The organism is Acinetobacter sp. YH12211 (assembly GCF_013418015.1).
GTDB classification, from domain to species: Bacteria; Pseudomonadota; Gammaproteobacteria; order Pseudomonadales; family Moraxellaceae; genus Acinetobacter; species Acinetobacter towneri.
This window is the reverse complement of sequence record NZ_VPCW01000005.1, coordinates 1-115,343: the sequence shown is the minus strand read 5'-3', so window position 1 is coordinate 115,343 and position 115,343 is coordinate 1. Positions and strand designations below refer to the sequence as shown.

The following is a 115,343-nucleotide window of genomic DNA, read 5'->3' as shown; positions in this document are numbered from 1 at the left end:
TGATAAATGCTGAAAAATACAACTATGGTCTAAGTTGCTTAAAAAACCTTATTTTCTATATGGATTTAAGAATTAAAAGCAGCTAGTATCAAATTCCATAAAATAATTATGGATTTAATCATTAGGATAATACGGCATCGGGACGATGCAATAAAACATGACTTTAAGCAAAAAATCTGAGGGGTAAATCATGGAGTGGAGTGAGAAATTTAATATCGGAATTGATGTGATTGACAATCAACATCGACAAATTCTGGACTATATTAATGCGCTGGAAAAAATTCGGGCGACAGGTGCGCGGGAGCAAATCAAAGAAGTCTTGGATGACTTGATTGACTATACGCAATCGCATTTTAGCTTTGAAGAAAACTTGTTGTCACAGGTCAATTATCAATACTTACCATCACATCGTGGTATTCACGAACTCTTTGTGAAGCGTTTGAATGATTGCCGTCAGCGTTTTGCCAATGGCGAATCGGTAGAACATGATTTGTATCGTTTGTTGTCTAAATGGTTGATTAACCATATTCAGCATGATGATCAGGATTATGTCGATGCGGTACGCGACAATATGCTGCATTATTTGCGTTCACAGGAACAGAAAAAAGGCAAAAGTTGGTTTGCACGTTTCTTTAGCTAATCCTCTGAAAAGCAGATGATTTTAAAAATTATTTAATGAAGTCTGCTAAATTAAGCCGAGTGAGAAGCGAACAGTGTTTTACCACATAGTTCTGTAATGGCTTGTAGCACCAAATGTTCAGGGTTTTCCTTGGACATCCCTTTGATGGCGGCATCAATACGCAATAATAGGGCGGGCCATTGCAAGAAACTATTTGGATTTAAACGTCGCAAAGCTTGCTGATAAACACTGACTTTGTTTTTCCAGATACCCAGTTGCAAAGCATTTTGTGGTTGTTCAAATAATTGCATCAGCAGGCGCATTTCTTTGCTGATGCTCCACAAAATTAAACTCATGGCTTCACCCGAAGCCATGAGGTATTGAAAAATTTTCATAGCTTGCGCTAGATTTCCCGTCAGTAAAGCATCATTTAAATCATAAGTGCTATAACGAGATTGATCTTGTAAACAGGCATGTAAATGTTCAATCTGAATCTGCTGAATTTCAGGAAAGGTGTCACTGACCCGCATTAAGCTATTTTTGGCAGCCAAAAGGTTGTGTTCATGATGTTGTTCCAACCATTGCCACGCATCATGTCCTAATTGAATGCCAAGCTTTTCTGCTTCCAAACCTAAAATCTGCTGCCGATCTTTAGGATAATTCGCCGTGAGTGCAACATTGACCCCATTGGCATCAATCAACTGAAAAAAACTGGATTTCAGGCTATTGCTGTCCTGTTTTGGCATCACTACCAACAGCAAGTTTTGTTCATTGTGCTGAATATAACTTTTCAGTTGTTTTAGTGTGCTGGCATCGGGCTTGATATTGCCGTGTACTTCAACCGCCAATTGACTCGAAAACAGTGACAGACTGTTTAAGGCATTGAATACATTTTTCCAATCGCTAACGCTATTTAAATCATAACGCTGACGTTCAATATCCTGTTTTTGCCAACTGGCACGAAAAGCATCCAGCAAGTTTTGTTCGAGTAAGGGTTCTTGACCATGCAAAATCCATACGCCACGTGCTTCATCGACACGTTTGAGGGCTTGTAGATAGTCAAGTTTCATAAAAAATTCGCACTCGAAAACTTATTTAGGGTTTGAATACACAGGTGGGTTGACCAAAGGTAAACGATTAGATGAAATTTGACGCACAATTTGCTGTGCTACATCATCAATAATGACTTCTTTTAAGAATTTTTGTTCCTGATCATCGGTATTCACAGTTGCGACATCGTATTGATAACTGCGCGTTGCCATGACGGTACGAGGTTCGGTGATCGGGTTGCCTTGCGCATCTTCAATACGGAAAGTCACACTCAAACGTAATAAGGTTTCTACCAGTTTGCCATTCAATTCCAAGCGACGTGGCGTATAGTCAAGTACACGCAGTACATAGGCATTAGGGTCATTGCTGAGTTGTACGCCCGCTGTACCCATGTGAATGGAAAGTTTTTCTTCTAATTCTTCAGCATTGCTCGGTAAAGCCAGACTCATTTTTGAATAAGCCACAGGTGCAATGCTTGGATTGGTGCCTTTAAGATGAAAACCACAGCCGACTAAGCCAGCACTGAGTCCACAAGTTAAAACAATGACTGCTAGACGTTGGCTAAAGTGCATGTGCTGTCCTCTGTAATATTCTTGAAAGTTTAAAAGCGGAAGTTGAGAATATCTTGATTGTAGGTGCAAAGCCCATTGGCTGACAACGGGCTTTGTTTGGAAATTGTTTTAATTCCTTTTTTGTAGGGGGGGGTTAGGGGGATTGTTTTATAAAATCCCTCCAAACCTCCCTTTAAAAAAGGGAGGTTTAAAAGCACTTAAACCACCAAATTCACTAACTTATTCGGTACCACAATTTCTTTCTTGGTTGGCCCAGTCAAGAAAGGTTGTACTTCTGGTAACGCTTTAGCAAGTGCAAGAATGTCCTCTTTAGATGCATCTACTGCTACATCAAGCTTGCCACGTAATTTACCATTTACCTGCACCACAATCGTTTGAGTATTGCGGGTTAATGCAGACTCATCGACCACAGGGAATAAGGTGGAGGTTAATTCAATTCCGAACTCTACCAATAAGGTTTGGCTCAAGTGTGGTGCAAATGGCGCAAGCAAGGTCAATAAAGTCACAATTGCTTCACGTTCAACCGCAAGGTCTTGTTCGTTCTGCGCTTCAAACTTGTTGCAAGCATTCAAGAGTTCCATCAATGCTGCAATTGCAGTGTTGAACGCATGACGACGCTCAATATCATCGCCCACTTTTTGAATGGTTTCATGGGTTTTGCGACGTAAGTCTTGTGCTGCTGTAGCAAGTTTGCTGCTGTCAATTGCAGTTGCATTGCTGCCTTTTTCAAGGAAACCTGCCGCCAAACGCCAAACACGTTTTAAGAAGCGGTTCGCACCTTCAACGCCTGCATCTGACCATTCTAAAGACTGATCTGGTGGTGCAGCGAACATCATAAATACACGTGCAGTATCTGCGCCGTATTGGTCAATAATGGCTTGTGGGTCGATACCGTTATTTTTCGATTTCGACATTTTTTCCTGACCACCAACAATCACAGCTTGACCATCGCCTATGTATTTAGCCGAAAGAACGCGACCTTTTTCGTCTTTTTCAAGCTCGATATCGGCAGGGTTAAACCAAGTTTTCTTGCCGCTTTCTGCTTCGCGGTAGAAGGTGTCAGCCAAGACCATGCCTTGAGTCAGCAAGTTGGTAAATGGCTCATTGCCTTGTACCACGCCTTCATCACGCATAAGTTTGTGGAAGAAACGCGCGTACAATAAGTGCAAGATGGCGTGTTCTACACCACCAATATATTGATTAACTGGCAACCAAGTTTGCGCAGCTTCAGGCTTGACCATGCCACCTGTAAAGTCTGGAGATGCGTAACGTGCGTAATACCAAGATGACTCTACAAAAGTATCTAAGGTATCGGTTTCACGACGTGCTTCGCCACCACAGCATGGGCAAGTGGTTTGATAGAATTCAGGCATTTTATTTAACGGGTTGCCTGAGCCATCTGGCACAACATCGGTAGGTAAAATGACAGGAAGCTGATCTTCTGGAACTGGAACTTGTCCACATTTTTCACAGTTGATCATTGGAATTGGACAACCCCAGTAACGTTGGCGTGAAACACCCCAGTCACGTAAGCGGAATTGTACTTTTACATTGGCTAAGCCTTGTGGCTCTAATTTCGCTAAAAGCGCATCAAAAGCCGCTTGGAAATCTAAACCATCAAATTCGCCTGAATTGACCAGTTTACCTTCTTTAGAACCGTACCATTCTTGCCATTGGGTTGTGTCAAAGTCCGCATCGTCTGCACCTTTGGCATCAATCACCTGAATAATTGGCAATTGGAATTTGTTGGCAAACTCAAAATCGCGCTCATCGTGTGAAGGTACAGCCATCACCGCGCCAGAACCGTAAGACATCAACACATAGTTGGCAATCCACACAGGTAATTCTTTACCTGTTACTGGATGCTTCACAAATAAGCCAGTCGCCATGCCTTTTTTCTCGGCAGTGGCAAGGTCAGCTTCTGCCACAGAACCCATGCGGCATTCTTCAATAAAGGCTTTTAATTGTGCATTGTTTTCTGCTGCTTTTAACGCCATAGGATGTTCTGCAGCAACAGCCACATAAGTTGCACCCATTAACGTGTCAGCACGCGTTGTAAATACAGTCAGATCATCTGCATAAATTTCAGGATTTGCCGATGGGAATGTGATTTCCATCCCTTGCGAACGCCCAATCCAGTTGCGTTGCATGGTCAAGACTTGCTGTGGCCAGCCATCTTTTAAAGTTTCTAAATCGTCTAATAATTCTTGGGCATAATCGGTAATGCGGAAGTAGTACATTGGAATATCGCGTTTTTCTACCAATGCACCTGAACGCCAACCACGGCCATTTTCGACCTGTTCATTGGCCAAAACTGTTTGATCGACAGGGTCCCAATTAACTGTCGAGAGTTTGCGATAAATTAACCCTTTTTTATACAGTTGCACGAATAACCATTGTTCCCAGTGGTAATACTCTGGAGTACAAGTGGCAAATTCACGATCCCAATCTATTGCCAAACCTAGTTTTTTCAATTGGTCGCGCATGTAGGCGATATTTTCAAAAGTCCATTTAGCAGGTGCAACCTGATGGGCAATAGCCGCGTTTTCAGCAGGTAAGCCAAACGCATCCCAACCCATAGGTTGTAATACGGTTTCGCCTTTTAAACGGTGGAAACGACTAATCACATCACCAATGGTGTAGTTACGCACGTGACCCATGTGCAGTTTGCCGCTTGGGTAAGGGAACATCGAGAGAATATAACGATGTGGACCTTCGACAGTGTCGGCAACTTTAAAGGCTTTGCGAGATTCCCAGTCATTCTGGACTTGAGGTTCAATCGCACTGGCTTGATATTCAGGGTCAATGTGAGTAGTCATAAGGTTAAATCAGGAATAAACGGTTAAAAAAAGTGTGTTGCACAGCATAGCGCAAAATGCAGCAAAAAGTGAATTTTGCGCGCTGGATTGTGCAGGAAAATTTAAGCAGCCATAATTTTGCAGGCTTAAAATTAGTAAACGGCGGGATTGGCGCGTTCTTGTTGTGCTTTATTCAAAGCATCATTGGCTTCACGTTGCTGCTGATCCATTACGGGAGTGGGAGCCGTATTGTTAGCATTTGCAGGCGTTGTGCCATTTGCGGGTGCTGTTGTGGCAGTTGTGGTTTGATTTGGAATGTTCGGTGCAGAATTTCTCCAGCCGTAGGTATCGACCTTTCCTTGTTTTTTTGCAGTTTTAGGTGGAGGTGTGGTGGTGTAATGCGTCGAACCTTTTGCATCGACCCATTTATAGTATTGTTTTGCAGATACCGCACTGGTGCCTAAAATTAACATCAAGCTTGCAGAAAGATAACTCAAGCGACGAACGTGGTTTTTCATTGTAAATGTCCTGAGTAAAGGTGCAAAAGCAGACCTGAATAAACTAAAGATGAAATTGTCTAAATTTTAGCAAGGATGTGTCAGGATGACAGCACTTTTAGGGGCTTTTTTACACGATAACCTGCGCTATTTGATGAAGAGCGAAACGGCTTTAAAAATAGTCGATACTCATGGTGCAGCATTCATTAAAAATGACGTCAAATTTAAAGCCAATTCATAAATAAACAATTTCTATTTTTTTTGACTTATTCTTTATTTTTATGATTTTGATATGAAAAATTTATAGAAAATAAGGCAAGTGTCTGAAATTATATGTTTTATATGGGAATATTGAATTTAAGTGAAAATTGTGAAGTACAGCACAAAGCTTAAAAAATGCACTGTTTATGAATAAAGCAGAAAAACCCGATTTTTAAACTTGACTTTAGTCGATGAAACTACAAAAATGCACACTTTAGTTTTATGTGCCTTAGATCGATCACCCTTCGAATAAGTGTCATGTCATGCAATGGGCAACTTCTCTAGCCGAGAAGCTGAACAAAGCTTATAAAATGTGTTTACCCCAACACGTTTTAGATCTCATATTGCTTATACGGTAATCAGATCGGAAATTTTTCCTATTGCCATGAAAACTATGAAATATGTGTGCTATAACAGTGCAGGAATTAATGAACAAAACACTGCAGGTGTCTCCCATTTTGCAGTGATAAGACTAGGGTGAATCACGTTGGAACTTTTATCTGGTGGTGAAATGCTCGTTCGCGCATTGGCGGACGAAGGCGTTGAGCATGTTTTTGGATACCCAGGCGGCGCAGTACTTCATATTTACGATGCGTTCTTTCAACAAGACAAAATTAATCATTACCTCGTGCGCCATGAGCAAGCTGCTGGTCATATGGCAGATGCCTACTCGCGCGTAACAGGTAAAACTGGTGTGGTGCTAGTGACTTCAGGTCCTGGTGCAACCAACACAGTAACTCCAATTGCAACTGCGTATATGGACTCAATCCCAATGGTGATTTTGTCTGGTCAGGTTGCAACACACTTAATTGGTGAAGATGCCTTCCAAGAAACCGATATGGTGGGTATTTCACGTCCGATTGTAAAACACAGTTTCCAAGTGCGTCATGCAAGTGAAATTCCTTCAGTGATTAAGAAGGCTTTCTATATTGCATCTTCAGGCCGTCCGGGTCCTGTTGTGGTTGATATTCCAAAGGATGCAACCAACCCAGCGGAAAAATTTGCTTACGAATATCCTGAAAAAGTGAAGATGCGTTCGTATCAGCCACCGCATCGTGGTCACTCAGGTCAAATTCGTAAAGCAATTGATGAATTGTTGAATGCAAAACGCCCTGTTATTTATTCAGGCGGTGGTGTTGTTCAAGGTAATGCATCGGAGCAATTGACTGAACTTGCACACATTTTAGGTTTCCCTGTAACCAATACATTGATGGGCTTGGGTGCGTTCCCGGGCAATGATCCACAATTTATTGGTATGTTGGGTATGCATGGTACCTATGAAGCCAATATGACCATGCACAATGCCGATGTAATTTTGTGTATTGGTGCGCGTTTTGATGACCGTGTAACCAATAATCCTGCAAAATTCTGTCCAAATGCCAAAGTGATTCATATTGATATCGACCCTGCGACGATTTCAAAAACCATCATGGCGCATATTCCAATTGTGGGCGCAGTTGAGCCTGTACTTCAGGAAATGCTAGTGCAGCTGAAACAGTTAAATGTTTCTAAGCCAAACCCAGAAGCAATTGCTGCGTGGTGGAATCAGATCAATGAATGGCGCAAAGTTCATGGTCTGAAATATGATAAGCCAACTGATGGCAGTATGAAGCCACAACAAGTAGTTGAAGCATTGGATAAAGTGACCAATGGTGATGCGATCATTACTTCTGACGTAGGTCAGCACCAAATGTTTGGCGCGAACTACTATAAGTATAAGCGTCCACGTCAATGGTTGAACTCTGGTGGTTTGGGTACGATGGGCGTAGGTTTGCCGTATGCAATGGCGGCTAAACTGGCTTATCCAGATCAACAAGTTGTTTGTATTACAGGTGAAGCATCAATTCAGATGTGTATCCAAGAGCTTTCAACTTGTAAGCAATATGGCTTAAACGTAAAAATCTTGTGCTTGAATAACCAAGCTTTAGGTATGGTTAAACAATGGCAAGACATGAACTATGAAGGTCGTCACTCTAGTTCTTATGTTGACTCATTGCCAGACTTCCCTAAATTGATGGAAGCATATGGTCATGTGGGTATTCAGATTAACCATGCCGATGAGCTTGAGTCTAAGCTTACAGAAGCAATGGCGATTAATGATAAATGTGTATTCATTAACGTAATGGTTGACCGTACAGAGCACGTTTATCCGATGCAAATTGCGGGTCAATCTATGAAAGATATGTGGTTAGGTAAAGGGGAGCGTACAGAATGAGACACATTATTTCCGTTCTCGTTGAAAACGAATCAGGTGCGCTTTCTCGTTTAGTGGGTTTATTTTCTCAGCGTGGTTATAACATTGAGACTTTAAACGTTGCACCAACCGAAGACCCAACGCTTTCACGTTTAACACTGACCACGTATGGTGATGATCATAAAATTGAGCAAATCACCAAGCAATTAAACAAATTGGTTGAAGTGGTAAAAGTGGTTGACTTGTCAGAAGGTCCACATATTGAGCGTGAATTGATGCTGATTAAAGTAAAAGCGTCAGGTGCTGCACGTGCCGAAATTAAACGCACAGCAGACATCTTCCGTGGACAAATTGTAGATGTTACACCGACCACTTATACTGTACAGCTTGCGGGTACAACTGAAAAACTTGACGGTTTTATTGATGCGATTGCAGAAAATACGATCTTAGAAGTTGTACGTTCAGGTGTATCTGGTATTGCGCGTGGCGAAAAAGTTTTAACCATTTAACTGAATTTAGTTAATTTTATTCATCGAATTCATTCCATCTCAAAGATGGAGAGCTTGCTCAAATGCTAAATAGACCTGCATTTGAGCAAGATAGGAATCCAAAGCATTTTAGCGGAGACAGCAATGCAAATTTTTTACGATAAAGACTGCGACTTATCTATCATCCAGTCTAAGAAAGTAGCAATCATTGGTTACGGTTCACAAGGTCACGCACATGCGCTTAACCTTAAAGATTCTGGTGTAGACGTAACTGTAGGTTTACGTGCTGGTTCTACTTCTTGGAAAAAAGCAGAAAATTCGGGTCTTAAAGTTGCTGAAGTTCCTGCTGCTGTAGCTCAAGCTGATGTTGTGATGATCTTGACTCCAGATGAGTTTCAATCACAACTTTATCGTGACGTAATCGAGCCAAACATCAAACAAGGCGCGACACTTGCATTTGCACACGGTTTCTCGGTTCTTTACAACCAAGTTGTTCCACGTGCTGACTTAGACGTAATTATGGTTGCACCTAAAGCACCAGGTCACACCGTACGTTCTGAATTCCAACGTGGTTCAGGTGTTCCTGATCTTATCGCGATTCATCAAGATGCTTCTGGTAATGCACGTAACGTTGCACTTTCTTACGCTTCAGGTGTAGGTGGTGGTCGTACAGGTATCATCGAAACTTCTTTCCGTGAAGAAACTGAAACTGACTTATTTGGTGAGCAAGCAGTTCTTTGTGGTGGTGCTGTTGAATTGGTTAAAATGGGCTTCGAAACTCTTGTTGAAGCTGGTTATGCACCAGAAATGGCTTACTTCGAATGCTTACACGAGCTTAAATTGATCGTTGACTTGATGTTCGAAGGCGGTATCGCTGACATGAACTATTCAGTATCTAACAACGCTGAATATGGCGAGTATGTAACGGGTACTGAAGTGATTAACGAACAATCACGTGAAGCAATGCGCAATGCACTTAAACGTATTCAATCTGGTGAATATGCGAAAATGTTCATCCAAGAAGGTGCGTTGAACTACCCATCAATGACTGCTCGTCGTCGTCAAAACGCGGCTCACGGTATTGAAGTAACGGGTAACAAGTTACGTGCGATGATGCCTTGGATCCAAGCAAACAAAATCGTAGACAAAGAGAAAAACTAAGTTTTAGTTTAATCTTTAAAAAACCCTTATTGTATATAAGGGTTTTTTTATGAGTGAAGTAAAGGATGTTACGTGCCTTGCGCTTCGCTCAGAACTGTGTTTTCACTCCTTGCGCTGTAAGCGTCAGCTGAACCCCATGCCTATTTTTTAATTTGAGTTGGATTTCCAGCGATGTGGCGTAATTCTTCTATTTGGGTCGCTTTATGCGTCGGCAGCCTTTTCAGCACATCACTTAAATAGGCATACGGATCCAAGCCATTCAGCTTTGCTGACTGGATTAAAGTCATGATATTCGCCGCTCGCTGGCCGCTGCGCAGCGAGCCAGCAAACAGCCAGTTCTTGCGCCCTAAGGCCCAAGGTCGCATTTGATTCTCTACCCAATTATTGCAAATCGGTAGATTGCCATCATCCAAATAGCGGATTAAAGCTGGCCAACGCTTCAGAGTGTAATTGATGGCCTTGGCGGTGGGAGAACTCGATGGCACCGTCAGATGATGTTGGTTGAGCCATTCATATAGTTGTTGCATCACCGGTTGGCTATGCTGTTGTCGGTATTCGCGGCGGTCTTCCGCTGTACCATCCGTCTTTTTCCTGAGTTCTGCTTCTATGGCATACAGTTTCTGAATCAGCACTAATGCCTGTTCAGCGACCTGACTTTTCCCGGTCACATGCAGTTCATGGAATTTACTGTTAGCGGCAATGTAAAAATGACCCCCCAACAGCATTTGAAAATTGACCCCCTTGGTTAATATAGTGGTCTTTTTGGACTGCTCAACATGTTAACTTTGGAGCAAGCAGTGACAATCCAAATACTTCATCAACAAGGTCAATCTATTAAGGCAATTTGAACCGTACCGGGTTTGTCGGAGACTCAATATTCTGAGAGACTATTCCGATGAAAAAACCAAACTATACCCCCGAAATTAGAGAAAGAGCGGTTCAATTACTCATTGAATCTGAAAAGGCGGATTCAAGCCCTGTGACAGTTCAATGAAGTTTATATTTCGAGTCATTGAGGATATGTAGCTTTGCTTACTTTAAATGCTTTGATCTAGTAAAATGATGCTATTCGTGCTTTAGATCTGGTGGGTGAATATGCATATTTTATATGTGAGCGATGGTAAGGCAGGTCATCGCTCTCAAGCATTGGGTCTTTTTAAGGCAATGCAAAAGCAAACAAATATTGAGCTAACTTTTGAAGAAATTTCAATTGATCATTTACCACTGTTGAGTTTATTGACCGCATATAAAAAACAAAAACATGCTGCAGTATCGCAGCCACCTGATTATATTGTTGGGGTAGGCAGTCATACGCAATTACGTGTTTTATTGATGGGCAAAGTTTTTCCATGTGCGAAAACTGTCATTTTAATGAAACCCAATTTTCCATTATCTTGGTTTGATCATGTGGTTATTCCTGAACATGATGGTGTGCTAGAGCGGGAAAATGTGATTGTTACACAAGGTGCGCTGAATCCAATTGAAAATGAGCAGCGACACATTCCAAACCGTATTTTGATTGCATTAGGTGGTTCATCTAAACGGCATCTTTGGAATGCAGATAAGGTATTGTCTGCGATTGAACAGATTGTGCTGCAGAATAAGCAGTGTGAGATTATTTTGACGAGTTCTAGGCGTACACCTGCTGATTTTTTAGTGACATTGGCTCAGCAAAGTTTTGCTTCACAACTGCAAATTTTTCCAGTTGAACAAACGCCGCAGGGCTGGATTTTTGAAGAAATGCAAAAAGCGGAAGCTGTATGGGTGACTGAAGATAGTGTGTCTATGATATATGAGGCACTCACCGCAGGTTGTAAAGTCGGGCTTATTCAGATAGATCGAGCGAAAGAGGATCGGATTACGCGTTCGGTACAGCATTTGGTTGATCAAAAGCTTGTATCGAATGCTAGACAAATTGCTGAATTATATTCTACGACTGCTTTTAAAGAAGCAGAGCGTGTGGCAACATATCTTTTAATCAAGTAGCTGTGATTTAATCGTGATTTATATTCTGATTGTTTTATTTATCTTGTTGTTCGCATTCAGTTATAAGTACGCATGGTGGAAGCCAGCAGTAGATTGGAATAGACCACGAATTTTAATGTATCACATGGTACGTGAGCACATTGATGGTGCAAAATTTAATAAATTACGAGTTAGGCCCACTGAGTTTGAAAAGCAAATAGCATGGCTAAAAGCAGAAGGTTTTAACTTTGTAACTATGCAGGAATTACAAGATCATTGGGGGAGGCATCCTGCAAAAACTGTTGCAATCACTTTTGATGATGGTTATTTAGATAACTTGGAAAATGCTTTTCCAATTTTAGAAAAATACCAAGCCAAAGCGACTATTTATGTAGTGGTAGACCGACATGATCGAGATTGGTCAACCTACAAAAAAGCACATCATAATAGTGGTGAACTTGCCCGTGAGCCTAAATTAAATGATGAACAAGTCAAATTGTTATCAAATTCCGGTTTGATAGAAATTGGTTCACATACAATGACCCATGCGAATCTTGCAAAGTTGGATGATATTGAATGCTTAGATGAGTTAACTCAATCCAAGCAATCACTTGAAGATTTGATTCATCGCTCTGTAAATAGTTTTGCATATCCATTTGGTATTTATTCCGCGCGTGATGTAAGTTTGGCACAGCAGGCAGGATATACCAATGCAGTAACAACGCAAGAAGGCATAGATGGGAAAATGCCTGACTTTATGCAATTACAAAGGATTAAAATTAGTGGGAAAGATTCGATGTTGGCAGTGAAATTGCGTTTGAAGTTAGGTAAGCGGGCATAAAAAAGACTCTTTTTGAGAGTCTTTTTTTTCATTATTTGAGCTGATGCAAAGGAGGGAGCTGATTTAATTGAAAAGCTTTCATTTTTGCCATAGTATTTTTAGCACTTATTAAAATAAAAATAAAAATGAGTAGGATTAGGGTGTTCACAAGGGCGCCGATAATAGAGCTATAGGTGAAAATGAATGAAAATACAGCCAAAATGATGCCTGTTATACTCAGGGTATGAAGTGTTTTTAAGATTTTATGAATTCGTTTCTGCGCCTTTAAATGTAAATAAGCTACATTCAGAGGTGAAAGCAGCTGAGCGTCGTAATAATGCTGATGGGACTTATATAAATTCAAATATGCTTTATGGACTGTGAGTTTATCTCTACTCATGAGATCCGTTAAGCTTGAGCCATTATTGTGCTTACGGTAAAAAAATAGATATTCAGGGATGATATAAACTTCAGCGTTTACTTCTGCAACACGTAAATAAAGATCCCAGTCTTCGCAAACTTTCAGACTTGTGTTGTAGCCGTTAACTTGCGAAAAATACTGTTTTTTGACTGAAATAATGGAAGGGAAAAGGCTGTTGTGATAGTAAAAATTTTCAAGCTTAAATGGCTTGATTTTGGTTTTATCAGTTGAACGTCCAAATTCAGTCACATAGCAAGCAACCATGGAGCTTTCTGGGTGATCTTGAAAAGCTTGTACCACTTTAGCAACATAATTTTCGGCGATTAAGTCATCTGCATCTAAGAAAACTAAAACTTCTCCAGCAGCATGCTGTACTGCAAAATTTCGTGCACAAGCTACCCCTTGGTTTATTTGCCGAAGGTATTTAACTTGGCCGCTATCGATATGTGCTTTGATAACCGTAGAAATCTCAGGCGTTGAACCATCATCGATAATGATATGCTCAATGCGGGAGTAGGTTTGTTTTTGTACAGATTCAATTGTTTCAATAATTGTGTCGTGATTATTGAAACAAGGTGTAATGATTGAGACGACAGGCTGATCCATTTTAGAAACACTTTAAAATAAGAGCTGAAAAGTTAACTGGGTTTTCTTACATGGTCTAATTTTTCAAAATACGATTTTAACTGCGAGTTGCGTTTATTCCATGTATTTTCAGGGTTCATTTTTCCTACGACATAGTTCATAAACTCAAAAAAAGATTTTCTATTTCTAAATTTTAAACTTTTCCAATAAGTTGAAAGCGCTTTTTGCTTTAATTTCAGCTGCTGGCCTGATGTTAATTGATTTGAGTTTAAGAAATCATAAATTGTCATGAATGTATCATGATGCTGTTGATTCAGGTTTTGAGAAAGCCGGTTATTGCCTCGGATCGTTTTGGTTTCTTCTTGATCTAAAATTACAAATACAGTTGGTGTTTCAGTAAAAGCGAGCTTATTTGCGGCACGTCCTAATTGCAGAGATAGAGATTCATCTTGAATAAATAACGAGGGGTTACAGCCGCCTGAATTGCTCCAAACAGACTTCGAGCACATGACGCACATTTCCATAATATTATGTTGAATAATGAAAGTCAGTGGATCATTGCTGATTGTAATATCCATATGAGGGTGCTGCTGAAGCACATCTAAATTGTGAGTTTTGACTTTATTGCCGTAAAATAAATCACAATCATTCGTTTGCAGCAGGCTGGCAATATCTTTTAGCCGGTTTGGTACCAAAACATCATCAGCATCCATAAAGAAAATGTAATCGCCTTGAGCCAGATTGCCGCCTTGATTCAGCCTGCGTGCAGGGCCTTCATTTGTGCTGTTTTGAACAATTTTTACTTTTGGAAAATACTGTTCTTCAAGCTGTTTAGAAAAAGCTGGCCAGTTTGGATCAGTTGAGCAGTCATCAACCACAATGATCTCTGTCAATTCTGGAAGTTCTGGGTTTAATGACTCAATTGTCCGCTGTAATAATACTCCCTTATTGAAGTGGGTGAGGACGACTGAAATGCTAAGTGAAGGCATGCTGTTAATTCACTTGTTTGTATTTGATGGTTCTATTTAACCATAGAAATAATTGTTTAAGTTTGCCGGTAAAGCTATTGCAGGCTAAAAATTGTATTTGTACGTATTGAATATTATATTTTCGGCAGAAATACATCCGATGATGCCCTTGATGTAATTTATCTTTAACACCTAAGCCGCGGCATAGCATAATCATCATGGGATGATTTTTATCATAGCCATGCTGTTTAAAAGATTCATCAATTTGATTAAAGCGGGAAGAACGCTGATCTTTGGGGACGCCCCATTTATTTCGATCACTATAGTTGTAAGCCGTTTCTTCAGATTTGATATTGCGTTCCAGCTTATTATCAATGATATCTGATAATTGAATTTCATAGCTGAAAGTTGAAAAGTCCTGATATTTTTTACGAATAGGCTTTAAAAGTGCTAAAGCATGTAATTGCGGGGCTCTTTGTTCAAAAACAATGCGGGTGGGATAGTGGGTTAATCCATCTTGTTGTGCTTGGATGAGTGTTTCACGGCCAAAGGCTAATTGGTCTGGAATACTTTTCTTTTCTTGGCCTATAAATAAAACGGCATCATCGGCATATAGATTGTTAAATGAGGCAGCAAAGTAAGCATCTGACAGCACCAGCAATTCCTCAATTTTAATATGATAAATGTCTGAGGAGTAAGCAAGCTTGGTCATGGATGAAATCTTCATTTTGGGTATAGCAAGAAAATATGATAGGAGATATTGCCAAAAAAATCTATGAAGCTGATGAAATGAGCTCAGGCTTCCTGATAAAATCATTTTTTTATAAAATGGTTGGCTGCACTTGCAAAAGTATCTGATTAGTATTGAGAAAGAAGGCAGTCCTCGATTGCAAAACTTTTTTGCACAAGAGACTTTTCAAGCTATGAAGAGTGATTTTGTGATTAAAGGTGTGAGAGGTGCTGATCTACAGACGGCTGAATATTTTCGGCTGGGCGTATTAGGTAAAGAGCGTCCGTTATCACCTGGTGAGCTAGGGTGTACTTTATCTCATCTAGCCGCTTATAAAGATTTTCTTTCCAGCGACGATCAGCTGGCTGTTTTCTTTGAAGATGATGCAATTCAAAATCAGTTTTATGACTTAAATGAGTTGGAACGAAAGGTAAAAGAATTGCAGCTGCCATCAGGTTTTCTTTTAAGTCTCGGCGGAATTCAGCTGCCTTATAGTCGAAAAGTTAAAGGGCATTTGTTAAAAGATAAGTTGTTTGAACAGCCTATTTTAAAAATTCATCCATTTTTTTATAAAAATTTATCTTCGACTTATGCATATATGATTGATCGCCAAATGGCGGAAGTGTTGGTTGATTTTCATCAGACACCTCAAGGCTGTGATCATTGGGAAGGGCTTGCTACGTTAAATCCTATTCCCGCTTTATATGCCTCAAATTTATTTGAACATCCGCCTATTACTGGCGAGAATAGCCATAGTTATATCGAGGCAGAACGCCAGAATTTGTTGTCTCAAGAAGGTAGCAAGCAAGGAGTTTTTTATAAATTAAAAAACTCCTTGCTTAAAAAAATTTTAAAATGGGTTTTACAAGCCTATTAAATAAAGCTAACTGACAAGATTAATATAATTAATCTTGTAGGCTTTTATGTATGTAAATAAATTAGTTTATATTTGTATTTTTTCACATTATAAGTTTTTACAAGTAACTTATAATTGTTAGAAGTTTTAATGGTGATTTAGGATGTCAGAAAAATTAGCAGTAATTCATGCTTTGTGGGTGGGGCGAAAGCTTGGAATGCTTTCTAGATGTTGTTTACGCTCTTTTGTAATGAGAGGGCATGAGGTACATCTACATGTTTATGAGGATATTGAAGATGTTCCAGAAGGTGTAAAGTGTGTGGATGCGAATAAAATTATTCCTAAAAATAAAATCATAAAGCATAATGAAACAGGGAGTTATGCACTATTTTCTGATATTTTTCGTTATGAGTTGATGCGTAAAGTAGATGGTATTTATGTTGACTGTGATGTTTATTGTTTAAAACCATTATCTATTCCAGAACATGGTTATGTTTTAGGTTTTGAGGATGATGAGTGGATCAATGGTGCAATTTTGCGTATCCCTCCTAAAAGTGAGTTAATAGAAAGTTTATTAACGGCAGCATATGATCCTTTTTTTGTACCACCTTGGTTTAAAAACAAAATAAGATTAAAGCTCAAAGTAAAAAAAATATTTGGAGCTGGAAGAAGTATATCTGATATGCCTTGGGGAGTGATTGGTCCAAAAGCAATTACCTATTATGTGAAAAAATTAGGTTTAACGAAATTTGTACAGCCTATAGATGTATTTTATCCCTTGCACTATCAATGTATTAGTCAATTATGGGACCCTGAGTTATCTGTACAGGATATTACGACTTCAAGAACATTAGGTATCCATTTATATAATGAAATGTTAAGAGGGCTTGATTTAAATACTATTGATCAAAGATCTATATTGGCAAGGTTATTAAGAAATGAGATATAAATAACTTTTTTTGTACTAATTTTTCGAAAAATATATAAATTTTAGGAATTTGAAGTTTATGTCAAATATTAAGTTGTCTATTGTTATTCCAATATTTGGAGTTGAACTTTATATTCAGGATTTCATTGACTCTCTATTCTATCAATTAAATGAAAGTGTGGAGTGTATTTTTATCAATGATGGTTCTAAAGATAAGTCTATAGATATTTTACAAAATAATATTTTAAACTTTTATTTAGAGGAGAATATTTTTGTTTTTAATCAGAAAAATCAGGGTGTTAGTGTTGCGAGAAATTTTGGACTAGAAAAGGTAAGAGGGGATTTTGTTACTTTTCTTGATCCAGATGATTATGTATCTGAAGATTATATTAAAAGTTTGCTTAGAATTATTGATAAACACAGTGAGAATCTTGATATTATTCACTTTAATGCAGAGGTGGTTGGGCTTGATAAAAGCCTTGTAAAGCTAAATTATGTTGATAAAACTAATTTTTATCAAATAGATAGTGATTCTTTAGTTCAGATTTTTGCAAAAAATTCGTGGCAACCTTGGTTAAGGGTTTTTAAAAGAGATTTATTGGTTGGGTTTAAGTTTCCTACTGGCTATATATTTGAAGATCTTTTATCTTTTCCGTTTATATATAATTTGGATATGAATATTTTTGAGTTAAATGACGAGCTAGTATATTACAGGCTTAATAGCGGTAGTTTAACTGCGAAAGTAAATGAAAGCTTTATGAATAGTCTCTCATATGGTATTGATTTATATAGGAAGTACAGAGAGGTAGAGAGGTATAGGGAAATATATATTCATCTATTGAATATAATGTATACTATAAAGATGAAGCAGAGTCTAAATGAGTTTTTTGGTTTTTATAATTTATATAAAAATGATTTATACTTTATTAAAGAGAATGTTATAGCGAGATCCTTCAAAGAAAGATTTAAATATTCTTATCCTCGAATTTTTTATCTCTATAAAAAGAAATTAGGGATTAAAAAATAATTTGAATGTAAGTAATTTTATAAATTTCTATTCCTTATCCGCATTGCCTTTCAGTACCATATAAATCAGCCCCACAAAAATCACAAATGCGCCGCCAATAGAACTTAAGCTAAAGTACAAAATGCGGTCATTGGTGTCTAAGGCAAACAGGTTATTGGCCAAAATGTAACGCATGAATAACCATTGAGCGACAGCAAATACAATTAGCATAATGCCACGATTACGAACTGCAGGACGCATAGCCATAGTAACGTTCAACTTAAAATTCAAAACGAAGCGCTATTATGCCACTAGCTAGACCATATCTCAATTCATAAAAAAACCCTGCAAATTTGCAGGGTTCTTCTCACATTCTCAAAACTTATTCTTGAGATTCTGCTTTTGGTTTTTCACGTAAACGAATACCCAAATCACGCAATTGAGTCGCTTCAACTGGTGCAGGTGCTTGAGTCAATGGACATTCAGCTGTCTTGGTTTTCGGGAAGGCAATTACATCACGAATAGACGATGCACCTGTCATCAACATCACCAAACGGTCTAAACCAAATGCCAAACCACCGTGCGGAGGCGCACCGTATTTCAACGCATTCAGTAAGAAGCTGAATTTCTCTTCGGCTTCTTCTTCTTCAATACCTAAAGCTTCAAAAATCGCTTTTTGCATTTCTAGAGTATAAATACGCAGTGAACCACCACCAATTTCGGTACCGTTCAATACCATGTCATACGCAACAGATAAAGCTTCACCTGGGTTGCTCTTCACATCTTCAACGCTTGATTTTGGTAAAGTGAATGGGTGATGCACAGAGGTCCATTTACCATCATCTGTTTCTTCAAACATTGGGAAGTCAACTACCCAAAGCGGTGCCCATTCGCAAGTTGCAAGGTTTAAATCGTGACCAATTTTCACACGAAGAGCGCCCATTGCATCGTTTACCACTTTGGCTTTATCTGCACCAAAGAATACGATGTCGCCATTTTCAGCGCCTACACGTTTTAATAGATCAAGCACGATTGGCTCAATAAATTTCACGATTGGAGATTGTAAGCCTTCAATGCCTTTTTCAAGTTCATTGACTTTAATGTAAGCCAAACCTTTTGCACCGTAGATGCCAACATATTTGGTGTATTCATCAATTGCGCTACGTGGCAATGAGCCTGCGCCAGGTACGCGAAGGGCAACAATACGACCTTTAGGGTCTTTCGCAGGGCCAGCAAATACTTTGAACTCAACGTCTTGCATTAAGTCTGCAACGTCTACCAGTTTCAGTGGAATACGTAAGTCTGGTTTGTCAGACGCATAATCACGCATTGCTTCTGAATACGGCATACGTTGGAATTTGTCGAATTTCACGCTTAGAAGTTCATCGAACATCTTCACGGTCATGCCTTCCATCAAATCCATAATGTCATCGTCACTCATGAACGATGTTTCAATGTCGATTTGGGTAAATTCAGGCTGACGGTCTGCACGCAAGTCTTCATCACGGAAACATTTTGCGATTTGGTAATAACGGTCAATACCACCCACCATCAACAATTGTTTAAATAATTGTGGCGATTGTGGCAGTGCATAGAAGCTACCGTTAGATACACGGCTTGGCACTAAATAGTCACGTGCGCCTTCTGGGGTAGCACGTGTCAAAATTGGGGTTTCAACATCCAAGAAACCATGGTCGTCTAAATAGTTACGAATTAGGTTGGTGACTTTAGAACGGAAACGTAAGCGATCTAACATTTCTGGACGACGGATGTCCAAGAAACGGTATTTCAAACGAATTTCTTCTGAAATGTTGGTATTTTCGTCGTTCAATGGGAACGGAGGCGTTTCAGATGCTGCAAGAACTTCAATTTCCTTGCCTAAAACTTCAATTTGTCCACTGACCATATTGGCATTTTCTGTGCCTGCATAGCGACGACGTACACGACCTGTAATTTTTAATACAAATTCTGAACGTGCTTTGTCTGCAGTTGCAAATGCTTCTGGAGTGTCTGGGTCAATCACGACTTGCACAAGACCATCACGGTCACGCATATCTAGGAAGATCACACCACCGTGGTCACGACGACGGTGTACCCAACCACACAGGGTCACGGTTTGATCAATTTGAGCTTCGGTTAAAGAACCGCAATAATGAGTTCGCATCATAGCGTTAAAAATCCAACTATATGGGTTAAGGAAGCGAATACGTAAACAGCGCACCGCCTTTAGCAAAGGTAGGATTATGCCTCTTTGGGCATGTGGCGACAAGAACCTGCTGCAAAAACAGTGGGTTTTTAGCGGGAATCTGCTTGAAACTGAAGAATGTAAGCAGAAGAAGACAGAAGTAGGGCGATAGAGCGTTTATTCCATCCGCCCTTGAAAATCTAAAAACAAAAATAACAGGCAGCCCAAACTCAACATAAGTAACGTACCTTGGCTAAACTCATTGATGGCACGTCCCGTAAAATAATATAGTTCGGCTTGCCAAGTCGCATCGGGGATATAACGCGCATAATCCCAAAGTGAAAAACCACCACATACAATCGACAAGATAATTAGGCCGATGGCATAAACGCGAATTTTAGTGCTTACAGAACTGACCTGTCGATGCTTGCGATAATAATGCAGGCTCATACATAACAAAAAAGGCAGCGCCAAAATAGAACTGCCAATTTGCAGTATGCGATGCATCGGATAAATACCTGTGCCTAATTGTACCGATTGCGCTAAAAAATCCTGAAAGGCAAAACTACGAAAGTCGTGATGGGTTAAACCATCCCAAATTAAATGGGTGGCATTGCCAATCAGTAAGGCCAGAATCAAGCCACATACAAACCCAAGTACAGATTTTATCGTGTTTAGATTTAACGGGTGATGCACGCCCACAAAGCGATACAATGCAGGGCGATAGAGTAAATACCACAGCGCACAAAAGACAAGACCCAATAATAAATTTGGATACAGCAATGCTGACCATAAATGTGGAGTGGGATCATGACGCAAAGTAAACAGACGGTGTAAATCTGGCAACATCGTACCTATAGCGAGTGCAGCGATAGGCAGACGTTGTCCTGAAAGCTTGGCGAGTGGTGGGGCAAGTACCGCATGTGAGAGCGTAAAGGGCATACCAATTCAAAGTAAATAATATAAAAAATCAGAATAAATTGTGATGAATAGCTTAATTGAGAATACAGAGGAACAATGTTTTTTATTGCAATGTTAATGAAATGTTATATTATAACATCAATTATTTTTGCTAATTTGAGCATGGGTCATGTCGTTCCATAAAAATTTAATAACACTTTCCATTTTTTCAGTGCTGACACCTGCAGCATTTGCCAATACTGAAAGCAGTAGTACACAACTGGAAACTATTCAGCTACAAGCACATCCTTTGGTGCAAACTGCAGCAGATTTTGCAGTAGCAGATCATGTGATTGATCAGAAAACGTTGGCAGAGCGGAGTACCACTATAGGTGATGCGATGGCAGATGAGCTAGGCGTATATTCCAATCAATATGGCTCAGGCTCTAGCCGCCCTGTGATTCGTGGACAAGATGGCCCACGGGTTAAAGTGCTGCAACATGCTTCAGAAACTGCCGATGTTTCTACACTTTCACCTGACCATGCCATCACTGTAGATCCGATTTTAGCCAAACAAGTTGAAATTATTCGTGGCCCATCAACATTACTTTATGGTGCAGGAACGGTTGGTGGCTTAGTTAATGTGACCGATCAAAAAATTCCAACTCAAATGCCAAATAATGGTTTAGAAGGACAGGTAGGTTTACGTTACAACACAGGTAGCGATGAAAAGCTAGTGAGTGCGGGGGTAACTGCAGCACTCAGTGATCAATTTGCGCTGCGTATTGAAGGTTCAAAACGTAAAGCCAATGATTACATTACCCCAAACTATTGGGTAGAGCATCATCATACAGAAGTACATGTTGAACCAGATGGCTCAACCCATACACATGAACATGAAGAGCTTGTAAAAGAACGCCGCGTGGGCAATACCTTTGCCGAAGGTCAAACGGTGAATATTGGTGGCTCATGGATTCATGATCGTGGTTTTGTGGGCGTGTCATATAGTAATCGTCAGGATAAATATGGGTTGCCAGGGCATAGCCATGAATATCATGGTTGTGTATTGCATGATGATCATTTTCATGGTTGCCCAACGCCTAATTCAAATGCTGTTGAAGAACATGCACATAGTGGCCCATGGGTAGATTTAGAATCACATCGTTATGATTTGCGTACCGAACTTGATCAGCCCTTTGCAGGCTTTGATAAACTGCGTGCGCACGCCAGCTTTACTGATTATGAACATGATGAACTGGAAGAAAATAAAGTCATCAGTAACTTTAAAAGCAAAGGTTATGATGCACGTTTAGAATTGGTGCACAAACCCCTTGCAGGTTGGGAAGGTGTGTTTGGTACACAGTATAGTCAGCAAAAAATTGATTTAACTGGACAAGTTGAACAACACGGCAATCATTCTCATGAAACCGTGCCTATTCCTGATACCAAAACTCAAAAATATAGTTTATTCGGTTTAGAGCATAAACAATTTGGCGATGTGCATGTTGAACTCGGTGCACGGGTTGAACATCAAAAAGTGGATGTTGATTCCCGTCGTCTGAAAGATTACTCAGATACAGGTGTATCTGCTTCTGCAGCAGCCAATTGGCAGTTTGCACCGAACTATAAACTATCCCTTACAGGCTCACACCAACAGCGTTTACCGTTGGCACAAGAGCTTTATGCTAACGGCATTCACTTTGCAACCAACACCTATGAGCGTGGTAATGCGAATTTAGATGTCGAGAAATCGAATAATTTAGAACTTGGTTTACACTACGAAGCCGATAAACTTGATTATTCGCTGCACGTATATCACAACTGGTTTGATAATTATATTTATGGTGCAACTACTGACCATAAGGAAACTTTCCGTTTAATTGATTATCAACAAGACAAAGCCAAGTTTTATGGCACAGAAGCCAAGCTAGGTTATCAGATCAGCCCAGATTATAAACTCAGTGTATTTGGTGATTATGTCCGTGGTGAGATTGACAATCAAAATGCACCACGTGTACCTGCAGGGCGTTTGGGGACTAAAGTGGATGCCAACTTTGCCGATGGTTGGTCGGGTATGGCGGAATATTATCGTGTCTTCAAACAAGACAAGGTTGCTTATTTAGAGCAAGAAACAGCAGGCTATAATATGGTCAATGTTGGTGTGGCTTATGCGGGCAACTATGCCAACAAACAAGATTACCGTGTGTATTTTAAAGCCAACAACTTGCTCGATGATGAAGTGTATTCACATACATCGTTCTTGTCGAATATTCCACAAGTGGGTCGTAACTTTACAGTCGGCGTGGAATTTGGCTTCTAAAATTCAATTTGCCTTGAGCAGGATGTCTGCGTGAAAACACAGAAATCCTCTTGAAAATCCAAACAATTAAACCTAGTCTGAGCGCATCGGACTAGGTTTTTTGTTATGCGTATCTTTCAGCGAATTCATCAAAAATTGAATTGGTCGCCTCGGGCGTATGTGGGACTTATTATAAGTTTTCTGGCTTTAGGTTATTTGGCGTCTGCGACCTACCACAGCTTAAAACCATTACCCGAAGGGCTGAATTACACTGGAAAATTACGTCATGCGCCTATTAAATTTATTGCCGATCAGACCTATATCGACGCGCAAGGTGTTCAGCAACAACAGCATCAAATTTTTAATGAAATTTTAGAGCTGGTTGATGCAGCACAAAGCACCATTGTATTGGATATGTTCTTGTTTAATCCTGAAGTGGGAACATCTAAACAGCAGCATCAGCCACTGACACAGCAACTCACCGATGCTTTAATTCATAAACGTCAGCTGCAGCCAAATATTGAAATCAAAGTCATTACCGATCCCATTAATTCGGTATATGGCGGCATCGCGCCTGAGCATTATCGTCAATTGCGTCAGGCGGGCATTGATGTGATTGAAACAGATTTAACCCCGCTGCGCGCATCGAATCCTTTGTGGTCGGGTTTTTGGTATTTCTGCTGTCAGGGTATTCCAAATAATGCCGAAAAGGGCTGGCTGCCAAGTCCGTTCGGTAAAGATAAAATTACCTTGCGCAGTTATTTCAGCTTGCTTAATTTTAAAGCCAACCATCGTAAAACCATGGTGGTCGATACCGCCGAAGGCTGGAAAGCATTGGTCACGTCGTTTAATCCACATGATGGCAGTTCACGTCATTCTAACAGCGCTTTATTGGTGACGGGCAATACCGCAGTAGATGTGTTGCAAACAGAACAAGCCGTCGCGCGTATGTCGCAGGGCAATCTGTCTGGGGTGATTGTGGGGGAGTTTGAGGCAGATTCGTCTTATCCTCAAGTGCAAGTCCTCACTGAACAAGCCATTTTAGAGGGCAGTTTGACACTGATTCGGCAGACCAAAGCGCAAGAACATCTGGATTTGGCGATGTTCTATTTATCGGAGCGACAAATCATCAAGGCACTGATTGCTGCACAGCAACGTGGCGTACAGGTGCGGGTATTACTCGACCCGAATAAAGATGCTTTTGGACGTGAAAAAAATGGCATTCCGAACCGACAGGTGGCGGCAGAATTACATGCTGCAGGGGTGAAGGTACGTTGGTGTAATACCCAAGGTGAGCAATGCCACAATAAAATGCTGATGAAATCGAATGCCACACAGGCTGAGTTGATTTTAGGTTCTGCTAATTTCACCGCACGTAATTTAAAAAACTATAATTTAGAAAGCAACTTGCGTGTGGTCGGACAGGTGCAAGACCCTGTATTTCAGGATGCTCAACACTATTTTAATACCGCATGGTCAAACCTTGAGGGTAAAAATATGAGTGTGGATTATGCGGTTTATGCCGATGAGTCGAAGTGGAAATATGCGCTGTATCGCTTTATGGAATGGAGTGGTTTATCGACATTTTAGTTTCCCTCATCCCGACCTTCTCCCTGAGGGAGAAGGGGGTGTCAGAACCTAATATTACTTCTCGGGATTTGGCGGCACCATTTCATCCAAATCTTTATCACTCATTTGATCTAACTCGGCAATATCGGTTTTGATTTTCCATTGTGCTTCATCATCCACAGGATTCGGTAAACGCGCTTCTAACCAATCACAAACCACATCTGGGCTAAATTCTGGATGGTTGCATTGAATTACCCACGATAAAAAATCTTTGGCTTCACCATTCATATACGGTGGCGGTGAAACAGGTAAGAATTGAGTCGGCAAGCGCTCATCTCTGGAAATATAATTCAGCACATGTCCCAATTCCTGCACAGTTTGCCATGCTAACGGATGTTCTACATCAATTTGAAATTTGAACCACCATGCATGCTGACCGTCTGAACCATAAGCGTCTACACGGGCTTGCTGTACACTCGGAACTTTGCAGAAAAACTGATGAAGGCGGTCAAAATTTAATTCAGGCACGAGGTTTCATCCAATTTCAAAAAAAATGTATCTTAGCATAGGGGTTGGAGATATTTCATAAATGGCGAGCCGTGTCGGTGAAATCTGCGGAGACGAAAGTTTAAAATTGCTGATTTTTTATTCATTGTTTATCCTTAATTTGAGCTTAGAATAAAAATATGAAAATAGGAGTGCTAGATATGAAAGTGGCGATTTTAACTGCATTGAGTGGCATGCTATTTTTAGGTGTGTCGATGCAGAGCTTGGCCGAAACCAATCGCTGGGCAGGATATACAGGCGTCAATACACAGCGTGATCAGCATCGTCCTTATTCGCCACAACATCGTCCTACTTATCCGCAGCATCGACCTTATCATTCACAGCAACCCTATTCCTATTCACCACATTATCCATACCATCAACGACCTGTACCGCAGTGGGGGCAGCCCACGATTCGTAGTGGCATCAATATTCAATACAATGCGCCAAGTACTGTGCAATATAACCACCAAAGTTACAGTTGGGTAAATGGTGAGCCAAGTAGCGCACATATTGAAAGTTCGACCTATCGTGTGGTGACCGACTGGCAACATTTAGGTTTACCTGCTCCGCCACGAGGCATGTATTGGATTTTTGAACATGGGCGTTATATGTTGGTGGCAAATCGTTGAGAAAAAAGTGAAATCATAGAGATCAATGCTTCTAGATATTGAGTATCTAGAAGCATTTTTTTGACCTATTTTAGATTTTTACGCCAATTCATCATCTTCTGGGCGAGGGGTTTTGCCTTGTGCTAAAGGCTTTTCACTGTGCTTGTCTCGAATAACGGAAGGGTAATGCCAAGATGCAAAACGCACCACTAAAATTGCAGCGGATAAAATTAAAATTGAACCAGTAATAATCACTAAATCGAGATCAGCTTTATGGTCGTGTTGAATATCTGAAATTAGCAAACGGGTTAGTGCGGTAATGGCAATATAAATTAAAAAACGCACAGGCATGTGATTGGTTTTAAAATAAATACCAACCATTGCACCTAGTTCTAAATAGATAAAAAGTAATAAGATGTCATCAATAGTGGCATATTGTTTGATGGTGAAAATATCAATTACCGTATGTCCAGCAGACCAAATGACCATACAGCCAATGATAAAGAGCGCAAGATAATGAAAACTTTCTACAGCCCAATTGCCATATTTGTCTAATAGGCTTTCAACTGCTTGAATATTTTTATCTATTTTTGAACGACGTACTGCCATTTTCACCTCCTGTTTAAGTATGGATATTCAGACTTCAACAAAGGTGATGCAAATTTCATGCACAAATTAGAATAGGTATATAAAATTTAGTATAAAAAAACGCCTGATGATTCAGGCGTTTTTGCGATACTGTATTAATTAAGACTGGTTGGTGAAGTAATCTTCACTGAAGTTCATTACCACTTCTGCACCCGCTTTCACTTTTGTAATGCGTAAAGTCAGTTCTGGCAAAATACGTTGTACAAAGTACAGTGCCAATGACAATTTGTTTTGATAGAACTCACCCTCTTTTTGCTTGGCTGCATTGGCAATGCGCGCAAACATATATGAGAAGCTGAGCAAACCTACCGCATGTAAATAATCAACCGCTGCTGCGTTCGGGAAATCTACATTTTCTTTGGCTGCATTTAAAACGTATTGAGTCACGGATTCAACTTCAGTCGCTGCATCTAAAGTTGCATCTTTAATGAAGTTGAGGTCTGCATCTAAACCATTGGTGAAATCACGGATTTCTGCAATGTATTCTGCAATAAATTCGCCATTACATTTAATGGTTTTACGACCAATCAAGTCTTGCGATTGTACGCCGTTGGTGCCTTCATAAATTTGGGCGATACGTAAATCACGAACACATTGCTCCATACCCCATTCACGGATATAACCGTGACCACCAAATACCATTTGCGCATCTAAAGTGGCTTGGAATGCAGTATCTGTGAGGTAAGCTTTTGCAATTGGTGTTAACAGCGCGACACGGTCATTGGCTGCTTTTACAGCTTCAGGGTCTGTTGAGAACTTAGTGATATCCAGTTGCTGACCCACGTAAACTGCAAATGCACGAGATGCTTCATTATTGGCACGTGCATTGAGCAACATGCGACGAACATCACCATGAACTAAGATGCTATCCGCAGGTTTGCTTGGAGATTTAACACCAGATGCACTACGACCTTGTAAACGATCAGTCGCATATTGAGCTGCATTTTGGTAAGCAAATTCAGAAGCACCAAGACCTTGGATACCCATTGATAAACGTTCATAGTTCATCATCACGAACATGGCTGCAAGACCTTCATTTTCTTTACCGACCAAGAAACCCTTGGCACCGTCAAAGTTCATCACACAAGTCGCAGAGGCTTTAATGCCCATTTTGTGTTCAATTGAGCCTGGGGCTACAGGGTTGCGTTCACCCAATGAACCATCTTCATTCACCAAGAATTTTGGCACGATGAATAAAGAAATACCGCGTGAACCTGCAGGAGCGTCTGGTGTTTTCGCTAAAACTAAGTGAATGATGTTTTCTGCGAGGTCGTGATCACCACCTGTAATAAAGATTTTAGTCCCTGTGATGTTGTACGTACCGTCTGCATTTGGTTCTGCTTTGGTTTTAATAATCCCGAGGTCTGTTCCTGCATGTGGTTCAGTCAAACACATGGTACCTGACCACTCACCTGAGTAAATTTTAGGTAAATAGGTTTCTTTCTGTTCTTGTGATGCATAACTGCTTAATGCCATGCCTGCACCGACAGATAGCAGTGGATACAACATGAATGATGGGTTAGTGGCAAACAGCATTTCATCTGACAATACCGTCAGCATTTTTGGCATGCCTTGACCACCCCATTCTTCATCTGCGCCTAAACCAATCCAGCCGCCTTCGGCATATTGTTTAAATGCTTCTTTAAAACCTGCAGGTGTAGTGACCTCGCCATTGTTATAGGTCGCGCCTTCTTCATCACCGCTACGGTTAATAGGCAACGTCACATTTTGGGCAAATTTTGCCATTTCTTCCAAAATTGCTTCAGCCGTTGCAGCATCAAGGTGAGCGAGGTTTTCATTGTTTTGCCAGAATTGTTCTGCATTGAATACATCATTTAAGATGAATTTCATATCGGCAAGTGGGGCATTATAAATTGGCATGTGAGTTCACCTGTTTATTGTTTGAATCTTGATTCGTTGAGTTCAGTGTAATCTACAATTGTGAATGTTGTAGACCACTAAAGCGAAAGAATGCTTTATTTATAAAGAAAAAGGACTGTCAATGCTATGACCGTCCTTTCTCAATTTCTGTACTCAAGAGTACAACATTTTGAATATCCCGCTAAATATGTTCAATATTTAGCGAGTTTCAATTTTCGCTTAGAAAGCAAAGTGTTCAGCATCTAATGCAAATAGTGGCTCTACACCTGTTGCAATCACGTCTACGTGTGAGCGAACACGTGGCAAGATTTTCTTGAAGTAGAAACGTGCAGTCGTCACTTTAGCATTATAGAAGTCTACATCGGTTGTGCCTGCTGCAAGTGCTTCTTGAGCGACCAATGCCATACGTGCCCATAGGTAAGCTAGTGTTACATAACCAGAGAAGTACATGTAGTCTACTGCTGCAGCACCTACTTCCTCAGGGTTTTGCATTGCACGCATACCAATTTGCATGGTCAAATCGCCCCATTCTTTATTGAGCGCTGCGAGCGGTTCAACAAATTCTTGCATTGCTGCGTTGTCTTTGTTGGCTTCTGCAAATTTATGGATGATTTTGGTGAAGTCTTTCAACATTGCACCTTGTGTACCCAAAACTTTACGACCTAACAAGTCGAGTGCTTGAATTTCAGTTGTACCTTCGTACAAGCATGAAATACGTGTATCACGCACAATTTGTTCCATGCCATGCTCAGAAATGAAGCCATGACCACCGAAGACTTGTACACCATGTTTTGCAGATTCAGAACCTGTTTCAGTTAAGAATGCTTTTGCAATTGGCGTCAATAAAGACAAGATGTTGTCAGAGTATTTACGCTCTTCTTCGGTTGCACCTTGTTCAACGATATCTGCGTGTAGAGACAACAGATACACTAGTGCGCGACCACCTTCAGCAAACGCTTTTTGAGTCAATAGCATATTGCGTACAGCAGGATGCACAATAATTGGATCTGCTTCTTTTTCAGGAGCTTTCGGACCAGAAAGTGAGCGCATTGCTAAACGGTCTTTGGCATAAGTCAACGCACCTTGGAAAGAACCTTCAGATGCTGCAAGACCTTGTACCGCTGTACCGATACGTGCAGTGTTCATGAACGTGAACATGCAGTTTAGACCACGGTTTTCAGGGCCAATTAGGAAGCCTTTCGCGTTATCAAAGTTGATGACGCAAGTTGCATTGCCATGAATCCCCATTTTGTGTTCGATTGAACCACAGCGTACGCCGTTGCGCTCGCCTACAGAACCGTCAGCATTCAGGTTGAACTTAGGAACGATGAACAGAGAAATACCTTTAGTTCCTTTAGGTGCACCAGGTAAACGTGCCAATACGATGTGCACGATATTCTCTGCCATGTCATGTTCACCAGCAGAGATAAAGATTTTCTCGCCCGAGATTGCATAGCTTCCGTCGGCCTGAGGTTCAGCTTTAGTACGGATAATACCCAAGTCAGAACCTGCATGAGATTCGGTTAAACACATGGTACCTGTCCACTCACCTGAAACAAGCTTTGGCAGATAGGTTGCTTTTTGTTCATCTGAACCGTGGTGTTCTAAAGTACGTACAGCACCATGAGAAAGACCTGGGTACATGCCCCATGCCCAGTTTGCTGTACCTACCATTTCTGAAATCACGTTTCCTAGAGAAACAGGTAGACCTTGACCGCCGTATTGTTCTTCAGCAGAAAGAGACGGGAAGCCAAGTTCGATATATTTTTGATACGCTTCTTTAAAGCCCGTTGGTGTAGTCACCACGCCATCATTCCAAGTACAACCTTCACGGTCACCCACTTGGTTTAACGGAGATAATTCGTTTTCACAGAAATCTGCTGCAGCTTCCAAATATTGGTCAACCAATTCACGGCTTACGTTTTCTTGGAATGCAGGTAATTTTGCATAGTGATCTTCGGCATTTAATAATTCATGCAAAACGAATTGCATATCACGTAAAGGCGCTTTGTATTGTGGCATATCGGTTTCCTCAATACTGGTTTGACCAGCGTTATATTTTAAATGGATTTCAGCGCATGCCTTCTCAGACATGCCATGTTGGAATGGTTGTAATCGTGCAACATCTTCTAATTCGGTACAAGCATCTGCATAGCATTTCTTGGTGACTGCAAAGTCAAAGATTTTTATCTTGAAATGGCTAAGTTACTTGAGTGTAAACAGTTTTGCTGAATTTGAAATGATACAAATAGTCAAAAACCGTAAAGAGATATGTCCAATAAAAAGGGCGCAATTTGCGCCTTTTTTATCTATTTATGCTTTTTAGAGTGGCTTAAGCAGCCTTATCCGGTGCTGAAACAGGTGCGTTAGGTTGGAAGTGAACGATACATTTGCCATCTATTGTTTGTGTGCCGACTTTTAGCTGCACGGCTTTACCATCCGTTTGACCTTGGCAGGCTTTGGTCGCAGCTTGTTCACGCGCTTGACGTTCAGCTAAACGTTGATCGTATTGCTGAGTTAACTCAGCACGTTTCGCATCGGTTAGTGGTTCGCCACGATGCATATGCATGCCACGGAATTCACCACGATCGGCTTTATCGCCACGCATTGGGCGATGTTCACCACGTTTCATTTTATCGCGGTTCGGTTTAAATGAAATCGCACATGTGCCTTCTAGTGTTTGCTCACCTGCTTTAATTTGGACTACTGAACCCACCGCTTTGCCATCGCAGGCTTTTTTAATGTCTTGCATGACTTGTTTACGTTCAGTACGCATTTTTTCAAATTGTTTGCGTTGTTCAGGCGTCATGTGACGGTCTTTTTGATAATGACCATGCATATATTGCGACTGCTTCATATCTTTTGGTGCTTGTGTGGATTGACAGGCAGTCAACGCACCTACAGATAAAACGCTGGCAGTGGCTAAAGCAATTTTTGTCATCTTATTCATTCTAAATTCCCCCATACAAGAGCATGTGATTTTGGATGATTAAAGATTAAATAATAAAGATGTAGAAACAATGGAGAGTTTTTTCTAGCACTGTTGGTTACAATGCTCAAAATCAATAAGAAAAGCTGAGATTGCGCTTTTGAAAATTCGCCGTATACCCATCGCATTACGCCTGTTCTTAACAGTGCTGCTGACGACCTTGCTAATTACCACGGTCAGTTTGGGGGTATTGCATGTCAATATGCAGCGAAACTTCAGCAAATATGTGGCTGATGTCGAAATGCAAAAGCTGGACTTAGTCATTCAAAACTTGGCAGAAGTCTATGCGGTATATCACGATTGGGGCAACGCCATTCAGGCGCAAATTCTCCAAATTGAAGGTGAGGCTGCACCCGATGATTATGACCGTTTATCGCGGTGGTGGTTGCGCCGTCAGTATGACATTGCCTTGCAGCAGCGTTATTTTCAGGAACATACCTTAGCCAATGTGAACCCAAGTGTGGTCGAACCTGATCCAGCCAAACGACAAGCCAATGCCGCAGAACTTCGCTGGTTAGAACTGAATTTACCTTCACAATTCCAGCCATTTGAAGGTTTGGTATTTCCTTTAAGTGCCAATCAAAATGCTTTCCGTTCAGATCGTAAAAATGAAGGGCAAAACAACGCGACAGAATCTTCAGGTAAAAAACAATTTATTTCGATGCCTGACCGCTTGGGTTTGAGTTCGCGCTTATCTTTATATGATGCACAGCGGCAATTTGTGGTAGGAGAGCCTGCTGAAACTCAAATTTCTTATCGTCCAATTATGGTCAATGAAAAAGTCGTGGGCTATTTAGGCTTAAAACCTGTGTTAGATCAGGAAGATGCTTTAAGTATTAACTTTTTTAGTAAGCAAACCCGTTATTTATTATTGGTTTATGCTTTAAGTATTTTGGCGAGCTTGATTGCTGCATTGTTATTGGCGACCTATTTTAAAAAACCGATTCAGCGTTTGTTGAATGGTACACGTGAATTGACCAAAGGGCATTATCAGCATCAGGTCACGGTCAATCGTAATGATGAATTGGGTGATTTATCTACCGAGTTGAATCATTTGGCGGTGATTTTAGATCAACATGAAACTTCACGTCGTCAGTGGGTGGCAGATACTTCACATGAGTTGAAAACCCCGTTGGCCGTATTGCAGGCGCAAATTGAAGCTATGCAGGATGGTATTCGCAAAGCAACGCCAGAACATTTGGCTGCGATGATGCATCAGGTCAACAGTCTGAAAAAACTCACTCAGGATTTATCAGACTTAGCGCAAGCTGAGGCTATGCAGTTGAAATGCTATTTTGCGACCATTGATCCATGGCAAGTGATTGAGCAGGAAATTGAAAGCTTCAAGCCGAAATTTGAACAGGCGCAGTTGGACTTGATCGTGTCGGGTGAAGGCACGCAATTACAATTGGATATAGACCGTTTTAAACAAATTATGCTCAACTTGCTCAGTAATAGTATTCGTTATACCGAAGCGGGTGGGCAGGTGCATATCCATACCAGTCAAAGCGTAACAGAATGGACAGTATATGTAGATGACAGTCCGTTTGGTTTAAGTGATGAACAATTGGCACGTTTGGGTGAGCGTTTCTATCGCGCCGATGATTCACGTACACGTGCCACAGGCGGGACAGGTTTAGGTCTGGCTTTATCGGTCAAAATTGCCAAAGCATTGGGCGGAGAGTTAAGTTTTGCACATTCACCATTGGGTGGTTTACGTTGCAAATTAAGCTTTCCCAAAACAATCAAATCTTGAAAGACTTTAAGGAATCGTGCATGAAACATATCTTGCTGGTTGAAGATGAAATTGAACTTGCCCAATTGGTGCGAGATTATTTAGAAGCTGCTGGATTTGAAGTCAGTATGTTTCATGATGGACAAGAGGCCTATGACAGCTTTTTGCAGCGTAAACCAAGCCTGATGATTTTAGACTTGATGATTCCTCGTATGGATGGTTTGACCATTTGCCGCAAAGTGCGTGAACAGTCTGATGTGCCTATTATTATGGTCACGGCACGTACTGAGGAAATTGATCGGGTGCTAGGTTTGAACATGGGCGCAGATGATTATGTATGTAAGCCTTTTAGCCCGAAAGAATTGGTCGCGCGCGTGCAGGCAGTATTGCGCCGTTTGGAACGTAAAAATGAGCCAGAAAGTAATGATTTATTCCGTATGGATAAAGCACAGCAGCGTATTTGGTATCAGCAAAAAACCTTGAATTTGACCCCAACCGAATTCCGTTTATTGGAATTGTTTTTAGAGCATGTCGGGCAGGTGTATTCACGTGCGCAATTGCTAGATCATATTAACCCTGACAGTTTTGAAGTGGCAGACCGTGTGATTGATAGCCACATTAAAAACTTGCGCCGTAAAATTTCTGATGCTGCCGAAACAGGTAATCGTCATGAATGGATTCAGGCGGTGTATGGTGTGGGTTATCGTTTTGAGTATCCTGAAGATTAAGCCTTAGCTGTAGAAAAAAGCGAATCAGGGAGGGTTCGCTTTGGCTGTTTCCTTTCCATTTTGGAAGGTTAAAAATGAATCGGTGAATATCCTTAAAAAAAATCACAGATTTTATTGGTTGAAGGGCATTGCACTTCTTAAAAGCTCAACCCTTTGTCTTTCCGCTTTCCTTAATTTTGCGACTACCAGTTCATAGGAGTTTAAGACCAAATCTTGCACCAATTGCTCATCTAAATTGTCATCTGCAAAAATCAAAATCCAGTGCTGTTTGTTCATGTGCCAACCTGCACGGATATACGGATAAAAATCGCGTAGCATGGCACCATGTTCAGGTTGAACTTTTAGATTGATGATGGCATGACCATTTAAATTCAGACTCAGCATAAATACTTTATCGAAAACTTTATCCTGTGGATAACCACAGCTTTTTCCACAGAAAATGTGTATAACTTTGTTGGAATTTTAAACGTCCTTTGGCGAGTGCATTGATATTAAGATGAACAACTCACCATCACTTCTGGCACATCACTGGGTAAAGGTGTTAAATCTTCAGGTTTTTCCAATGCCGTTTGTTGAATATACGGTTGGCTGAGCAAGTTAAATAAACGCTCAACTTCTGAAAAATCATCACGTTCTGCGTGCTCAATCGCCTTTTGTGCCATGTGATTGCGCAAAATATAATGAGGGTTGACTTGCTGCATAGCAGTATCTAAGGCATCGGTATCCTGATGTTCACGAATTTGTAAATACTGCGCCAAAAAGCTTTCCCACTGACGACGATCCAAACAATCATCCAGTATTTCTGTGTATTGTTTATTTTGTAGGCGGATAAAGCTTTGGGTGTAATCCAGTTGCTCACTTTGCAAAATGCGTAAGAAGTTGGTAGCGCAGTCAAAACTGTCTTTGTGGAAACTTGGTAGTCCCATTTTTTCACATAAACCAAGTTTGTAATGCTCTAAAAAAGTCGGTTCAAAATGCTCTAAACATGCTGCCAGTGCTTGTTTCCAGTGTTCTTTCTGATCTGGGTTTTGTTCAAGCGGAATTAAATTGTTCAACCAAACCCACAAATTCCAGTGTGCCACACTCGGTTGTTGTTGGTAGGTATAACGTCCTTGATAGTCCGAATGGTTGTTGATCCAGTTGGGACGAAAACGCTCCATAAAGCCATAAGGGCCAAAATCGAGTGTTGAACCTGTAATATTTAAATTATCGGTGTTCATCACGCCATGCGCAAAACCGACCAATTGCCATTTGGCAATCATGACAGCGGTACGTTGAATGACTTGTGTAGCAAAGGCGAGTACAGGCTGTTCGGCTGTCAAGCATTCATGATAGTGCCATTCGATACACTTTTGCACAAATTCAGGCAGTAATTCAGGTTGATACTGATTGATCCATTCAAAATGTCCCAAACGAATATGACAGTCTGATGTGCGTAATAGCATTGCGCCAAGTTCTAATTTTTCACGTTGTACGCCTTGAGTAGATGAGGTAAATCCAACTGCATTGCTTGATGGCACACCCAGCGCATTTAAAGCATGACCTGCCAAATATTCACGAATCACTGAACGTAACACGGCACGTCCATCCCCCATACGTGAATAAAGCGTTGCACCTGCACCTTTTAAATGAAGATCAATTGTACGTTGTTGTGTGTCCAAAACTTGCGCAATAAGTAAACCGCGTCCATCGCCCAATTGACCTGCCCACTGACCAAATTGATGTCCCGCATAGACCATTGCCAAAGCAGGAAATTCTTTAAACGTGGTTTGTCCGCTGCAAATTTCAACCCATTGTTGTTGTTCCTCTGCTGTCCATTGCAGTTCTTTTGCCAATGCAGCATTAAAGTGTCCTGCTTTTGCACCTTTTAAAGGTAAAGGCTGCTGCATGTGATAAAGACGGGCGGGCAGGGTCGGATAACGTGGATTAAATTGCATGATGATGAAGCGCTTGGCACAAAGTGAGTTTCACTATAGCAAACTTAGACTTTAAAAACTGTAGTCTAAAAATGCAGAAAGCCCTGAACAGGTCAGGGCTTTCGCAGTGCATCAGAACAGAGGTTTATTCAGATACAGGATTCTTTTTCAGGTTGCGCATCAGCAAGTTCAAGGTTTCACGATGGTGTGAAAGACGCTGTTCAACCAACTGGAATTCAACTTTCAATTTGTCATCCATTTGGTGAATTTTTTCTGCTACAGACGCTTTTTTCGCCTGAATTTCTTGCTCTTTTAACTTTGCCCAATCGTTCAGGGTTTGGGTAAAGGCATCATATTCTTGCGAAATACGGCTTTTAACTTGGCCAATGTCATCATTTACATTGTGTCCATAGACCGCCAAGTCTTGCTCTGCATATTTAAAACGCATCGCCAATTCTGCTTTTTTAATATTAAAGCTTGGAATACGGCGTAAGTTTTTCGCTAAGCCCAACTTCGAGCATGACCAAATTAACCATTTAGTTGGGTCATATTGCCACCATTTTACGCCATTACGATAATCATACTGGAAAATGTGGTGATAGTTATGATAACCCTCGCCCCAAGTGGCAATTGCTAACCAGAAGTTATCACGCGCGGTATTTTCGTCAGTATAAGGACGCGAACCCCACATGTGGCACAGCGAGTTAATAAAGAAGGTAACATGGTGGCTTAAAATCAGACGCATTAAACCGCCCAATAACAACACGCCCCACATATCGCCCACAGCCCAACCAATTGGCACCAAAATGCCAACGTGAACTGCAATTACGAGCGGAATATAGTATTTGTGTTGGAACATCACCAACTTGTCATTTAACAAATCTGGCGCATTTTTAAAGTTTGGCTCTGCGGCAGGGTAGTCACGTAGCATCCAGCCCATGTGCGCAAACCAAAAACCATTATTAATTGAATATGGGTCTTTTTCGACATCATCAACATGGCGGTGATGGGTGCGGTGACCTGAACCCCAGAACAAAATACTGTTCTGAACGGCAAATGTTCCCATAATCATTAAAATGATTTTCAAGGGAAGGGTAGCTTCATAAGCACGGTGTGCCCATAAACGGTGATAACCTGCTGTAATACCCAAGCTACTTACGCCAAGTAATACAAACATGCTGATCCAAGCGGCTAAGCTAAAATCATGGTGATAGGCATACCAAGGAATCGCGATCACTGCAACAATAGGTAAGAAAACCAGTGCAAAGATGGCAATCCAGTTGATTGGGGCTTTGGGTAAGGGAGCATTCATCTCCAACAGCACTCCTAGAACCTTGGGAGGTATAAATGGACGCTTAATCCGTTATAACGCTATGACCGATCTATAGATTGAAATCATAGTATTAAATTTTTTAGGGATTAATTTTTTCGCATATTAGCATGAGCGTATTCACGATCACAGCATTATTGTACAGTTGTATTGTACTGGGTGGTAACAGAATATAATGGTATCTGCGAGATTTTACGGAAATATGATATACGGTAGCCAAACAAGCACGATAAATCATTTATTTATTCATCAATATGCTTAAGGTTACCGCTTACAAGTGTTGCATCATCAGTTTAGGATAATCGGTAATTAAACCCTGAATCCCTAAATCTTTAAGCTGTTTGGCGCGTTCAATCTGGTTGACTGTCCAAACGCTGATATTCAGTTTGGCCTGTTGTGTGGCTTGAATGAGCGCACCGGTTGCGAGTTCGTTCATCCAACCAATTTGGCAACAACCTAATTCTAAAGCCTGATCAATGGCTTGATATTGCAGATCATCTTCAACCAATAAACCGCGTTTAAAGCGTGATTTTTGTTGTTGCAAAGCCCAGTGAATTTTCGGATCAAAACTGGTGATGATGGCGTTGTGTTCAAAACCCTTCAAATGTTGCTCTAAACTTTGGGTAATTTTTTCGGCAGCGGCATGCGAGTTGACCGCTTTGACTTCTACTTCAATATGATCAAAACTTTGAATAATGTTCATGGTTTGATTGAGTAGGGGCGTGGTTTCGACTTTATTCCAGTCCGACCACATCACCGCATGATTGTAATGGTTTAAATCTTCCAGACTACATTCATACAGTGCTTTGTCTTGTCCTGTGGTGCGAATGAATTGATCATCATGCATAACCACTAAGGCATTGTCTTTGAGTTGACGCACATCAAACTCAACCGCTCGAATGCCAATATTTTGAATATATTCAAAACCACCGAGTGTGTTTTCAGGCGCTTCGCCACGCGCACCACGATGACCAATTATGCGCATAATGTGCCCATGAATTGAAAGTTTGCTTTCATTTTGCAAGTACGACGTGACAAAGAGATGACATCTCTTATTTTGGTCGGATGGTGTGAAATTTCAAGCAGCATCCGACGTGATTTTTTAGATGCAAAATCAGGGCTTTATTTTAGTTTCCGATTTTAGCTTGTAATGTTAGTTGTCGATACTGTCATTGATGTTCTTTTGCCATAACACTTCGCTGCCTCCTTCGGCACGTTGCAAGCTGCGAGATGCGACAAATAGCCAGTCAGACAGTCGGTTCAGTAATTGCAAAGACGGTGCCTGAATATTTTGATCACGGTTGTGTACGGTCATTAAACTGCGTTCTGCACGACGACATACAGCACGAGCTTGATGTGCATAACTGCATGCCAATGTACCTGCAGGTAAAATAAATTCTTTGAGCATTGGCAGGCTTTCATTCATACGGTCAATGTCTTGTTCTAGGTACTCAATTGCAAGCGGTTGTACGAGGTGGTAATTGGGGATACAGACTTCACCGCCTAAATCGAATAGCCAGTGCTGAATCAGGCTGAGCGATTTGTCCCAAGTGTTTTTGTCTTGAATGCTGCTATGTGTAATTTGTGAGCGCAATACGCCAATGCAGGCATTGAGTTCATCGACATCACCCAGTGCATGAATGCGTAAGTCGTCTTTGGCAACACGTGAGCCATCGCCCAGTCCTGTTGTACCTGAGTCGCCTGTGCGGGTGTAGATTTTGCTTAAACGGTGGCCCATGATCGTTCCTTGTTTGAAAGTGAAAGTTGCGTTTACTTGGTCGTAAGAAATAAAAGCTGGCGCAATAAAAAAGGATAATGTCGGTCATTACATTATCCATAAACTGCGCTGTTTTAAAGTTTTTGTTGTTATGCGGGTTTTAGTAGCGGAAAGTTACACCTGCTGAAGCGAGGCGACCGCCGTTGATGTAGTAATAACCTTGATCTTGGTATGCGGTCTTGTATTCAACATCCCCAATATTTTGAATATTGGTAAATAGTTTGACATTTGGGTTTACATTCCAGAAAGCATTTACATCAACCGTTGCATAACCTGGGTTCTTATAGTTTTTATCCCAATCTTTGGATTTGGATTTAGCGACCAAAGATGCGCTAATACCATATATTTCATTTTGTAAGCCAGTTGTTAAGGTAAAACCTTGACGTGGGCGACGATTTAAATCTTGATGAGTTGCAGCATTTTGAGGTTTAACGTAACTATAGGTTGCTTTAGCAAATAAATCATCTTGCTGCCAACCTAAATAAGCCTCACCCCCTTGGTACGTCGCCTTTTGAATATTTGTCAGTTTGCCATTGCGGTCTGAGGCGATTAAATCTTCAACTTCTGTATAGTAAGCAGATAAACCTGTTTGCAAGCCATAAGCTAGATTTTGGTCAAAACCAATTTCATAGGAGGTGCTTTCTTCTGGGTTCAGATTAGGGTTGCCATTCCATGAATTATAAAGTTCATTCAAGGTTGGCGATTTAAATGCTGTACCTACATTTACATATGCGCTAGTTGATGGTAGCAATTGATACCGAGCAGCAATTTGACCTACAGTATGCGTCCCATATTTTTCATTGTCTTCTACACGAACACCCACTTGGGTATTAAGTTTAGTCCCGTTAAGTTGATGCTGAATATAATATCCGGTTGAGTCTACTTCTTCATCATAGGGTGTGCCATAAGATAGAATATCGCCATCGAGATTGCGATGAGTCACACCCGTAAGTAAAGTCTGCTGAGGCATGAAGTTCCATTTACCATAGAATTCTGCTTCTTGAGTTTTACCATGTACAAAGTCGGTTGAATCTTTTTGGTCGACTTCATCTGTAAATTGAGACAAACGTGCATTCAGTTCAAATTGATCGGTCAGGTTTATACGACCGCGAAGATTGATAATTTCATTTTCAAAGTCTTGTTTCAGCAATGCACCGTTAAATGTATAAGCATCATATAAGCTAGTGCCTTTATTTGTGCTGTAGTCAATTGATGTTGCAAAGTTTTCTTTTTCTACACCAAGTTTGGTACTAAAGCCTTTTTGATCAAAAGAAGCAGTTTCATTGCTGCTAGTTTTTTGGTTGGTTACTTTTGTTGCATCAGATTCTAATCGTTGGCCGCGAATTTGAGCATAAAAACTGTCTTCATATAAATCAGCACCGATGACGGATTTATAGGTTTTGTTTTCGCCCACTTCACCTGTAATAAAGGCACCTGTTTTTTCAGGTTTTTTTGAAATCAATTGAATCACACCGCCAATAGCATCTGTACCATAGAGAACAGATGCAGGACCTTTTAGAATTTCGATTTGTTTGATATCTGTGGTGTCAATAAAAGCAAGATTTGCTGTACCCGAAGATGCATTATTTAATCGTATACCATCACGTAAAATCAAAGTATGGTCTGATTCAGTACCACGCAAATAAATATCGGCAAGTTGCCCCATACCACCACTTTGAACCATGTTGATGGCAGCATTGTATTTTAGTAAATCAGGAAAAGAAGCAATTGGCGATTGTTCCAAAATCTTTGGCTCAATAATATTAATCCGCGCAGGAACATCTTTAATATTTTGTTCACTACGTGAAGCAGTAACAACAAGCGTATCTAAAGCAACATTCACCACACGCTGATCTTGCGATTCTGCAGCAAAAACTGAAGTTGAAAAACCCATTGCAAGCGCAATTGCGCCCACTAAAGCAGTAGGCTGAAAAAGAGTAGACATGACTTTGCTCCATACATTCACCCCACGTGAATGATTGAGTTAAGGGCACAACAAGCAGGTCTCCGGACTTCAATGTGCCAAGCATCTTCTAATTTATGATTGCTTCGCTGTATATCCACCTTCCCATATTGTTCATACAGTGGTGTAAATCATAAGATTTAAATTGATATACGTTTCATGGTTACCGTTGCGGGGGCAGTGTTGGACTTTCACCAACTTCCCTAAAGCTCAAAGCTAGGACTCGTTGCATTTGCGCGAAGTATAAAGTCTGTATGCCATTTAAACAACGGAAATGCAGAATAATCCGCCTGAACTTCACTCAACCCCTTAAAATTGCATTACAATGATTCGCCCCAATATCTGATTTTGTTAGTGTGAACAGACAATTTAAAAGTCACGCACAGCAAGATCAGCAAAATGAAAATTGAAAATCAGGATTAGAGTCCAAAACGATGCGTACCCGTGCCAAAATTTGCGGAATCACGCGAATTCAAGATATAAACAGTGTGGTGCATGCGGGTGCAGATGCGATTGGCTTGGTGTTTTATCCACCTAGCCCACGCAATGTGAGCATTGAGCAAGCACAAGGCTTGCTGCAACACATTCCCGCTTATGTGCAAGTGGTTGGTTTATTTGTCAATGCAACGGCAGAAGAAATAGCCGCTGTACTGAAACAAGTACCTTTAGATATTCTGCAATTTCATGGTGATGAAACACCCTTGCAATGTCAGCAAATAGCACAGCAAGTTGGACGTCGATGGTACAAAGCCATTCAGGTCAAACCTGATTTAAATGTGTTAGATGCGATAAAAAGCTATCAACAAGCAGGTGCAAGCGCAGTATTATTAGACGCGTGGCATCCTGAACTCAAAGGTGGAACAGGACACAGTTTTGACTGGTCAAAATTCCCCAAACTCGATATTCCTTTAATTTTGGCGGGTGGTTTAAACCCTGAAAATATTGAAGATGCAATTCAGACGACTCAAGCCTATGCCGTTGATGTCAGTGGCGGAGTTGAGTCTGCAAAAGGTATTAAAGACCAACAACTCATAGAAAACTTCATGCAAGGAGTCCAACGTGGATCAGCAAAGTACAAATCACAATAACTCAGTGATTGACTATACCCAATTCCCAGATGCAAAAGGGCATTTTGGTATCCATGGCGGACGTTTTGTGTCAGAAACGCTGATGGCGGCTTTACAAGATTTAGAGAAATTGTATTTCCGCATGAAAGATGATCCGCAGTTTTTGGCAGAATTCGACCGCGATCTCGCCTACTATGTAGGTCGTCCTAGTCCTTTGTATTATGCTGAGCGATGGTCAAAAGAGTTGGGTGGTGCACAAATTTACTTAAAACGTGAAGATTTGAACCATACTGGCTCACATAAAGTGAACAACACCATTGGTCAGGCACTGTTGGCAAAACTGTCTGGTAAAAAACGCATTATTGCCGAAACAGGTGCAGGTCAGCACGGTGTAGCAACCGCGACCATTGCCGCTCGTTTAGGCTTGGAATGTGTGGTGTTCATGGGTGCAGAAGACGTGAAACGTCAGGCTATGAATGTTTACCGTATGCGTTTACTCGGGGCAACGGTTGTACCTGTAGAAAGTGGCTCAAAAACCTTAAAAGATGCCATGAACGAAGCCATGCGTGACTGGGTCACCAATGTTGACTCTACATATTACGTGATTGGTACGGTCGCTGGCCCACACCCATATCCACAATTGGTACGTGATTTCCAGTCGATTATTGGTCGTGAAGCGCGTCGCCAAATTCAAGAGCAGGCAGGTCGTTTACCTGATGCATTAGTAGCTTGTGTAGGCGGTGGTTCTAATGCCATGGGCTTGTTTTATCCATTCTTGAACGATGCCGAAGTGAAAATGTACGGTGTCGAAGCTGCAGGTTTAGGCATTGAAACAGGCAAACACTCTGCACCATTGAATGCAGGACACGTGGGCGTATTACACGGTAACCGTACTTATTTAATGTCTGATGCACAAGGTCAGATCATTGAAACCCACTCTATTTCTGCAGGTCTGGATTATCCAGGTGTAGGGCCAGAGCACAGCTTCCTGAAAGATATGCACCGTGTCGATTACGTGCCAATCAATGACCAAGAAGCCTTGCAAGGTTTCCGTGATTTAACCCGTATCGAAGGGATTATTCCTGCTTTAGAAAGCTCGCATGCTATGGCTTATGTGAGCAAGCTTGCACCAACGATGGATAAAGACCAAATCATTATTGCGACTGTTTCAGGTCGTGGCGATAAAGACTTAATGACTGTTGCCCGCATTGATGGCGTGGAAATGGTGGATATGTAAATCGTAAACTGCTTGAAATAAAGTATGCTACATTTCAATTCAATCGTGCTGAAGCAATTCGGCACGATTTTTTATTTGGAGGATTGAAAAATTCTCGCTACTTTAAACAATCATGCTTAAAAATCATCAACTATAAAAGCCATCAAGCTTAGGATATTTGCGCAGGAGTCGGATATGCCCAGTTTATTTATCGTGATGTTAGGCGGACGTCATGCGCGAGCCAATACCGAAGTGCATGATGTGGTACTTGCGGTAGGTGATTCTTTAGAACAGACCTATCCGCAACTCAAGCAGGCTTGGTTTGCAGAACCGAAAGGTTTGCATATTGACGCATGGGCGCAAATTAATGGTGTTGAGTTTGAAGGTAAATCCTACTATTTAAAATTTACCGATGCGCAGCCGAACCAGGCAGAAAACCGACTGTATTTAATTAATTTAGGTGGATATGATCCGCGTGAGTTTGGCGAGTTACATCGTTATGTACTGGTGGTGGCGCAAAATCCAATGGTGGCAAAACAGCGTGGTAAAGCCTATTTTGCCCAGCACTGGCAAAAACAACATACCGATCGGGTCTTAGAGGTAGATGATTGTATTGCGATAGATCAGGTGCATGGTCGCTATGTGCAATTGGTTGAAGGCTCATTTTCAGGCAATCGTTGGGAAAATACCTATCTGACTTTGAATGCTGATGCTTAAATACCTTCAGAATATTGAGGGAAAGATATCTATTAATTTATATTTTGTATATTTAGTGAACGCTCAAGCCTTAAAATAGTAAAACAATCTATGCTTTTATAGTTTTTTGAACAAAATCATAAGCTGCGGGTTTTTTGTACATGCATTTGTAGGCATAATACGACCAAAGATGAATTGTTTTTAGACAATAGGGAATGTCTTCAATGGATTTAATTCAGGCGAATGGACAACCGCATTATGGACGTTTTAGTGAACTTCCCAAAAAAATTGATTATCAGGCTTATCAATATAAATCACCGTATGGTGAAGTATTGTCGGGTTGGCGTAAACGCTTAAAATATAAAAAGTTTAAATTTTGTAGTATTCAGCACGAACACTATACCATTGGGCTTGCGATTGCCGATATTGCTTGGGCAGGGCACGGTTTTGTCTATATTTATAATCACATGACGGGCGAAGTGCAGGAATGGAATGCGATTAATTTTTTATCGCGTAATACGGTTTTAGATGAGCAACCGTTATTTAATCAAAGTTTTTTTGAAAAATCGCCATTTCAAATTGAAATTCAACATGCCAATGGTGTGCGTTATATCTGCGTGACCAAATATGGTGAAATTAAACTCAGTGCGCGGATATTTTGTGCAGGCACAGACCCGCTAAGTATGTGTAGCCCAACAGGTATTAATGGTTGGACTTACACCCAAAAACTGACCACGCTCGGCTGTGAAGGCTATTTTGTTAATAAAACTGGACAAACCATTCAATTCCATGAGCGCACCTTTGCCTCTTTAGATGATACCTGCGGTTTTTTACGTCCTGAAACGGCATGGTTTTGGTTGTCGTGTAACTTCTGGGATACCGAAAACCGTCGAGTAGGTTTGAATCTGGCTTCTGGTGTGAATGAAAGTTTTGGCAATGAAAATTGTTTGTGGATTAATGGCGTGCTGTATCCATTAACAGATGTTTTGTTCCAACCTGAAGATGATGGTTCGTGGAGCATTCGCTCACTGGATCATCGTTTGAATTTAACTGTCAGCACAGGTTGGCGCCGTTATGAAAACCTGAATTTGCGTCTAGTCGGCAGTCAGTTCAGCCAATGGCAAGCTAAAATTAGTGGTACTATTCAACAAGACGATACCGAAATTATTTTGTTAAACGAATACGGCTTGCTTGAACAGCATTATGCCAAGTGGTAGGGCAAGTTTTTAACCAAGATTGTACGTCACCACTTGCAGATCATCATGTGACGTCATCTATCACTCACTTGAATCGCCATTGAGTTTTTACATAAACGGCAAAAAAAGGCGCATTATGCAATTTCACTATGCGTTCAGAATTGGCATGATATTGCGAAATATATCAAGGTGAGTTTCACATGGCACAAGGTCTTTTGGCGGGTAAGCGTTTTTTAATTGCTGGTATTGCAAGTAAATTATCTATCGCATTTGGTATTGCAGAAGCATTGCATCGTGAAGGTGCAGAATTAGCATTTACTTATCCGAATGAAAAACTCAAAAAACGTGTTGATGACTTCGCTGCACAATTTGGCTCAAGCATTGTATTGCCTTGCGATGTAGGCGTAGATGCAGAAATTGAGCAAGCTTTTGCTGACTTGGCAAAGCACTGGGATGGTTTGGATGGTTTGGTTCACTCGATTGGTTTTGCGCCTGCGCATACTTTAGATGGTGACTTTACCGATGTTACAGATCGTGATGGTTTTAAAGTTGCGCATGACATTAGTGCTTATAGCTTTATTGCGATGGCACGTGCTGCAAAACCATTATTACAAGCACGCCAAGGTTGCTTATTGACTTTGACTTATCAAGGTTCTGAGCGTGTGATGCCAAACTACAACGTCATGGGTATGGCGAAAGCATCTTTAGAAGCAGGTGTACGCTACTTGGCTTCAAGCTTGGGTGCTGACGGTATTCGCGTGAATGCAATTTCTGCAGGCCCAATTCGTACGCTTGCCGCATCAGGCATTAAATCATTCCGTAAAATGTTAGACCTCAATGAAAAAGTTGCACCTTTAAAACGCAACGTGACCATTGAAGATGTTGGTAATGCGGCATTATTCCTTTGCTCACCATGGGCGAATGGTATTACTGGTGAAATTCTGTATGTCGATGCAGGTTTTAACACGGTTGGTATGAGCGCAGAATTAATGCTAGATGCTGAATAAGCATTGCATCAAGCAGATAAAACCGAAGTTTAGGCTTCGGTTTTTTTATCGCTGCATTTTAAGTAAGAGGTATTTTGCAGATTGCTGTAATTTTATTTTCTTCTTTGACGCATCTGCTGCTATAAATAGATGGGTTGACAATATTTCAAAATAAAACTGGGTTTTAGGTCTTAAAAATGAATGCGGAACAATTGCAAAAAACGTTACATGCCAGTCAATATGCAGAACAAGTCTTGGCAAATCACGAAAGCCTGTTACAGCAGGATTATGCAATTGACCAATTTCTAAAACCGCTGAGCGCAGACTATATTCATCAATTGGTGATTTCGACTTTACAAGACATTCAAGATGAAACCTTGTGGATGAAAACCCTGCGAATTTTACGCGCGCGTTTAATGTTCCGCTGGATTTGGCAAGATGCCAACCAACTCACCGATGTGGTGACGTTGACACAGGAACTTTCAGACTTTGCCGATATTTGTGTGCAAGTTGCCAAAGATTTTGCGCGGATTCCGTTGGTTGCCAAGCATGGCGAACCGATGGGATATAACGGCAAAGTCCAAGACCTGATTGTGGTCGCCATGGGTAAACATGGTGCGCAGGAACTGAATTTATCCAGCGACATCGACCTGATTTTTGCCTTTGATGAACAAGGCGAAACCAATGGACGCAAGTGTATTGAAGTGCAGCAATTCTGCATTTTATGGGGACAAAAACTGATCTATCTATTAGATCATATCACCGCCGATGGTTTTGTTTTCCGTGTCGATATGCGTTTACGTCCGTGGGGTGATGGTTCGGCTTTGGCGATTAGCCATGTCGCACTGGAAAAATATTTAAGCCAGCATGGACGCGAATGGGAACGCTATGCTTGGATTAAGGCACGTATTATCACAGGTGGGCAAGAAGGTTATGAACTGCTGGAAATGACCCGACCTTTCGTATTCCGCAAATATGTCGATTACACCGCCTTTGAAGCCATGCGCGAAATGAAAGCCATGATTGAGCGCGAAGTGCAGCGTCGTAATATTGAAGACAATATTAAATTGGGCGCGGGCGGTATTCGTGAAGTTGAATTTATTGTGCAGGTTTTTCAGCTGATTTACGGTGGTTCAAAACTAGAATTACAAGACCGCCAGTGTTTGGTGAGTTTGCGCCATTTGGGTGAAGCTGAATTGCTAGAGCCACAAGCCGTACTGGATTTGGAAGATGCCTATTTATTCCTGCGTCGAGTAGAACATGCCATTCAAGCCTTGAATGATCAGCAAAGCCAAGCTTTACCGACTGAACCTGAGTTACGCGCACGCATTAGCGATACTTTGGGCTTTGCCGATTGGGACAGCTTTATGCAGACCCTAAATGAAAAGCGTGTCAAAGTCATTTATCAGTTTGAGCATTTAATTAAAGAAAATGAACCCGATTCTTTGCTGGAAAATTACAGTCAGCTAGAAAAACAGCTCGATGCGGTACTAGACGATCAAGCGAAAAATTTAGTGCATGAGTTCTGGTATGGACATGCCATTAAAAAACTCACCGCCAAAGCTTTACAGCGTTTAAAAACCTTTTGGCCACACTTGATTGAAGCAGTGTTGCAGTCAGAAAATCCACAAATGGCATTGATGCGTTTAATGCCACTGGTCGAATCTGTTCTGCGTCGTACCGTGTATTTGGTCATGCTGATTGAAAGCAAGGGGGCACTGCAACGCTTGGTAAAAATGGCCACAGTCAGCCCGTGGATTTGTGAAGAATTGACGCAATATCCTGTGTTGTTGGATGAATTTTTATCTATGGATTTTGAATTGCCAAAACGCAGCGATTTGGAAGATTCTTTGCGCCAACAATTGCTGCGCATTGAACTGGATGAAGTTGAAGACCTCATGCGGGTGCTACGTTTATTCAAAAAATCCAACGTATTAACAGTTGCGGCCAGCGATGTACTGGCAGAAAGTCACTTAATGAAAGTGTCAGATGCGTTAACCGATATTGCCGAAGTGACCGCAAATGCAGCCCTACAACTGGCCTATCAAATGATTGTCAAAAAACATGGTTATCCGCTAGACAGTGAAGGGCAGCGCTGTGGTTTGGAGCATAACGCTTTTGCCATTATTGGTTATGGCAAAGTGGGTGGCATCGAACTGGGTTACGGCTCAGATTTAGACGTGGTTTTTATTCACAACATGGATGAACAAGCCGATACCGATGGCATTAAACCGATCAGTGGCTTTGAGTTTGCCATGCGGGTGGCACGCAAATTTGTATCTTTAATGACCACGCAAACTTTAGATGGTCGCGTTTATGATGTCGATACCCGTTTACGTCCTTCGGGAGATGCGGGTTTACTGGTGACCAGTTTACGCGCTTTCGAGCAATATCAACTGAAAAGTGCGTGGCTGTGGGAGCATCAGGCTTTGGTTCGTGCACGCAGTATTGCAGGCGAACAATGTTTACGTGACAAGTTTGAAGTGTTGCGTTGTCAGATTTTAACCCAGCCGCGAGATGAAGCTTATGTCCGCAGTGAAGTGCTGAAAATGCGTCAAAAAATGAAAGATCATTTGGGTTCATCTAAAGAGCAAAAAAAAGATGGAATTTTTCATTTAAAACAGGATGCAGGTGGTATCGTTGATATCGAATTTATGGCACAGTATGCGGTATTAGCCTGGAGTGGGTCGAATCCTGATCTCGCCCATTATTCCGACAACGTAAGAATCCTTGAAGATGCCGCAAAAACAGGTTGCTTATCCAGCGACGATGCGACAGCATTGATTCAAGCTTATCTCCGTGAACGAGCCGAAAGCCACCGCTTAGCCCTTGCAAATCAATCCATGCAAGTCAATGCTGCGGACTGGTACGATACCCGTGAGGTCGTTTGCAAGTTATGGCAAAGATTAATTGATCCGACTGCTATGTCTGCGTTGGATTAAAATGACTATTGTATAAACATTTGGAGTGTGTGCCATGAATTTGGCTGATCGTGATGGTTTTATTTGGCAAGATGGACAATTGGTTGACTGGCGTGATGCAAAAATTCACGTCTTAACGCATACCTTACACTACAGTATGGGTGTGTTTGAGGGTGTCCGCGCTTATGAAACGCCAAACGGAACTGCGATTTTCCGTCTTCAGGACCATACTAAGCGTTTGTTAAACTCTGCAAAAATCTATCAAATGAAAGTACCATTTGATCAAGCAGCTTTAGAACAGGCGCAAATTGATGTGGTACGTGAAAACAAACTTTCATCGTGCTATTTACGTCCATTAATTTGGATTGGTTCTGAAAAATTGGGTATTGCTGCAACCAATAACACCATTCATGCTGCTGTTGCGGCTTGGGGGTGGGGTGCATACTTGGGTGAAGAAGCGATGGCTAAAGGTATTCGCGTTAAAACTTCATCGTTTACGCATCATCATCCAAACGTGACCATGTGTAAAGCTAAAGCTTCTGGTAACTACACTTTGTCTATTCTTGCACACCAAGAAGTAGCGCAAGCAGGCTATGACGAAGCGATGTTGATGGATCCACAAGGTTATGTATGCCAAGGTTCTGGCGAAAACGTATTCTTAATTAAAGATGGCGTTTTACATACACCAGACATCGCAGGCGGTGCTTTAGATGGTATTACGCGTCAAACGGTGATCACCATTGCTAAAGACTTGGGTTATGAGGTAGTTGAACGCCGTATTACGCGTGATGAATTCTACATTGCCGATGAAGCCTTCTTTACAGGTACAGCAGCAGAAGTTACTCCAATTCGTGAATACGATGACCGTGTAATTGGCTGTGGTTCACGTGGCCCAATTACCACTGAAATTCAAAAAACTTTCTTTGATGCAGTTCAAGGCAAGAATGACAAATATGCACATTGGTTGACTTACGTTAAATAAGTCACGCGTGTGTACCTGAGTCTATATTACTGACTCAGGTGTGATGACCCCATTCAGGCAGTGGCTTGAATGGGGTTTTGTTTTGTCTGCTATTACGTTATTGAACGGCTAAACTTCTTGGGAGGTTTATTTCTCACGTTACAGACATAGATGAATGATCAACTGTTTCTTCGTTGAGCTGGTGATGTACTAATTTGATCTTTTGGATAAATTCAGCCGCCCAAAACATGGCTTTTTTATAGCGAGAGGCAATCCCTACAATTGGTGAGATTTGATTTTAAAAAACGCTCAGTCTGTCGAATGTGATAGGAGATAGTGAATCAAATACGTGAAAAGTGTAGTAAAAATTAGACTAGAAACCGAATTTTGACCATTCTTTCAAAAATAAATCCACTTAAAATGTAACAAAAGTTAAAATAAAAATGTTATTAAAGTTAAATAAAAACAATGTGTTGGTTTAAATGTAAATAAATATATATTTTTCATTATCCCTAAAATTTGGATCACAAATTTTGGGGAGTGAGCTGCTCCCTAGTTTTTTGCGATGTCATTTAAAACAGTACTTTAATCTCGTAATTTGCTGAAATTCAAAGTTTATTAAAAATTGTGTGAAATGGGGCGTATAGATGGATTTTTGTGAGAAATACCTAAAATGAAGAAACTTGCTAAGGATTGAGTTTCAATAATTCTAACGATATCTCAAGTGAGTGAATGATTAAAAAATGGTTTTTTATAAGAGTTATGGAGAAATGACATGTCTAAATTTATTAAAACTGCTGCTGCTTTGATGGTTTTCGGAGCTTTTTCAACGGTAACAATGGCGGGTGGTGGTAATAATCCCCCTAAAGACCCTAACCCAACCCCAGTATGTAACGAAGGGCCATGTACAGGAAGTATTCCAATTCAAGTGATTGTGCCTAAGCGCTGTGAGCTGAAAGTGAAAACACCAAGTATCTCATTAAAAGATGGTGCACAAGCTTCTGGTCAATTTATGGTTGGGGCGAATGCAAACTACAACTTATTGGTCGATACCGACAACCGTGTTGGTGGAGGCAAAACAACCAAATCTGCAGCCAAATCAGGTAATCATGCAGTGGGCTTAACGGTTGAAACCAAACGTGCGGGTTCACCATCTTTGATTCAGTTAAACGATCAGCAAACCAATATTGCGCCAGGCAACAATGGCTGGAGTACTTACAATGTCTTGGTTAAAAGTGACGGTGTAGGTATTTCTAAACCAGCGGGTACCTATACCGATAAATACAACATTCGAGTGTCATTCTAATTCACTTGAACGCAATCTGAATCAGTTGGCTTTACCGACAGGGTGGAGTCAACTTTTTAGTCTAAAGACAAGCGTAATCAGACATTGTTGGGGGATGCATGAAAAAATTATTGAAATATGTGCTGGTCGCAAGTTGTTTATGTGCAGAGGCAGTTTATGCAAATTTGGTGATTTCACCGACGCAAATGTATTTGGGCGATAAAGCACGACAGCGCAGTGCAACAGTAGTCATGGAAGCCACAGATCTTACTGAACCGAAAAGCTTTGAAATGTCTGCCTACAAATGGTCGCAAAATGCACAGGGTGAAGATGTGCTAGAACCAGAACAAGACATCTTAATTAATCCTAAAAACTTTGTTTTACAACCGAATGCACAACAAGTGATACGCGTAGGTTTTAGCCGACCACTTTCTAAGGAAGAAATGGCGCAAGAAAAAACTTGGCGTATTGTTTTTAAAGAAATTGCCCCTGTGGTGGAAGAAGACGCTCTCCAATTTTTATTTACGATTTCTGTTCCTTTATTTGTGGGTAAGCAAGATGCCATTCAGGTGACTGCAACCCCGCGTTATCAAAACGACCATTTGTTTTTAGAGATAGAAAATCATGCTGCATCGCATGTGCAAATTTCTTCAATCAGCATTTTAAACCAACAAAAACAACCCATCGCAACCACACGTGAAATGAAATATTTGTTAAATCAACAAAAACACAGCTTTGATATGGGGCAAATCAAACTCAGTGATTTGAAAAATTACATACTCAAACTTGAAACAGATAAAAGTGAGCAAGCCATTGAGTTAAAAATGAAGGGCTAAATCATGCATAGAACTCGACTGTTTTTTGCGCTGCAATGTGTCCTGTGGGGGATACCATTACCCGCCAATGCTGCCAATACTGAAATGGCATTGAATAGTGTCTGGCTAAATGGCGTAGATCGTGTCATTGAAAGTCTAGTGTTGCAGCAGGATGGGCAACGCTATATGGAATGCGAGGTTTTGCAACAACTCGGTTTACAGCAAGACCGCTTACAAAAACACAGCGCACAAACTCAGTTCTGTTCTGTAAGCACCAATGAAATTCAGTCCGTGCAAGACGCTGCGCTGCAAGCCATAAAACTAACTGTACCAGCCAGCTATTTTATTGATGCACAATTTACCCAAACGCATGCGATTCCCTCAAAAGCGGACTTGGGTGGCTTTTTAAATTATGATGTGCTGTATGCACGTTATGATAATTACAATGAAATAAATGGCTTGACGGAGCTTGGTGTTTTTAAAGATTACTGGATTTTTAAAAATGCCATGATGTATCGCAAAGAGGTAGAACAAGATCAAGATAAGCTACTGCGTTTGAATACCAGTTTTGAAATAGAGTTTCCATCACGTTATCAGCGTTTAACCTTGGGTGATAACACCAGCGTTTATAATCCATTATTAGATACATTCAGATTTGGCGGTGTATCTTTTGGTTCGAATTTTAGTAGTTATCCAGACTTTATTTATTGGAATGTACCCACCTTAAGAGGCAGTGCTGTACTGCCATCCACCGTCGATTTATACATTAATGGCATCAATTTATATCAACAACAGATTACACCCGGACACTATAGCTTAAATACAGGCGCCAATATTCAGCAGTCGGGTGAGGCGCAGGTGGTGGTGGAAGATGTATTGGGTAACCGTACCGTGCAATCCTTTCCTGTCTATGTCACCACGCAATTACTCAAACCTGGGTTAAATGAATATAACTTTTCTGCAGGCAAGTTGCGTTATGACTATGACTACGTGTCAGATGATTATCGTGAGTTTTTTGGCAACCTTTATTTCAGACGTGGAATTACAGACAGCACGACTTTAGGAACCAATTTAAGTTATAGCAAAGATGTGCAGAATGTCGGGTTGCTATGGACGCAATCTCTCAGCAAATATGCCTTGTTAGATACGCATGCTGCGTCTAGCCACAGTGATTGGGGCGATGGTTATACCTTTGGCGCTTCGTTAAGCCGTAATGGAAGTCGGGTTGCACTTGGTGCAAGTCATAAATACTACAGTCCTGAATATCGTGGTTTGGGTTATAGCGATATGACACAAACAGTGGAATACGACAACTTAGCTTATGTCAGTATTTTCAATATTCCTTTCATTAATACCTTAAATGTGAACTATCTAGAGCGCCGTTATCATCCCAATGCAAATAATAGCTTTGCAGATAGCCAAATGCTTACAGTTGGTTTTTCTCGTATGTTTGGGCGTCAAACTTCACTGTCGTTTTCTTATTATAAAGATTTGAAAGTGCAGGATAGTGACGGGGCATATTTAACACTGAATTATCAATTTGACCAACGCCGCAGTGCGCAGCTTTCGCATAATTTTGATGAGCAAACCCAGTTGCGTTATGCACAGAGCAGCCTGACGCAAAATGGTGTGGATTACACTCTTGCTGTGCGTCACCAACAAACAGAAGGGGATATTGGGGTAAATGCCTATACCGCCCTGAAAATGCCGATGGGTAATTTATATTTAAGCCACGATGAAAGTGAACGCTTTAGCTACAGTCAAGCCAATTATCAGGGTGCAGTAGTGTGGTTAGACCGTAAATGGGCCATGACCAAATATGTAGACAATGCTTTTGCTTTGGTGAATGTTGGTGATATTCCAAATGTGGAAGTACAACGTGCCTTAACACCTGTTGGTAAAACCAATCAACACGGTTATGTGTTTGTGCACGACATTGTGCCTTACGTCAATTACGACGTGTCTTTTGATCAAGACCAGTTAGATTTGTATGACAGCTTTGAATATTCAAGCCAAAAAGTGATTGGTATGAATCAACGCGGCTATAAAGTGAATTTCCCTGTTCAGCGTACAGGATTGATCATATTGCGTTTACTCACGCCCGATCAGCAGACCTTTGTGCAGGGCAGTGAAGTGTATTTAAGTGATGATGCAACCGAATTTGTACCTGTGGGCAGCGATGGAAAAGTACATTTATATGGTGTGAAAGCAGGCAGTTATACGCTGAAGGTTAAAACCAAAGGTGGAAAAGTTTGCCATAGTTCACTTGAAGTCCCTCAAATTAAAGCAGGCACTGTTCCACAAACCAGACAGTTAGATTTGATTTGTCAGTAAGTATATCAGCAGGATGATTGAGGATGAGAACATGAAAAAATTAGGGATGGTAAAAAAATTAAGTCTAGTGCTGTGTGGATGCTGGATTTGTTTTCCTGCACAGGCTTGCACCATTGGTTCGGTCAGTGAATCTTTATTGCAAATGAGCTCACAATACCGTAGCCAGACTGCAACCAGTTTTAATGTGCGCTGTGATCGAGGTTATAGCATTCAGTTCAGTAGTCGTAATTTACGTGACAAACATGGCAGCAGTTTTGTGAATAATGGCACACACCGTTTACGCACCAGTATGAGTATTATGGGAGCAAAAACAAATCTGTGGAACACGCCCATCGCAGGGCATGTTTCTACGACAGGACATAAATACAGTGTCGCGGTACGCTTGGATGAACAACCGAGTTTGACAACGCCAGCAGGTCGTTATACCGATGAGTTGTATATTAATTTACTTTTTTAGAGGGCTTCGATGTGCAGCAGATCAGGTATTCAGCAAACAAGATATTCAGCAGGCAGGTATCCAATATCTGCTTTTTTTATCTATTTAGGGTGAATGACAGCAAACGATTTACATTAAATTTATACATAAAACTATATGTGCAAAACTAGGTATAGGCGATCATCGAGTTGTTAAAAAAATGACAAATGTGTCACCAAAGCATCATATTACTGCAATGCAGCTGCTCTATGCTAGCAAGCATAAAATAAGAATTGAGCATAAGGCGATGAGCAATGTATTGGCAAAGCAGAGCAGTAAATTAGAGCGTTACAGCGATGCATTTAAATTTCATTTCAAACAAGATCAAAAACAAAAAAGTAGCCAGCCTACCTCTGAACTCTCAGACCTTGTCCGCCCACGTTTAAAAATTGCCCTTGTAACAGAAACCTGGCCACCTGAAATTAATGGTGTGGCACGTTCACTGTTGCAGCTTTGCAAAGGATTGCAGGAACTTGGACACAAAATTTTATTGATTCGCCCTGAACAAAAACAAGCCTGCACTCAATTCCAACCGTATCAAGAATGTCTGGTAAAAGCACAAGCCATTCCTAAATATCATAATTTACAATTTGGCTGGCCGCAGTGGTCTAAACTTTCGCAGGCTTTAGATGAGTTTCAACCTGATGTGGTGCATATCGTCACTGAAGGCCCTTTAGGGCTTGCCAGTTTACATATTGCAAAATCAAAAAATATTCCAGTATCAAGTGGTTTTCACTCCGCATTTCAAGATTTTAGCCGTTTTTTCGATTTGGCATTTTTACTCAAGCCAATTCAGCACTATCTAAAATGGTTTCATAACAATACCTCGCTGACGTGTGTGCCAAGTAGCCATACTGAAAAATCATTGCGTCAGTTTGGTGTGCAAGGGCCTTTGGTGGTGGTTGGGCGTGGTGTCGATGTTGAATATTTTTCACCAGATTTTCGTTCTACCCAACTGCGAGCAAGCTGGGGTGCGAGTGAAAATACGCGGGTGATGTTGTATGTAGGGCGTTTATCACCTGAAAAAGAAGTCAATCTTATTATTGATGCCTATCAGCGTATGCCAAAAAATACCGAACAGCCTGTGAAATTGGTGATTGTTGGAGATGGGCCAGACCGTGAACGTTTAGAAGCCATGAACGCTCAGGGAGATATCATTTTTACAGGTAGTTTAAGTGGCACAGCACTTGCACAAGCCTATGCCAGTGCCGATGTGTTTGCTTTTGCCAGTCAGGTCGAAACCTTTGGCAATGTCGTGTTAGAAGCTATGGCCAGTGGCTTGCCTGTCATTGCTTATGACTATGCTTGCGCACGTTTACATCTAAAACCGAATGAAACAGGCTGGTTGAGTCCACTCGGTCAGCCAGAAGATTTGGTCGGTCATATCCACCGACTTCCCGATCTTACAACCCTTAGACAGATGGGCGAACACGCCCGCAAAGCGACTTTAAATATTGGCTGGCAGTATCCAGTCCAACAATTTGAGCAGGCGTTATATCTGGTGGCGAAGGAGCTACACATGCCATCTTAGCTATACGCCAAAGAGGAGAGAACTGATGAAGTTTAAAAATGCAAAAATAAGAATGCTGGATCTCGACTTAAAAGGCTGTTTGTATCTTAACCATTTTTCCCACTCTCAGCGGGTGGCACAATTTTTTAAAGTTATTAGCCGTTTGGGCGATGGTGTGTTCTGGTATGTCATGCTCGCAAGTGCATGGATGATGCAGGGCATTGGTTATAGTTTACAAATTATTTATCTGTTGTTAGGCGGATCTGTCGGCACAGGTATTTATAAATATTTAAAACAAAAAACCGTCCGTCCACGTCCGTATCAGGTACACCAAGTGATCCGTTTGGGTGAACGTCCCTTAGATCATTTTAGCTTCCCATCAGGTCACACTTTGCATGCAGTCATGACCACAACGGTTTTGGGTTATATCCAGCCAGTATTGTTGATGTTGATGTTGCCCTTTACGATTTTGGTGGCCGTTTCCCGTATGATTTTAGGCTTGCACTATCCGAGTGATGTGGCAGTCGGGGCGATGATTGGCGGTTCAGTGGCGAGTGCGATTATTTTGGCTGCACCTTATGTAAATATTGTTTTATAAGCTTGGATAAAACCAAATCGAAAATTCAGTGCAGTAATGGCAGGCAGCCCATGCGAAATTTGTTAAAGTAGTCGCTGTCTTGACTAGAATAGGGAATACACATGGGTTTACGTTGGACGGACAGCATCGACATTGCCATTGAGTTATATGAGGCGCATCCCGATGTCGATCCGCAATGGATTCGTTTTACCGATTTGCACGCTTGGGTCTGTGCTTTGCCAGAGTTTCAAGATGATCCCGAAAAATCGACTGAAGGCATCTTAGAAGCCATTCAAATGGCGTGGATTGACGAAGCACGTTAATCTAGCGGTGTGAAGCAAGATTGATTTGCCGATCAAGGTCCTGCACAATGCGCTTCATATCGAAAAAAGCAATTTTTTTACACATCAAAAGCAGAAAATAGCCCATTATTCGGTATAATGCGGCAAAATTTTCGCGTCAACATTGACTTAAGGAGCCAATCATGGCTATTGAACGTACTTTATCTATCGTAAAACCAGATGCAGTTGCTAAAAACCACATCGGTGACATCTTTGCTCGTTTCGAAAAAGCTGGTCTTAAAATCGTTGCGACTAAAATGAAACACCTTTCTCAAGCTGAAGCTGAAGGCTTCTACGCTGAGCACAAAGAACGTGGTTTCTTTGGTGACCTAGTTGCGTTCATGACTTCTGGTCCAGTCGTTGTTTCAGTTCTTGAAGGTGAAAACGCAGTTCTTGCTCACCGTGAAATTTTAGGTGCAACAAACCCTAAAGAAGCTGCACCTGGTACAATCCGTGCAGATTTCGCTGTAAGCATCGATGAAAACGCTGCTCACGGTTCAGACTCAGTTGCATCTGCAGAGCGTGAAGTAAACTACTTCTTTGCTCAAACTGAAGTTTGCCCACGTACTCGTTAATACGCAGTATTCAAACCAGATAAGTGTTATTATGCTTATCTGGTTTTTTATTCTCCGATTTTTATTTTCTGAATAAACCTTTGCTCACCTCTTGAGCTTCTCCTTTCATCTTTAGACATGGTTTAGGTATACACACATGAGTACAGAAGTCCTCGCTGCATCTGCGACAGATGTTCAGCAAGCATCTGCGTCCGCTCCTGCACAGTCTGCGACTGCAGAGAAAGTGAATCTCCTTGGCATGTCACGTCCACAAATGGAAAAATTCTTTGAAGATTTAGGCGAGAAGAAATTCCGTGCAGGGCAGGTGATGAAATGGATTCACCAGTTTTTTGTTACAGATTTTGCTGAAATGACCAATATTTCAGGCAAGTTACGTGAAAAACTGGAAAAGATTTGTGAAATTAAAGCGCCTGAAGTGGTGCATAAAAATTATTCTAAAGACGGTACTCGTAAGTGGGTATTCCGTGTCGGTGATGGTGAAGGCTCATTGGTCGAAACCGTTCTGATTCCTGCCGAAGACAAAACTGGCTCACGTAAAACCCTGTGTATTTCATCGCAAGTAGGTTGTGCACTTGACTGTTCATTTTGTTCTACGGGTAAACAAGGTTTTCAGCGTGACCTAACCCAAGCCGAAATTATTGGTCAGTTGTGGATGGCAAACTATTCCTATATGGAAGATGTGCCTGTGATTGAACGTGAGCGTTCTGTGACCAACGTGGTGATGATGGGTATGGGCGAACCGTTGTTGAATTACGATGCCGTCTTGAACGCCATGCGCATTATGCTAGATGACTTTGCTTATGGCATGTCTAAGCGTCGTGTGACTTTATCGACTTCGGGTGTTGTACCTAAAATTGACCAATTGGCACAAGATATTGATGTGGCTTTGGCAATTTCTTTGCACGCCACCAATAACGAACTGCGTGATGAACTTGTTCCAATCAATAAAAAATATCCATTGGAACAATTAATCGCAGCTTGTCAGCGTTATATTGGCAAAGATGGCAACGAAAGTGCGCGTAAACACGTGACCATTGAATATGTCATGTTAGATGGTGTAAATGACCATCCTGAACATGCGCAGCAAATGATTAAGCTACTCAAGAACCTGCCAAGCAAGATTAATTTGATTCCATTTAACCCATTTCCGCACGCGCCGTATGGACGTTCAAGCCGAAATCGAATTATTTCTTTCCAAAAAACTTTGTCTGATGCAGGTTTTGTGTGTACGATTCGTCAGACACGTGGTGATGATATTGATGCTGCGTGTGGGCAATTGGTCGGACAAGTGGCAGACCGCACCCGCCGTGCCGAACAGTGGAAAAAGAAAGTTGCAGCGCAAAATGAAATCATACGCTCGCAAGGATAATGACTTGTATAGATAACTAACTTGCATCGAACGAAGACGCAAAGGGGATGTCCATTGAATAAGCCTGTATTTAAAATCGCACAAATTACAACTGTTTGTATTTCGGCAATTTTTGCTGCAGCTTGTCAAACCACAGCTCCAACCTTAGGGCAAAAAGACCCTGAAAAAGCGGTGCAAGTACGTACGCAGTTGGCAGCAGAATACTTAAAAAATGGCGATTTAGACTCAGCCAAACGCGCACTTGATCAAGCTTTGGAAAGCGATTCACGTGATTCCACCGCTAATATGATGATGGGCGTGTTGCTGCAACAAGAAGGCAGCAAGCTGAATTTAGAAAAAGCCGATGCGTATTTTAAGCGTGCCATTGCCGCTGACCCAAAAAATGCACAAGCGCGTAACAACTATGGTACGTATTTATATCAAGTAGAACGCTATAATGATGCGATTGAGCAGCTCAGTATTGCAGGTGCAACACTGGGTTATGATCAACGCTTTAGAGCATTGGAAAATGTAGGTCGTATTTACTTGAAATTAGGCGATATAGAGAATGCCGAAAAGTCATTCAAACAAGCCTTGCAAGCCAATCGCGATTCTTATGTTTCAATGTTAGAGTTGTCGGAAATTTTATATTTAAGACAACAATTTGCACCCGCGCGACAATTGTATGAACAATTTGTACGTGCTGTGGGGCAAAAAAATCAGGGTGCGCGTGCCTTATGGATTGGGATTCGTTTAGCACGTGCCAATGGCGATCAATTGGGAACTCAGGTTTTAGTGAACCAGCTGCGTGCATTATTTCCCAATAGCCAAGAATACCAACGTTATTTGCAATTACAGTACAGTACTGAGGCCGTATGGAAGTAAATCCTAATTCACCGCAACCCACACAGGGGACAACGCCTGTACCCCATGCATTAGGAAATGTTCAACGTCCAGGTGAGTACCTTCGTCAAATTCGCGTCAATCAAAAACGCGAACTGGATGATGTTTCAAAAGATTTGAAAATTCCATTAAAAACGCTGATGGCGCTAGAGCAAGACGAATATACCGCTTTGCCTGAAGCGACCTTTATTAAAGGTTATTATCGTACCTATGCCAAATATTTACAGGTCGATGCTTCAGCCATTATTCAGCGTTTTGATGAAATTTATGCCAACGATACAGGGTTGTTGCCAAATCACGCCTTGAACAATTCACCCATCAAAATTATGGGAAAACTGCCAGGCTCTAACCGCGATCGCAATAAAAAGTGGCTCACACGTATCGCTGTGATTGTGGCGGTATTGCTGTTGTTGTGGGCATTGGTCGCGCTAATTCAAAACTGGATGTCGTCTGGTCAAGAGGGTGCAGAACCTGAAATTGCAGTACTGCAATCCGATGTGCAAATCATTTCTGACAATGCGACAGGCAGCACGCCTGCACTTGCTTCGGGCGATCAGCTGAATTTGCAATTTGCTCGTCCAACTTCAGTGCATATTGTTGACTCTGCTGGCAATGTTTTAGCGACAGGACGTCAAGCCTCTACTTTAAATTTACAAGGCGAAGCCCCATTTCAAATTCGCTTAGATGATGCGACTGCTGTGTCATTAAGTTTGAACAATGAGTCGATTTCATTATCGCCATATACTGTGAACGGAAAAGCAGAATTCCGTTTATCTCGATAATGCAGCAAGGTAGAGCGATATCATGATTGTAAATCCAATTCAACGCCGTCCGACCCGTAAAATTCGTGTGGGTTCTGTCTATGTGGGTGGTGATGCGCCCATTAGCATCCAAAGTATGACCAATACGGAAACCTGCGATGTTGCTGCAACCGTGGCGCAAATTCAGCGTTGTGTAGATGCGGGCGTAGACATCATGCGTGTTTCTGTACCAACCATGGAAGCCGCAGCTGCATTTGGCGAAATTCGTAAGCAAGTATCTGTGCCGTTGGTGGCAGACATTCACTTTGACTATAAAATTGCATTGGCAGTTGCCGATGCGGGTGCAGACTGTTTGCGGATTAACCCGGGTAATATTGGTTCGGAAGCCAAGATTCGTGAAGTGGTGGCTGCTGCCAAACATCATGATATTTCTATGCGAATTGGTGTGAATGCAGGATCGCTGGAAAAAGATATTCAGAAAAAATATGGCGAGCCGACAGGTGCAGCATTGCTGGAATCTGCTATGCGTCATATTGATATTTTAGACCGTTTAGATTTTCAGGAATTTAAAGTTTCAGTCAAAGCATCGAATGTGTTTTTAACCATGGATGCTTATCGTTTGTTATCACAACAAATTGATAATCCATTACATTTAGGCGTAACTGAAGCAGGTATTTACCGTACAGGCACCGTAAAATCTGCAATTGCCTTGGGCGGTCTGCTCATGGAAGGTATTGGCGATACTATGCGTATTTCGCTTGCGGCAGAACCTGAAGATGAAGTCAAAATCGGTTTTGATATTCTAAAATCTTTAGGTTTACGCTCTAACGGGATTAACTTTATTGCCTGCCCAAGCTGTTCACGTCAGGAATTTAACGTCATTTCTGTAATGCAGGCATTGGAGGAGCGTTTAGAAGATATTCGTACTCCAATGGATGTATCGGTCATTGGTTGTAAAGTGAATGGCCCGGGCGAAGCTAAAGAAGCTGATATTGGTGTGGTGGGCGCAAGTCCGCGTTCATTGGTTTATCGTAATGGTGAAAAGAGCCATTTAATTGATACCAATCAACTCGTTGATGAAATCGAAAGCATGGTTCGTCAGCGTGTTACAGAGCTTGAACAAGCTAAATCTAAAGAGATTATTCGTACAAATTTTTCTGAGTAAGTCATGAGTTCAATTGTTGCAATTAAAGGTTTTAATGACATTCTTCCAACGCAAACACCTGCGTGGAGACGTCTAGAGCAACATTTAGCATCTTTAATGGATGCTTATGGTTATCAACAAATTCGTTTGCCAATGGTTGAGCAAACCAATTTGTTTAAGCGTTCAATTGGTGATGCGACCGATATTGTTGAAAAAGAAATGTACACATTCTTAGACAAGGGTAATCCGCCTGAGTCTTTGACTTTGCGTCCTGAAGGAACTGCGGGTTGTGTACGTGCCATGTTAGAGCACAATTTGCTACGTGGTGCGACACCGCGCGTGTGGTATATCGGCCCAATGTTTCGTTATGAAAAACCGCAAAAAGGTCGTTATCGTCAATTCCACCAATTTGGTGTAGAAACTTTTGGCGTTGCAACACCAGATATGGATGCCGAACTTATTTTAATGACTGCGCGTTTATGGAAACGTATGGGCGTTGCCGATAAAGTTCGCTTAGAGTTGAATACGCTGGGTGAGTCGGATGAGCGCGCAGCGTATCGTGCCGCTTTGGTTGAGTTTTTGGAAGCGCACAAAGCCGATTTAGACGAAGACTCACAGCGTCGTTTAAGTACTAACCCACTGCGTATTTTGGACTCGAAAGATGCTAAAACGCAAAGCATCCTAGAAAATGCTCCAAAATTGCATGATTTTATGGGTGAAGATACGCTGAATCACTTTGCCCAATTACAGCAGTATTTAACCGATGCAGGCATTGAGTTTGTGATTAATCAAAAACTGGTACGTGGTTTAGATTATTACAATAAAACCGTTTTTGAATGGACAACCACGCATTTAGGTTCGCAAGGCACAGTTTGTGCAGGCGGGCGCTATGATGGTTTGGTTGGGCAGTTGAAGGGTAAGGCAGATCAGTCCGTACCTGCCGTGGGCTTCGCCATGGGCATTGAGCGTTTATTGTTGTTGCTTGAGCAAGTCGAAGACAATACGCCTGTACGTGATTGTGAAGTATTCTTGTTGGCAGATCCAACAACTCAAGGCAAGGCGTTGGTTTTAGCTGAGCAAATTCGTGACCAATTCGAACAAGCGGGCAGCCAGATTCGCTTAAAAGTTGGTTCACAAGGCTCAATGAAAAGCCAAATGAAAAAAGCCGATCAATCAGGTGCAATCTATGCCTTGATTTTTGGTGAGCGCGAAGCGGAAGCACAGCAATTGGCAGTGAAAACCTTGGCAACTGCTGAGCAAACGACTGTTGCAGTGACCAAAATTGTGCCTTTCATCATTGAAAAATTTTCTTCACAATAAGCCAAATAACATAAGGAAAAGGGTAATCCAATGAGCGCATTGAGTGATGACGAACAACTTGATAGTTTAAAATCGTTTGCGAAAAAATATGGTTCAGCCATGATTAGCGGGATTTTAATTGCGTTGATTGCCTTTTTCGGATGGCAATATTGGCAGAAAAAAACCTTGGCAGAGCAGCAAATGAATACTGCTAAAGTGCAACAACTGATGGATGATGCACGTACAGCAGAAGGCAATCCAGATGCCTTCAGTCAATTGTCTGCAACTGCCGATAAAATTGTGAAAGAAGTCCCTGATTCTGCGCAAGCTATTCAAACTCAATTCTTAATGGCTAAACTCGCTTACGATCAGCAAGATTTTGCTGCCGCAGAAAAAGCCTTAAAGAAAGTTGAAAACTCTAAAGTAAAAGACCAAGGCTTAGTGCAATTGGTTAAGTTGCGTTTGGCTTATGCACAGTTGGCGCAAAAGAAATACGATGAAGCTATTCAAAGTTTGGCCGCGGTGACTGATCCTGCATTTAAAGCGACTGCAGATGAAGCGCGTGGCGATGTTTATGTCGCGAAAAATGACCGTGAAAATGCCAAAAAAGCCTATCAAAGTGCATGGGATACTTTGGTGGAACGTAAACAAGAACGTCAAATTTTACAAATAAAACTCGAAAGTGTTGGTGTTTTGGTGGATGATCCTGAAATTGAACGCCCAGTATTAGAAACACAAGTGGATGAGAGCTAATGAATAGAAAGTATAAAATACCGTTTGCACTGACCGTTTTAACCCTCGCTTTAGTGGGGTGTTCTACCAATAAAATTAAAGTTGCAGAAGTTAAGCCAAATCCACTGCCAAAACTTGAGCAAGCACAAAGTCTAGTTCCTGTATTTTCACAAAGCGTTGCATCGACTACATCAGCCGATCCACTACGCCTGCAATTAGATGCCGAAAACGGGGTAATTTATACTGTTGATCCTAAAGGTGAGATGGCTGCCTATCAAGGCAAGCAACGTCTTTGGCAAAAACAAGTGTCTAAGCAAGGCTTAACGGCAGGTGTCAATGCTGCTGAAGGCATTGTGGTTGCAGGAAATGCCAAAGGTCAATTGTTTGCTTTAGATCAGCAAACAGGTGAACAAAAGTGGGTTGCAAAGTTAACAGGAGCAATTCTTGCACCATCGTTAATTCAGGCAGGTCGTGTGGTGACTGTAAGTAATGATGGCACGGTATATGCACACAATGCCGAAACAGGTCAATTGGTTTGGACTTACAATTTACCAAACGTACAATTTAGCTTACGTGGCATGGCGGCACCCGTTGCGCTCGATTCACGTACTGTGCTGATTGCTTCTGCAAATGCCTATGTCTATGCACTAGATATTGTTACAGGCGTACCACGTATGCAGCGTCGTGTTGCTATTAGTGAAGGCCGTTCAGATATTCAACGCTTAAATGATATTGATGGCGACCCTGTGGTTGCAGGTCAATTCTTAGTGACCACAAGCTATCAAGGTCAGGTCACTGTATTGGACTTAGCTTCACAACAAGTGATTTGGAGTGAAGACGCAAGCAGTACCAAACGCCCAGAAGTGGCGGGGAATGGTGTATTTGTCAGCACTGCAGATGGCAAAATTGCAGCTTATGAAATCACATCAGGACAAGCACTTTGGGAAAATGACAGTTTACTCAACCGTCGTTTATCTAATCCTGTATTGTTTGGACAATATTTAGTGGTAGGTGATTTAGATGGTGTCTTACACCTCATTGATCCAAGTTCAGGGCAACTGGTTGGACGTTCAAAAACCAATGGCGAAGTCCGTTCATTGCGTGTAATTGACAATCAACTCTATGTCGCAACGCAAAAGGGCGCATTAAGCGTTTGGCAGAACCGCTAATTTTGTTCTGACTTTTATGCTAAAATAGTTGTCCGTATTTTTACGCGGGGTAATTGAATCATCAATGCCCCGTGTTTTTATTTAATAGAGTGGTCGATGTTCTCTCTGTCGTTTGCGTGGTCGCAACGCTGAACCCAACATCCATACTCTGTTCTTTCTTCCACAGTTTCGGATGTACAGACCATTGAAACTGACTGATCTTGAATAAAGGTTAATCTATGAAACCCGTAATTGCGCTCATTGGTCGTCCGAACGTCGGAAAATCAACGCTGTTTAACCAGATTACCAAGAGCCGTGATGCACTTGTTGCCGACTTTGCAGGTCTGACACGTGACCGCAAATATGGTGATGCAACCTATCAAAATAAATCTTTCATTGTGGTCGATACTGGCGGTATTGGCGAAAGTGAAGGTGGCATCGACTCTTACATGGCTGAACAATCTAAAACAGCCATCCATGAAGCCGATATGATCATTTTTGTGGTCGATGCACGTGCAGGCTTGTTGGCATCGGATGAGCAAATTGCGCGTGAATTGCGTACTTTGGGCAAAAAAGTATTCTTGGTGGCGAACAAAGTAGATGGCGTACATGCCGAAGCCGCTTTGGTTGAGTTCTTTAAACTGGGTATGGGCGAGCCATTGCAAGTGGCTGCCAGCCATGGTCGAGGCGTTCAGCAAATGCTGGAAGACGTTTTGGCAGATGTTCCTGAAGATGAAAACCCAGATGCACACGATCAAGACACAGGTTTGCGTTTAGCCATTATTGGACGTCCAAACGTGGGTAAATCGACACTGGTCAATCGTTTATTGGGCGAAGAACGTGTAGTGGCATACGATCAGCCAGGTACGACACGTGACTCAGTCTATATTCCGTTTGAGCGCAACGAACGTAAATACACCTTGATTGATACTGCAGGTGTGCGTCGTAAAGGTAAGGTCGATGAAATGATCGAGAAATTCTCGATTGTGAAAACCTTGCAAGCCATGAAAGATGCACACGTGGTGGTGATTGTGGTTGATGCACGTGATGGTATTGTCGAGCAAGATTTGCACTTAATTGGTTACGCACTTGAAGCAGGGCGTGCCATGGTGATTGCGATTAACAAATGGGACAATATGTCCGAATATGATCGCAAACAATGTAAGTTAGATGTTGAGCGTCGTTTTGACTTTATTCCATGGGCAAAAATCCACCTGATTTCTGCCTTGCATGGTACAGGCGTGGGTGACTTATATCCATCTATCCACCGTGCGTATGAGTCATCGCACTTAAAAGTGTCACCTGCCAAATTGACGCAAATTTTGAATGACGCAACAGATGCACACCATCCACCTAAAGTGCAAGGTCGCGCTATTAAAATGCGTTATGCACACATGGGTGGACAGAACCCGCCAACCATCGTGATTCATGGTAATAAGGTCGATAAAACTCCTGCAGATTACCGTCGTTATTTAGAAAACGTGTTCCGTAAAGTCTATAAGCTAGAAGGTACACCTGTAAAAATTGAATTTAAAACCTCTGAAAACCCATTTGAAGGGCGTAAGTCACAAGTGGATGAGCGTACTGCGGCACGTCGTCGTCGTTATGTGCAGAAGTTTAAGAAAGCCGAGAAGAAGTTTAAGCGAGGCTAAGGCTTAAATTTTGACGCGTTTGATTAAAAAATCCCGAATGTGAATTCGGGATTTTTTTTGAGCAACTTAATTTAAATATAGATAGATGTAGAATTAATGACGCTTCGCCAACAAGCTATTCGACAGACGATTTAACCATTGTGGGCTAATACTCGAAAGTTGCATTAGGGTTTTGGCTTTTAAACCGACCGCACGATGCGTATTGGTCAGAATCGAATCTTTAACCGTCGCTTGTTGATACACCACCTGGGCGACATCTTCTGTCGATAAATGCACGCCCATGTTTTGAATGGTGGCTGCATCCATATCTTTCACCATTGCAGTTTGTACAAATAGCGGCATGACATCTAAGACCCGAGTGCCGTATTTTTGCCACTCTATATCTAAACCTTCCGTAATGCCACGTACTGCAAATTTGGAAGCAGAATAAGAAATTAAATCGGCTTGTCCATAAATCGCAGATGCCGAAGACAGGTTAATCACCCGTGCAAAACTTGCTTGTTTTAAATAAGGCAAAGCCGCATGACAACCGTTTAATACACCATTCACATTCACTGCCATAGTCCGATGATGCGCTTCTATGGGTGTGTCTTCAAATGCGCCTGAGTAGAGAATTCCTGCATTATTCACCAAAATATTCAATTCACCTGCCCATTGGCAAAAATCGGATAATGCAGCTTGCCAACTGGTATAGTCTGCTACATCAAGCAAACCTGCATGCGCACGCTCACCCAATTGTTCTGCCAATTGCTGTGCTTGTGTGAGATGAATATCATAAATACCGACACGGTAACCTTGCCGATAAAACAATTGTGCGATTGCCGCACCAATGCCTTGTGCAGCGCCACTAATCAAGATACTGTGCATTTGAACTTGCTCCCTGATGTTATTTTTGTTGTGCATATCGTCCTTGCCGTCTGAGCATAACAAAAAAATGGTGCATTCGTGCAATAAATTGAAATAAGGAACAACCCATGCAGCAATTGCTTTCAATCATGCAACAGTTACGTCAACAATGCCCGTGGGATCAAAAACAAACCCCAGAAAGTTTGACTCAATACGCAATTGAAGAAGCTTATGAAGTTGAAGCAGCAGTGCGTTCAGGCAAGGTGGATGATGTACGTGATGAACTGGGTGATTTGTTGTTGCAAGTGGTGTTTCAGGCACAAATGTATAGCGAACAAGGCGCATTTGATTTTCAGGATGTGGTGCAAGCCATTTGCGATAAATTGATTCGTCGGCATCCACATGTTTTTCAGGCAGAACAGTTTGCGCAGCTCAGCGCAGAAGATGTCGCTGCCTTATGGAAAACCATCAAACAACAAGAAAAACAGGGTAAAGCAAAGTCCCGTTTAGATGAGGTGAAACATGCACCCGCTTTGGTGCAGGCACAGCAAATTCAGCAGCATGCGGCACAATTGGGCTTTGACTTTCATACCGTGCAAGATGCGTATGGCAAGTTAGAAGAAGAATTGCAAGAATTACAACAGGCGATTCAACAGCAACAATCCGATGAAATACAGGATGAGTTAGGGGATTGTTTGTTTTCTTTAATCAATGTTGGGCGTAAACTTGGCGTGTCCAGTGAGTTGGCATTATTGGGCACAATTCATAAATTTAGAACACGCTTTGCTTACATTGAAGATCAGGCCGAATTACAACAAAAAACAATAGAAGATATGACTTTAGAAGAAATGGATCAACTTTGGGAGCAGGCAAAACAACAATTAAAATGACAGGTTTTGCGGCAACATGAATATATCGCAGCAATTAAAAGTTTCTTTTCGCTTTTTTTCTTTCGGATGGCAGTACTGGCTTGCATTGCTGTTATGCAGTATCAGTGTATGGACTACAGCACAAAATGTGCAATCTAAGCCTGCGCAGGTGGCTGGGCACAGCTATGATCAAAACTATTTAAAATGGAAAGCGCAGCAAGCCGCGCAAGATCAGCGTTTAAGTGCGGCTCAAACCACATCATCAAGCGCAGAACATTATTTAGCACGTCCTACTCAGCAAAGTGCGCATACAAATCAAGTGCGTTTAAATAGCGCTTCACTAGAACAATTGCAGCAATTGTCTGGGGTGGGCATGAAAAAAGCACAAGCGATTGTGGAATACCGAAAACAAAATGGAAAATTCCAAAGTATTGAAGAACTTCAGCAAGTCAAAGGGATTGGCCCTGCCTTATTTGCCAAGAATAAACACAAGTTGGCATTGTAGCTGCAAGCAGAATTTTAGCACTGCACATTGCAAAATTAGCATGTGAATCAAATTGCCCTTTGATTGTGTTAGAGATATGATTAGCGACATCTTATCTGTTTTACGTTCAGACGTAGGAGACAGCGTCTTTTGCAAACTTTGCGCGCGTCAAAATGTGGTTTATCTACCGCTCAATTACCTTCTTCCATTTTAGATGTTCTAGATGCTTTAACCAAAGCAGGCTATGAAGCCTATATCGTCGGTGGTGGAGTTCGTGACTTAATGTTAGGGCTAAATCCGAAGGATTTTGATGCCGTAACCAATGCCACACCCTCACAAGTGAAAGAAGTTTTCGGACGACGTTGCCGAATTATTGGACGACGTTTTGAGCTGGCGCATGTCTATGCAGGGCGTGAACTAATTGAAGTGGCCACTTTCCGTGCGCCACCGAAAAAAGCTGTGACTTCTGCGGCGGGGATGATTCTGCGCGATAATAACTGGGGCACAATCGAGCAAGATTTTGCCCGTCGTGACTTTTCAATCAATGCGTTGTATTACCAGCCACGCAAAGGCATCGTGTTAGATTTTTGCAATGCCGTAGATGATATAAAGCACAGAAACTTGCGTTTATTGGGCGATCCAACTTTACGTTTTGAAGAAGACCCAGTGCGTATGCTGCGTACTTTGCGTTTTGCTGCCAAATTAAATTTCAATATTGATCCAAAAATTCTTAAAATTTTTACGCCTGAAATGACGCAGTTATTGCGTGATGTATCGCCACACCGTTTATATGATGAGTCGCAAAAACTCTTTACGATGGGACATTTAAATAAAGTCCTGCCGATGTTGATTGAGTTTGGTATTTGGCGTCAGTTATTTGCCGACATCAAGCCAGACATCAACTCATTTATTGAACGTGCAGCAAAAAATACCGATCAACGGATTACGATTGGTAAAACCATCAACCCTGCATTTTTCTATGCGGTGCTGTTGTGGCAACCGTTTTTAGAGCGTTGTGACTTTTATCTTTCTAAAGGTGTGGTGGCAGCCGAAGCGCGAGCCCAAGCAGGTTTAGATGTACTGAAACGTCAGGCGACACGTACCATTATTCCTCGTTTTGCTGAAACTTTTATTCGTGAAGTTTGGGAAATGCAAACCCGTTTATTGCAACCGAAACCACAGCAAATTGAAGCATTGTCTGGGCATGCGCGTTTCCGTGCAGGTTTTGACTTTTTATTACTGCGTGAAAAAGCAGGCGATAGCTCGACTTTAGGAATGGGTCAGTGGTGGGATGCCTACCAGCTTATGAGCACCGATGAAAAAGAACGTGCGATTGCCCAATATAACCGATTACGTGCCAAGAGCCGCCGTAAAACAGCGCAAGAACCTGTTGATGTGGCACCAGCAACACATGCTGCCGATATGCAGATTGAACCCTTGGTGAATGAGCCTGAGCCTCGTAGTCGACGTGCGCGTAAAGCCAAACAGTATGAAGAAAATCGGGCGCAATTGACTGCTACAGCAAACGGTTCAGGTATTGGTGCAGATCATCCGATTTTAAAACGTAAACGTGTGCAACGTGATTTAAGCCAAGTGATTTTTGGGCCAACACAATGAGCAACATCACCTATATTGGTTTAGGCAGTAATTTGGGCGATTCGCGTCAAATTTTGACTGAAGCGGTGCAAAAACTGGCAACTTTGGGGCAAGTGCAGACTTCTAAACTGTATCAAAGCCCACCAATGGGGCCACAAGATCAGCCTAATTATTTGAATGCTGTGGTACGTTTAGATACCGAACTTGAAGCCTTGGCATTGTTAGATGAATTACAGCGTTTTGAACAAGAGTCGGGTCGGGTACGTTTACGCCATTGGGGTGAGCGTACGCTAGATTTAGACTTGTTGATTTATGCTGATGCCAACATTCAAAATGAACGTCTGACTGTACCGCATGTAGGGGTATTAGAACGTGATTTTGTCGTCATCCCGCTGTTAGATTTAGATGCTAACTTAAGTGTCAAAGGACAATTATTAAAACACTCACCATTGCTTGAACATCCGAGCTTAACTGTTGTGGATGCAGGCAATTGGGCAGGGCTATAAAGTTTTAAATTAAGCATGCGTGATGCTTTTTCCATAGAGGAATATTTTCATGATTAGTTTAAGTGACCTAAGAAAATTTAAAGCGGAAGGTCGAAAATTCTCCTGCCTGACTTGCTATGATGCAAGCATGGCGAAAGCAATGGAAATTGCTGAAATTGATACGATTTTAATTGGCGATTCTTTGGGTATGTCTATTCAGGGGCGTGACTCAACCTTGCCTGTCAGCGTGGCGGATATGGCTTATCATACTGCGGCGGTGCGTCGTGGTAATCAACATGCTTTTATTTTGACTGACTTGCCATTTATGAGTTATGCCACCTTAAATGATGCATTGCAAAGCTCGAAAGAGGTGATGCAAGCGGGTGCACAAATGGTCAAAATGGAAGGTGGTGCATGGCTCAGCGAAACCGTTGCAACACTGACCCGTAATGGTATTCCTGTCTGTGTACATTTAGGTTTAACGCCACAATCGGTGCATGTATTTGGCGGTTATAAATTACAGGCACGTACCCGCGAAGCTGCAGATAAACTGATTGCTGACTGTAAAGCTGTGGTAGAAGCAGGCGCGGCGATTCTGTTACTAGAATGTGTGCCAGCACAGCTAGGTCAAGAAATTTCTGCCTTGTTCCCTGAAATTCCAGTGATTGGGATTGGTGCAGGTGCAGACACTGACGGTCAGGTACTAGTGGTGCAAGACATGCTGGGGCTGACTTTTGGTCGTGTCGCAAAATTTGTACGTAACTTTATGAAAGAACAAGCGGGTGAAACTGCCATTTTGGATGCATTTAAAGCCTATCATGCTGCAGTTCAAGATGGTTCTTTCCCTGCACGTGAACAAACTTTCCAAGTCGAGTTGTAATATGAAAACTGAAACCACAATTCAAGGCTTAGCGGCTTCATTACAGCCTGCACGCGCTGCGCGTAAAACCATTGGTTTTGTTCCGACTATGGGCAATTTGCACGAAGGGCATTTGACCTTGGTGCGCGAAGCGAAAAAAATATGTGATGTGGTGGTGGTCAGTATTTTTGTCAATCCAATTCAATTTGGCCCTAATGAAGACTTTGACAGTTATCCGCGAACTTTAGACCAAGACAGTCAATTGTTGGCAGAAGTCGGTTGTGACATTATTTTTGCGCCTTCAGTTGAGCAAATGTATGGCAGCAAACCACGTTTGACCAATATTTCAGTGAGCGAGATTACGGCAGACTTATGTGGCTTGCAGCGTCCTGGACACTTTGATGGTGTTGCGGTGGTCGTGACCAAGTTATTCAATATGGTACAGCCAAACTATGCTTTCTTTGGTGAAAAAGACTATCAACAACTGGCAGTCATTCGTCAGTTTGTACGTGACTTGAATATTCCGCTAGAAGTGATTGGTGTGCCAATTGTACGTGCAGCAGATGGTTTGGCACTTAGTTCACGCAATGGGTATTTGAGCGCTGAACAGCGTCAAATTGCACCGACAATCTATCAAAGTTTAAAGGCTGCTGCACAAGCATTACAGCAAGGTGAAACTTTGTCACAAGTGTTAGCGAATATTAAAGCAACATTGACAGCAGCAGGCTTTGTTGTGGACTATGTAGAGGCGCGTACAACAGAATTGCAGAAAATTGAAGCATTTAGTGAAGATCTGGTGTTGTTCGTTGCAGCAAAATTGGGCAATACACGTTTAATTGATAATTTGCAGGTCAAACATTCTGCATAGCTGGCAATAGAAGGGTTGCATGCCATGAAACGTATTTTGATCGTGACAGGTCAATCGGGTTCAGGAAAATCTTCGGCATTACAAGTGTTGGAAGATTTGGGTTATTACTGTATTGACAATTTACCTTTGGCATTGCTTCCCGAAATTGTGGATAAACTGGATCAGGAAAATAACTTGGAACAGTTGGCATTGGGGGTAGATGTACGCAGTACCCGTGCCGACTTGCAAGAGTTTGATTTGGTATTTGAGCAACTGCAAAAGCATGGTTCAGTCGATATTATTTATCTGACCACGCAAGATCAGGAATTGATTGCCCGTTTTAGCGCATCACGCCGTCCGCATCCACTCTCTAGCCGTTTTAAAAGCTTGAATGAATGTATTCAAGAAGAAAAAAACTTGTTGATGCCGATTCAGTTCCGCTCTACGGTTCATATTGATACCACTGACAAAAGCGTGCATGATTTAAAACATGTGTTGTTGTCTAAGCTTGGGCAAACTGACAACCTGATTGTAATTTTACAATCCTTTGGCTATAAGCACGGAATCCCCTTAGATGCCGATTATGTGTTTGATGTGCGTCATTTGCCCAATCCACATTGGGATTTGGAGCTAAGAAAACATTCAGGCTTAGATGCACCTGTGCAGAAATTTTTGCAACAAAGTCCGCAAACCCATGAAATGTTTCAGGACATCCATCAGTTTTTAGAAAAATGGTTGCCAGCCTTTGCCGAAGGACATCGACACTACATCACCATTTCAATTGGCTGTACGGGTGGGCAACACCGTTCCGTTTATATCGTAGATAGACTAAAAAAAGCACTTGAGGCAAAATGGTCTATTCAAGTCTTACACCGAGAAATGAAGCACTGGTCATGATTGACACAACTGTTGACGTAATTAATAAACTAGGTTTACATGCACGGGCATCTGGGAAGCTGATTGAAGTGACCACCAAATTTCGTTCGTCAATCCAAATTGGTAAAGGCGACAAATTGGTTGATGCCAAAAATATTATGTCCTTGCTCATGTTAGGTGCAGGCAAGGGAACTACTTTACGCTTGGTGATTGATGGTGCAGATGAAGAAAAAGCTTTATCTGATATTCAAGCACTGTTTGCAGCAAAATTTTACGAGGCAGATTAATCGTGGCACGTCGACCGCAACGTTTTACCGAAGATGACTTTGAATCTTTAGAAGGGCGTGCAAGTAAAACCGAACAGAAAAAAGCCGTACAACGTATGGCTGCACTGGGCGAACAATTGGCGCAGTTAAGCGCCAAACAAATTCAGAAACTTCCAGTAGAAGAGCGTTTAATTGATGCTTTACTGGAATTGCAAAGCATTACTTCACATGAAGCACGTCGTCGTCAGTGTCAGCGTATTGGTAAATTGTTGCGTAATGAAGATGAAAGCGTAATTTTGTCTTATTTGACACCGCAACAAGGTGCGAAAAAAACCGCACAGTTACAGCGTTGGGTGGAACGAATTATTAAAGACGGCGACCCTGTGATTAATGATTTTGGTAAAACCTATAAAGCGGCTGAACGTCATACACTGCGTCAGCATGTGTTGCGTATCCACCGTGATATGAAACAGGAAGTGTCTGCGGAAGAACTTGAAGCATCTAAGCTCAAGTTGTTTAACTATGTGCAGCAAGTGGCTTTGCTGTCAGAAAACTAAGCTATCAGAGAACCAAGTGATCAAACGCGAGCTTGTCTGATTGCAATAAAAAACGACTCATAACGAGTCGTTTTTTATTGTCTTTTATGTGTAAGGATTTTCAAATTTTAGCCGAACTCACCGACTGAACGCTCTTTGGCCCATTCACGCAGTACAAATTTTTGTAATTTACCTGTCGATGTTTTTGGAATTTCAGTAATCACCACATCCTTTGGTACTTTAAAACGCGCCAAATGTTGACTGCAATAGGCAATAATTTCTTCAGGGCTGACCTGCTTGCCTTCTTTCAGTTCAATAAAGGCACACGGGACTTCCTGCCAACGTGGATCTGGTTTTGCCACCACTGCAGCAGTCAAAATTGCAGGATGTTGATACAACACCTCTTCCACTTCGAGTGAAGAAATATTTTCACCACCTGAAATAATCACATCTTTAGAGCGGTCAGTAATTTTGGCGTAGCCATCGGGTTGGCAGACAGCTAAATCGCCCGTATGGAACCAGCCACCTGCAAATGCTTCTGCGGTGGCTTCTGGGTTTTTCAAATAACCTTTCATCACGATATTGCCACGGAACATAATTTCGCCCATGGTTTTGCCGTCTTTTGGTACAGGTTGCATGGTTTCTGGGTCTAAAACTTTCATGCCATCTTGCAGCGGATAAGGCACGCCTTGACGCGAATGTAATTGTGCTTGTTCTTGAATGGATAGGTCGCTCCAGCCTGCTTGAGAAGCACACAGCGCAGATGGGCCATAGGTTTCAGTTAAGCCATAAACGTGAGTTACGTTAATGCCAATATTGCGCATACCTTCAATAATTGCTGCTGGCGGTGCAGCACCCGCAACCATCACTTCAACACGGTGATCAAACTGAGTCTTTTTCTCCTCAGGGGTGTTGATGAGCATCGACAAGACAATTGGCGCACCGCAGAAATAATCGACTTTGTGCTCTGCAATTAATTTAAAAATCAGTTCAGGGTCGACTTTACGTAAGCAGATATTGGTGCCACCGTTGGCTGCCATCGTCCATGCAAAGCACCAGCCATTACAGTGGAATAGGGGCAGTGTCCATAGGTAGGTTGCACGTGGGGTCATCCCGCAGGCAATAATATTACTGGCTGCATTAATGTAGGCACCGCGATGATGATAGACCACGCCTTTCGGGTTGCCTGTCGTGCCAGACGTATAGTTCAGGCTAATTGCATCCCATTCATCTTGTGGCAAATGCCATTCAAAATTTGGGTCACCTTCAGCCAGCCAAGTTTCGTATTCAATCTGTCCGATGCTAAGGGCATTGGCAGCATGCTCATATTCTGCATCGTTGACATCAATCACGTAAATTTCATGATTGACCATCGCTAAGGCTTCTTGTGCCAAAGCCGCAAATTCAGGGTCAACCAAAAGCACTTTGGATTCTGCATGATCGAGCATAAACGCCAGTGTTTTGGCATCTAAACGAGTGTTTAGTGTGTTCAGCACTGCACCCGCCATTGGCACAGCAAAGTGTGCTTCTAGCATGGCAGGAACATTCGGAAGCAGCACCGAAACAGTGTCATTTTTGCTGATGCCTAAATTTTGAAGTTGATGTGCAAATTGGCAGCAGCGCAAATAAGTTTCGCGCCAGGTAATTTGACGTGAACCGTGAATAATCGCGTTTTGGTGCGGGTAAATATAAGCTGCCCGTTCTAAGTAACGTAACGGGGACAAGGCGACAAAGTTCGCAGGGGTACGCGGTAATTCATCGTATGCGCTGACCATTGTTATTCTCCATAATATGTGTCGTTATTTTATCCAACTTAAAAAGATAGGGATTTTATGGCAGCTTTGCAGTTATGCTTTAGTCGAAAATCTGTTGTTTTTGTTTTGAATCGCTTGTAAGTACATTTAAAAAATAGTTTAAGTAAAATTTAGCAGCTATTTTTTATTCAATAAAAATAGTAGCTTATTGGAAAATATTAACTTATTCTGTCATTTGGCTTTTATAGAGTGATGGGCTGAGACCTGTCCAACGCTTAAATGCACGTCGAAATTCGCGTAATTCACTAAAGCCAAGTTGTTGGCTAATTTCAGTCATGCTCAAAGGCTGTTGTAGCAGTTGTTTGGCTTTATTTTCCAAAACGTGTTGGCGCAGGTTTTGGAAGTTGCAGCCTTCGGCAAGTAATTGTCTGCGTAAATGTCTTTCGCTCATTTGAAAATGTTGTGCCGCTTGGTGCATATCAAAGTGCTGAGGTAAATGCTGTTCGATTAGATAACTCAACACGTGTGCATATTGCTGTTGATTAATCGCCTGCATATCCTGATACGCTTGTTGGCAGACACGCAGGGCGGTGCTGTAATTGGCGGCACTAGAGGTTTTAATTTGGCGTCCTAAAATCTCTGGTCGGAACACCAAAGCATTCATGTATGATGAAAAGTGCAGAGGACATTGATAATGCACCTGATAAGCCTCTAAATAGTCGGGTTGGGCAAAACTAAAATGCACTTCGACCAAATCTTGATGATTGCCAAGCATGACGTCTAAGCAGCTAACAATACTGGAGAGGACTTCATCGCAAAAAAAGCGCAGTAAGTTCCCCGTGGGATAACGCTCTTTCATCACCAGTGTAGGAGAGGTCGAGGAAAAATCGTACTCCAAATCCATCACACTGCCTGAAATGGGATGGTACTGCAGTCCTGTCTGTAAGGCTTCTACAACATTTTGACTGGACACCATGGCAAAACCGAGCATGCCCATGGAAATCAGCCCCTTGTCACGTCCAATTTCTAAGCCTAAATGTGCACATTGAGTGTCTTGCAGGGCGCGTGTCACCACTTTGCAAATATCTTGAAATGAAACAAAACCATTGCCTTGGACGATTTGATCAAGATCTTGAGAAATTCCCTGAAACCATGGTTGATAGGGGATCTGTTGTTCTTTGGCGTAATGAATCAGACCTGACAATAAGGCAGGCGGCACGTGCTGCAGCAAGTAGTTTGAAGTTGCTGACATAAGTCCGATTATCCCCCCATGCCATTGTCGCTTTGACCCTTATTTGCCGTGATGCAATTTTGTTTAATGGCGTTGATCAGCGTCATGACTGATTGTATAGATGAAAAGGAATACGATTGCAATGTATTTGGTGGGTTGGGATAAACAGGAAATTCATATTCAGCCAAAAGGGCTTGCCATGTTTGGTTATGGCAACTGGAAACATCGTGCCTATGAACAACGAACAGCTTTATTTGCCCGCAGTATTTGTATTCAAACCTTAGACAATGACTTATTAATTTTTTGCTGTCTGGATATGGGGTGTGTGACCTATGCCATGCGTCATTTAGCGATACAGCGTTTACAGCGTAAACTGGGGGAGCGTTTTCAGCCGCAGCGTTTGGTATTGATGGCAACGCATACTCATTCTGCACCTGGCGGTTGTGCACATGAAGCGTTGTACAATATGCCCACACCTGGTTTTGTGCCTGAACATTTAAATGCAGTGGTCGATGCGATTGTGGGCAGTGTGCTCAAAGCTTTGGCGACCCAGAAAAAACCGATATTTATATGAGCAATGGTCGTTTTGCAGAAGAAACGCCAGTGGCATGGAATCGCTCTTTAACAGCGTATAACCGTAATCCTGATGTATCTCGTAGAACGCTGGAACAGGCACATTTGGCCTTAGATCGTGATATGCAATTGCTTGGTTTTTATCGCGAAGGTAATTTACAGGCAGTTTTTTCTTTATTTGGGGTGCATGCTACCTGTTTAAGCAGTCGTTTAAGCGCTCATGATGGTGATAACAAAGGTTATGCCGCACTTTGTACCGAGCGTGCACTGCAACAACGTGGGGTCAAAAATCCTGTGGCAATTTTTGCCCAAGCCGCAGCGGGTGATGTTTCTCCACATTATCATGGCCCTGAGCAGTCACAGGTACGTGCTGCAATGCGCGATGAAAAAGAATACGAATATACACAGCAAAATGGTCGCTATCAAAGTGAATTGGCACTGAAAGCTTTGGCACATAGAGGTACGCCGTTAATGGGAGCTTTAGATGCTGTGTGCCATTATGTCGATTTAAGCAATATTGAAATTCCAGTTGAATTTGCGATGGGGCAAACAGATGCAAAAACCAGTGCAGCCTGTCATGGTGCAGCATTTTTTGCAGGAACACCTGTAGATGGTGCAGGTGTGGCACAACCGATTTTTAAAGGTATGCAATGGTTAGCGCAGCGAGTGAAAAAGAAAAAGTTGAGTAATCCTCAAGCCGAAGATTATACCTATTATCAACAGCTATATGCCTCACAAGGCCCCAAAGATATTGTGCTGGAATGTGGTTCTAAAACCATTTTTGGCAAGCCACTGAATCATTATCCTAAATTTTTAGACAAACTGATTGCAGAAATGAACAAGCAGGCCAGTGTAGGCGCAATTGATCATAGCTTGTTGGTACCGAATGTAGTGCCATTACAATTAATTAAAATTGGCGACTTAACCTTGCTGTGCTGTCCTGGGGAAATTACTACTGTTGCAGCTAAGCGGCTCAAAGTAACCGTACAACAAGAATTGGAATCGACTCAAAAAGTATGGTTGGCTTCATATTGCAATGATTATATGGGCTATGTGACCACCTTCGAGGAATATCAACAACAAGCCTATGAAGGTGGTCACACTTTATATGGACAGTGGACTTTGGCAGCGTTGCAAACTAAATTTCAATATTTCGCAGAGCAATTGAATTTGCCTATTCCACAACGCGATACAGCATCGTTATTACCGCCCGCTGTACCTTTGGATGAATTAGAAAAAAGAACATATCGTGACAGTTTGAAAGCTAATGCGCTAAATGAATTGTAGTTTTTTTATACATTGTTCCATGTGAAACATATTCTAAATCATGTACTAGTCAGGAGGTTAATCTAAATCAATATGGATAGAGAGGTCATTTATCTCATCCATGTGTCTCTATTTTTTTAATGCGGTACTTTAAAAAGTAACGCAAAACAAACTGCAATAAAAATAAATGCCACGCAGAAAAAGGAAGGATTATGAAACAGCGTTGGAGTAACTGGTCTGGAAAGCAAACAGCCTATCCAGACTTTTTACAGCCGAAAAATGTAGATGAACTGAAAAAAATTGTGCGAAAGCACGACAAAATTAGAATGGTCGGAGCAGGGCATTCCTTTAGCCCCTTAGCCACAACCGATGATGTGATGGTGAATTTAGATCATATTCAGGGGGTGCATCAATTTAATGCACAAAAGCAGCAATGCACCTTACATGCAGGGACTCGGCTGTACAAACTGGGTGAATGTCTAGCTCCGATTCATCAGGCGCTGCAAAATCAGGGCGATATTGATCATCAGAGTTTGGCAGGTGTGGTTGCAACAGGAACACATGGCACAGGTGTGGATTTACCTTGTCTATCGGCTTTGGTGACTGATTTTGAACTGCTCACAGCAGAGGGTGAGGTGTTGCAATGTTCACCTGAACACAATGCTGAAATTTTTCAGGCAGGTCGGGTCGCGCTGGGCAGTTTTGGGGTGATGACCAAAATCACTTTACAAAACCGTTCGCGCTATAAACTCAAAGAGCAGCTACGTTTATGTGCCTTGAGTGATATTTATCAATATATAGACCGTTGGAAGCATCAACATCGCCATATTGAGTTTTGGGCATTTTTACACAGTGATCAGGTGATTTTAAAAACCTTAGATGAGAGCCGAGGATTGACGGATCCTCGTCCGCAATATTGGTTATCAGAAGACCGTTTATTAAATTTTTGTTCGGAAATAACCCGTGTTTTTCCACAGTTAAATCCGTATTTACAATCTTTGTTGGGCGTGTTTATCAAACCGAGTACTCATGTCGATTGGTCGAGTCAAATTTTCCCAACGCCACGCAATACCAAATTTAACGAAATGGAATACCAATTGCCTGCCGAGCAAGGTTTGGCGTGTTTAGAAGAATTATTGGCGGTTTTGAAACAACAGCGTGTCGCCATGTTTTTCCCAATCGAGTTTCGCTATGTCAAAGGCGATGATATTTGGCTGAGTCCTTTTTATGGACGGGATTCGGTGTCTATTTCAATCCACCAATTTTATAAACAAGATTGCCAACATATTTTTAAATGGGTTGAACCGATTTTACAAAAATATCAGGGACGTCCACATTGGGGCAAATTGCACAGTATGCAAGCGGATCAATTACGTGAGTTATATCCAAAATGGGATGATTTTATGCAACTTCGTGAGCAGCTTGATCCACAGCAAAAATGGATTAATCCATATTTAAGACAAATTTTCACGATTCCAAGTTTGAGTGCAGCGTGATGTTCAATAAACAACTCAAGCAATCGCAAAATAAGAGCATTCAATTAGGGAGCGTGACATGCAAAGTGATTATTTTCAGCAACTCACCCACAGTTTGCAGCAACAGGGTACAGGAACACCGCAACTGATTGTGGATATGGCACGTTTTCAGCATAACTTGGATTATGTTGCAGCCCATTTGCCTGCACGGTTGCAACCACGACTGGTGGTGAAATCGCTAGCGTGTTTGGAGATATTGCAACACGCAAGCCAAAGTCTGAATACGCAGCGTTTTATGTTGTTTCATCTGCCACATTTGTATGAAGTGATGCAGCACTTTCCACAAGCAGATGTACTGTTTGGCAAGCCAATGCCAATACGTGCGGTAGATGCTTTTTATCAGCAGGTGATGGCGTCTGCTGAGAATATCCAATTGCATTTACAATGGTTGGTTGATCAACCTGCACGTTTACAACAGTATTTACATTTGGCACAACAACGCCAGCTTTGTTTGAATATTAATCTTGAAATTGATATCGGTTTGCATCGTGGTGGGGCGCAAGATCATGCTGGATTTATGCAAATGCTGGAATTGATTCAGCAGCATCCACAACATTTAAAACTGTCAGGTTTGATGGGGTACGATGTGCATGTGGTGAAATTACCAAATGTATTTCATGCACAAGCCAAAGCCTATCAACACTCACAGCAGCAATATAGAAATTATAAACAACTGATTCAGCATCATTTTCCAAAGTTGTGGCAGGATGACTTGTGTTTTAACGGTGGTGGTAGCCTGACATTTATGCAGCATTGTCAGCACAGTGAATGTAATGATCTGGCTTTTGGTTCGATGTTGCTTAAACCCAGTGATTTTGATTTAAAAATCTTGTCAGATTTGCAATCGGCTTTGTGGATTGCAACACCTGTTTTAAAGGTATTGGCTGCGGTACAAGTGCCAGGCTTAGATCGTTTGCAGTCCTATTTGCCACAATCCAATCAAGCCATTTTTGTTTATGGTGGCTATTGGATGGCAGATTATGTTTATCCTGAGAGCAGTCATCCACATGCTTTATACGGACGCAGTAGCAACCAAGAGTTGATTCAAGTACCCAAACAGCATCGCATCCAAATAGATGATTATGTATTTTTACGCCCGCAACAGAGTGAGGCGGTGTTGCCACAGTTTGAAGCGGTGTATGCCTATCAACATGGACAATTCACGCCGTGGGCAACCTTTAGGGAATAAAAACAGCTGAAATGCCGATTCTTTGGCTTTTTTAGTACACAAAGGTTTAAACCTGTACGCAAGCCGTGTAAAATTTAAGGCGCTTTTTATTTATACACCGTTTTTATCTTTTGAGGGTCTCCCTTAATCATAATCTCGCGGTGATATGCTCCATGGTACGGGGCATCACTCCTTAAGGATTTTTATCTATGCCTATTATCACTTTGCCAAATGGCGATCAAAAACAGTTTGATCAAGCCGTATCTGTGATGGAAGTTGCTCAAAGCATCGGTCCGGGTCTTGCCAAAAATACAGTTGCTGGACGTGTGAATGATCGTTTGGTCGATGCCTGCGATTTAATTACCGAAGACGCAACCCTACAAATTATTACGCCTAAAGATGAAGAAGGCGTAGAGATTATCCGTCACTCATGTGCGCACTTGGTGGGGCATGCGGTAAAACAGCTTTTTCCTGAAGCGAAAATGGTGATTGGCCCTGTCATTGAAGAAGGTTTCTACTATGACATCTGGATGCCTCGTCCATTTACGTTAGATGATTTGGCAGCAATCGAAGAGCGTATGAAAAAGCTCATCGACCAAGATTATGATGTTGTGAAAAAAATGACCCCGCGTGATGAAGTAATTGCAGAATTCACAGCGCGTGGCGAAGAATATAAATTACGTTTGATTGCAGACATGCCAAACGAAACCCAAATGGGCTTGTACTATCATCAAGACTATTTGGATATGTGTCGTGGTCCACACGTTCCAAACACTAAATTCTTAAAGTCGTTCAAACTCACCAAAATTTCAGGCGCTTATTGGCGCGGTGATGCGAAAAACGAACAGTTACAACGTATTTATGGTACGGCTTGGGCGGACAAAAAACAGCTCGCAGCGTATATCAAACGTATTGAAGAAGCAGAAAAGCGTGACCACCGTAAAATTGGTAAAGCTTTGGACTTGTTCCATATGCAAGAAGAAGCACCAGGCATGGTGTTCTGGCATCCAAATGGCTGGACGATTTACCAAGTACTTGAGCAGTACATGCGTAAAGTACAACAAGACAACGGTTACCTAGAAATTCGTACCCCGCAAGTGGTCGATTTCACGCTATGGGAAAAATCAGGACATGCTGCCAACTACGCAGACAATATGTTCACTACCCATTCTGAAAACCGTAACTATGCAGTAAAACCAATGAACTGCCCATGTCACGTACAAGTCTTTAACCAAGGGTTAAAGTCATATCGTGATTTGCCAATTCGTCTGGCAGAATTTGGTTCATGTCACCGTAACGAGCCATCAGGTTCACTGCACGGCATTATGCGCGTACGTGGCTTTACTCAAGACGATGCCCACATTTTCTGTACCAAAGAACAAATTGGGCCAGAAGTTGCAGACTTCATCAAACTGACTTTAGATGTTTATAAAGATTTCGGTTTTGAAGAGGTGCAAATGAAACTGTCTACACGTCCTGAAAAACGTGTGGGAGATGATGCACTTTGGGATATGGCAGAAAAATCTTTGGCTGATGCCTTGGATGCTGCAGGTCTGGAATGGGAGTTACAACCGGGTGAAGGTGCGTTCTACGGCCCGAAAATTGAATTCTCACTGAAAGACTGCTTAGGTCGTGTGTGGCAATGTGGTACAATTCAGTGTGACTTTAACTTGCCTGAGCGTTTAGAGGCATCTTATGTCACTGAAGACAATGATCGTGATCAGCCTGTAATGTTGCACCGCGCAATTCTTGGCAGCTTTGAACGATTTATTGGTATACTTATTGAGCACTATGCAGGCTTTATGCCACCATGGTTAGCGCCAGTGCAAGCTTGTGTCATGAATATTACCGATTCACAAGCTGCTGCAAGTGAACAGGTCGTCGCAAAACTTAAAGAAAACGGTATTCGTGCTATTTCTGACTTGAGAAATGAGAAAATCGGCTTTAAGATTCGTGAGCGTACATTAGAGCGTATTCCATACTTACTGGTACTTGGGGACCGTGAAGTGGAAGAAGGAACGGTAAACGTCCGTACTCGCTCAGGAACAAATTTGGGTACTATGTCAATTGATGCTTTCATTGACCTAGTGAAAACAGCCGTCGCAGAACGCGGCCGGTATATTGTGGAGTAACAGCGATTAAACAGCCTGACCGTAATCAACAGGGCGGAAAATCTAACCGTCCTGCTTTGAATGATGAAATTCGTGCAAAAGAAGTCCGTCTTGTAGACGAAAATGGTGAGCAAAAAGGTATTGTAAGCTTGGCTGATGCATTACGCGCAGCAGAAAGCGTTGACCTTGACTTGGTGGAAATTGTGGCAAATGCCGAACCACCGGTGTGCAAAATCATGGACTTTAACAAGCATTTGTTTGATCTAAAGCAAAAGCAGAAAGAAGCGAAGAAAAAACAGCATCAAGTACAGGTGAAAGAAATCAAGCTCCGCCCTGCGACTGATGTTGGTGATTACAACGTAAAATTACGTGCAATTATCAAATTCCTTGAAGAAGGGAACAAGGTAAAAATCACTTTACGCTTCCGTGGTCGTGAAATGGCTCACCAACAGTTAGGTTTGGCTCAATTGCAAAAAGTTGAAGCAGATGTAATTGAATATGGTGTAGTTGAACAAGCACCAAAAATGGAAGGTCGTCAAATGGGTATGTTGCTTGGTCCTAAAAAGAAAAAGTAATCCCATCTTGAACAAAAGAAGCACTGCACCTTGGCGGTGCTTTTTTTTGCGTGATGAAAGTGAGCATCTATGTTTCATGTTTATGAGATATGCCATTCGATAAAAAAACTCTACGCAGCGACACGCAACAAACGCTTAAAAACATGCTATAACTAAAACCGCAGTAGAAGAATGCTGGTCAAAAAGCAAAAAAAGTAATGAAGGATAAAACATGATTGATCTTTATTATTGGGGCACCCCCAACGGTCATAAAATTAGTATTGCACTTGAAGAAATGGGTTTGGAATATCAAATTTTCCCCATCAATATTTCAGAAGATGATCAATTTCAGCCAGATTTTTTAAAAATTTCGCCCAATAATAAAATTCCTGCAATTGTCGATCAGAACGGTCCGCGTGGTGAGCCAATCTCTGTGTTTGAGTCGGGTGCAATTTTGCAATATCTAGGGCGCAAAACTGGCATGTTTTATCCTACCGATGAACAGGAGCGTGTTGAGGTAGAGCAGTGGCTCATGTGGCAAATGGGTGGTTTTGGTCCAATGTTAGGACAGAATCATCATTTTAGCCGTTATGCACCAGAGAAAATTCCTTATGCGATTGAACGCTATATCAATGAATCCAAGCGTTTGTATGGCGTGTTAAATAAGCAGTTGATGGGGCAAAAGTACGTGGCGGGCGAATATTCAATTGCTGATATGGCTATTTTGCCGTGGGCGTTACGTCATGACTGGCAAAATATTTCGCTGGAAGATTATCCGTATGTACAAGACTATATTACACGGCTGACTGCGCGCCCTGCAGTGCAGAAAGCACTCGCGATTCAAGTTTAAATCTACTTTTATGCTAAGATGCCAGCCACCTGATACCTCACTTTTTCAGGTGGCTTTTTTATTGGATGAGCTATGCAAGAATTTTTTTTAAACTTTACCAAGATTGTTGAGCAAAATGCCAAAGTGTATTGGAGCATTATTTTGGGCATTGTGTCTTGCTTGATCTTATTTGTGATCGAAGCATTTCATGTGCAGAATATGATTGCGGCTTTAAATAGCACAGATCAACAGGTTTTACGTGCTGCGATTGAGCCTGTTACTCAGCGTTATACATGGGCACGTGCGGCACTTATTTTGCTTAGTATTTTTTGGGCGAGCTGGGAATATCGTAAAACCAAGCAGGCTTTAGGGCTTTAAATCGTCTATGCTTTGGACGCTGTTTGGTTTATTTTTATCTGCATTTGGTGCGGCAACTTTATTGCCTTTACAGTCCGAAGCTGTGTTGTTGGGGCTGTTATATGAAGGCAGCTATGCACCCATTTGGCTGATTAGCATTGCCAGTCTAGGCAATATTTTAGGTTCTTGTGTGAACTGGTATTTGGGACTCAAGATCGAACATTATAAAGATAAAAAGTGGTTTCCTGTTTCGGCTACACAATTAGAAAAAGCACAGCACACCTACGCCAAATATGGGTTTTGGTCTTTACTGCTCAGTTGGGTGCCGATTATTGGTGATCCAATTACGCTGATTGCAGGTTTAATGAAAGAACATTTTGCCCGTTTTGTGTTGATGGTGAGTCTAGCCAAAATCGGGCGTTATCTGTTTATTTATTTTGTTTATACATGGGTTTAAGCAAGCAACCCCTATTATTTATAGACACTTATGACTGTTCTTGAGCATCACACGTGTTTAAATCAAAATAAATTTCATCTTTTAATTTTGACTTTTTATACAGCCAAAATTGACGCGGTACATCTACTTGAGCAGCTTTCACTGCAGCTAAAACTTGTTGATCAAGTGCGTATTGTCCCGAACCTTGTGTCAATTTCACACGTTTCACTTCGCCATGCTTATTTACTTTGAATTGAAACTTTAACTTACGTGAGTGATTTTTTAAATCTTCCGCACTTAAGTTTAATTGTGGTTGACTACGATACTTAAATTGAACTTTTTGCTGTTGTTGCTGTGCTAACCATTGTTTAGATTGAAAATCAAACTGGCAATCTTCGTGCTGGTTATCCTGAAATCTTAAATTAAAGCTTTGAAAACCAATGGTCGGTACGGCAGTATCTTCTACATAGGTCGGTTGAATTTCAGCAGTGCGAACCGCTTGTAATAAGGCATCATCTAATTTTTTCAGCCCTGTACTTTCTTGAATAGTGGCTTGACTGATTTTGCCGGTTTCATCTGCATAAATACGCACAATTGCAGCTCGGTTTTGTTGATTTAAATCTTCATTTTTATATTTGGGTTGTGGAAACTTGCGCCATGCTAAGCGTGTGGTGAGATGAGCAGGCAAGGCAGCACTTTTTTGTACTTCGAGTGTGGCTTTTGGTGTCGATTTCTGCTGCGGTGGTTTTGCAAAAAGATGCGTCGCACTGAGTCCAAGCAATAGAGTTATATATAAAGATGTTTTCATCATATTACGGTCTTTTTTATCTCACACAAGACGAGGCGAAGTATTGATGGAATTGTGAATAATCGCAAGGGTAATCCGCAACTTATTGCAAGTTTTTAGGGTGTTGATCTGCACAATTTTTGACAGAGCTTTAGCTTTATTTTGAATTGTAGTGGGTGTTCACAATTCCAGTATTTTTTCCTGAGTTGAATTACGGCAAATGAGTGAGGTAATGATCATTTTTTATTTAGCCAATATGCTTTTGTTTTAAGCAAAGATGCTTTAGAATACTCGCTCCCTTACCTGCAGGTCGTTTTTGCAATGGTGCAGACGTGCCGAACAGGTGTTTAAAGAGGTTGTTATGGCTAAGTTAAAAACTCGCCGTGGTGCAGCTAAACGTTTCAAAGCGACTGCTAACGGTTTCAAGCGTAAACAAGCGTTCAAACGCCACATTTTGACCAAAAAATCTGCTAAACGTATCCGTCAATTGCGCGGCTGTGTAATGGTTCACGTGAGTGACGTTGCTGCTGTTCGTGCTATGTGCCCATACATCTAAGGAGATTATAAATGGCTCGTGTAAAACGTGGTGTACAGGCTCATCGCCGTCATAAAAAAATTCTTGCTCGTGCTAAAGGTTACTATGGTGCTCGTTCACGCGTATATCGCGTAGCGTTCCAAGCGGTAATCAAAGCAGGTCAATACGCTTACCGTGACCGTCGTCAAAAGAAACGTCAATTCCGTGCTTTATGGATTGCGCGTATCAATGCGGGCGCTCGTCAAAATGGTTTATCGTACAGCCGTATGATCGCTGGCTTGAAAAAAGCACAAGTGATTATCGACCGTCGCGTACTTGCTGACATCGCTATGCATGACGCAGTTGCATTTGCTGCTTTAGCTACAAAAGCTAAAGATGCATTAGCTGCATAAGTCTTTATGACTTAAAAGAAAGACCGCATTTGCGGTCTTTTTTTATGCCTGAAATTTAGGGTCTCTGCCAAGTTTCATAACTCAATCTGAGAAATTTTTAGCCACAGCCTGAGCAAAAACAAGCACTGCTTTGTTTGCAGCGGAAGGCGCAGCGAAGGACAAGCATATTTTTTGCTGCTATTGCGTTATGTGCCGGTCATTTAGAATGACTAAATTTCCTGTCCCATGCCTTATATCAGCTAAAAAATATGCGTTGTCGCAAACATAGACGAATTGTCAACAGCCCCTAAGCTTATAAACCAAAATAATAGGCAGCTGCACAAATAACCACAGTCATTAAAATCAGTTTAATCACGGCAGATGTACCCACTTTATGCGTAGCTGCAGGTGTTGGTATTTGTGGTGAAGCGATGTTTTGTACTTGGCTAGGCGTTGATTCAAAAGGATCAGGTGTTTGCACTGGCGTGAGCTGTGCGGTCTGATAATGGTTCGCAACCTTGGTGATAAATTTGGCGTGTAAATCTTCAAGTTTCTGAGAAAAATGACGTAAATTGAGTTGTTCGCTTGGTTCAAGTTCTGTGCCATCGGCATGATAAGGATGCTGGATTTTATTCTGAATGTGTTGATCCAGTGCATCTAAACGATACAGCATCTGATGTGCATAGGCAGCAGGGTAGTCTGCGGGAATTAACGCCAAAGTTGGGTACATGCTTTCAGTTGCGTTTTGAGTAAGATCTACACCGAAATAAGGTTTAGCGCTTTGCTCTGGTTCAACAAACTCTGTAGCACAAGGATTTAAAAATAATTCGGAGCGAATAAAGCGATCAATTTCATCCCAGTTTGGAGAGGCAAAATCTGCATCGAGCTGTTTGGCGAGTTTGTGATTTAATTGATAGCGCCACATGACTTCCTGACGTAGTTCGCTCTGTTGGGAAACAGGCGCCATATAATCTTGTTCTGCGGTATACCATTCTGCAAGCTCTTTTCCGAAAATCCAAGCAGATTTGTGCTGTGCCTCGTGACTCACAATAAAGTGTGCAAAAGGCAATAACTCTACATTTGGATTGGGGTTTTTTTCATCATTTAAAATACTTGCCTGATGTAGGCTTAAACGTCGCACACCTTGTTGTTTAAGATGCTCTAACCAGATTTGAAAGTGTTGTGCCAGTAAATGTTGTGACAATAAATCACGAAACTGAATTTGATGCTGGTTAAACACTTGATGCTTGAGCCAATGATTAAAACTTAAATCTTGAGCCAAATATTCATTGCCATAAGTCACAAGGGCAAGTTGCTGTTTCCAAATCTGATCGAGCGCCATAATGTTGAGATCTCGTGGTGATTGGCTTTATCTTATACTTTTTGTATTTCAAGATGCTAATCTAATTTTCATTACATCGAAGCTTCATCAAAGCGACTAAAAACTGTTAGAATACGGGGTTTTTAAATTATTTCTAAATTGTTGCTTTTGAGAGTTACTATGTCACTGGAAGCCCTGACCAATGAAGCGCTCGCTGCAATTGCAGCAGCAGAGGACCTTGCTACACTCGACCAGGTGCGAGTGCAATTTACGGGGAAAAAAAGCCAGCTTGCGGAACAATCCAAAGCACTAGGTAAAATGGACCCTGAACAGCGTAAAGAATTTGGTGCACAAATTCATGCTGTGCGTGAAGCAATCAATGCGGCATTAACTGCGCGTCAAACTGAATTACAACAAGCGGCTTTGGCACAAAAACTGGCGAATGAAACCGTTGATATTACTTTGCCAGGTCGTGGTCAAAGCATCGGCAGTATTCACCCAGTTACGCAGGTACAGGAACGTATTTGCCAATTCTTTACCAAAGCAGGTTTTACCGTGGCAACGGGCCCAGAAGTTGAAGATGACTATCACAACTTTGAAGCGTTGAATATTCCAGGACATCACCCTGCGCGTGCCATGCACGATACTTTCTATTTTGATGTGAATCATTTATTGCGTACCCACACGTCGGGCGTACAAATTCGCACCATGGAAAATCAACAGCCGCCTATTCGTATTGTTTGTCCAGGTCGTGTGTATCGCTGCGACTCAGACCAAACACACTCACCAATGTTCCATCAAATTGAAGGCTTATACGTCGCAGAAAATACCAGTTTTGCAGAACTCAAAGGTTTGTTAATTAACCTGTTAAACGAATTCTTTGAAAAAGACTTAAAAGTACGTTTCCGTCCATCTTATTTCCCATTCACAGAGCCAAGTGCCGAAGTGGATATTATGGATGAACGTGGTCGCTGGTTGGAAGTTTTGGGCTGCGGTATGGTGCATCCAAATGTGTTACGCGCTTCAGGCATTGATCCAGAAAAATATAAAGGTTTTGCCTTCGGTTTAGGGGTAGAGCGTTTTGCGATGTTGCGTTATGGCATCAATGACTTGCGTATGTTCTACCAAAATGATGTGCGTTTCTTGCGCCAGTTTGCTTAAAACTTTTTAAACAACCTTTCCTAAAATTAGGAGAGGGAAAAGAGATTATTTTTAAATTTTAAAAATCCCCCTAAATCCCCCTTTGTAAAAGGGGGACTTACGCGAAATAAATAGAAGTGTGGGAATTCCCCTCTTTGTTAAAGAGGGGTTAGGGGAGATTCAGGAAATGAATGTATGAAAATTAGCGAAAATTGGCTACGCACGTGGGTTAACCCAGCCATTGACAGCGATACTTTATCGAATCAACTCACGATGCTGGGTTTAGAAGTTGATGATATGTCACCAGCAGCAAAGCCATTTACAGGCGTTGTGGTGGGTGAAGTCTTAACGGTTGAACAGCATCCAGATGCAGATCGTTTACGTGTGACTACGGTAAATATTGGTTCAGGTGAGCCGTTGCAGATTGTGTGTGGTGCGCCAAACGTGCGTGTAGGTATGAAAGCACCTGTGGCAACCATTGGTGCGGTATTGCCAGGCGACTTTAAAATCAAAAAAGGCAAACTGCGTGGTGTGGAATCACAAGGGATGCTCTGTGGCGCATCAGAAATTGACCTTGAAGATAAACTTGATGGTTTATTGGAACTGCCTGCAGATGCACCTGTAGGTGTGAATGTACGTGAATATCTTGATCTAGATGACCATGTCATTGATATCAGTATTACTCCAAACCGTGGTGATTGTTTCAGTATTCGTGGTATTGCCCGTGAAATTGGGGTGATTAACCAATTGCCAGTGAATACACCTGACATTCAGGCAGTAGCGGCAACTATTCAGGATGAAAAAACTGTACAAAGTTTGACGGAAGGCTGCCCACGTTATTTAGGTCGTGTGATTAAAAATGTAAATACCAAAGCCGCTACACCTGAGTGGATGGAGCGCGCGTTGGCACGTTCAGGTATCCGTCAGCACAGTATTTTGGTTGATATTACCAACTATGTCTTGATTGAATTGGGTCAGCCAATGCACGCTTTTGATGGTGCTAAAATTCAAGGTGGCATTCAAGTTCGTCAAGCGACTGCAGCAGAAAAATTGGTGCTGTTAAACGAGCAAGAAGTTGAGCTGCAAGATGATGTGATGGTGATTGCCGATGACGCAAAAGTATTGGCGATGGCGGGCATCATGGGTGGTTTATCTTCTGCGGTAAGTGATGAAACCACAGAAATTTTCCTTGAATCCGCTTTCTTTGCACCATTGCATATCGCAGGTCGTGCACGTCGTTATGGTTTGCATACCGATGCCTCACAGCGTTATGAACGTGGTGTCGATTTTGAATTGCCATTATTGGCGATGAACCGTGCATCACAACTGATTGCAGAATTTGCTGGCGGCGAATTTGGTCCAATTACAGTGGCAGAACAAGCAGCACAATTGCCAACACGTGAAGCAATTGCGTTAAATCAAGCGCAAGTCGATCAGCTCTTGGGTTATCACGTTGATGCTACATTTATTGCCGATGCTTTAACTCGTTTAGGCTGCGAAGTTACTGTTCAAGCTGAAGGTCAGTGGAGCGTTATACCACCATCACATCGTTTTGATATGGCAATTTACCAAGACTTAATTGAAGAAGTTGCTCGTATTCACGGTTATGACAACATTCAAATCAGTTTGCCTGTGATTGATGTGCAATTAGCAAAATACCAAGATCAGTTTGAAGTTGCGCAATTACGTCAAACCGCAGTGACTTTAGGTTATCAAGAAGCAATTAGTTTTAGCTTTGCCGATGCAAAATTGGAAAAACAATTAAACCCTGCAGTGAATCCGTTGGCATTGGCGAATCCAATTTCAAGCGATTTGGCAGTAATGCGCTCAACGTTGTTATCCAGCTTAATTCCATGCGTTCAGTACAACGTGAATCGTCAACAAAACCGTGTGCGTTTCTTTGAGTTGGGTTTACGTTTTGATTATCAACATGCAGCAAGCATTCATGACTTGAAGCAAATTCCAACTTTGGCATTGATTGCGGTGGGTGCTAAACATGCAGAATCTTGGCATGCTAAAGCTCAGCCTATGGATTTCTTCGATTTTAAAGGCGATATTGAAGAAATTTTAGCTGCAGGTCGTGTGCAGGTAGAGTATGTTCGTTCAGAGCGTACTTGGTTGCATCCTGGACAATCTGCTGAAATTTTGGTAGATGGTCAGTCTATTGGTTACTTTGGTCGTTTACATCCATCTTTAGAAGATGAGCTGGATTTAGGCACGGCTTGGGTAGCAGAACTCGATCAAACAGCAGTTTTGCAAACTTATGTATCTAATTTTACAGAATTATCACGTTTTCCATCGGTTAGACGTGATATTGCGCTTTTAATTAGTGATAAGATAAATGTAAGCGAAATTCAGCAACTTATTGAAAAAACGGGTGGAGCGCTGTTAGACTCAACTTGGTTATTCGATGTGTATACTGGACAAGGTGTTGAACAAGGCAAGCGTTCTTTGGCTTTTGCTCTGTTATGGCAACATCCAACACGTACACTTGAAGATGCTGAAATTAAATCTGGTATGGATAACATTCTGCAAGTGTTGGAAAACACTTACCAAGCGACATTGAGGGCTTCATGACAGCATTAACAAAAGCAGAAATGGCTGATCATTTAAGTGAGCTCACGAGTTTAAACCGCCGTGAAGCGAAACAAATGGTCGAGTTATTTTTTGATGAGATCAGCCAAGCACTGATCTCTGGCGAGCAAGTTAAACTTTCAGGGTTTGGGAACTTCGAGTTACGTGATAAACGTCAACGACCTGGTCGCAACCCGAAAACAGGCGAAGAAATTCCAATTTCAGCCCGCCGTGTAGTCACATTCCGCGCAGGGCAGAAATTCCGCCAGCGTGTGGGAAATGAGCAGATCGATTGATCTGCTTTTTTTTTATGCTTTTTATAAGAGATTTTAGAAAGACGCTGTGATTTAGCAAGACATAGTGATTGATCTTGCAATTGAGAGACTTGAATCAAACTATGGATATGAATGAAAACACTGTAGAGCTGAACAAGACGCTACCTAAGAATTGAGCGTGGAGATGAGAAACCAAAAGGTTATATCGAAATAAATGCCGAATGGGGTTAAGTGTTTTGGTTAAATGCTTTTATATGCTGAATCATCTACTTGAAAAAGATGGATTGAGCGATTTGGAGATATTGTGCTGAGTAAAATAAATTTTAGACAAAATATTCAGAAATAAAAAAGAGAGCCATCGGCTCTCTTTTTGTACTGCATAATCGTATCGATTATTGAGCAGCAGCTTCAGAAGCAGCAGCAGCAGCGTCTACAGCAGCATCAGCAGCGTCAGTTGCAGCAGCAGCAGCAGTGTCAGCAGCATCAGTAGCAGCGTCTACAGCAGCTTCAGCGCCAGAAGCAACTTCTACAGCAGCAGCGTCAGCAGCAGCTTCAGCTTCAGATGCAGCTACAACAGCTTCAGATGCAGCAGCGTTAGCGTCAGCAGCAGCTTCTTCAGTTTTTTTAGCACAACCAACGAAAGCTAAAGTAGTAGCAACTGCAGCAGCAATAGCGATTTTTTTGAATAACATGGCATCACTCTCTAAAATATGAGATTAAAAAAAACCGACGTTAGTCTGTTGTATGCTTTTATTATTCCTAAATTTTGTTAGGCACTAACAACGCAGGCGCAGTCTAACTGGTCTGCGAATATGCTATCACTGCGCTTTTTGAATTGCTACTAGGTTGATTGAAAAAAAGGCAAAAAAACGCGAAAAATACGTGCTTTTTTAACAGAAAATAACAATTAATTTGGCATTTTAGATTGGAGAGTTGCACGGTAACTGGCTAAAAACTAAAAGGTTTTTACTAAATATTTTTTTATAATCATTTACTTAAAAATAAGTTTACATATACCGCGTGCAATTGTGTCTTTATGTAAATTTTGTCAACCAAATAAAAAAGCCATCGTTTTAAGATGACTTTTTTAGGTGTTCTAATATTTATAGCCGTTTAATTGGCTGCTTTACGTTTCATTTGATCAAAGAAGTCGTCATTAGTTTTGGTTTCTTTCATGCGATCAAGCAAGAATTCCATTGCTGCCAATTCATCTTGAGTGTGTAACAATTTACGCAAAATCCAAACTTTACGCAAATTATCTTCACTCATTAAGCGCTCTTCACGACGTGTACCTGATTTTTTGATGTTCATGGCAGGGAAAACACGTTTTTCTGCAATACGACGGTCTAAGGTAATCTCTTGGTTGCCTGTACCTTTAAACTCTTCGTAAATCACTTCATCCATTTTACTGCCAGTTTCAATCAGTGCAGTCGAAATAATGGTGAGTGAACCACCTTCTTCAATATTACGTGCAGCACCAAAGAAGCGTTTTGGACGTTCTAAAGCGTGCGCATCAACACCACCTGTTAAAACCTTGCCTGAAGAAGGTACGACAGTGTTGTAGGCGCGTGCCAAACGGGTAATCGAATCCAGTAAAATCACCACGTCTTTTTTATGTTCAACTAAACGCTTGGCTTTTTCAATGACCATTTCTGCAACTTGAACGTGACGAGCAGGTGACTCATCAAATGTTGATGCAATCACTTCACCGCGCACGGTGCGTTCCATTTCAGTCACTTCTTCAGGGCGTTCATCAATGAGAAGTACAATCAAGAACACTTCTGGGTTGTTACGAACAATCGACTGAGCGATGTTTTGTAGCAACATGGTTTTACCCGCTTTAGGCGGAGCCACAATAATTGAACGCTGACCTTTACCAATTGGCGCAACCAAATCTACCACACGTGCAGTTAAGTCTTCAGTTGTTCCATTACCTAACTCCATCACCAACTGTTCTGTTGGGAAAAGCGGGGTTAAGTTTTCAAATAAGATTTTATTACGTGAATTTTCAGGGGTGTCATAGTTAATTTGATTGACTTTGAGCAAAGCAAAATAACGTTCGCCTTCTTTTGGTGGACGAATCGTACCTGTAATGGTGTCACCCGTGCGCAGGTTAAAGCGACGAATTTGCGAAGGGCTGACATAAATATCATCTGGGCCAGCAAGGTATGAACCTGCAGCTGAGCGTAAGAAACCAAAACCATCAGAGAGAATTTCTAGAACGCCATCACCAAAAATCTCTTCACCATTCATGGCATGGCGCTTTAAGATGGCAAAAATAATGTCTTGCTTGCGGTTACGCGCCATTCCTTCAAGGCCCATAAACTCGGCAATCTTGATGAGTTCGCCAATCGGTTTTTTCTTGAGTTCGGTTAAATTCATAGAGGTTCTGATAGAATTAAAATTCTGGGGTACAGGTTAGAGAGGGAGCAACATTTAGCCGCATTCATACAATAAAATGAAAGCAATTGTATTTGCACAATAACGATTCAGAGCACTGATTCATTGTTTGATTGAAAAATGTGAAAAACAATTTCTGTTGCCGAGCGGCATTTTTGTGTTGTGTCTTTTCAGAAAGAGGATGAAAGATCCTGCGTTTCCTGAGCATGCAATATAAGAGAGAAACGTCTACTTGTCAATTTGTAGGCAAAAAAAATACGCCAATGCGTGGCGTATTTTTTTCATCATCTCTATAAATAGACGATGGATCAATCGACTTAGATATTTTCGTCAATAAATGCAGTCAATTTAGATTTAGGTGCTGCACCGACTTGCTGTGCAACCACTTCACCATTTTTGAACATCAATAATGCTGGAATATTGCGGATGTTGTAGTTCACTGCAGTTTGTTCGCAAGAAGTTACATCAACTTTTACAATTTTAACTTTGCCTTGGTATTCGTCTGCAAGTACTTCAAGTACAGGTGCAATTGCTTTACATGGCGCACACCAGCCAGCCCAGAAGTCAACCAATACAGGAGTATCTGATTGAAGAACATCTGCTTCGAAGTTTGCATCAGTGGTGTTTACGATGTTGCCAGACATGGATTACGCTCCAAATAATTTTTAAGATAGCTTTAGTTAGTATTACATAGCCATCTTGAACAAAGTAGGGGAATCTGTGGATTTTCCACTCAAAATACAAATTTGTCTAATTGATCGTGACGATAACGCTAAACGAAAATGCTAATTCTGTAACACAATTGTCATATATGCGGAAAATTTAAATAGTCGTCAAATTGTGCTGATAAATGGCTTTTAAATTAGGTGTATGTGAATTACTCTAGGCACAATTCTGTCTAGGTTTGTTTGAAGAATGTCTGATTTTTTAATTGATGAAGAGTTACTCGCAGCCATCGATATGGGGTCGAATAGTTTCCACTTGGCGATTGCTCGAGTGGATCATGGTGAAGTAAAAAAAGTGGCATCAATGTCAGAAAAAGTACAGTTGGCCGCAGGTTTAGATGAAAATAAGAATTTGACCGAAGCTGCTCAACAACGTGGTTTGGCATGTTTGGCGCGTTTTGTGGGACGTTTAACTGCGGTGCAGTCAAACCGTTTGCGTATTGTGGCAACCAACGCATTGCGTCAGGCCAAAAATGGACATGAGTTTATTCAAAAAGCCGCAGAAATTTTGCCTAAACCTATTGAAATTATTGCAGGGCGTGAAGAAGCCCGTTTAATTTATTTAGGCGTATCGCACACGATGGCAAATAGTGGTCGTCGTTTGGTAATTGACATTGGCGGTGGTTCGACAGAGTTGATTATTGGCGAAGAATTTGAGCCAATTCATACCGAATCTTTACAAATGGGCTGTGTGGCCTATACCAAAGCCTATTTTGCCGATGGTGAAATTAGCAAGAGCAGTTTTGAAAAAGCAGTGGTTGCAGCGCGTAAAGAACTGTATTCGATTGCCAATACTTATAAAGAAGCAGGTTGGGATACCGTTGCAGGTTCGAGCGGTACCATTAAAGCCTGTCGTCAAATTACGGTAAATATGGGCTGGAGCAATGAGCAGGAAAATCTGACTCGTGAAGGTTTAGAAAAACTCAAAGACCGTTTGCTCAAGTTTAAACACGTATCAGAAATGGAATTTGATGGTCTAAAAGAAGACCGTCGAGCAGTTTTGCCAGCAGGTTTGGCAATTTTATATGCGGTATTTGATGTATTAGATATCGATAAACTGGTGTATTCCGATGGGGCTTTGCGTGAAGGCGTAATGTATGACTTGTTGGGACGTTTCCAGCATGAAGACATTCGTGATCGCAGTGTACAGGCCTTGATGGGGCGTTATAACTCAGACCCGAAACAGGCTGGACGTGTGGTGAAAACTGCGCAACATTTATTTGACAGCGTGGCAGAATCATTAAAATTAAATAACGAAGATAGTGACTTATTGCGTCGTGCTGCGTACCTACATGAAATTGGTTTAGCCATCAGTCACAGCAGTTATCATCGTCACGGTGCATATTTATTGCAACATTCGGACATTCCCGGTTTCTCACAAATTGACCAAAACTATCTCTCGCATTTGGTCGGCAACCATCGTCGAAAGTTGCGCCAAGACCCGAAAACAGAAGCACTGAAAGCGGGTGGCAATAAAATTGTTTACTTAAGTTTGTTGCTTCGCCTTGCAGTTTTGGTCAACGCAAGTCGTAGCGATGCGATGCTTCCTGCCATTGAATTAAGCATCCGCAATGCGCAACAATGGCAGCTCAGCGTGTCGGGTGATGCCAAACAATGGCCATTGCTTGTCGCTGAATTGCACGATGAACAAGTGCAATTCAAGAATTGGGACATTGAATTGAATATTCAGTCGGAACAATTTGTCGATTAAGATTTGGTTAATTTAGGGATAACAGTCGACTTATGAAAAAAGCTGCTCAATCTAAAGCATGGAAAACCGTGCAAATTGCACGTCATCCTGAACGTCCGCAATTTCTAGACTATGTGGGTGAAATTTTCACTGAATTTGATGCCTTACATGGCGATCGTTTATTTGGTGATGATGGTGCAATGATCGGTGGATTGGCACGCTTTGATGGTCAGCCTGTCATGGTGATAGGTCAACATCGTGGTCGCAGTACCCGCGAAAAATTACAACACAACTTCGGGATGTGTAATCCAGAAGGCTACCGTAAGGCACAGCGTCTTATGGATATGGCAGAGCGTTTTAATCTGCCAGTTTTCACTTTTGTTGATACGATGGGTGCATACCCAGGTGTAGGTGCAGAGGAACGTGGTCAGGCAGAAGCGATTGCGACCAGCTTGGCACAACTGTCGAACTTAAAAGTACCTGTAATTGCTACAGTATTGGGCGAAGGTGGTTCAGGCGGTGCGTTGGGTATTGGTGTGGCTGACCGTGTGGTGATGTTGTCACACAGTATTTACTCTGTTATTTCGCCAGAAGGCTGTGCGTCTATTCTGTGGAAAACTGCAGAAAAAGCCGAACAAGCCAGTGAAGCATTGGCATTGACTGCAGAAAAACTGCAAAAGATTGGTATTGTAGAATATGTGGTTGATGAAGGTGAGGGTGCGCATTTAAACCCTGAACAAGTCATGCACAGTCTGAAAAATGTGTTAAAAGAAGCTTTGGATGAATTGCAAGCGATGGATGCAACACAACGATGCGAAGAACGTTACCAGCGTTTAATGAAGTTTGGCAGCGACAATTTAGGTCTAGCGTCTTAAGTCAATTACAGGCTTTTCCTGCACAGACAAAATTTTTAATCGGATGTAGTGGCGGCATGGATTCCATGCTGCTACTGCATCTTTTGTCGTTTTTGTGCCCTGAAAAAGTACGCGCGATTTATATTGATCACCAATTGCAAAGTCCAAGCGCAGCGTGGGGCACATTGGTGCAAGCCACCTGCCAAAATTTAAATGTGCCGTGTGTGCTGCAAAAAGTCAGTGTGTCTGAGGGTAATTTAGAAAATCAGGCACGTCAGGCGCGTTATCAGGCCTATATGCAGCACTTAGATAGCAACGAAGTTCTAGTATTGGCGCATCATCAGCAAGATCAGGCAGAAACCGTATTGCTGCGTTTGTTTTCAGGCGCAGGTGTGCAAGGACTTGCTGCCATGCAAGCTGTCGATGTGCGTGATGACATCAGTATTTGGCGTCCGTTATTGGATATTTCGCGTGAGCAGATTTGCCAATGGAGTGCTGAATTAAAGCTCGATTATGTGCAAGACCCAAGCAATCAGGATGTGCATTATGACCGAGCTTGGGCAAGAGAAATATTGTGGCCTGTCGTGCAACAGCGTTTTCCTAAAATGCAGCAAGCTGTGACGCGTACTGCAAACTTGATGCAAGATACTGAAAACATTTTGGCAGAAGTTTTGGCGCAGGATTTAGCTGCATGTGGCACAGACTCGCAGTTGAATTTAATTCAGTTACAACAATTGTCTTTGTCACGGCAACGTCAGCTATTATCGGCATGGATGAAAGGACAGGCACAATATCGCCCAAGTTTTGATATGGTCGAACGCTTGCAACGTGAGGTGATTCAAGCCAAAGCCGATGCACAAGCGGCATTACATTGTCAGGATTATTATTATCTGCGTTATCAGCAACAATTATTTCGTTTGCCGAAAGCGGAGTATTTAGCTGCAGAACATTTTGAGGCAGAAGAACAAGTGTTATGTTTGCAGGCAGATCAGACTTTTCAAGTGTGGTCTGGCTGTTATCAACTGCAACAAGCCAAAGTCGGTTTATCTGCAACTTTGCTGAATCGTCCGTTAACTTTACGGCCACGTTTGGGTGGTGAAAAAATTCATTTGTATGGTCGGGTGGGCACATGGCCACTGAAAAAAGCCATTCAGGAAGCACAAATTTTTCCGTGGACGCGTCATACAATTCAAATATTAAGCCTAGATAATGTTATGCTAGGCGTTTTTAGCCCCAAAGGCTTTTGGCTTGCACAGTCGGACTATTGTGTCGCAGATGGATGGCAACCGAATTTAGTCTCTTAACGACAAAGAACTCAACGAAGAGCGTGAATCATGAGTGCAGTATTGAATTGTAATATTAGTTTCATTGGCGGTGGCAACATGGCGCAAGCCTTGATTGGTGGTTTGATTGCCAGAGGTTTGCCGCCAACCCGTATTACAGTTTCAGACCCTGTAGAACAAGTGCGTGAATTATTAAAAGAAAAAGATGTGCATGTCACTGAGGATAATTTGGCCGCGATTGCAGATGCAGATATTGTGGTATTTGCAGTCAAACCACAGGTTTTGGCACAAGTATTGCGTCCATTGCACGGTCAGTTTGAAGATAAGCTGGTGATTTCGATTGTTGCGGGCGCAGAAATTGCCACGATTTCTGAGTTATTACGTACAGAACGTGTAGTGCGGGTAATGCCAAATACGCCTGCTTTGGTGCAAACAGGTGCACATGGTTTGTATGCAACCGAACAGGTCAATAGCACTGACCGTGAATTGGCAAGTCAGGTTTTGGCAGCGACAGGTTTAACTATTTGGGTAAACTCTGAGGCGCAAATTGATGCTGTGACTGCAGTATCTGGTTCAGGGCCAGCATATTTCTTCTATTTGATGGAAAGTATGATTCGTGCAGGCAAGAACTTAGGTTTAGATGAAAAAGTGGCGACAGCACTGACGTTACAAACTGCTTTGGGTGCAGCACAAATGGCAATTACCAGCTCGAATACACCTGCAGAATTACGCAAAAATGTAACTTCACCAAATGGCACGACCCAAGCGGCAATTGAAGTGTTTGATCATGCGCAAATTTCACAAAATATTCAGGCGGCATTGGCTGCTGCTAAAACGCGTAGTCAAGAATTAGCGCAAGAGTTGAGTGATAGTATTTAATTATTGAAAAACAATGAATTTAAATTTTAGGAAAGTTTAAGTATGGGTGCAAATTCTGCGCTAATTTTTGGCATTATCATTAACGTAGCGATTTTGCTCGTATTCTTCCGTTTCTTAATGCAATTGGCAGCGGTGAGTCCTTATAACCCTGTGGTGCTTTCAACCATTAAAGCCACCAAAATTGTAGATGTATTTGGACGTATTTTTCCAACGGTTGGCAAAGGTCGAGTTAACTCTGCAGCCTTGGCTTTGTTGGTGGTGTTGTATCTACTCAAAATTTTTGGTGTTATGTATCTCAATGGTGCGATGCCGAATAGTCCAATTCACTTACTGATTCTGACTTTTGTGACCATGATTCAGGATTTAATCCGTTTCTGTCGTTATTTGATTTTTGCCACCATTATTTTGAGTTGGGTGGTGATGTTTACTCAATCTCGTGGCCCGTATATTGAGGTGATTCAAGAGTTGGCAGAGCCGTTATTAGCACCATTTCGTCGTTTATTGCCGAACATGGGCATGATTGATTTGTCGCCAATTATTGCATTTTTGGCTTTATATATCGCTGAAATTATTATGAATCAGGTAGCGATTGTATTGCTGACTGGCTTATAAGTCGCATTATCCTAAAACATTAAAAAGGACTCAAATCGAGTCCTTTTTTTGTAGTTTAAGTTTGGGCTGACGACCTTAATGAGTCTTCAGAAATACAAATAACCTGCATCCTGACCTCCTTCTAGGCGAAGGAAGGTGCTGAAAAAAGAGAGCGCAACGACTTTAGTGCGCTTCATCCCAGTTATTGCCTTTTCCGACTTCCACCACCAATGGTACAGAAATTTCCACCACAGATTGCATGACTTCTGCCAACTTCGGCGCGAGTTCATCTGCCGCATCTGCATCGACTTCAAATACCAATTCATCGTGTACTTGCAGCAACATTTTGGCTTGCGCTTGCGGTAACATTTTGTCGACTTCAATCATCGCCATTTTAATAATATCAGCTGCAGAGCCTTGTAATGGCGCGTTAATTGCCGCACGTTCTGCCGCTTTACGTACCATCATATTACGTGCAGCAATATCTGGCGTATAGAGGTGACGACCTAAAATAGTTTCTACAAAACCTTGTTCTAGCGCGACTTGGCGGGTACGTTGCATATATTCATAAATGCCCGGATAACGCTGGAAGTATTGCTTGATGTAGTTTTGTGATTCTTCACGGGTAAACCCAAGCTGACGAATTAAGCCAAATTCCGACATGCCGTAGAGCAGACCGAAGTTTACAGCTTTGGCCTGACGACGCTGATCTGAGGTTACGTCTTCTAAGGCAATACCCAAGACTTCTGCCGCAGTACGGCGGTGCACGTCTTGTCCATGGTTAAAGGCATCGAGTAGGGCATCATCTTGTGAAAAATGTGCCATTAAACGCAATTCGATTTGCGAGTAGTCGGCTGCCAACAATACGCGACCTTCAGGTGCGACAAAGGCTTTACGAATTTGACGACCAATTTCGGTACGAATTGGAATGTTTTGTAAGTTTGGATCAGTAGAAGATAAACGCCCTGTTGCAGTCAAAGCTTGGTGATAACTGGTATGCACTCGATGCGTATCGTTGTTGGCTTGTTTCAGTAAGCCATCGGTATAGGTGCTTTTGAGTTTAGATAAACCACGGTAGTCTAAAATTAAACTACTGATCGGATGCTCAATTTTTTCCAAAACACTTTCACTGGTACTGTATTGACCTGTTGCGGTTTTCTTGCCGCCTTTGAGTCCGAGTTTATCAAACAGGATTTCGCCCACTTGTTTCGGTGAGCTGACATTAAAGTTTTCACCTGCCAATTCTACAATTTGGTTTTCCAAATCTTGCATGGTTTGGGAAAAATCGACACCCAATTGATCTAAAAATTTCAGATCAAGCTGAATGCCATTTTCTTCCATACTGGTCAGCACACGCGCCACAGGCATTTCGATGTTGTGCAAAATATTGACCAATTCAGGATGCTTTTGTAGCTTCGCAGACAGCACTTCATATAAACGATACGTAACATGCGCATCTTCTGCAGCGTAGTGCGCAGCCGTTTCAATTTCAATTTGATTGAAAGTTTTTTGCTTGACGCCTTTGCCTGCAATTTGCTCATAAGATGTGGTCAGGTGGCTTAAATATAAGCGTGCCACATCATCCATGCCGTGACGGGTTGCGACAGAGTTAAGCACATAAGATGCCAACATGGTATCGAAATACCAACCTTGTAAATGAATACCGTGATTTTCAAGCACATGCGCATCATATTTTAAATGATGCCCAATTTTATCCACCGCATTATTTTCTAAAATAGGTTTGATTTGTGCCAAAACCTGATCACGGTTGAGCTGCTGTGGTGCGCCCTCATAATCATGCGCCAAAGGTACGTAATAGGCATCTTTGGCATCGAACGCGATAGAAAAACCAACAATTTCTGCAACGCGATAATCCAGACTGGTGGTTTCTGTATCAAAGGCAAAACGCTGTGCAGTTTGCAAGCGTTGCAGCAAAGCATCCCAATGCGCCTGATCTAAAATGGTGTGGTATGTTGCTGCACCGAGTTGATCATCAACACTGCTTTGCGTGGCTTGATCTTCAGTTTCAATTTCATTGGCTGTCGGTGCGGCGACTGTTTTTGCAGCTTGTTTATAATTGCTGTTATTTGGATTATTTGGATGATCGAGCGATTGTAATTGATTACGGAATTCTAGCTCGGTATATAAATTGCGTAAGGCTTCAACATTAGGGTCTTGTAGTTTTAGATCGGCATAACCAAAGTTCAGATCAAGGTCACAAACAATGCTGGCGAGTTGATGATCTAGCGCGATGCCATCGGCATTGTCTTTAATATTTTGTCCGACTTTGCCTTTAATATGATCGACATTTTCTAAAATCGCACCAATCGAGCCATATTCGGCCAGTAGTTTTGCAGCAGTTTTGGCGCCAATGCCAGGCACGCCCATAATACCATCGGAAGCATCACCCATGAGGGTCAGATAATCAATAATTTGATGCGGCCATACGCCAAACTTGTCAAATACAGCCTGAATATCCATTGGCTTTTCTTTGAAGCTGTCTTCAAGGGTAACTTTTTCAGTCACCAACTGCGCCATGTCTTTATCGCCCGTAGAAATCAGTACTTGCTGTCCTTCGGCTTCGGCACGTTTGGCTAAAGTTCCAATAATATCATCGGCTTCTGCGCCTGGTAGCATGTAAAGTGGAATACCCAAAGCACGAATTAAAGCATGTAAGTATGGAATTTGCTGAGAAAGTTCCTCAGGCATACTTGGGCGGTCACCTTTATAAATTGGCGATAGTTCGTGACGGAAAGTCGGCTCAGGCGTATCAAAAATTACCGCCATGTGAGTAGGCTGAGTACGACGCATCAACTTTTGAATCGCAGAGATCGCGCCACGAATAGCATTGGTATGTAAACCAGTTGACGTGGTTAATGGTGGTAGTGCGTGAAAGGCACGAAATAGAAAATATGAGCCATCGACCAAGACAAATGGTGGCATGGATTGATTCCTTCTGCAAATAAGCAGTTTATTGTACGTGATTTTTGCAGTTGTCGCAGAAACTGATTTTTAAGGCAAGTGTTGCAGACGCACAGTTACCGAATTGCTGATGAATCCTGATTCAGAATCGTGCTGTCTGTTGTATGATCGGAGCCATGACAATATCAATAAAATGAAGAGCAATGCAGACAGGGCAGAATGAAATTCGAATCATTTGGTTCATGCTATTAATCATAATTTCAATTGGCGCATGGTGGCTCGGTGTGCCGATGCTGAGTTATATCTGTGCAGTTGCTGCGGTGGTCAGCGTGATGTTTTTTGTGGGACGAGTGCAGAACTCACTGGAACAGGTTGTGGATGCACAGTCACAAGTACAACGCCAAAGCTCTAAAACTCCTTTATATATCGCCGCTTTTATTGCTTTTTTAGGAATATTGCTGGATTGGTATTTACTGACATCTATTGCTTTAAGTGCATGGATTTTTATGTTGTTGCGATGGTTGCAGCGTTTGGAGCAAGGACTGTATCAATTACAGCAATTACAAAGTGCCGCTAAGCTTCAGGCGCATGCTCAAAAGAGCTATCCTCAAAAGACCAATGCTCAAGAGAAAAAGGTTCAAACGCAATTCGCAGAGCATATTTTAGCCAATACATCTGAAGTTGATGCAAGTCTTTCATCAGTTAAGGCAAATGTGGATGATGGTGTTATATCAACCGCTTCTCAACCTGAAACCATCGCTATTCAATCTGATTCCACATTATCGAGCGAGCCGAATTCTGTTCGGGAACAAGCAGCTCAAGTTTCTTATCCATATCAAGACCAAGAGTATCTACATCAAGAATATTCAGCTCCAGATTTAGCCAAATCCTCAAGGTCTGTTGCACCTTTTGCAACTCAGTCGCGCTCATCAAGTAACAGTTTATTGCAACAAGCTCAATCATGGCTGATACATGGTAATCCTGTATTAAAAGCAGCAATTGTAGTGTTACTCATAGGCGTGGTGTTACTGCTACGTTTTGCTACTGAACATTGGCAATTTAGTTTGGCAGTGAAACTTTTGTTCGTTGCTGGCGTGAGTGCAGCAGTGACAGTATTCGGTTATCTGTTACGCAACAAAAATCGCAGCTTTGCTTTGGGTGTGCAAGGTTTGGGGTTGGCTGGGCTGTGTCTGACCTTATTTTTTGCCTATTACAATTTGGTCATTCCAAATTTAGCTATCGCCAGTCTGTGTTTTATTGTGGTGATGTTGCTCACGCTCTGGCTGAGTTTAAAACAACAATCAGTCGAACTTGCCCTCATGGCAATGCTGATTGCGTATTTCGCACCGTTTACTTTACCTGTTCGTAATGCAACAGCCATTGAATTTATTGCCTATTATTTGCTGATTAATATTTCGGTTGCCATTTTAAGTAGTTTACGTCCGTGGAAATATTTAAATCAAATTGCGTTTTTAATGACGGTTGTGGTGGGTGGCAGCTATGCCTTTTATCATGGTTATATCTTTGAACGGCAGGTGCTAACGCTTTTAGTTTTGGCGCATGCGGCTATTTTTATTTGGTTGGGTTTTCGCTTTAGTCAGCTTTTGGCACAGGAAGATGTCGCCACGTTTCAGCTGAAACCTATTTTAGACCTTGCCTTGATTTTTGGCGCACCCATTGTCGGTTATGCCTGTTTATATCTGATGTATTTTGAAGAAACAGCAGAGCAGGCAGCCTTTAGTTTGTTATTTGCGGTGGTTTTTGCAGGTTTGTATTGGCTGACCAAACAGCATCGGCAGACACAATTTATTGCACAAAGTTATTTCAGTTTGATGCTGATTTTTAGTGTGTTGATTCCACCTATTTTACTGCCTGAACAATGGAGTGTCATTGGTTGGGCATTACAAGGCGTGGCTGTGTTTATTTTTGCCTTTATTCAATATTCTAAAATTAGCCGTTATTTGGCACTAGGTTTGTTTGCCGTAGCGGGCTTATCTGGGCTGTATTATTTAGTAGAGTTGCCTTATTTCGAGCGCAGTATTTATTGGGTACTGAGCCTAAGTTATGCCACGGTTGTGGTGTTTTCCAACAGCCGTGCAGCTTTCAGACAACAACTGAGCACAGCAACCACGAGCGTACTGTGTTTAATGATGTTGTCTGCAACCAGTTTATGGCTATGGTTAGGTTTAGATTACTTTGATGGAGAACTTGCAACCGTACAGACGCTTTTGGCGGTGGTGGTCATTTATTTACTTATCAACGAAGTACTACTTTCTCGTCAAGCGACATGGTCATGGCTATTGCCCAAATGGTTAGGTCTAACGCCAGTTTCGCTCACTGCAGCAGGTTTATTATTCAGCCGTAGCTATGATGGAGCGGTGCATTGGGTTTCGGGTACTGAACGTCTGCTATTTGCCTTGTTTGCAGGCGTGCTCAGTGTGTTGTGGTTGCGTCCTTTATGGACTGTCCGCAGCGACAAAGAATGGCTGAATTTAGGACTGTTACCCATTTTGGCGATGGCGAGTTTAACGCTGTTACCACAGCATCCGTATAGCAGCATGGTGATTTTACCATTGCTCTTTGCGGCGTGGTGTTGGTGGCAACAACCGGATTCAGATTGGCGCAAATTTTGGTATGCGCGTAGCAATTTAATCTTCATGTTGATGTGGATGCTATGTTCACAACTGTTGACTGAACACGCATTTTACGGCTATGTACTGCCTATTTTGAATCCATTTGATTTGGTCAGTATAGCCATGTTGGTGGCTATTTTGTGGATGTTGAATCTGCAACGCAAAACCCATTTAGACCAAGGCTTGGCAGCGGTAATTATGGTCTTGAGTTTACTGTGGCTAAGTAGTTATGTGCTATTACGTGCCTTACATCTGTATTTGGGAACGCCAATCAACCAAATTGCTGTTTGGCAAGATGCCACTGTGCAGCTCAGTTTGACCTTGCTTTGGGTGAGTTTGGCTTGTATCGCCATGTGGATTGCCAGTCTGAAACAATTACGTGCCTTGTGGATTTTAGGCAGCAGTATTTTGGTGATTGTGACCTTAAAATTGGTGCTTTTAGATTTATCTAATATTGGAACTTTAATGCGCGTGCTGTCATTCTTTGCTGCAGGTTTAGGTATGCTACTGATTGCATATATCGCCCCAATTCCTGAGCCAGATCTCGCAAAAAACAACACTTCGCCGTCTTCCAAAGCTTGAGCAGATCCTCAAGTTTAGTTAGAGGCAAAGTGTCGAAGACTGAAACGATTACTTTAAGTCAGGTTCTCGTTTCAGTGCTTGGGCATTGGCATATTGATCAAGTTCTTCATTATTTAAAGGGCGCGATAAAGGATGATCAACAAAACCCATTTTGGGTACAGGAATTTCGATTTGGTTGTCTAGGAAACCATTACGGATACGTTCCTGCATTTCATCACGTACCTTTAAAAAGTTTTCTTGCTGACACCACACCGCAAACAACAATTCAATTGAAGATTCACGGAAAGCTGTAACTGTCACCGCGGGTTTAGGGTCAGACAGCACGAGCGGATATTGATTGGCGACACTGAGCAACACTTCACGCACTTTAATAATATCTTCGTGAAAATTAATCGCGAGGGTAATGGGCACACGTCGGATTGGAAACTTGGACAAGTTATGCACGGGTGCACGAATCAATTGTTCATTGGGTAAACGCACATAAATATTGTCTTGGGTCAGCAATTTAACTGAAAGTAAGTCAATTGAGATCACTTCACCTTCAATGGTGTGTCCGCGAATCAGGGTGATTTGAATGGTATCGCCCACTTCAAAAGAACCTTCGCCAATCAGGAACATACCACTAATTAAATTGGATGCCGAGGTTTGTGAGGCAAAACCCAAAGCCACGGTTAAAATACCCGCTGCACCTAAAAACACGCTGAGTTTAAAGCCTGCTTCTTTCAGGCTCGCCATCACAAACAGCAGGAAAATAAAGTAAAAAATCCCGCGTCGCCAAACTAAGCGTTGATGCGCATTAAAACGTGCGCCAATAGTGCGTACAAAAGTATTGGAAACAAAACGTGCAATTAAGAAACCAATCAAAGACAATACAATTGCGACCAAAATTTCGGTCAGACGATCTGTATTGATACTGGTAAAAATTCCTTTGAGGCTGTTGGTGATTTCTTTGGAAATATTGGAATCTGCCATAACATCCTCTTAGAAAAATGAATCAAACATATTAAATAAAGCACCTGCCGTTTCACGCGGTGGTTGCAAATAGGTCACTTCACCTGCATGTGGCGGGGTGCGATTTTCAATCCGAATTCGTGGCGGGCGGTCTAAACCTTCATGCATCACTTTAATTTGTGAAGTCCATAAACGACCTGTACTTTCGCTGAAAAATAAAGGCAGTGCAGGCACAGGCACATTCATTCGGTCAAAACGCAATTGTTGATTGCTGGTGTTGTGAAATTCAATCGGCGTGACGGCACGAAATGCACGTGGTTTTAATTGATGTAATTCGGTACGGCCATCGACTGCTGTGGCATAGCAAATTTCACCTGTACGATGATTGGGGCCAAACCAAGTATCTTTCGGGCGAATAATCGGCAAATCAAAAATGGGTTCACGTTGACCATCGACAAAGGCAGACATCCACAACGGTGTGCTGATATACAAGGTGCCGCGTTGCCCCGCAGGAATATAAATTGGATCGACAGGTTTAATCACCACTGAACGGTCTGCCAAACGAGGCATGAGCTGTAATTTACTTTGTGTAGATTTGAACATATAGCGTTCAATTTTCACAGGTTGTGGAAAGGCAAATTCAGGATCATCAATGTTATGCCATTGCTGTTCATAATCGTATTGAACCTGCGGGCGATAATATTCCAAACGCCATTCTTGCATACCACGGGTCAAACGTACTAAGAGTGAGCCAAATTGCCACGTTTTAGGACGATTGAGCTCAAACTCATAGTCACCCCACCATTTTAATTTAGCCGAATCAGTTTCTGAAATCTCATGATTTTGTGACAATGGCCTATCCCTTTCTTGATAAATCAGCGAAAACAGACTTCACGCTGTCATACGCTTAGAGTACACTCAAATTAAATTTTTTCATCATTATTATAATCGCTGATGCAAGTACTGAAACAATTACAAATACCGTATAGCTTTGCCAAACGCCATGGGGTGTTAATTCGTTATGAGGGCGATCATGCCTTTATTGTACGTCGTGAAAATACGCCGATGCTTGCCATTCAGGAGGCGCGTCGTTTTTTGGGGCATCCTGCACAGCATCAACTTTGTAGCGATCAGGAATTTCACCAATTATTAAGCAGCAGTTTTGCAGGTGATACAGGCGAGTCGCAGCAAGTCGCTGCGGGATTGGAAGATCACCCTGACTTGCTTAGTTTGGCAGATTCAGTTCCTGAAGCAGAAGACCTGATGGATCAGGAAGATGATGCACCGATTGTACGTTTAATCAATGCTTTACTGTCTGAAGCGATTCGGGTTGGCGCATCGGATATTCATATCGAATCTTTTGAGAAAAAACTGTCAGTCCGTTTGCGGGTCGATGGTCAGTTGCGTGAAATCGTGCAACCGCGCCGTGAACTTGCGCCTTTATTGGTGTCACGTATTAAAGTCATGGCAAAACTGGATATTGCCGAAAAACGTATCCCTCAAGATGGTCGTATTTCGCTCAGACTAGCAGGTCGTGAGGTCGATGTACGTGTGTCAACGCTGCCATCTTCGCATGGTGAGCGGGTGGTAATGCGTTTGCTGGATAAGCAAGCAGGTCGTTTAAACATGACGCACTTGGGGCTGATGCAAAATGATTATGAGCGCTTAAAGCAACTGGTACATCGACCACACGGGATTATTTTGGTTACAGGGCCGACAGGTTCGGGTAAAACTACGACCTTATATGCAGCTTTGTCAGACCTGAATGACGGTTCTAAAAATATTTTGACTGCAGAAGACCCGATTGAATATCAACTTGAAGGGATTGGGCAAACACAGGTCAATACCAAAGTGGATATGACCTTCGCTCGTGCTTTAAAAGCCATGCTGCGCCAAGACCCAGATGTGGTGATGGTGGGGGAGATTCGTGACTTAGAAACCGCCGAAATTGCAGTGCAGGCTTCCTTAACTGGTCACTTGGTACTGTCTACCCTACATACCAATACGGCCATTGGTGCAGTCACCCGTTTAAAAGATATGGGCATCGAGCCGTTCTTGCTGTCAAGTTCATTAATTGGGGTGATCGCGCAGCGTTTAGTGCGCACCTTATGTTCGCACTGCGCCACATGGCATGCTGCAGATGACTTTGAACAAGAACTCTTTAAAAGTGTGACCGATGCAAGCGATTTAAAACTTCCGCAACCGAAAGGCTGTGAACATTGCTCACATACAGGTTTTACTGGGCGGACTGCAATTTATGAAATTGTCCCTGTGGATGAAGCAATGCGCCGTTTGATTCATGGCAATGCCGCGGAATATGAACTGGAAGATTATGCACGACAGCAATCAAGTTCGATTCGTGAAGATGGATTGCGTAAGGTATTGGCAGGTAAAACCACTTTGGAAGAAGTGCTGCGCGTGACCAATGAAGCGGCTGAATAGCTAAAAAGTAAGGTTAAGATAAGAAATACAAAGAGTTGATCACTATATTGTTGATCAACCCTTTTTATTGAAATTCAATTTTAAAATTGCAATAAACGACGATGCTGCATTAACGGCATCGACTCTCGAATTTTGCTTTGTTCATCTAAATCAAAGGGCACTGTAATCAGTTGCGTACCTTCGTCTTGCACCATTGACAATAACTGTCCGCGTGAATTGGCAGCGCCTGAATGTCCCCAAGTCTGACGTTTTTCACCATGCCAACCTTGTTGGGCTGCACCTAAAACCTGACATTGACTGTCCATGCCACGCGCCTGCAAGAGCAATTGCCAATGCATTTGACCTGTGGTGTAAGTAAAAGCCGATGGCGCAGTTAAAATATTGGCGCCTTGCGCACGTAAAGTTAAGGCCAATTCAGGAAAGCGCAAGTCATAACACACCATTAAGCCAATGTTGCCAAACGGTGTTTTCGCCACAACGACTTCAGAGCCGGGTTCAAAAAACTTAGATTCCTGATAACCACCAACAGAGTCACCAACTTGCACATCAAACAAATGAATTTTGTCATAACGTGCTTCAGTTTTTTCTGGGCTAATACATAAACTGACCGTACGCACACGACCATCTGCAATTGTTGAACCATCAGGGCGATATGGGCAGGGCAATGTACCCGCCACAATCCAGATTTGATATTGATGTGCAAGCTGTTCCAAACGCTGTTGAATACTTTCAAACTGTGCCGCGGTTTCGCATTGTTTGCCTGCTGCAAAGCAAACAAAGTTTTCTGGAAAAACGATCAGTTCTGCACCATCGGCTTTACTTTGTTGAATCAATGTTTCAATGATTTTGAAGTTTTCCTCAATATCATTTTGTGAGTTCATTTGAGCAACAGAAAGTAAAGTCATCAAAGCATTCCTGAGTGAAGATCAAGCGTTCTGCTGATTTTGCTCAGCACATTGATCGAGATTATCTTGTTCTTTTTGTAGCTGTTTCACCAAAGGTTCGAACATATTTTGGTTGTTTTCATTCAGCTTCATGAGGGTTTTATGGGCATCTAATACCGTAGTGAGCATATTGCTATGCGTGACGTGTTCTTCTACCAGCTCACGCGTGCAGACAGTTGGGTCACCACAGTAATTTAAAATCACAAACACCTGTCCTAAGCCCATGCTATTGGCGAGCGTAGTAATGTCTGGATTAGTAGATAGCATAACTGCTTGAATGTTATGGATTTGTTTCAGTTTTAAGCCTAGCTTAGCCAATACACCTAAAACTGTACTGTCAATAAATGTAGTTTGGGTTAAATCTACAATTGCACCCACCACATTAGATTGCTGTTCAATTTTACTGAGTAGTTTGTCTAGACTAATACAAGATTGGGCACGCACTTCGCCAAAAAGCTTAAAGATATGCGTTCCATTCAAACTTGCATATTCAACATGACCTGTTGACATATAAATGCCATTTGCAGAGAAGGATTAGATAATTATCCCATAGCGACTATATAGACTCAAGTGGCTTACAGTCGTATATCTTGGGTTGAGAAGTTAACTGGCTGATTTATTGGTTATTTTGTTCGACACAAACTCAAGATCGCAATATCATCTGCTACATGATCGGGGGCTTGGAATGATTGATTTTGCAAGTGAAAGACCAATTGTTCAAACTGTTCATTCAAACCACCACTATAAGGTTCTAACGCACCATCGGAGCAGATAATAAACCGCGCCTGTTTATTTAATACGCACTCAAATTCCTCAACTTCTAAATCTTCAGTCAGTCCCAAAGGAAAACTACTGGTATTTAAAATTTTAGGTGCTTGATTGGGTTCGATAATAATGGCAGGTGGATAATGCCCCGCACTCGACCAACGCAGTTCGTGGGTTTCAATATTTAAAATCCCACTAATCATGGTGATATGCTTTTCAATATTTTCTTGAACCAACATGCCATTCAGCTTCTTAATCAGTTCGCGTGGTGTTTTGGAGCGACCATGAAATGCAGCCATCCAAGACGTTAGTAAACTACTAGTTACACCATGCCCAGAGACATCGGCTAAATAGAACATGATTTCTTTATCACTGATTTTCCAGTAATCAAACCAATCGCCTGACAAATAAGCCGAAGGCTTAAATAACGTATCTACACGGTAGTTGCACAGTTCGATAGGATTGGGCAGTAATTTTTTTTGTAGTTCAGCAGCTGAAGGTAAGTCGCGGCTGTCTTGATTGCGTTTATATTGTGCGTCTATTTTGCGTAAGGCTTGTGGTGGATTTTCTGGTAAACGACTCCACAACCAACCTGCTAAAGCGCCTTGTTCCCATGCTTGCACCAATGCTGTGCCTTCATCTTCAAAGGCCAATACAATCGTGGGTAAATTCCATTGATGTGTTAAATAATCTTGCACATCGGCAATTGCAATAATGGTTGGGTCATACAAGCTGATGTCATCTATGTGAATCATTTGCACACTAGGAAGTGTGTCGAGCACCTGTTCTAGATATGGAATATCACGTGTGGGTTGAATGAAATACATAGAGTTTTGTGTTGACCCTGAACCTAAACAAAGCGTTACTATAACAATGCCTGAATACTCAAGGAAAGTAAAAACTCACCTTGAGTAAAATGTTTTACAAATTATTCTTTGCTTTCTTCAGGCAGGTTTATTTCTTCTTGATCATCAAAAAGTTCTTCGGTTTCATCATCTACAAACGAAATACTGTCGGCATCGAGTCCTTTCTTTTCCGCAATTTCAAAGTTTTTACGTTGCAAGTAAATATCCCGAATCGCGGCATATTTATCGCCCTGTAATACTTGTTCTACATCCAAGAGTTGCGAGCGTGTATCTAGGCCGCGCATAACTTGCTCCGACCAATATAAACGGTCATTGCCATCTAAAATGTATTTTTGTGGACGCGCCTGACCATCTACAAGTGTGCCAAAACCATCACGGAAAGTACTTGGGCCGTAAAATGGTAACATAACATAAGGCCCTGAAGGGACACCGTAGTAGCCCAAGGTTGTACCAAAATTTTCTTCTTCTGTGTCTAAACCTAAACGACGTGCAGGGTCAGCCATGCCTAAAGTGGTAATCGTATTTAAACTAAAACGACCTAAAGTTTTAGCGGCACGTAAAGGACGACCTTGAATCAATTGGTTAACCGCATTCCATGGTTCACCCAAGTTTTTACGAAATTGACGATATGAACCGCGCACTTCACCAGGGACTTTCTTTGTATATTGAACCGCAAGTGGACGCGCGATATTACGATCTAACATATCGTTGAATGCATAAATCTGACGGTTTAAAGGTTGCAGTGGGTCTTTGACTTCATCGGGTTGTGCAGCATTTGCATTCACTTTTAAATCTTTGGCTTTTACATTTTTTAATTCTTTAAGCGCATTCAAACGACTACTTTTAGTTTCAGAAGATGAGTCTGCCGCAATAACTTCAGTAGTTTCTTCTTGAGCAACTTCTTCAGTAGAAGGCGTTGTCGCATGTGTTGAGGTGATGAATCCTAAAGAAACAAGGCACACCCAAAGATATTTTTGTTGATACATAAAGAATCCTAGCGCTTAAATCTGAGTAAGCAAAAGCTGTTATATCGCCGATGGGTATATAGTAACAGTTAATTGAAACGATGTATTAAAGCAAATTTGCTCAAAATGTGTGTAGAAAAAGCAAAAATGAACAAAAAATAAACACCCGATATATTTCTTTTGAAAAAAGTCTTGCAAGGTAAAATATTTGCCCTATAATGCACATCCATCGGCGGTGATGAAGATTAAAACTTCTGATAAAACAATGACTTGATTGAAATTGATTGGGTTGGGTTTTAGAAAGGAAGTTTAAAATAATTTAAATTACCAGTTGACACTTTAGAAATAAAGCGTAATATAGCCGACCTAGCTTGATGCTGACGAAGCATCGAGAAGATCATTAAGAGATTATGAAGAACAACTTGTGTGGAT

General features: G+C 41.8%; 101 protein-coding genes, 3 pseudogenes and 1 riboswitch. Of the genes and pseudogenes, 67 read left to right on the top strand and 37 right to left on the bottom strand.

Features of this window, described 5'->3' with window-relative positions; all coding sequences use genetic code 11:
• Positions 1 to 190: 190 nt before the first annotated feature.
• The gene (locus FTU98_RS04485) at positions 191 to 640 is read left to right on the top strand and encodes a bacteriohemerythrin (protein WP_004974971.1); all 450 of its coding nucleotides are present in this window, start codon (positions 191 to 193) and stop codon (positions 638 to 640) included.
• 50 nt (positions 641 to 690) lie between these two features.
• On the opposite strand, the gene holA is transcribed toward FTU98_RS04485, so the two are convergent.
• The 4 genes from holA to FTU98_RS04465 form a co-directional block, all read right to left on the bottom strand.
• Positions 691 to 1,689: a DNA polymerase III subunit delta gene (gene holA, locus FTU98_RS04480; protein WP_154320342.1), complete on the bottom strand. Its 999-nt coding sequence runs from the start codon at positions 1,687 to 1,689 to the stop codon at positions 691 to 693.
• A gap of 21 nt (positions 1,690 to 1,710) precedes the next feature.
• Positions 1,711 to 2,241: an LPS assembly lipoprotein LptE gene (gene lptE, locus FTU98_RS04475; protein WP_004974973.1), complete on the bottom strand. Its 531-nt coding sequence runs from the start codon at positions 2,239 to 2,241 to the stop codon at positions 1,711 to 1,713.
• Between the two features lie 197 nt (positions 2,242 to 2,438).
• Positions 2,439 to 5,060: a leucine--tRNA ligase gene (gene leuS / locus FTU98_RS04470; protein ID WP_180050540.1), complete on the bottom strand. Its 2,622-nt coding sequence runs from the start codon at positions 5,058 to 5,060 to the stop codon at positions 2,439 to 2,441.
• A gap of 131 nt (positions 5,061 to 5,191) precedes the next feature.
• A complete protein-coding gene (locus FTU98_RS04465) occupies positions 5,192 to 5,512 on the bottom strand; it encodes a DUF4124 domain-containing protein (protein ID WP_373885870.1) in 321 nt (106 codons plus the stop codon).
• A 130-nt stretch (positions 5,513 to 5,642) separates the two neighbouring features.
• On the opposite strand from FTU98_RS04465, the gene FTU98_RS13920 reads away from it, so the two are divergent.
• From FTU98_RS13920 to ilvC, 4 genes are all read left to right on the top strand, one after another.
• Positions 5,643 to 5,777, top strand: a complete 135-nt coding sequence (locus FTU98_RS13920; RefSeq protein WP_257220011.1) for a hypothetical protein — start codon at positions 5,643 to 5,645, stop codon at positions 5,775 to 5,777.
• A gap of 507 nt (positions 5,778 to 6,284) precedes the next feature.
• The gene (locus FTU98_RS04460) at positions 6,285 to 8,012 is read left to right on the top strand and encodes an acetolactate synthase 3 large subunit (protein ID WP_019836444.1); all 1,728 of its coding nucleotides are present in this window, start codon (positions 6,285 to 6,287) and stop codon (positions 8,010 to 8,012) included.
• Positions 8,009 to 8,500: an acetolactate synthase small subunit gene (ilvN, locus tag FTU98_RS04455; RefSeq protein WP_004974986.1), complete on the top strand. Its 492-nt coding sequence runs from the start codon at positions 8,009 to 8,011 to the stop codon at positions 8,498 to 8,500. The genes FTU98_RS04460 and ilvN overlap by 4 nt, the downstream gene beginning before the upstream one ends.
• A 123-nt stretch (positions 8,501 to 8,623) precedes the next feature.
• Positions 8,624 to 9,640 (top strand): ketol-acid reductoisomerase, encoded by a 1,017-nt coding sequence (ilvC, locus tag FTU98_RS04450; protein ID WP_180050536.1) that lies wholly within the window; start codon positions 8,624 to 8,626, stop codon positions 9,638 to 9,640.
• 147 nt (positions 9,641 to 9,787) lie between these two features.
• On the opposite strand, the pseudogene FTU98_RS04445 reads toward ilvC, so the two are convergent.
• Positions 9,788 to 10,335 (bottom strand): annotated as a pseudogene (locus FTU98_RS04445) (IS66 family transposase); the annotation flags it as partial.
• Positions 10,336 to 10,735: 400 nt separating this feature from the next.
• Here FTU98_RS04445 and FTU98_RS04440 point away from each other — a divergent pair.
• The gene (locus tag FTU98_RS04440) at positions 10,736 to 11,626 is read left to right on the top strand and encodes a mitochondrial fission ELM1 family protein (RefSeq protein ID WP_179997099.1); all 891 of its coding nucleotides are present in this window, start codon (positions 10,736 to 10,738) and stop codon (positions 11,624 to 11,626) included.
• Between the two features lie 13 nt (positions 11,627 to 11,639).
• Positions 11,640 to 12,446 (top strand): polysaccharide deacetylase family protein, encoded by an 807-nt coding sequence (locus tag FTU98_RS04435; protein WP_179997098.1) that lies wholly within the window; start codon positions 11,640 to 11,642, stop codon positions 12,444 to 12,446.
• A 31-nt stretch (positions 12,447 to 12,477) separates the two neighbouring features.
• Here FTU98_RS04435 and FTU98_RS04430 read toward each other — a convergent pair whose 3' ends face one another.
• From FTU98_RS04430 to FTU98_RS04420, 3 genes are read right to left on the bottom strand one after another with little or no spacing between them, the layout of a single operon-like run.
• Positions 12,478 to 13,452: a glycosyltransferase gene (locus tag FTU98_RS04430; RefSeq protein WP_179997097.1), complete on the bottom strand. Its 975-nt coding sequence runs from the start codon at positions 13,450 to 13,452 to the stop codon at positions 12,478 to 12,480.
• Between the two features lie 32 nt (positions 13,453 to 13,484).
• Positions 13,485 to 14,420, bottom strand: coding sequence for a glycosyltransferase family 2 protein (locus FTU98_RS04425; protein WP_179997096.1), 936 nt, complete (start codon positions 14,418 to 14,420; stop codon positions 13,485 to 13,487).
• Between the two features lie 4 nt (positions 14,421 to 14,424).
• Positions 14,425 to 15,111 carry a hypothetical protein gene (locus tag FTU98_RS04420; protein WP_179997095.1) on the bottom strand — a complete coding sequence of 229 codons (687 nt, stop codon included), beginning with the start codon at positions 15,109 to 15,111 and terminating at the stop codon, positions 14,425 to 14,427.
• Between the two features lie 130 nt (positions 15,112 to 15,241).
• Here FTU98_RS04420 and FTU98_RS04415 point away from each other — a divergent pair, with 130 nt between their 5' ends.
• The 3 genes from FTU98_RS04415 to FTU98_RS04405 all read left to right on the top strand — a co-directional run bounded on the left by FTU98_RS04415 (position 15,242) and on the right by FTU98_RS04405 (position 17,940).
• On the top strand, positions 15,242 to 16,006 hold the full coding sequence (locus FTU98_RS04415) for a glycosyltransferase family 25 protein (protein WP_179997094.1): 765 nt from the start codon (positions 15,242 to 15,244) through the stop codon (positions 16,004 to 16,006).
• A 142-nt stretch (positions 16,007 to 16,148) separates the two neighbouring features.
• Positions 16,149 to 16,934, top strand: a complete 786-nt coding sequence (locus FTU98_RS04410; RefSeq protein ID WP_179997093.1) for a glycosyltransferase — start codon at positions 16,149 to 16,151, stop codon at positions 16,932 to 16,934.
• A 58-nt stretch (positions 16,935 to 16,992) separates the two neighbouring features.
• Complete coding sequence (locus tag FTU98_RS04405; protein ID WP_179997092.1) at positions 16,993 to 17,940, top strand: glycosyltransferase; 948 nt, start codon at positions 16,993 to 16,995, stop codon at positions 17,938 to 17,940.
• Between the two features lie 27 nt (positions 17,941 to 17,967).
• On the opposite strand, the gene FTU98_RS04400 is transcribed toward FTU98_RS04405, so the two are convergent.
• The 3 genes from FTU98_RS04400 to FTU98_RS04390 form a co-directional block, all read right to left on the bottom strand.
• A complete protein-coding gene (locus FTU98_RS04400) occupies positions 17,968 to 18,186 on the bottom strand; it encodes a hypothetical protein (RefSeq protein ID WP_180050533.1) in 219 nt (72 codons plus the stop codon).
• 115 nt (positions 18,187 to 18,301) lie between these two features.
• Entirely contained in the window at positions 18,302 to 20,086 is a 1,785-nt protein-coding gene (gene aspS / locus FTU98_RS04395; protein WP_180050530.1) for an aspartate--tRNA ligase, read from the bottom strand.
• 195 nt (positions 20,087 to 20,281) lie between these two features.
• Complete coding sequence (locus FTU98_RS04390) at positions 20,282 to 21,046, bottom strand: DUF4184 family protein (RefSeq protein ID WP_180009022.1); 765 nt, start codon at positions 21,044 to 21,046, stop codon at positions 20,282 to 20,284.
• Between the two features lie 148 nt (positions 21,047 to 21,194).
• Here FTU98_RS04390 and znuD point away from each other — a divergent pair, with 148 nt between their 5' ends.
• Together znuD and FTU98_RS04380 are read left to right on the top strand one after the other, a co-directional pair.
• Positions 21,195 to 23,324 carry a zinc piracy TonB-dependent receptor ZnuD gene (gene znuD, locus FTU98_RS04385; RefSeq protein ID WP_180050527.1) on the top strand — a complete coding sequence of 710 codons (2,130 nt, stop codon included), beginning with the start codon at positions 21,195 to 21,197 and terminating at the stop codon, positions 23,322 to 23,324.
• A gap of 105 nt (positions 23,325 to 23,429) precedes the next feature.
• On the top strand, positions 23,430 to 24,893 hold the full coding sequence (locus tag FTU98_RS04380; protein WP_180050525.1) for a phospholipase D family protein: 1,464 nt from the start codon (positions 23,430 to 23,432) through the stop codon (positions 24,891 to 24,893).
• Positions 24,894 to 24,947: 54 nt separating this feature from the next.
• Here FTU98_RS04380 and FTU98_RS04375 read toward each other — a convergent pair whose 3' ends face one another.
• A complete protein-coding gene (locus FTU98_RS04375; protein ID WP_154320358.1) occupies positions 24,948 to 25,400 on the bottom strand; it encodes a hypothetical protein in 453 nt (150 codons plus the stop codon).
• A 179-nt stretch (positions 25,401 to 25,579) separates the two neighbouring features.
• Between FTU98_RS04375 and FTU98_RS04370 the strand changes: the two genes are divergently transcribed.
• Positions 25,580 to 26,050 carry an RcnB family protein gene (locus FTU98_RS04370; RefSeq protein ID WP_180050522.1) on the top strand — a complete coding sequence of 157 codons (471 nt, stop codon included), beginning with the start codon at positions 25,580 to 25,582 and terminating at the stop codon, positions 26,048 to 26,050.
• Between the two features lie 78 nt (positions 26,051 to 26,128).
• Here the strand turns inward: FTU98_RS04370 and FTU98_RS04365 are convergent, their stop codons facing one another.
• The 4 genes from FTU98_RS04365 to FTU98_RS04350 all read right to left on the bottom strand — a co-directional run bounded on the left by FTU98_RS04365 (position 26,129) and on the right by FTU98_RS04350 (position 31,508).
• The gene (locus FTU98_RS04365) at positions 26,129 to 26,638 is read right to left on the bottom strand and encodes a phosphate-starvation-inducible protein PsiE (RefSeq protein ID WP_179993915.1); all 510 of its coding nucleotides are present in this window, start codon (positions 26,636 to 26,638) and stop codon (positions 26,129 to 26,131) included.
• A 138-nt stretch (positions 26,639 to 26,776) separates the two neighbouring features.
• Entirely contained in the window at positions 26,777 to 28,558 is a 1,782-nt protein-coding gene (locus tag FTU98_RS04360; protein ID WP_180050519.1) for an acyl-CoA dehydrogenase C-terminal domain-containing protein, read from the bottom strand.
• 219 nt (positions 28,559 to 28,777) lie between these two features.
• Positions 28,778 to 30,580, bottom strand: a complete 1,803-nt coding sequence (locus FTU98_RS04355; RefSeq protein ID WP_180050516.1) for an acyl-CoA dehydrogenase C-terminal domain-containing protein — start codon at positions 30,578 to 30,580, stop codon at positions 28,778 to 28,780.
• A gap of 310 nt (positions 30,581 to 30,890) precedes the next feature.
• The gene (locus FTU98_RS04350; protein WP_179993916.1) at positions 30,891 to 31,508 is read right to left on the bottom strand and encodes a hypothetical protein; all 618 of its coding nucleotides are present in this window, start codon (positions 31,506 to 31,508) and stop codon (positions 30,891 to 30,893) included.
• Between the two features lie 139 nt (positions 31,509 to 31,647).
• Here FTU98_RS04350 and baeS point away from each other — a divergent pair, with 139 nt between their 5' ends.
• A complete protein-coding gene (baeS, locus tag FTU98_RS04345) occupies positions 31,648 to 33,303 on the top strand; it encodes a sensor histidine kinase efflux regulator BaeS (protein ID WP_180050513.1) in 1,656 nt (551 codons plus the stop codon).
• 20 nt (positions 33,304 to 33,323) lie between these two features.
• Complete coding sequence (locus FTU98_RS04340; protein WP_179995984.1) at positions 33,324 to 34,010, top strand: response regulator; 687 nt, start codon at positions 33,324 to 33,326, stop codon at positions 34,008 to 34,010.
• A gap of 111 nt (positions 34,011 to 34,121) precedes the next feature.
• Here FTU98_RS04340 and FTU98_RS04335 read toward each other — a convergent pair.
• From FTU98_RS04335 to FTU98_RS04310, 6 genes and pseudogenes are all read right to left on the bottom strand, one after another.
• Positions 34,122 to 34,415: pseudogene (locus FTU98_RS04335) on the bottom strand (MmcQ/YjbR family DNA-binding protein); the annotation flags it as partial.
• A gap of 86 nt (positions 34,416 to 34,501) precedes the next feature.
• Entirely contained in the window at positions 34,502 to 35,947 is a 1,446-nt protein-coding gene (locus FTU98_RS04330; RefSeq protein WP_180050510.1) for a YdiU family protein, read from the bottom strand.
• 124 nt (positions 35,948 to 36,071) lie between these two features.
• Entirely contained in the window at positions 36,072 to 37,238 is a 1,167-nt protein-coding gene (locus FTU98_RS04325) for an acyl-CoA desaturase (protein WP_096901530.1), read from the bottom strand.
• Between the two features lie 289 nt (positions 37,239 to 37,527).
• Positions 37,528 to 38,241 carry a glycerophosphodiester phosphodiesterase gene (locus tag FTU98_RS04320; RefSeq protein WP_180050506.1) on the bottom strand — a complete coding sequence of 238 codons (714 nt, stop codon included), beginning with the start codon at positions 38,239 to 38,241 and terminating at the stop codon, positions 37,528 to 37,530.
• A gap of 168 nt (positions 38,242 to 38,409) precedes the next feature.
• Positions 38,410 to 38,994 carry a cob(I)yrinic acid a,c-diamide adenosyltransferase gene (locus FTU98_RS04315; protein WP_180050503.1) on the bottom strand — a complete coding sequence of 195 codons (585 nt, stop codon included), beginning with the start codon at positions 38,992 to 38,994 and terminating at the stop codon, positions 38,410 to 38,412.
• 139 nt (positions 38,995 to 39,133) lie between these two features.
• Complete coding sequence (locus FTU98_RS04310) at positions 39,134 to 40,978, bottom strand: TonB-dependent siderophore receptor (protein WP_019836281.1); 1,845 nt, start codon at positions 40,976 to 40,978, stop codon at positions 39,134 to 39,136.
• A 35-nt stretch (positions 40,979 to 41,013) separates the two neighbouring features.
• Positions 41,014 to 41,238: riboswitch (cobalamin riboswitch) on the bottom strand.
• 192 nt (positions 41,239 to 41,430) lie between these two features.
• Between FTU98_RS04310 and FTU98_RS04305 the strand changes: the two genes are divergently transcribed.
• The 23 genes from FTU98_RS04305 to der all read left to right on the top strand — a co-directional run bounded on the left by FTU98_RS04305 (position 41,431) and on the right by der (position 66,938).
• A complete protein-coding gene (locus FTU98_RS04305) occupies positions 41,431 to 42,084 on the top strand; it encodes a phosphoribosylanthranilate isomerase (RefSeq protein WP_004975062.1) in 654 nt (217 codons plus the stop codon).
• Positions 42,056 to 43,300, top strand: coding sequence for a tryptophan synthase subunit beta (trpB, locus tag FTU98_RS04300; protein ID WP_004975067.1), 1,245 nt, complete (start codon positions 42,056 to 42,058; stop codon positions 43,298 to 43,300). The genes FTU98_RS04305 and trpB overlap by 29 nt, the downstream gene beginning before the upstream one ends.
• Before the next feature lie 174 nt (positions 43,301 to 43,474).
• Positions 43,475 to 43,996, top strand: coding sequence for a DUF1543 domain-containing protein (locus FTU98_RS04295; protein WP_096901526.1), 522 nt, complete (start codon positions 43,475 to 43,477; stop codon positions 43,994 to 43,996).
• A gap of 203 nt (positions 43,997 to 44,199) precedes the next feature.
• Positions 44,200 to 45,192: a DUF2804 domain-containing protein gene (locus FTU98_RS04290; protein WP_180050500.1), complete on the top strand. Its 993-nt coding sequence runs from the start codon at positions 44,200 to 44,202 to the stop codon at positions 45,190 to 45,192.
• 179 nt (positions 45,193 to 45,371) lie between these two features.
• Complete coding sequence (locus FTU98_RS04285; RefSeq protein WP_004975071.1) at positions 45,372 to 46,178, top strand: enoyl-ACP reductase; 807 nt, start codon at positions 45,372 to 45,374, stop codon at positions 46,176 to 46,178.
• A 176-nt stretch (positions 46,179 to 46,354) separates the two neighbouring features.
• The gene (gene glnE / locus FTU98_RS04280) at positions 46,355 to 49,099 is read left to right on the top strand and encodes a bifunctional [glutamate--ammonia ligase]-adenylyl-L-tyrosine phosphorylase/[glutamate--ammonia-ligase] adenylyltransferase (RefSeq protein WP_096901524.1); all 2,745 of its coding nucleotides are present in this window, start codon (positions 46,355 to 46,357) and stop codon (positions 49,097 to 49,099) included.
• Positions 49,100 to 49,133: 34 nt separating this feature from the next.
• The gene (locus FTU98_RS04275) at positions 49,134 to 50,060 is read left to right on the top strand and encodes a branched-chain amino acid transaminase (RefSeq protein WP_004975074.1); all 927 of its coding nucleotides are present in this window, start codon (positions 49,134 to 49,136) and stop codon (positions 50,058 to 50,060) included.
• A gap of 754 nt (positions 50,061 to 50,814) precedes the next feature.
• Positions 50,815 to 51,345: a hypothetical protein gene (locus FTU98_RS04270; RefSeq protein WP_180050497.1), complete on the top strand. Its 531-nt coding sequence runs from the start codon at positions 50,815 to 50,817 to the stop codon at positions 51,343 to 51,345.
• 98 nt (positions 51,346 to 51,443) lie between these two features.
• Positions 51,444 to 52,160 (top strand): molecular chaperone, encoded by a 717-nt coding sequence (locus tag FTU98_RS04265; RefSeq protein WP_104852477.1) that lies wholly within the window; start codon positions 51,444 to 51,446, stop codon positions 52,158 to 52,160.
• Positions 52,161 to 52,163: 3 nt separating this feature from the next.
• A complete protein-coding gene (locus FTU98_RS04260; protein WP_180050495.1) occupies positions 52,164 to 54,473 on the top strand; it encodes a fimbria/pilus outer membrane usher protein in 2,310 nt (769 codons plus the stop codon).
• A gap of 31 nt (positions 54,474 to 54,504) precedes the next feature.
• Positions 54,505 to 54,930 (top strand): hypothetical protein, encoded by a 426-nt coding sequence (locus FTU98_RS04255; protein ID WP_004975083.1) that lies wholly within the window; start codon positions 54,505 to 54,507, stop codon positions 54,928 to 54,930.
• 265 nt (positions 54,931 to 55,195) lie between these two features.
• The gene (locus FTU98_RS04250; RefSeq protein ID WP_179997079.1) at positions 55,196 to 56,479 is read left to right on the top strand and encodes a glycosyltransferase family 1 protein; all 1,284 of its coding nucleotides are present in this window, start codon (positions 55,196 to 55,198) and stop codon (positions 56,477 to 56,479) included.
• A gap of 25 nt (positions 56,480 to 56,504) precedes the next feature.
• Positions 56,505 to 57,056: a phosphatase PAP2 family protein gene (locus tag FTU98_RS04245; RefSeq protein ID WP_004975087.1), complete on the top strand. Its 552-nt coding sequence runs from the start codon at positions 56,505 to 56,507 to the stop codon at positions 57,054 to 57,056.
• A gap of 101 nt (positions 57,057 to 57,157) precedes the next feature.
• Positions 57,158 to 57,358, top strand: coding sequence for a Fe-S cluster assembly protein IscX (gene iscX / locus FTU98_RS04240; RefSeq protein WP_004975089.1), 201 nt, complete (start codon positions 57,158 to 57,160; stop codon positions 57,356 to 57,358).
• A 161-nt stretch (positions 57,359 to 57,519) separates the two neighbouring features.
• Entirely contained in the window at positions 57,520 to 57,951 is a 432-nt protein-coding gene (gene ndk, locus FTU98_RS04235; protein ID WP_004975092.1) for a nucleoside-diphosphate kinase, read from the top strand.
• A 136-nt stretch (positions 57,952 to 58,087) separates the two neighbouring features.
• Positions 58,088 to 59,320, top strand: a complete 1,233-nt coding sequence (gene rlmN, locus FTU98_RS04230) for a 23S rRNA (adenine(2503)-C(2))-methyltransferase RlmN (RefSeq protein WP_004975094.1) — start codon at positions 58,088 to 58,090, stop codon at positions 59,318 to 59,320.
• A gap of 75 nt (positions 59,321 to 59,395) precedes the next feature.
• Entirely contained in the window at positions 59,396 to 60,184 is a 789-nt protein-coding gene (gene pilW / locus FTU98_RS04225; protein WP_371971077.1) for a type IV pilus biogenesis/stability protein PilW, read from the top strand.
• Positions 60,175 to 60,984 (top strand): RodZ domain-containing protein, encoded by an 810-nt coding sequence (locus FTU98_RS04220; RefSeq protein WP_004975098.1) that lies wholly within the window; start codon positions 60,175 to 60,177, stop codon positions 60,982 to 60,984. Before pilW ends, FTU98_RS04220 begins: the two co-directional genes overlap by 10 nt.
• Before the next feature lie 22 nt (positions 60,985 to 61,006).
• The gene (gene ispG, locus FTU98_RS04215; RefSeq protein ID WP_004975100.1) at positions 61,007 to 62,128 is read left to right on the top strand and encodes a flavodoxin-dependent (E)-4-hydroxy-3-methylbut-2-enyl-diphosphate synthase; all 1,122 of its coding nucleotides are present in this window, start codon (positions 61,007 to 61,009) and stop codon (positions 62,126 to 62,128) included.
• Positions 62,129 to 62,131: 3 nt separating this feature from the next.
• Entirely contained in the window at positions 62,132 to 63,427 is a 1,296-nt protein-coding gene (gene hisS, locus FTU98_RS04210) for a histidine--tRNA ligase (RefSeq protein ID WP_004975101.1), read from the top strand.
• A gap of 30 nt (positions 63,428 to 63,457) precedes the next feature.
• Positions 63,458 to 64,159, top strand: coding sequence for a tetratricopeptide repeat protein (locus FTU98_RS04205; RefSeq protein WP_180050493.1), 702 nt, complete (start codon positions 63,458 to 63,460; stop codon positions 64,157 to 64,159).
• Complete coding sequence (bamB, locus tag FTU98_RS04200) at positions 64,159 to 65,307, top strand: outer membrane protein assembly factor BamB (protein WP_180050491.1); 1,149 nt, start codon at positions 64,159 to 64,161, stop codon at positions 65,305 to 65,307. The genes FTU98_RS04205 and bamB overlap by 1 nt, the downstream gene beginning before the upstream one ends.
• 218 nt (positions 65,308 to 65,525) lie before the next feature.
• Positions 65,526 to 66,938, top strand: a complete 1,413-nt coding sequence (gene der / locus FTU98_RS04195; protein ID WP_004975107.1) for a ribosome biogenesis GTPase Der — start codon at positions 65,526 to 65,528, stop codon at positions 66,936 to 66,938.
• 93 nt (positions 66,939 to 67,031) lie between these two features.
• On the opposite strand, the gene FTU98_RS04190 is transcribed toward der, so the two are convergent.
• The gene (locus FTU98_RS04190; RefSeq protein WP_180050489.1) at positions 67,032 to 67,805 is read right to left on the bottom strand and encodes an SDR family oxidoreductase; all 774 of its coding nucleotides are present in this window, start codon (positions 67,803 to 67,805) and stop codon (positions 67,032 to 67,034) included.
• 107 nt (positions 67,806 to 67,912) lie between these two features.
• Between FTU98_RS04190 and mazG the strand changes: the two genes are divergently transcribed.
• The 9 genes from mazG to yjgA all read left to right on the top strand — a co-directional run bounded on the left by mazG (position 67,913) and on the right by yjgA (position 74,623).
• Entirely contained in the window at positions 67,913 to 68,674 is a 762-nt protein-coding gene (mazG, locus tag FTU98_RS04185) for a nucleoside triphosphate pyrophosphohydrolase (protein ID WP_004975111.1), read from the top strand.
• 16 nt (positions 68,675 to 68,690) lie between these two features.
• Complete coding sequence (locus FTU98_RS04180; protein ID WP_180050487.1) at positions 68,691 to 69,158, top strand: ComEA family DNA-binding protein; 468 nt, start codon at positions 68,691 to 68,693, stop codon at positions 69,156 to 69,158.
• Positions 69,159 to 69,287: 129 nt separating this feature from the next.
• A complete protein-coding gene (gene pcnB / locus FTU98_RS04175; protein WP_131260755.1) occupies positions 69,288 to 70,754 on the top strand; it encodes a polynucleotide adenylyltransferase PcnB in 1,467 nt (488 codons plus the stop codon).
• A complete protein-coding gene (gene folK, locus FTU98_RS04170; RefSeq protein ID WP_178318752.1) occupies positions 70,751 to 71,239 on the top strand; it encodes a 2-amino-4-hydroxy-6-hydroxymethyldihydropteridine diphosphokinase in 489 nt (162 codons plus the stop codon). The genes pcnB and folK overlap by 4 nt, the downstream gene beginning before the upstream one ends.
• Before the next feature lie 49 nt (positions 71,240 to 71,288).
• Positions 71,289 to 72,098 (top strand): 3-methyl-2-oxobutanoate hydroxymethyltransferase, encoded by an 810-nt coding sequence (panB, locus tag FTU98_RS04165; protein WP_004975120.1) that lies wholly within the window; start codon positions 71,289 to 71,291, stop codon positions 72,096 to 72,098.
• A 1-nt stretch (position 72,099) separates the two neighbouring features.
• Positions 72,100 to 72,945 (top strand): pantoate--beta-alanine ligase, encoded by an 846-nt coding sequence (gene panC, locus FTU98_RS04160; RefSeq protein WP_004975122.1) that lies wholly within the window; start codon positions 72,100 to 72,102, stop codon positions 72,943 to 72,945.
• 24 nt (positions 72,946 to 72,969) lie between these two features.
• Positions 72,970 to 73,821: an RNase adapter RapZ gene (gene rapZ, locus FTU98_RS04155; protein ID WP_179997074.1), complete on the top strand. Its 852-nt coding sequence runs from the start codon at positions 72,970 to 72,972 to the stop codon at positions 73,819 to 73,821.
• Positions 73,818 to 74,087 (top strand): HPr family phosphocarrier protein, encoded by a 270-nt coding sequence (locus FTU98_RS04150; protein ID WP_026438354.1) that lies wholly within the window; start codon positions 73,818 to 73,820, stop codon positions 74,085 to 74,087. The genes rapZ and FTU98_RS04150 overlap by 4 nt, the downstream gene beginning before the upstream one ends.
• A 2-nt stretch (positions 74,088 to 74,089) precedes the next feature.
• Complete coding sequence (yjgA, locus tag FTU98_RS04145; RefSeq protein WP_180050485.1) at positions 74,090 to 74,623, top strand: ribosome biogenesis factor YjgA; 534 nt, start codon at positions 74,090 to 74,092, stop codon at positions 74,621 to 74,623.
• Positions 74,624 to 74,730: 107 nt separating this feature from the next.
• Here yjgA and FTU98_RS04140 read toward each other — a convergent pair whose 3' ends face one another.
• Both FTU98_RS04140 and FTU98_RS04135 read right to left on the bottom strand, forming a co-directional pair.
• Complete coding sequence (locus FTU98_RS04140) at positions 74,731 to 76,377, bottom strand: acyl-CoA synthetase (RefSeq protein ID WP_180050482.1); 1,647 nt, start codon at positions 76,375 to 76,377, stop codon at positions 74,731 to 74,733.
• 202 nt (positions 76,378 to 76,579) lie between these two features.
• Positions 76,580 to 77,608, bottom strand: coding sequence for an AraC family transcriptional regulator (locus tag FTU98_RS04135; RefSeq protein WP_004975134.1), 1,029 nt, complete (start codon positions 77,606 to 77,608; stop codon positions 76,580 to 76,582).
• 121 nt (positions 77,609 to 77,729) lie between these two features.
• On the opposite strand from FTU98_RS04135, the pseudogene FTU98_RS04130 reads away from it, so the two are divergent.
• From FTU98_RS04130 to FTU98_RS04095, 8 genes and pseudogenes are all read left to right on the top strand, one after another.
• Positions 77,730 to 79,447 (top strand): annotated as a pseudogene (locus FTU98_RS04130) (neutral/alkaline non-lysosomal ceramidase N-terminal domain-containing protein).
• A 191-nt stretch (positions 79,448 to 79,638) separates the two neighbouring features.
• Positions 79,639 to 80,922, top strand: coding sequence for a D-arabinono-1,4-lactone oxidase (locus tag FTU98_RS04125; protein ID WP_167846245.1), 1,284 nt, complete (start codon positions 79,639 to 79,641; stop codon positions 80,920 to 80,922).
• A gap of 58 nt (positions 80,923 to 80,980) precedes the next feature.
• A complete protein-coding gene (locus FTU98_RS04120) occupies positions 80,981 to 82,150 on the top strand; it encodes an alanine racemase (RefSeq protein WP_180050479.1) in 1,170 nt (389 codons plus the stop codon).
• Positions 82,151 to 82,338: 188 nt separating this feature from the next.
• Complete coding sequence (gene thrS / locus FTU98_RS04115; protein WP_004975142.1) at positions 82,339 to 84,261, top strand: threonine--tRNA ligase; 1,923 nt, start codon at positions 82,339 to 82,341, stop codon at positions 84,259 to 84,261.
• Positions 84,262 to 84,266: 5 nt separating this feature from the next.
• Complete coding sequence (infC, locus tag FTU98_RS04110; RefSeq protein WP_096902435.1) at positions 84,267 to 84,815, top strand: translation initiation factor IF-3; 549 nt, start codon at positions 84,267 to 84,269, stop codon at positions 84,813 to 84,815.
• 211 nt (positions 84,816 to 85,026) lie between these two features.
• The gene (locus FTU98_RS04105) at positions 85,027 to 85,644 is read left to right on the top strand and encodes a glutathione S-transferase N-terminal domain-containing protein (RefSeq protein ID WP_004975146.1); all 618 of its coding nucleotides are present in this window, start codon (positions 85,027 to 85,029) and stop codon (positions 85,642 to 85,644) included.
• 72 nt (positions 85,645 to 85,716) lie between these two features.
• Positions 85,717 to 86,001 (top strand): hypothetical protein, encoded by a 285-nt coding sequence (locus FTU98_RS04100; RefSeq protein WP_179991363.1) that lies wholly within the window; start codon positions 85,717 to 85,719, stop codon positions 85,999 to 86,001.
• A gap of 7 nt (positions 86,002 to 86,008) precedes the next feature.
• Positions 86,009 to 86,437 carry a YqaA family protein gene (locus tag FTU98_RS04095; protein ID WP_004975149.1) on the top strand — a complete coding sequence of 143 codons (429 nt, stop codon included), beginning with the start codon at positions 86,009 to 86,011 and terminating at the stop codon, positions 86,435 to 86,437.
• A 28-nt stretch (positions 86,438 to 86,465) separates the two neighbouring features.
• On the opposite strand, the gene FTU98_RS04090 is transcribed toward FTU98_RS04095, so the two are convergent.
• The gene (locus tag FTU98_RS04090; RefSeq protein ID WP_026438356.1) at positions 86,466 to 87,224 is read right to left on the bottom strand and encodes an energy transducer TonB; all 759 of its coding nucleotides are present in this window, start codon (positions 87,222 to 87,224) and stop codon (positions 86,466 to 86,468) included.
• 340 nt (positions 87,225 to 87,564) lie between these two features.
• Between FTU98_RS04090 and rpmI the strand changes: the two genes are divergently transcribed.
• Positions 87,565 to 87,759, top strand: a complete 195-nt coding sequence (gene rpmI / locus FTU98_RS04085) for a 50S ribosomal protein L35 (RefSeq protein ID WP_004975152.1) — start codon at positions 87,565 to 87,567, stop codon at positions 87,757 to 87,759.
• 11 nt (positions 87,760 to 87,770) lie between these two features.
• The gene (rplT, locus tag FTU98_RS04080) at positions 87,771 to 88,130 is read left to right on the top strand and encodes a 50S ribosomal protein L20 (protein ID WP_004975153.1); all 360 of its coding nucleotides are present in this window, start codon (positions 87,771 to 87,773) and stop codon (positions 88,128 to 88,130) included.
• 292 nt (positions 88,131 to 88,422) lie between these two features.
• Here the strand turns inward: rplT and FTU98_RS04075 are convergent, their stop codons facing one another.
• Positions 88,423 to 89,451 (bottom strand): hypothetical protein, encoded by a 1,029-nt coding sequence (locus tag FTU98_RS04075; RefSeq protein WP_167846241.1) that lies wholly within the window; start codon positions 89,449 to 89,451, stop codon positions 88,423 to 88,425.
• A 159-nt stretch (positions 89,452 to 89,610) separates the two neighbouring features.
• Here FTU98_RS04075 and pheS point away from each other — a divergent pair, with 159 nt between their 5' ends.
• The 3 genes from pheS to FTU98_RS04060 all read left to right on the top strand — a co-directional run bounded on the left by pheS (position 89,611) and on the right by FTU98_RS04060 (position 93,440).
• The gene (pheS, locus tag FTU98_RS04070; protein ID WP_004975156.1) at positions 89,611 to 90,591 is read left to right on the top strand and encodes a phenylalanine--tRNA ligase subunit alpha; all 981 of its coding nucleotides are present in this window, start codon (positions 89,611 to 89,613) and stop codon (positions 90,589 to 90,591) included.
• A gap of 174 nt (positions 90,592 to 90,765) precedes the next feature.
• The gene (gene pheT / locus FTU98_RS04065; RefSeq protein WP_180050476.1) at positions 90,766 to 93,147 is read left to right on the top strand and encodes a phenylalanine--tRNA ligase subunit beta; all 2,382 of its coding nucleotides are present in this window, start codon (positions 90,766 to 90,768) and stop codon (positions 93,145 to 93,147) included.
• Positions 93,144 to 93,440, top strand: a complete 297-nt coding sequence (locus tag FTU98_RS04060; protein WP_004649746.1) for an integration host factor subunit alpha — start codon at positions 93,144 to 93,146, stop codon at positions 93,438 to 93,440. The genes pheT and FTU98_RS04060 overlap by 4 nt, the downstream gene beginning before the upstream one ends.
• Positions 93,441 to 93,811: 371 nt before the next feature.
• Here the strand turns inward: FTU98_RS04060 and FTU98_RS04055 are convergent, their stop codons facing one another.
• The 3 genes from FTU98_RS04055 to trxA all read right to left on the bottom strand — a co-directional run bounded on the left by FTU98_RS04055 (position 93,812) and on the right by trxA (position 96,463).
• Positions 93,812 to 94,111: a hypothetical protein gene (locus tag FTU98_RS04055; RefSeq protein ID WP_131260745.1), complete on the bottom strand. Its 300-nt coding sequence runs from the start codon at positions 94,109 to 94,111 to the stop codon at positions 93,812 to 93,814.
• 421 nt (positions 94,112 to 94,532) lie between these two features.
• Entirely contained in the window at positions 94,533 to 95,801 is a 1,269-nt protein-coding gene (gene rho / locus FTU98_RS04050; RefSeq protein WP_004975162.1) for a transcription termination factor Rho, read from the bottom strand.
• A gap of 335 nt (positions 95,802 to 96,136) precedes the next feature.
• Positions 96,137 to 96,463, bottom strand: coding sequence for a thioredoxin (trxA, locus tag FTU98_RS04045; RefSeq protein ID WP_004975164.1), 327 nt, complete (start codon positions 96,461 to 96,463; stop codon positions 96,137 to 96,139).
• A gap of 271 nt (positions 96,464 to 96,734) precedes the next feature.
• Here trxA and ppx point away from each other — a divergent pair, with 271 nt between their 5' ends.
• The 5 genes from ppx to FTU98_RS04020 are packed head-to-tail and all read left to right on the top strand — an operon-like array spanning position 96,735 to position 101,862.
• Entirely contained in the window at positions 96,735 to 98,255 is a 1,521-nt protein-coding gene (gene ppx, locus FTU98_RS04040) for an exopolyphosphatase (RefSeq protein ID WP_179991361.1), read from the top strand.
• Positions 98,256 to 98,287: 32 nt separating this feature from the next.
• Positions 98,288 to 99,109: an acetyl-CoA carboxylase carboxyltransferase subunit alpha gene (locus FTU98_RS04035; RefSeq protein ID WP_004975170.1), complete on the top strand. Its 822-nt coding sequence runs from the start codon at positions 98,288 to 98,290 to the stop codon at positions 99,107 to 99,109.
• Entirely contained in the window at positions 99,046 to 100,392 is a 1,347-nt protein-coding gene (tilS, locus tag FTU98_RS04030) for a tRNA lysidine(34) synthetase TilS (RefSeq protein WP_179988663.1), read from the top strand. The genes FTU98_RS04035 and tilS overlap by 64 nt, the downstream gene beginning before the upstream one ends.
• A 30-nt stretch (positions 100,393 to 100,422) precedes the next feature.
• Positions 100,423 to 101,250, top strand: a complete 828-nt coding sequence (proC, locus tag FTU98_RS04025; RefSeq protein WP_096902428.1) for a pyrroline-5-carboxylate reductase — start codon at positions 100,423 to 100,425, stop codon at positions 101,248 to 101,250.
• Positions 101,251 to 101,292: 42 nt separating this feature from the next.
• Complete coding sequence (locus FTU98_RS04020; protein ID WP_004975174.1) at positions 101,293 to 101,862, top strand: YggT family protein; 570 nt, start codon at positions 101,293 to 101,295, stop codon at positions 101,860 to 101,862.
• 162 nt (positions 101,863 to 102,024) lie between these two features.
• Here the strand turns inward: FTU98_RS04020 and polA are convergent, their stop codons facing one another.
• A complete protein-coding gene (gene polA / locus FTU98_RS04015) occupies positions 102,025 to 104,784 on the bottom strand; it encodes a DNA polymerase I (protein ID WP_180050474.1) in 2,760 nt (919 codons plus the stop codon).
• 182 nt (positions 104,785 to 104,966) lie between these two features.
• Between polA and FTU98_RS04010 the strand changes: the two genes are divergently transcribed.
• Entirely contained in the window at positions 104,967 to 107,978 is a 3,012-nt protein-coding gene (locus FTU98_RS04010) for a DUF2339 domain-containing protein (RefSeq protein WP_180050471.1), read from the top strand.
• 48 nt (positions 107,979 to 108,026) lie between these two features.
• On the opposite strand, the gene FTU98_RS04005 is transcribed toward FTU98_RS04010, so the two are convergent.
• Together FTU98_RS04005 and FTU98_RS04000 are read right to left on the bottom strand one after the other, a co-directional pair.
• The gene (locus tag FTU98_RS04005; protein ID WP_096902425.1) at positions 108,027 to 108,950 is read right to left on the bottom strand and encodes a mechanosensitive ion channel family protein; all 924 of its coding nucleotides are present in this window, start codon (positions 108,948 to 108,950) and stop codon (positions 108,027 to 108,029) included.
• A 9-nt stretch (positions 108,951 to 108,959) separates the two neighbouring features.
• Positions 108,960 to 109,781, bottom strand: coding sequence for a hypothetical protein (locus FTU98_RS04000; RefSeq protein WP_004975182.1), 822 nt, complete (start codon positions 109,779 to 109,781; stop codon positions 108,960 to 108,962).
• 102 nt (positions 109,782 to 109,883) lie between these two features.
• Here FTU98_RS04000 and gspE point away from each other — a divergent pair, with 102 nt between their 5' ends.
• Complete coding sequence (gene gspE / locus FTU98_RS03995) at positions 109,884 to 111,371, top strand: type II secretion system ATPase GspE (protein WP_180050468.1); 1,488 nt, start codon at positions 109,884 to 109,886, stop codon at positions 111,369 to 111,371.
• Positions 111,372 to 111,451: 80 nt separating this feature from the next.
• Here gspE and FTU98_RS03990 read toward each other — a convergent pair whose 3' ends face one another.
• From FTU98_RS03990 to FTU98_RS03975, 4 genes are all read right to left on the bottom strand, one after another.
• Positions 111,452 to 112,276, bottom strand: coding sequence for a carbon-nitrogen hydrolase family protein (locus tag FTU98_RS03990; protein WP_004975186.1), 825 nt, complete (start codon positions 112,274 to 112,276; stop codon positions 111,452 to 111,454).
• A 21-nt stretch (positions 112,277 to 112,297) separates the two neighbouring features.
• A complete protein-coding gene (gene gigB / locus FTU98_RS03985; protein ID WP_004975187.1) occupies positions 112,298 to 112,825 on the bottom strand; it encodes an anti-anti-sigma factor GigB in 528 nt (175 codons plus the stop codon).
• A 113-nt stretch (positions 112,826 to 112,938) separates the two neighbouring features.
• Positions 112,939 to 113,907 (bottom strand): RsbU family protein phosphatase GigA, encoded by a 969-nt coding sequence (gene gigA, locus FTU98_RS03980; RefSeq protein ID WP_096902424.1) that lies wholly within the window; start codon positions 113,905 to 113,907, stop codon positions 112,939 to 112,941.
• 101 nt (positions 113,908 to 114,008) lie between these two features.
• Entirely contained in the window at positions 114,009 to 114,932 is a 924-nt protein-coding gene (locus FTU98_RS03975; RefSeq protein WP_179990627.1) for a VacJ family lipoprotein, read from the bottom strand.
• Positions 114,933 to 115,343 lie beyond the last annotated feature (411 nt).

Coding starts and splice junctions, on each gene's coding strand:
- FTU98_RS04485 (WP_004974971.1), top strand. CDS start 191: ATGGAGTGGAGTGAGAAATTTAATATCGGAATTGATGTGATTGACAAT.
- holA (WP_154320342.1), bottom strand. CDS start 1,689: ATGAAACTTGACTATCTACAAGCCCTCAAACGTGTCGATGAAGCACGT.
- lptE (WP_004974973.1), bottom strand. CDS start 2,241: ATGCACTTTAGCCAACGTCTAGCAGTCATTGTTTTAACTTGTGGACTC.
- leuS (WP_180050540.1), bottom strand. CDS start 5,060: ATGACTACTCACATTGACCCTGAATATCAAGCCAGTGCGATTGAACCT.
- FTU98_RS04465 (WP_373885870.1), bottom strand. CDS start 5,512: ATGTTAATTTTAGGCACCAGTGCGGTATCTGCAAAACAATACTATAAA.
- FTU98_RS13920 (WP_257220011.1), top strand. CDS start 5,643: ATGACAGCACTTTTAGGGGCTTTTTTACACGATAACCTGCGCTATTTG.
- ilvN (WP_004974986.1), top strand. CDS start 8,009: ATGAGACACATTATTTCCGTTCTCGTTGAAAACGAATCAGGTGCGCTT.
- ilvC (WP_180050536.1), top strand. CDS start 8,624: ATGCAAATTTTTTACGATAAAGACTGCGACTTATCTATCATCCAGTCT.
- FTU98_RS04440 (WP_179997099.1), top strand. CDS start 10,736: ATGCATATTTTATATGTGAGCGATGGTAAGGCAGGTCATCGCTCTCAA.
- FTU98_RS04430 (WP_179997097.1), bottom strand. CDS start 13,452: ATGGATCAGCCTGTCGTCTCAATCATTACACCTTGTTTCAATAATCAC.
- FTU98_RS04425 (WP_179997096.1), bottom strand. CDS start 14,420: ATGCCTTCACTTAGCATTTCAGTCGTCCTCACCCACTTCAATAAGGGA.
- FTU98_RS04420 (WP_179997095.1), bottom strand. CDS start 15,111: ATGACCAAGCTTGCTTACTCCTCAGACATTTATCATATTAAAATTGAG.
- FTU98_RS04410 (WP_179997093.1), top strand. CDS start 16,149: ATGTCAGAAAAATTAGCAGTAATTCATGCTTTGTGGGTGGGGCGAAAG.
- FTU98_RS04405 (WP_179997092.1), top strand. CDS start 16,993: ATGTCAAATATTAAGTTGTCTATTGTTATTCCAATATTTGGAGTTGAA.
- FTU98_RS04400 (WP_180050533.1), bottom strand. CDS start 18,186: ATGGCTATGCGTCCTGCAGTTCGTAATCGTGGCATTATGCTAATTGTA.
- aspS (WP_180050530.1), bottom strand. CDS start 20,086: ATGATGCGAACTCATTATTGCGGTTCTTTAACCGAAGCTCAAATTGAT.
- FTU98_RS04390 (WP_180009022.1), bottom strand. CDS start 21,046: ATGCCCTTTACGCTCTCACATGCGGTACTTGCCCCACCACTCGCCAAG.
- znuD (WP_180050527.1), top strand. CDS start 21,195: ATGTCGTTCCATAAAAATTTAATAACACTTTCCATTTTTTCAGTGCTG.
- FTU98_RS04380 (WP_180050525.1), top strand. CDS start 23,430: ATGCGTATCTTTCAGCGAATTCATCAAAAATTGAATTGGTCGCCTCGG.
- FTU98_RS04370 (WP_180050522.1), top strand. CDS start 25,580: ATGAAAGTGGCGATTTTAACTGCATTGAGTGGCATGCTATTTTTAGGT.
- FTU98_RS04365 (WP_179993915.1), bottom strand. CDS start 26,638: ATGGCAGTACGTCGTTCAAAAATAGATAAAAATATTCAAGCAGTTGAA.
- FTU98_RS04360 (WP_180050519.1), bottom strand. CDS start 28,558: ATGCCAATTTATAATGCCCCACTTGCCGATATGAAATTCATCTTAAAT.
- FTU98_RS04355 (WP_180050516.1), bottom strand. CDS start 30,580: ATGCCACAATACAAAGCGCCTTTACGTGATATGCAATTCGTTTTGCAT.
- FTU98_RS04350 (WP_179993916.1), bottom strand. CDS start 31,508: ATGAATAAGATGACAAAAATTGCTTTAGCCACTGCCAGCGTTTTATCT.
- FTU98_RS04340 (WP_179995984.1), top strand. CDS start 33,324: ATGAAACATATCTTGCTGGTTGAAGATGAAATTGAACTTGCCCAATTG.
- FTU98_RS04330 (WP_180050510.1), bottom strand. CDS start 35,947: ATGCAATTTAATCCACGTTATCCGACCCTGCCCGCCCGTCTTTATCAC.
- FTU98_RS04325 (WP_096901530.1), bottom strand. CDS start 37,238: ATGAATGCTCCCTTACCCAAAGCCCCAATCAACTGGATTGCCATCTTT.
- FTU98_RS04320 (WP_180050506.1), bottom strand. CDS start 38,241: ATGCGCATAATTGGTCATCGTGGTGCGCGTGGCGAAGCGCCTGAAAAC.
- FTU98_RS04315 (WP_180050503.1), bottom strand. CDS start 38,994: ATGGGCCACCGTTTAAGCAAAATCTACACCCGCACAGGCGACTCAGGT.
- FTU98_RS04310 (WP_019836281.1), bottom strand. CDS start 40,978: ATGTCTACTCTTTTTCAGCCTACTGCTTTAGTGGGCGCAATTGCGCTT.
- FTU98_RS04305 (WP_004975062.1), top strand. CDS start 41,431: ATGCGTACCCGTGCCAAAATTTGCGGAATCACGCGAATTCAAGATATA.
- FTU98_RS04295 (WP_096901526.1), top strand. CDS start 43,475: ATGCCCAGTTTATTTATCGTGATGTTAGGCGGACGTCATGCGCGAGCC.
- FTU98_RS04290 (WP_180050500.1), top strand. CDS start 44,200: ATGGATTTAATTCAGGCGAATGGACAACCGCATTATGGACGTTTTAGT.
- FTU98_RS04285 (WP_004975071.1), top strand. CDS start 45,372: ATGGCACAAGGTCTTTTGGCGGGTAAGCGTTTTTTAATTGCTGGTATT.
- glnE (WP_096901524.1), top strand. CDS start 46,355: ATGAATGCGGAACAATTGCAAAAAACGTTACATGCCAGTCAATATGCA.
- FTU98_RS04275 (WP_004975074.1), top strand. CDS start 49,134: ATGAATTTGGCTGATCGTGATGGTTTTATTTGGCAAGATGGACAATTG.
- FTU98_RS04270 (WP_180050497.1), top strand. CDS start 50,815: ATGTCTAAATTTATTAAAACTGCTGCTGCTTTGATGGTTTTCGGAGCT.
- FTU98_RS04265 (WP_104852477.1), top strand. CDS start 51,444: ATGAAAAAATTATTGAAATATGTGCTGGTCGCAAGTTGTTTATGTGCA.
- FTU98_RS04260 (WP_180050495.1), top strand. CDS start 52,164: ATGCATAGAACTCGACTGTTTTTTGCGCTGCAATGTGTCCTGTGGGGG.
- FTU98_RS04255 (WP_004975083.1), top strand. CDS start 54,505: ATGAAAAAATTAGGGATGGTAAAAAAATTAAGTCTAGTGCTGTGTGGA.
- FTU98_RS04250 (WP_179997079.1), top strand. CDS start 55,196: ATGAGCAATGTATTGGCAAAGCAGAGCAGTAAATTAGAGCGTTACAGC.
- FTU98_RS04245 (WP_004975087.1), top strand. CDS start 56,505: ATGAAGTTTAAAAATGCAAAAATAAGAATGCTGGATCTCGACTTAAAA.
- iscX (WP_004975089.1), top strand. CDS start 57,158: ATGGGTTTACGTTGGACGGACAGCATCGACATTGCCATTGAGTTATAT.
- ndk (WP_004975092.1), top strand. CDS start 57,520: ATGGCTATTGAACGTACTTTATCTATCGTAAAACCAGATGCAGTTGCT.
- rlmN (WP_004975094.1), top strand. CDS start 58,088: ATGAGTACAGAAGTCCTCGCTGCATCTGCGACAGATGTTCAGCAAGCA.
- FTU98_RS04220 (WP_004975098.1), top strand. CDS start 60,175: ATGGAAGTAAATCCTAATTCACCGCAACCCACACAGGGGACAACGCCT.
- ispG (WP_004975100.1), top strand. CDS start 61,007: ATGATTGTAAATCCAATTCAACGCCGTCCGACCCGTAAAATTCGTGTG.
- hisS (WP_004975101.1), top strand. CDS start 62,132: ATGAGTTCAATTGTTGCAATTAAAGGTTTTAATGACATTCTTCCAACG.
- FTU98_RS04205 (WP_180050493.1), top strand. CDS start 63,458: ATGAGCGCATTGAGTGATGACGAACAACTTGATAGTTTAAAATCGTTT.
- bamB (WP_180050491.1), top strand. CDS start 64,159: ATGAATAGAAAGTATAAAATACCGTTTGCACTGACCGTTTTAACCCTC.
- der (WP_004975107.1), top strand. CDS start 65,526: ATGAAACCCGTAATTGCGCTCATTGGTCGTCCGAACGTCGGAAAATCA.
- FTU98_RS04190 (WP_180050489.1), bottom strand. CDS start 67,805: ATGCACAGTATCTTGATTAGTGGCGCTGCACAAGGCATTGGTGCGGCA.
- mazG (WP_004975111.1), top strand. CDS start 67,913: ATGCAGCAATTGCTTTCAATCATGCAACAGTTACGTCAACAATGCCCG.
- FTU98_RS04180 (WP_180050487.1), top strand. CDS start 68,691: ATGAATATATCGCAGCAATTAAAAGTTTCTTTTCGCTTTTTTTCTTTC.
- folK (WP_178318752.1), top strand. CDS start 70,751: ATGAGCAACATCACCTATATTGGTTTAGGCAGTAATTTGGGCGATTCG.
- panB (WP_004975120.1), top strand. CDS start 71,289: ATGATTAGTTTAAGTGACCTAAGAAAATTTAAAGCGGAAGGTCGAAAA.
- panC (WP_004975122.1), top strand. CDS start 72,100: ATGAAAACTGAAACCACAATTCAAGGCTTAGCGGCTTCATTACAGCCT.
- rapZ (WP_179997074.1), top strand. CDS start 72,970: ATGAAACGTATTTTGATCGTGACAGGTCAATCGGGTTCAGGAAAATCT.
- FTU98_RS04150 (WP_026438354.1), top strand. CDS start 73,818: ATGATTGACACAACTGTTGACGTAATTAATAAACTAGGTTTACATGCA.
- FTU98_RS04140 (WP_180050482.1), bottom strand. CDS start 76,377: ATGGTCAGCGCATACGATGAATTACCGCGTACCCCTGCGAACTTTGTC.
- FTU98_RS04135 (WP_004975134.1), bottom strand. CDS start 77,608: ATGTCAGCAACTTCAAACTACTTGCTGCAGCACGTGCCGCCTGCCTTA.
- FTU98_RS04125 (WP_167846245.1), top strand. CDS start 79,639: ATGAAACAGCGTTGGAGTAACTGGTCTGGAAAGCAAACAGCCTATCCA.
- FTU98_RS04120 (WP_180050479.1), top strand. CDS start 80,981: ATGCAAAGTGATTATTTTCAGCAACTCACCCACAGTTTGCAGCAACAG.
- thrS (WP_004975142.1), top strand. CDS start 82,339: ATGCCTATTATCACTTTGCCAAATGGCGATCAAAAACAGTTTGATCAA.
- FTU98_RS04105 (WP_004975146.1), top strand. CDS start 85,027: ATGATTGATCTTTATTATTGGGGCACCCCCAACGGTCATAAAATTAGT.
- FTU98_RS04100 (WP_179991363.1), top strand. CDS start 85,717: ATGCAAGAATTTTTTTTAAACTTTACCAAGATTGTTGAGCAAAATGCC.
- FTU98_RS04095 (WP_004975149.1), top strand. CDS start 86,009: ATGCTTTGGACGCTGTTTGGTTTATTTTTATCTGCATTTGGTGCGGCA.
- FTU98_RS04090 (WP_026438356.1), bottom strand. CDS start 87,224: ATGAAAACATCTTTATATATAACTCTATTGCTTGGACTCAGTGCGACG.
- rpmI (WP_004975152.1), top strand. CDS start 87,565: ATGGCTAAGTTAAAAACTCGCCGTGGTGCAGCTAAACGTTTCAAAGCG.
- rplT (WP_004975153.1), top strand. CDS start 87,771: ATGGCTCGTGTAAAACGTGGTGTACAGGCTCATCGCCGTCATAAAAAA.
- FTU98_RS04075 (WP_167846241.1), bottom strand. CDS start 89,451: ATGGCGCTCGATCAGATTTGGAAACAGCAACTTGCCCTTGTGACTTAT.
- pheS (WP_004975156.1), top strand. CDS start 89,611: ATGTCACTGGAAGCCCTGACCAATGAAGCGCTCGCTGCAATTGCAGCA.
- pheT (WP_180050476.1), top strand. CDS start 90,766: ATGAAAATTAGCGAAAATTGGCTACGCACGTGGGTTAACCCAGCCATT.
- FTU98_RS04060 (WP_004649746.1), top strand. CDS start 93,144: ATGACAGCATTAACAAAAGCAGAAATGGCTGATCATTTAAGTGAGCTC.
- FTU98_RS04055 (WP_131260745.1), bottom strand. CDS start 94,111: ATGTTATTCAAAAAAATCGCTATTGCTGCTGCAGTTGCTACTACTTTA.
- rho (WP_004975162.1), bottom strand. CDS start 95,801: ATGAATTTAACCGAACTCAAGAAAAAACCGATTGGCGAACTCATCAAG.
- trxA (WP_004975164.1), bottom strand. CDS start 96,463: ATGTCTGGCAACATCGTAAACACCACTGATGCAAACTTCGAAGCAGAT.
- ppx (WP_179991361.1), top strand. CDS start 96,735: ATGTCTGATTTTTTAATTGATGAAGAGTTACTCGCAGCCATCGATATG.
- FTU98_RS04035 (WP_004975170.1), top strand. CDS start 98,288: ATGAAAAAAGCTGCTCAATCTAAAGCATGGAAAACCGTGCAAATTGCA.
- tilS (WP_179988663.1), top strand. CDS start 99,046: ATGCGAAGAACGTTACCAGCGTTTAATGAAGTTTGGCAGCGACAATTT.
- proC (WP_096902428.1), top strand. CDS start 100,423: ATGAGTGCAGTATTGAATTGTAATATTAGTTTCATTGGCGGTGGCAAC.
- FTU98_RS04020 (WP_004975174.1), top strand. CDS start 101,293: ATGGGTGCAAATTCTGCGCTAATTTTTGGCATTATCATTAACGTAGCG.
- polA (WP_180050474.1), bottom strand. CDS start 104,784: ATGCCACCATTTGTCTTGGTCGATGGCTCATATTTTCTATTTCGTGCC.
- FTU98_RS04010 (WP_180050471.1), top strand. CDS start 104,967: ATGCAGACAGGGCAGAATGAAATTCGAATCATTTGGTTCATGCTATTA.
- FTU98_RS04005 (WP_096902425.1), bottom strand. CDS start 108,950: ATGGCAGATTCCAATATTTCCAAAGAAATCACCAACAGCCTCAAAGGA.
- gspE (WP_180050468.1), top strand. CDS start 109,884: ATGCAAGTACTGAAACAATTACAAATACCGTATAGCTTTGCCAAACGC.
- FTU98_RS03990 (WP_004975186.1), bottom strand. CDS start 112,276: ATGACTTTACTTTCTGTTGCTCAAATGAACTCACAAAATGATATTGAG.
- gigB (WP_004975187.1), bottom strand. CDS start 112,825: ATGTCAACAGGTCATGTTGAATATGCAAGTTTGAATGGAACGCATATC.
- gigA (WP_096902424.1), bottom strand. CDS start 113,907: ATGTATTTCATTCAACCCACACGTGATATTCCATATCTAGAACAGGTG.
- FTU98_RS03975 (WP_179990627.1), bottom strand. CDS start 114,932: ATGTATCAACAAAAATATCTTTGGGTGTGCCTTGTTTCTTTAGGATTC.